The organism is Streptomyces sp. NBC_00377 (assembly GCF_036075115.1).
Lineage (GTDB): Bacteria > Actinomycetota > Actinomycetes > Streptomycetales > Streptomycetaceae > Streptomyces.
In genome coordinates, this window is record NZ_CP107958.1 from 6,412,388 (window position 1) to 6,527,730 (window position 115,343).

Genomic DNA, 115,343 nt, shown 5'->3' on the forward strand with positions numbered 1-115,343 from the left:
CGCTGCGGGCGTCCACGACATGCGCGCTGGACTCGTCGCGCGGAACGGACACGTCCACTCCGCCGTCGTCGGTCTTCGTGGTCACGCGGTAGGTCGCCTCGGGCAGCGAGATCGTCACGGAACCGTCGTCGCTGACCGACTCCACCCGGTCCGGTACGGCGCTCAGGGTGAGGTGCACCGAGCCGTCCTTGGTGCGCGCGTTCACCGTGCGCGAGGAGACCTCGGCGTGGACGGAACCGTCATCGCTGCGCAGCTCCAGGGGCCCGCTGGAGTCGGTGACGTGTACGGAGCCGTCCTGGGTGTGCACGCTCAGCGCGTCCCGGAAGCCCCGCGCCCGGACACTGCCGTCGTCGCTGCCCACCTTCACGGCGACGCCCCGGGGCACTTCGACGCGGTGCTTGCCCGAGCAGTCGGCGACCACGCCGGAGCAGTGCATCCGCAGCGTCAGCCGGTCGTCCTTCATGGACCAGGTCACCCGCGGCTTCCTGCCGACGGTGACCGACCCCTGGAACCAGCGGGTGACGTCGACCGTTCCCGCCTTCGCCGTGTCCGACGCGACGATCTCGAGCGCGGAGTCGTCGGAGTCGATCGTGAGCGTGCGGCCCTGAAGGGCGAAGGACCTGTGATCGGGGTGCTCGTCGTCGGCGGCGGACGCGCCGCAACCGGTCGCACCGGCGGCGAGAGCCACCACGACCCCGGTGACGAGGACCGCGCGGGCGGAAAGAGTCGTACGGGCCATGGTGATCTCCCCCTGGGCTGCCTGGCGTTGCCCTGACGACACTAGGGAGCGGGGGGCCACCGGACGATCCGGCCCGCTCCCGGATCGGGGGTGGGGCTAACCCCCGATACGGGTTTGCGGGGCACGGCTCCGGGCAATGTAGGCTGTCGACTCGTCCCGGGTGCGTAGCTCAGGGGTAGAGCGCCTGCCTTACAAGCAGGATGTCGGCGGTTCGAAACCGTCCGCGCCCACCAGGAGAGCGAGAGGGCCCCCGGAGAGATCCGGGGGCCCTCTCGCGTTGTCTCCGGCGTCTCCGGCGCGGATCTCCCCGGGCGCCGGGACGGGTGCTGGTCGCCGGGACGGGTTTCTAGTCGTCCTCGCCCGGCGGGGCCTCGTGCGCGTGCTTCAGGCTCATGCGTGCCTCCACGCGGTCCGGGGCCGCGACCTCCGACCAGAAGCGGTGGCAGGTCACGAAGACCGCGAGCTCGTGCTCCCGCCGGCGGAGCTTCTCCACCTCGGCCTGCTCGTCGGAGGTCCAGCCGGGGGACGCGGGGCGCTCGGCCTTGCGCCAGCCCGTGTTGTCGCTGAAGCCGTCCATGGGCTCGACCGACCAGGGCAGCCGCTTCAGCAGGGCCGACAGCTCGGCCCTGACCTGATGCAGCTCCTCCTGACCGGCGCGCAGGTCGCTGGGAAAGTCGTAGGTCGTAGCCACCCGGCAATGGTACGCCTGTTCGAATTTGAGTAGCGAGCTCCTCGGGGGTGTTCGTGTGAACAATCGTTCGAATGTATCCGAGGGGCCGGCCGCTGCCGCGCCCCGAACCCGGCGCCCTGCTCCCCGCGCCCGGTACCCGCCTCGGGCGTCGGCGATGAGTTCGGGCGGCTGGTCCGGTCTGCCCCTGCATGACTCGCATCATCGCTGACATCTCCGTATCCCTCGACGGCTTCGTCACCGGACCCGACCCCGGCCCGGACAACGGACTGGGCACCGGCGGTGAGGCCCTGCACACCTGGGCGTTCTCCGACGATCCCGACGACCGCCGGTATCTGAGCGAGGGGACCGCCCGTTCGGGCGCCGTCATCCTCGGCCGCCGTCTCTTCGACGTGGTCGACGGACCCGGCGGCTGGGACGACAGCGTCGGCTACGGCGCCGGCGAGGTCGGCAGGCCCGCGTTCGTCGTCGTGACGAGCTCACCGCCCGAGGCGGTACGGCTCGCCGACCTCGACTGGACGTTCGTCACCACCGGTCTGGCCGATGCCGTCACCGCCGCGCGTGAGCGCGCCGAGGCGGCGTCGTCGCACAGCGGCAAGGATCTCGACGTGGTCCTCATGGGCGGCGGCGCCACCATCGGCTCCGCGCTCGCCGCCGGGCTGGTCGACGCGCTGACCCTGCACCTGGCGCCCGTCGTGCTCGGCGCCGGGACGCCGCTGTTCACCGGCGGCCCGCCGCGCGCGCTGGTCCGGCGGAGCGTGACCTCGACGTCGACGGTGACGCACCTGACCTACGACGTCCTCTGACGACGTCCCGGCGCAACCGCGGGAGGGGTCTCACTCGCCGCGCGGCGGAACCGTGCACGCGGCGGTGGCGCCGGGCAGGCGGTGGCGGTTGCGCGACACCCAGCGGTAGACCACGCGGGCGAGGGAGCGCAGGCCGGGCAGCCTGAGGACGGCGCCCAGGACGCGGTACCCGGCGGACGGCGAGGTGCCCAGCCAGCGGCTCACGGCGTCGGCCCCGCCCGCGAGGACCGTGCCGCCGTGGAGCAGCAGAACCTCCCGGTCCAGCCGTCCGAGGTGCGGCGCGGTCGACTCCGCGGGCAGGAACTGCCACGGAACCGCTTGCAGCGCCGGTGCGGCGAGGTTGCGGATGCGGTCGACGGACGCCTGGCAGAAGCCGCAGTCCCCGTCGTAGGCGAGTACCGGGGGCGCGGGGCGCGGACTGTGCGAAGCGGGGCTGATCACGGGTTTCCCTCCACCCCCCACCCTCGGTGGGGGAGCTGACCGGTTCCTCTCCGCAGCCTCGCACGGGCCGGGACCGCTGGTATCGGACCACTGGTGTCGGACCCCGGACCTAAGGTGGCGTGCATGGAGGAACAGGACGTGGAACAGGTGCGGTTGGTGCCCTGGGCCGAGGGCGACTTCTGGCTGCTGCGGCGGTCCAACAGCCCCGCCATGACCGAGCAGTTGGGCGGGCCGGAGAGTGAGGAGGAGCTCCTTGAGCGGCATCGGCGCTACGTCGAGCTGTCCTCCGGACGCATGTACCGGGTCACGCTCGCGGACACCGGGGAGACCGTCGGGTCGATCGGGTACTGGGAACGTGACTGGCACGGTGAGCGGGTGTGGGAGACGGGCTGGGCGGTCCTGCCCGAGTTCCAGGGCAGAGGGCTCGCGGTGGCGGCGGCCCGGGCCCTCGTCGGCGTCGCACGGCAGCGGGAAGGGCGGGGCGGACGTCCGGCACTGCACGCGTTCCCGAAGGCGGAGCACGCCGCGTCCAACGGGGTGTGCCGCAGGGCCGGGTTCACCCTGGTCGGACAGGTCGACTTCGAGTACCCGAAGGGCAACCCCATCAGATCCAACGACTGGTACGTCGACCTGCGCGCCGGGCTGCCCGCCACTGCCGGATAAGGTCCGCCGGCTCCTTCTCGGGGCGCTTGGCGGCAGGGTGCTGCCCGGGTCCGGCGGGACGTGGACGGCCGGGCCCGCAGATGCGGTCGTCGCCCGCCGGGCGGTTCTGGCACGCGGCCGGGCGGCGGGGCAGACTGGGAGGCATGTGCCGGAGTATCAAGACGCTGCGTCCCCCCGCCCTGCCCGAGGAGGCGACGGAGGACGAGGTGCGTGCCGCAGCCCTTCAGTACGTCCGTAAGGTGTCCGGTTTCCGGGCGCCGGCCGAGCACAACCGGGAGGTGTTCGAGCGAGCGGTCGAGGTCATCGCCGCGGCCACGGCGGAGCTGCTGGACGGGCTGGAGGTACGCGGGGCCGGCCGCGCCGCGGCAGCGGAAGCGCGCGCGTAGGGGCGGCGGCCCGGCCGACCGGTGCGGGAACGGCACCGCGGTACCCCGGACGGCACGGGCCGGCGTGAAACGAGGCGTCGGCCCTGGTGTCGACCGGCGTGGCCCGCGGCCTGGGCCCGGTGAGGCCGGGTACGGACTGGGGTGCCGGGCCTTGGGCGGCCGGGTACGGGCCGGGGTGCCGGGCCTTGGGCGGCCGGGTTCGGACCGGGGTGCCGGGCCCTTGCGTGGCCCGGGTGCCGGACTCCGGGGGGCCGGGGTGCCGGGCCCGTGGATCGGCGTCGATCGGTGCGGCGGCCCTGGTGTCGACCGGCGTGGGCGTCTGGGCCCGGTGAGGCGGGCGCGGACCGGGGTGCCGGGCTTGCGCGGCCGGGATCGGACCGGGATGCCGGGCCCGTGGATCGGCGTCGATCGGTGCGTCGGCCCCGGTTGGGATGCCCGTCGGGCAGGGGGCCGGGCGGGGCCGGGCCCGTCGTGACCTAGTTGTTGTGGGTCAGGGCGTTGGTGACGGCGCAATAGCGGTGGGCAAGGTTGGTGGCGAGGTCGCGGAGGTGAGCCCTGGCTTCGGTGGGGCCATGCAAGGTGATGGCGCTCCCGAACGGCAGTAGTGCTTGACCTGTCGCAGCGAAGGTTGAGTGATTCTCATCGAAGGTTGAGCGATCTTGCCGGACGCATATCGCATTATTCGGGGTCAGTGCCGCTTCGACTCGAGGCCGGATTCGTGGTGGGCCTCGCCCGGGCCACCCCAGTGCAGGCCATCACTGCTGTAGTCGTGGCGTTGAGGAAGAGCATGAACGTCCACGACGCGTCGGCGGCGTCGATGCGGCCGATCCGCCTGTTGCCGAGATGTGAGGCGGGCGCTGGAGCCGGGCTTGGTCGCCCAGCTCACCGGGAGATGGAAGACCGGCAGAGCCCCCGAACGGCAAGACCATTTGGTGCGACCATGCCCTTCCGAACGGTCGCGATCAGAGTGTTGCCGCCGCAAACACACAGAGCTGTGGGCACCCAGCGGTCCGGGTGGCCACAGCTTGTGTACAGGCGGTCAGGCGAGGGTGACCTCGACCGGCAGTTTCTTGATGCCGTTGACGAAGTTGGAGCGGACCCGGGGGACGTCGCCGGCGAGGCGGATGCCGGCGAGGCGCGGGATCAGTTCCTCGAACATGATGCGGATCTCGGTGCGGGCGAGCAGGTTGCCCAGGCACAGGTGGGGGCCGCCCTTGCCGAAGGTGAGGTGGTCGTTGTCCTGGCGGGTGACGTCGAAGTCGTACGGGTTGCCGAAGACCTCTTCGTCGCGGTTGCCGGAGGCGTACCACATGACGACCTTGTCGCCCTCCTTCACCCGCTTGCCGCCGAGTTCGACGTCGCGTGTCGCGGTACGGCGGAAGTGGTAGACGGGCGTGGCCCAGCGCAGGAACTCCTCGACGGCGACCGGGATGAGAGAGGGGTCTTCCTGGAGCCTGGTCAGCTGCTCGGGGTGCTGGATGAGGGCCAGCATGGAGTGCGAGATGGTGTGCCGGGTGGTCTCGTTGCCGGCCACGACCAGCAGCAGGAAGTAGTTGTCGAAGTCCTGCGCGGAGAGCGGGACGCCGTCGCGCGGGGTTTGGTTGATGAGTCTGGAGATCAGGTCGGTGCCGGTGCCGCCCCGCCGCTGGCGGACCAGCTCCCGTCCGTACTCGAAGACCTCCAGCGAGGCCGGGCTGCGGAAGGGCAGATCCTTGTACTGCTCGCTCTCCTCGCTGTGGAGGAGGACATCGGCGTAGTCGGGGTCCGTGTTGCCCATAATCCGGTTGCCCCAGTCGATGAGCTGCTGGTTGTCCTCCGGGGGGACGTCGAGGAGCCGGGCGAGGACGTTGATGGGGAAGTCGGCGGCGACGTCGGCGACGAAGTCGAACGTGCCCTTGGCGAGGGCCGTGTCCAGCGTCCTGGCGGTCAGGCCGCGCAGGAAGTCGGCGTACTCGTTGATGACGCCCTGGCCGAACTGACGCTGTAGCAGGCTGCGCATCGCGCGGTGGCGTACGCCGTCCAGTTCCAGGATGGAGGCGCGCTTCTTGATCTGATCGTCGTCGAGTTCTTCGAGGTTGGCGAACTTGGTGGAGGTGAAGGTCTGCGGGTCGCGTCCCACGCGGGCGATGTCCTCGTGCCGGGTGACGGCCCAGAAGCCGTGGTTGGGCTCGGGCTCCGGTTGCCAGTGGACCGGGTCCTGGTGGCGCAGGGTGTGGAACATGCGCCAGGGGGTGACGCCGTCGAGGAACTTGTCGTTGTCGGCGAGGTCGACCTCGTCCAGCGGCATCGGGTCGTCGGGGGCGTGGTGGGTGTCGGTGGTGTTCAGGGTGCTCGTCATGGTGTGCTCCTGCGGGGTGCTCAGAGGTGGTAGGAGTACTCGGCGAACTCCCAGTCGCTGACGTGTCGTTGGAAGCGTTCGGCCTCGTCGCGCTTGTAGGCGAGGAAGGACGCGGTGAAGTCCTTGCCCAGCAGTTCGGTGAGCGCTTCGTCGGCTTCGAGGGCGTCGAGCGCGGCGGTCAGGTTCATCGGCAGGACCTGGGACTTCTCCAGGTGGTAGCCGTAGCCCTCCAGCGGCGCGGGCGGCTCCTTGCCCTCTTGGACGCCGAGCAGGGCGGCGGCAGTGAGCGCGGCGATCGCGAGATACGGGTTGGCGCCGGCGTCCCCGAGCCGTAGCTCCAGGCGGGCGCCGGAGCCGCGCTCGGGCGGGATGCGGACCATGGCGCTTCGGTTGTCCAGGCCCCAGTTGATCAACCAGGGTGCGAGGGTGTCGGGCCCGAAGCGCTTGTACGAGTTGACGGTCGGGTTGAGCAGCGCGGCGAGCGCCGGGGCGTGGGTGAGGAGGCCGGCGATGGCGTGCCGGGCGTTGCCGGAGAGACCGAAGGCGCCGGCCGGGTCATCGAAGACGTTGCGGCCGTCGGCGTCGACGCAGGAGAAGTGCAGGTGGAAGCCGGAGCCGCCCGAATCGTTGAAGGGTTTGGCCATGAAGGTGGCCAACTTGCCTTCCTTACGAGCCAGTTCCTTGACAGCGGCCTTGAAGCGGAACGCCCGGTCGGCGGCGTCCAGGGCGTCGGAGTGGGTCAGGTTGATCTCGTACTGGCCGCCGTCGAACTCGTGGTTGCCGGTGATGACGCCGATGCCGAGGTCGCGCAGCTGTCGCAGGGTACGCAGCAGGTGGTTGTCGGGGTCGGCGCGCAGGCCGGCGGTGTAGACGGATCCGGTGACGGTGGGGCTGCGCCGCCAGCCGTTCGGGGCGGTGGCGTCCTCTTCGAGGAGGAAGTACTCCAGCTCCGGGCCGACGACCGGGCTCAGACCCGCGTCCGTGCATCGGGCCAGCACCGAGCGCAGCAGATCGCGCGGCGACTCCGCGGCCGGGCCGCCCGTCGCCGGGTCGGTCGTGTCACCGAGACACCACGCAACGCCGGGCTCCCAGGGCACGCGTGCGAGGGTGCTCAGGTCCGGTCGCACGGAGATGTCGGGCAGGCCGGCATCGATGCCGCCCTGGATCGCGACGACGTCGCCGCGCGGGGTGGTGTGGTAGACGGCGCGGCAGAAGGCCAGGCCGTGCTCGCAGGCCGACGGCAGGTGGTCGAGCAGCACGTCGCGGGCGCGGTCGGTGCCGATGAGGTCGGGGTAGGTCACCCGGACCACGTCGATGCCCTCGGCGGCGAGCCGGTCCTGGTGCCGGCGGACGGATGGGGTGTCGTGAGCGCTCACCGATGTCTCCTCGGCGGATTCGGGGCACCTCTCGGGCGTCGAGCCCGGGGGGAGGGTGGCGGAGCGAAGACTGGTTGGGGCGCCGGGCGATGCCGCGGTCGTGAAGCCCCGGTCAATCATTTGAAGCCAAACGGTATGGAGGTGGCCGCCTTCCCGCAAGGGGGTGTGCCAAAGAATTTATCCATCCGGATAGGTATTGACCAGAGCGTGGCGGCTTCCTATGTTGTTTGAAGCCAAACGAGTCAGGGGTTCGGCTTCCCGCACCCCTGTGGCTGGGGGCCCGGCCACCGGCCGGGCCCTTCCATCCCGCCCCTGCCCCTCGCTCCCGCCCGCTCCGGCGCACCCACCTTCCAGGAGGACCGGCCATGAAGGTCGTCGTCGACATGAACAAGTGCAAGGACCACGGACAGTGCGTCTTCGCGGCCCCCGACGTTTTCCAGCTGGACGACAACGGACGGCTTGCCTACGTCAGCGACCCGGACGACACCCTGCGCGACGAGGTCGAGGAGGCCGCGGACGTCTGTCCGCTGCAGGCCATCCGGATCGAGGACTGAGCGGCATGACGACGCAGCGCATCATCGTCGCCGGGGCCTCCATGGGCGGCCTGCGCGCGGCCGAACAACTCCGCAGCGCCGGGTGGACCGGCGCGATCACCGTGATCGGGGACGAGCCCCACATGCCGTACAACCGGCCGCCTCTCTCCAAGGAAGCGCTGGCCGGAAAGGCGTCGTTCGAGTCCCTGGCCTTCACTCCCAAGGCAAGCGCGGCCGACGTGGAGTGGCGGCTCGGTACGAGCGTCACGAGCGCCCGACTCGCCGAGCGGGTCGTCGTGCTCGACAGCGGCGAGGAGCTGCCCTTCGACGGACTGGTCGTCGCCACGGGTATGCGTCCCCGGCGCCTGCGCTGCGAGGGCCCCGCGGTCGGCCGTCACACCGTACGGACTTTCCGTGACGCTCAGGCCCTGCGGGCGGATCTGGTCCGGCCGGGCGCCCGGGTCGTCGTCATCGGTGCCGGGTTCATCGGCTGCGAGGTGGCCGCCACCGCGGTCGGTCTCGGCGTCTCGGACGTCACCGTGGTCGACCCACTGCCGCTGCCCATGGTCGGACCACTCGGCGAGCTGCCGGCCCGTGCGCTGCTGGGGCGGCACGAGGAACGTGGTGTGCGCTTCGCTCTCGGTGCGGGTGTCTCGGGGTTCGAGGGCGAGGAGCACGTCATCGGGGTCGTACTGAGTGACGGGACGGTGCTCCCGGCCGATGTGGTCGTGGAGTCGGTCGGCTCCGTCGCCAACACCGAGTGGCTCGACGGCAACGGTCTCGACCTGACCGACGGCGTGCTCACTGACGGGCAGCTGCGGGTCGGCGGACTGCCGTACGTCGTCGCGGTCGGCGACGTCGCCCGCTTCCCCAATGCCCGCTACGACGGCGTACCGCGCCGGGTCGAGCACTGGTCGATCCCCGGCGACACCGCGAAGCATGCGGCCAAGGCACTGATGGCTCATCTCACGGGTGCGGAAGTCGGCTTGCCGCCGTTCGCGCCGCTGCCCACCTTCTGGAGCGACCAGCACGACTTCCGGCTGCTGTCCTTCGGTTCCCCCGTACTCGGCCTCGCCGACATCCGCGTCCTGGCCGGCGATCCGGGCGGCGACATGATCGTCGGATACCACGCCGACGGCGGGCGGCTCGTCGGCGTCGTCGCCCTCGGTGGCTCAGCCGCTGCCACCGGCGCCGCCCGCTACCGCGCCCAGCTGCTCAAGCAGCCCGCCCTCACCGCGTAAGGAACCAACGTCATGGCCAGCGTCCGTGGTTACTTCCATCCCAAGACGGCGACCGGATCATCGTCCCTGATCCCCTCACCCCCCTGGCACTACTCCGGCGACCTGCTCACGATCGAGTACCGCACCGATCCCGCACGTGTACGGGAGTTGCTGCCCGCACCGCTGGAACTCGCCGAGGAGGACCCGGGCGCGGTCGCGCTGATCTGGGCCGACTGGCAGTCCTGCTCCGGTACGAAGGAGGAGCTGCTGGACCCGGTGCGCGCCCAGTACAAGGAGGCCTTCGCCGTCGTCCGCTGCTCGTACCAGGGGCGGACGTACTCGCGCTGCGTGTACATCTGGGTCGACAAGGACTTTGCGATCGCCCGCGGACTGCACCAGGGCTACCCGAAGAAGCTCGGTTCGATTCACCAGACGCGCCCGCACCTATACGGTCCGGCCCCGCGCATCGAGGCCGGAGCCCGCTTCGGCGCCACCCTCGCCGCAGCCGACCGGCGCCTGGCACAGACGGTGGTGACCCTGCGCGAGCCGTCCGAGACCAACGGCTTCGTCAACGGCCACCCGATGGCCCACCACCGCTGGCTTCCCTCCATCGAGAACGGCAAGGGCCTCGCGCTCGACGAGTTGATCGAGACCGGCGCCGCGTCCTTCGAGGCCGGACAGCCGTGGGTCGGCGATGCGGAACTGGAGCTGTTCGAGGCGCCGACGGAAGATCTGGCCCGGCTGGAGATCCGAGAGCCGATCGCCGCGTACTACCGGCAGGTGGGCGTCGTCTGGGACGGCGGTCGACTGCTGGAATCCGGCACCTCCGAGGCCGAGTAACCCCCCTTACACATCAGAAGACCTGGAGACCGGACATGACCGAGCACATCACCACGGTGGCCGGGGTCGCCGTCGACACCCGGCACTGGATCGGCGGCGAACGCGTGGCGTCCGTCGAGACGTTCACCGACGTGTCGCCGATCGACGGAAGCACCCTTGGAGAGATCTCCCGGGGCACGGCGGCGGAGGCCGCGGCGGCCGTCGCCGCCGCTCGCGCCGCCTTTCCCGCCTGGGCCGCCACGTCGCGCGCAGAGCGTGCCCGCATCCTGCACGCCATCGCCGACGGAGTCGAGAAGCGCATCGAGGACCTCGCCAATGTCGAGACGCTCGACAACGGCGCCCTCCTGCGTTCCCACCGCCGCGGTGTGATGCCGCGCGTGGCGCACAACTTCCGCTTCTTCGCCGACTGGCTGCTGAAGCTGGAGCACGAGGACTTCACCACGTACACGAGCGGCTCCGCCGCGGGCCGCGGCCACACCAACCACGTGAGCTGGGACCCGGCGGGCCCGTGCGTGCTGATCACGCCGTGGAACGCCCCGCTGATGCTGGCCACCTGGAAGGTCGCCCCGGCGCTGGCCGCCGGGAACACGGTGATCCTCAAGCCCGCCGAGTGGTCCCCGCTCACTGCTTCGCTGCTCGCCGACATCGCGGCCGAGGCAGGGCTGCCGGCCGGTGTCCTCAACGTCGTGCAGGGATACGGCACCGAGGTCGGCAACGCTCTTGTCTCGCACCCGGACGTCCGCCGGATCAGCTTCACCGGTTCCGTGCCCACCGCCCAGCACATCGCCCGGGCGGCCGCCGCCAACCTCACCCCTCTCAGCCTCGAACTCGGCGGAAAGTCACCGCTGTTGGTCTTCGCCGACGCGGACCTCGACCTCGCCGTGGACCTGGCGGTGGAGCAGTACGACAACGCCGGACAGGTATGCCTGGCCGCGACCCGCATCCTTGTCGAGGAGACGGTCTCGGACGAGTTCACCCGCCGGTTCGTGGAAAAGGCGAGCCGGCTCAGGCAGGGTGACTCGCGTGACGAGGGCACCGACCTCGGCCCCAACATCCACCCGCGCCAGCTGGAGAAGATCGACGGTTTCGTGCGTCGCGCGCTCGACGACGGGGCTCGCGCGGTCATCGGCGGCAAGCGCAAGGACGCTCTGTACTACGAGCCGACCCTCCTCACCGACGTCGCCCAGGACTCGGAGATCGTGCAGGAGGAGGTCTTCGGTCCGGTCCTGACGCTCCAGACCTTCGGCGACGAGGAAGAGGCCGTGCGCTTCGCCAACGACACCCGCTTCGGTCTGGCCGCCACCCTCGTCACCGGCGACCACGAGCGCGCCGAGCGGGTCACCGCGCGGCTCGTCGCGGGCACGGTCTGGGTCAACTGCTTCTTCGTACGCGACCTCCAGGCTCCCTTCGGCGGCTCCCGCCACTCGGGCGTCGGCCGGGAGGGCGGCACATGGAGCTTCGACTTCTACTGCGACGTCAAGAACACCGTCACCGCGCCGAACGGATGGCAAGACCATGGGTGAAATCGTCGGGGCGGGTCTGCTCGCCCACGTCCCCACCATCGTGCTGCCGGAGGGGGACCGGCTCGAGCTGAACCAGGGCAAGGAGATCACCCTCGTCACCGGCTTGCGACAGCTCCGCGAGGACGTCTTCGACAGTGACGACTACGACACCGTCGTGGTCCTGGACTCGCACTGGGCCACCACCGTCGAGTTCGTCGTCACCGCCCAGCAGCGCAGGGCCGGACTGTTCACCTCCGAGGAACTGCCGCGCGGCATGTGCCGGATGCCGTACGACTTCCCGGGTGACCCCGAACTGGCCCACAACATCGCCCGGTTCGCCGACAAGCACGGCACCTGGGTCACCGCGATCGACGACGAGTACCTGCCGATCTACTACGCCACCATCAACCTGTGGAAGTTCCTCGGCGAGGGGCTGCCGGACAAGCGATGGGTGACCATCGGCGTCTGCCAGACCGGTGACATGGAGGACCACCTGCGGCTCGGCCGCGCCCTGGCGGACGGTATCGCCGCCACTCCTGGCCGCCGCGTGCTGCTGATCGCCTCCGGAGCGCTGTCGCACACCTTCTGGCCGCTGCGCGAGCTTCGCGACCACGAGTCGAGCGACCCCGGCCACATCTTCACGTCCGAGGCCCGCGATGCCGACTACGAGCGCATCGCCTGGTTCAAGGAGGGCCGCCACGGCAAGGTCCTCGACACCATGGACGAGTTCTGGAAGTACAAGCCCGAGGCCCGCTTCTACCACTACCTGATGATGGCCGGCGCCCTCGGCGAGCAGGCATGCGTCGCCGAGGCACGTCAGTACGGCGAGTACGAGAACTCCATCGGCACAGGCCAGGTCCACCTCTGGTTCGACCGCCCGGCCGAGGGCTGGACCGGCACCGGCGCGCCCGCGTCCGCCTCCCCGCCCACCCCGCACAGCCGCTCCTAGAAAGGCCCCGCCATGCCCGAATACCGCCGTGTCCTCCTCGACGGAGCCGCCGTCGAGACCGTCCGTGACGGTGACGAACTCGTCGCCGGGGACGGCCGCCGGGTCAAGATCGAGGACGCCCAGCACCTGCCGCCGGTCGTGCCGTCCAAGGTCGTCGCCGTTCACCTCAACCACCGCAGCCGGGTCGACGAGTTCCAGATCCAGCTGACCCCGACGCCGACGTACTTCCACAAGCCGACCTCCGCCCTCAACTCCCACAAGGGCGCCATCGTCCGCCCCGAGGGCTGTAAGTGGCTCAACTACGAGGGAGAGGTGGCGATCGTCATCGGCCGGACCGCGCGCAACATCTCCCCTGCCGAGGCGGGCGAGTACATCGCGGGCTACACCGTCGCCAACGACTACGGCCTGCACGACTTCCGCGACACCGACGCCGGTTCGATGCTCCGGGTGAAGGGCTCCGACACCCTGTGTCCGCTCGGCCCAGGCCTGGTCAGCGACTGGGACTTCCACGGCAAGTACCTGCGCACGTACGTCAACGGCGAGCTCGTACAGGACGGTTCGACGGATGAGATGGAGTGGGACATGCACTACCTCGTCGCCGACATCGCGCGCACCATCACTCTCCACCCCGGCGACGTGCTGCTCTCCGGTACCCCGGCCAACTCCCGCCCTGTCCAGCCCGGTGACGTCGTCGAGGTCGAGGTCGAGGGCCTGGGGCGGCTCACCAACCACATCGTCACCGGCCCCACCTCGATCCGTACGGACGTCGGAGCCCAGCCCACCGAATCGGAAGAGGTCCTGTCCACCGCGCTCGGCGGCGACTGGGAGTTCCGCGGTATCCGGCCCCCCGAGCGCTGATGCCCACCGTAGGCGGAACCGCACCCGGCCTGCCGCGACGGTGCCCGGCGTGGTGCTTCACCTGTCCGTCCCGTGCGGCCGGGCAGGGGAGAGGCCGCCGTGCGTGTACGGGCCGGTAGGGTCGCACCCATGACCGAAGCCACCGGGACCCCTGAGGGCCGCAGGCCGCGCAAGCGGGTGAACTACGGGGAGGGCCGGGAGGCCCTGCTCAACGCGGCCGTGCGGGTGGTGGCCCGGGGTGGTCTGCGCAAGCTCACCTATCGCGCGGTGGCGGAGGAGGCAGGGGTCACCCACGGTCTTGTCGTCCACCACTTCGGCACCCGTGACGCGCTGATCGAGGAGGCGCTCGCCCACACCGTACGCTCCAGCCTGAGCGTCAGCGCGGTCGAGCCGGGGACCGGCAAGGTGTCCGACTTCTCGGCCGGAGTGTCCGAGATGGTCACGGCCGATCCGGACACCCAGGTCTTCCAGTACGAGCTGCTGCTCGAATCCCGGCGAAGGCCGGAGCTGCTGCCGCTGATCCGTGGGCTGTACGACGAGTACTTCGATGCCACCGAGCGCGAGCTGTCCCGGATGCTCCCCGAGGGTGCGAACCGGGCGATGACGCGGCTGGTCTTCGCCGCCCTCGACGGTCTCGTCCTGCACCAGCTCGTTCTGGGCGGCGGACCCGAGGTCACCGACGCGGCCATCGAGGAGCTCCGCTCCCTGCTGCGGTTGCTCGACGCCGACGCAGACGGCGAGAGTGCGGGCGACAGCGGCGCCTGACTCGCCGACCTGCCTGTTGTGAGGCCCCGGACGCTTGGCGCCCGGGGCCTCGTTCGGCTCGGATGCCACCTCGGCCACGGCCTCGTACAGACGATGCGGTGGCCCAAAAAACACCACACAAACCCTTGCCATCTGGATAGTTCCAGCCCACTATGAGGCAACTCGTTTGGCTAGAAACGAAACCTCTCCCCCTTCCAGGCAGGTGATCCGCGTGGACAGTCAGACGGTCGAACCAACACAGACCGTGCAGAGCCCCTCCGCCGCAGGCCGACTCAAACCCAACTCCCTCGGTGTTCTGGGAATCCTCTTCTTCGTTCTCTCCGCGCAGGCGCCGCTGACCGGCATAGCCGGTGCCGTGCCCATCGCCGTCGCCATTGGCAACGGCGCGGGTGCGCCCGCCGCGTATGCCGCGGTCGGCGCCGTCATCCTGCTGTTCTCCGTCGGCTTCGTCGCCATGGGGCGACATGTCGTGGACGCCGGCGCCTTCTACATCTACATCGGCAAGGGGCTCGGCCGCCCCATCGGCTCCGGGAGCGCAGGAGTCGCGCTCTTCGCCTACTGTGCGGTCCAGGCCGCCATGTACGGCTTGTACGGCTTCATCGTCAGTGGCCTGGTCGAGCAGTACACGGGGCTGAGCGCACCGTGGTGGGTCTGGGTCCTGGTCACCATGGTGATCGTCCAGATCCTCGGTGCCGCCGGGATCGAGATGGGCGCCAAGATCCTCGCCGTCTTCGTCCTGGCCGAGTTCAGCATCCTGTTCGTCTTCGCCCTGGTGACCTTCTTCAAGGGCGGCGGCCCCGAGGGGCTGGGCTTCGCCCACAGCTTCTCGCCCCATGCGGCCCTGCACGGGGCACCGGGCGTGGCGCTGATGTTCGCTGTGGCGTCGATGTTCGGCTTCGAGGCCACAGCGATCTACGGCGAGGAGGCACGGGAGCCCCGCAGGACCGTCCCCCGGGCCACGTACCTGTCCGTCATGGTCGTCACCGTCTTCTTCGCCTTCACCTCGTGGATGCTGGTCTCCGCCCATGGCGCCTCGAACGCCACCGCGGCCGCCGGGAAGGCGCTGGAGAGCGGCGACGCCACGTCCTGGGTCTTCGCGCCGATCACCGCGCAGTTCGGCGGCTGGGCAGGCGACGCGCTGCCCATCCTGCTGGCCACCTCCCTCTTCGCCGGCGTCCTCGCCTTCCACAACTCCGCCAACCGCTACCTGTTCTCGCTCGGCCGCGACGGCCTGCTGCCGCGCGGGCTGACCGCGATCAACCGACGCCACTCGCCCTGGGCGGCCGGCGGCGTGCAGACCGTGATCTCGCTCGCGTTGGTCATGTCCTTCGCGCTGCTGGGCAAGGACCCGGTGCTGAGCCTCTTCTCCTGGTTCAGTGGGGTCGCGGTGCTGGCGGTCATGCTCCTGTACTTCCTGACCTCCGTCTCGGTGGTCGTGTTCTTCCGCCGGGAACGGCTGGACACTCGCGCCTGGAACACGCTGATCGCCCCCGTCCTGGGTGCGCTCGGCATCGCCGGTGCCATCTGGCTGATCCTGGCCAACTTCACCACCCTCATCGGCGGGGACCAGGGCACGGCGATGTGGCTGGAGCTCACCGTCCCGGCGGTCCTGGTCCTGGGCGTCATCGCCGCGCGACTGACTCGTGGCAGGGCGATGGCCGACGTCTGAGCCTGCCCCGCGGTGTGGCCGGCCCGGTCCTTGTCCTCCCCCTCGGGCCCGGGCCGGCCACACCGACCTCTCCGGGCCGGGGGAGGGCTTGCCCTCAGCCCGGGGTGCGTGAAGAAGCCGTCAGCCGGCCGCTATGCCACGTGGCCGACGTGCCAGCCGTACGCTCCGCGCCGCCGAGGTCGAGGCAGTCGCGCGTCATAGCCCTGGTGATCTCCGGATCCGCATCCCCAGAAAGCGCCCCCCTGGAACGCCGGCCGATCTCCGGGCGCGATGGCGCATGGACCGATCCACCGAGCGCGGTGGTCGGCCCCCGGCCGCCGAAGCAGGCGCCGAGCACCGGTACGCCGAGGTGGTGATCCATGCGCAGGGGCGCGAGTTCGCCCGTGCATGTCCATGACCCATTGACCGTACGACCGAACGACAAGCCGGTCGAGACCCCGGTCTCCCCTGCGGGGACCGCCCGTGGCTTATTGTTTGGATTCAAACGTAACGCCATGACCTGGAGGCTACGCATGCTGGACATCACCCACGACGACTGGCTGCGCCGGGCCAAGGCACTGGACGTGTCAGGTGCGCACCACATCGACGGCGCCGACGAACCCGGCGGCGGGCAGTCCTACCCGGCCGTCTCGCCCCGCGACGGGCAAGTCCTGGCGCACGTGGCCGACGCCCAGCCCGCCGAGGTGGACGCCGCTGTGGCCGCCGCGCGCCGGGCCTTCGACTCGGGGCCGTGGCCACGCCTGGCACCTGCCGACCGGGGCCGGGTCCTGTTGCGGATCGCTGATCTGCTGGAGGAGCAGCGTCACCGGCTGGCGCTGACGGTCAGCCTGGAGATGGGCAAGCCGATCACGGACGCGTACGACATCGAGCTGCGCGCCGCGATCAACACCTTTCGGTGGTACGGGCAGCTGGTGGACAAGCTCACCGACGAGTCGCCGCACACCGCGCCCGACGCGCTCGCCCTGGTCACCCGCGAACCGGCGGGTGTCGTCGGCGCGGTCGTCCCCTGGAACTTCCCTCTCACACTGGCGAGCTGGAAGGTCGCTCCGGCGCTCGCGGCCGGCTGCACCGTGGTGCTCAAGCCGTCGGAGAACTCGCCGCTGTCCGCGTTGCTGCTCGGTCGGCTGGCGACCGAGGCCGGGCTGCCGCCGGGCGTACTCGACGTCGTCACCGGCGACGGGCCCACCGCCGGACGGGCGATCGGCCTCCACCCGGACGTCGACGTGCTGGCCTTCACCGGATCCACCGCCGTCGGGCGGCACTTCCTGCGGTACGCGGCCGACTCCAACCTCAAGCGCGTCTGGCTGGAGCTGGGCGGCAAGTCACCCAACATCATCCTCCCGGACGCACCCGACCTGGAGAAGGCCGCCGAAACCGCCGCCTGGGGCATCTTCTTCAACCAGGGCGAGATGTGCACGGCCCCTTCGCGGCTGCTCGTCCACTCCTCTGTTGCCGAGCGCGTGACGGACACCATCGTGGCGCGGGCCCGGGAACTACGGATCGGTGACCCGCTCGACCCGGTGACCGAGATGGGGGCGCTGGTCGGTGAGCGCCACCTGCAGCGCGTACTGGAGCACATCGGCACCGGCCTCAACGAGGGCGCTCGGCTGCGGGCCGGGGGCAGCCGCACACTCACCGACACCGGCGGCAGTTACCTGCAGCCCACCGTCTTCGACCACGTGGATCCGGGCATGCGGCTGGCCCGTGAGGAGATCTTCGGCCCCGTCCTGTCCGTGCTCACCTTCGACGACCTCGACGAGGCCGTCGCGCTCGCCAACGACACCGAGTACGGCCTGGCCGCCGGTCTGTGGACCTCCGACCTGTCCACCGCCCACCAGGTCTCGCGCGCGCTGAAGGCCGGCACGGTCTGGGTCAACTGCTACGAGGAGGGCGACCTCACCGTGCCCTTCGGCGGCGTGAAGCAGTCCGGCAACGGACGCGACAAGTCCGCCCACGCCATCGAGAAGTACACCGAACTCAAGACCACCTGGATCCAGCTGTGACGACGCCCGCGCGACCGCTGATCGCGATCCCCGCCCGCTTCGCCGCCTCCACCTCCGCCCTGCGCTACGCCGCCGAGGTCAACGCCCGCGCGCTGGTGGAGGCGGTCTGGCGGGCCGGCGGTGAACCGGCCACCATCCACCCCGCCGAGCCCACCGCCGCCGGCGTGGCCGCCCGCCTCGCCCGCTTCGACGGCGTCCTCCTCCCCGGCGGCGGCGATCTCGCCCCGTACCGCTACGGCGCGAACGACACCCACGACAGCGTGTACGACGTCGACGACCTCCAGGACGCCTTCGATCTGGAAGTCGCCCGCCAGTCCATCGACCTGGGCCTGCCCCTGCTCGCGATCTGCCGCGGCCTCCAGGTCGTCAACACCGCCCTCGGCGGCACCCTCCACCAGGACATGGGCGGTCCGGACCGCGAGCACCGACATGTCGTGCACCCGATGGCGATCCGGCGCGGTTCGCTGCTGGAACAGGCCACCGGCGCCGAGAAGGTGGAGGCATCCTGCTACCACCACCAGCGGGTCGACCGTACGGGCGCCGGCCTCACGATTACCGCCCGGGCCGCCGACGACACGGTGGAAGGGCTCGAACTGCCCGGAGTTCTCGGCTGGTTCGCCGCGGTCCAGTGGCACCCCGAGGACACCGCCCATGAAGACCCCGCCCAGCAGGGACTGTTCGACGCCCTTGTAGGCGCCGCACGCGACCGCCATTGACAGCACGAGAACTCACCGCCGTCTTCCTCGTCGGACGCCGCACAAGTCCTGCCCCCGCGGCTACCTCGCTCCCGGCATAACTCTGCGGCGCATCACCGCCGCCCGAGGGCTGGGACCGCAGGACATCGCCATCGCCCGATGCGGTCAGCTGCCGCGGTCCACCGGCGGGGAGGGGGATCGCTGCCACCGCGTCACCGGTAACGCGGGGGCTCCGAGCGCCGCCGGCCGTCATCGCGGCGGAGGCGTTCTCCCGCCTGCGTGCTCAAATCATGAGGTGCCGGTCTGCAACCCTGCGATGAGTCCGTCGAGTATCCGCAACTGGCGGGAGGGTGTGGTCAGGCGAGCCGCGAAGATCGCGTTGATCTGGAGTCCCATCAGCGTGGCCATCGCAAGGTCCAAGAACGCATCGAGATCGCAGGATGGGTTGATCTCTCCCGCTTCAGCCGCAGTGTGCAGATACGAGAGCATCTGATCGCGCCAGCGCGATATCGCCTGGTCGTAGACGCCGATCAGTTCCTGATCGGCTACCGCGTAATTCCAGAAGCCGATGACCACGCGGGCCTCATTGAGACGCTCGTCGTCCAGGGGCATGATCTCGACGCAGAACTTGCGGAACGCGTTCAGGCCGTTGGCGCCGGCGATGGTGCGGGCGGCCCGCTGCTCGGTGGCTGCATTGGCGCGCTCCAGCGCGGCCCGCAGAATTGCTGCTTTGGTGGGAAAGTATCGTGCGAGCGCACCGTTGGTGAATCCAGCTTCGGCGGCGAGATCCCGCATGTTCAGCGCCGCGAATCCTCGCCGCGCGACAAGGCGCCATACGGCTTCGATGATCTCTTCACGCCGCGCGTCGTGGTCCACGATCTTGGGCATGGTGACACCTTACCAACGGGTAGACGCCCGAATGCTGAGGGCTGTGGTCGCACTCGCGGACCTCACGGCGGATGAGTCCGAGGGGTCGCGTGACCCGCAGACCCAACCCTGTGACCTGGTGAACCTCTTACGCAACGTGCTCGCGGCAGGGCTGCACGGAGCGAGGGCGAGGAGCTGTCATTCCCCGTGGGCGTGAGAGGGGTCCCCATGGCGCCCCCTTCCCAGCGGCCCCATAAGGGATTACATTGGAGCTATTAATCTACAACTGTAGACGACAGGCTCTGGTGCGGCACCAGTCGGTACGCGGCATCGAGGCCCTCTGAATCCGGTAGCGGCCAGCCCGCCCCGGGCACCTGGTCATCCCCAGCGCTCAGGTGGGCGCTCAGCCCTCGTCATGACCAACACCACCTCTTAGGACAGAGCATGCCTGATCTTGAGCCAGATGAATTCCGCCGCCAGGGCCACCAGTTGGTCGACTGGGTCGCCCAATACCGCACCTCGCTCCCTTCCCTGCACGTGCGGCCGAAGGTCTCACCGGGCTCCGTGAAGGCGCAGCTTCCTCGTGAACTGCCTGAGCAGCCGTCCCAGGCGCTGGGCGATGATCTCATCGCCTTGCTCAACGACGTGGTCGTCCCCTCGTCGCTCCACTGGCAGCACCCGGGCTTCTTCGGCTACTTCCCAGCGAACGCGTCCCTGCTGTCGCTCCTCGGTGACATCGCATCGGGCGGGATCGGAGCGCAGGGAATGCTCTGGTCGACATCGCCGGCCGGGACGGAGATCGAGCAGGTCCTGCTCGACGGCCTGGCGGATGCCCTGGGCCTTGGTCGCGAGTTCACTTTCGCCGGAGGTGGAGGCGGTTCGCTACAGGATTCGGCTTCGTCGGCATCGTTGGCCGCCCTGCTGGCTGCGCTGCAGCGCAGCAACCCGGACTGGCGCGAACAGGGCGTGGACGGCACCGAGACGGTGTACGTCACTGCCGAGACCCACTCGTCGCTGGCCAAGGCCGTGCGTGTGGCCGGGCTCGGCGCGCGAGCATTGCGGATCGTCCCCTTTACCCAGGGCACGCTGTCCATGTCGGCGGATGCCCTGGCAGACATGCTGGCCAAGGACGCGGCCGCCGGAAAGAGGCCGGTCATGGTCTGTCCGACCGTGGGAACAACCGGCACGGGTGCCATCGACCCAGTGCGAGACGTCGCGCTGGCAGCGCGTGCGTACGAGGCGTGGGTGCACGTCGACGCCGCGTGGGCAGGAGTCGCGGCGTTGTGTCCCGAGTTCCGCTGGCTCCTGGACGGCGTGAACCTTGTCGACTCGTTCTGCACCGACGCACACAAGTGGTTCTACACCGCCTTCGACGCCTCGTTCATGTGGGTGAGGGATGCCCGAGCGCTGCCCACAGCGCTGTCCATCACACCGGAGTACCTGCGTAACGCTGCGACCGAATCGGGCGAAGTCATCGACTACCGCGACTGGCAGGTCCCGTTGGGCCGTCGTATGCGTGCGTTGAAGATCTGGTCGGTGGTGCACGGCGCCGGACTGGAAGGCCTGCGCGAAAGCATCCGCGGCCACGTCGCTATGGCCAACTCCTTGGCCGACCGGATCGAGAGCGAGTCGGGCTTCGCCCTGGCCACCCCGCCATCACTGGCACTCGTATGTCTGTACCTCGTCGACCGGGAAGGGCGCCCCGACGACGCCGCTACCAAGGCAGCAATGGAGGCGGTCAACGCCGAAGGGCATTCGTTCCTCACGCACACATCGGTCAACGGTCACTTCGCGATTCGCGTCGCCATCGGCGCGACGACGACGCTGCCCGACCACATCGACACCCTGTGGGACTCGCTTCGCAAAGCCGCTCGCCAGAGCGGTGGATGACTACTGACCTTGGCGGATTGGCTTCGTGTGCCGGGGCTGAGGGTCAGGCCGGGTTTCGGTGAGGCAGCCGTCGATGAGTGCCGGATGGCGCTGGATGTGGGCGAGGCCTTGACGGAGGGTGCGGGTGAGGTGGTCAGGGTCGGTGAATGCGGTGTTGGCCATCGGGTCTCTTCGTAACAGGGACCAAACCCCTTCCAGCGGGTTCGAGTCGGGGCTCTAGGAGGGGAGCTGGACGATCGTGAGCCAATCGTGGCCCGCAGCGTAATCACGCAGGCCGGCGGTGCGATGGGTGTGGAGACGCATACCGCATGACACCGGTATACCGCAGTGATCACTCAAGGTCACTACCCGAAGGCAACCCGCAAGCTCAGTCACGGCAGCTGTAGTTCGTGACTCGTCGGGTCCTGATCATGTTGTGGCTGCCGCGATCTCGTTCCGGCGACGGTAGGCGGTCGCCTGGTGCTGGTGATGGCGGCGCCACCTCGACCAGCGAGGCGGCCAGCAGCAGACGAGTCGGGCTGTACGCCGGATTTGCCACCCGGTCGCCTCGCGGCGGCCGGGGAGACTGCCATCCATCGACGAGCTGACCCGACTACTGCTCCACCCCGGCCACGAGGGCCCGCTGGCTATGGGCCAGCGCCTCGGCCGCGGTTAGCGGCACGAGGATCCTGGAGTCGACCTCGAAGACGTTCTGGAGCAGCGTGGAGAACGACAGGGCGGGCAGCGAGTCGATTCCCAGACCCGTGAAACGCGCACTGGGGCGCAGGTCCGCGGGGGAGCAGTCCAGCAGCGTGCTGGCGGCCCACCCAGCAGGTAGGCGCGCGCACCGTTGCCGTAGACCTAGGTCGCCGGCCGGCGGCGCATCAGGTACGCCGCGGCGGCCCCCGCGCCGAACAGCGCGAGCACCGAGACGCCGGTCGCCAGCCACGTCGTGCCCAGCCAGTGGGCGCCGAAGTAGCCGAGCGCGGCGCTGTAGCCCGCCCAGGACAGGCCCGCCAGCGCGGACCAGGGGAGGAACTCGCGCGGGCGGCGATGGGCGGCGCCCGCGATCAGGGAGACCACGGAACGGCCCGCGGGGGCGAAACGGGCCAGCACGACGAGGGCGCCGCCGCCCCGGGCCAGCGCGTCGCCGAGACGTTCCTGCGCGGTGGTCAGCCGACGGGAGCGGGAGATCGCCCGGTCCAGGCGCTCACCGCCGCGCCAGGCCAGCCGGTAGGCCACCAGGTCGCCCAGCACCGAGGCGGTCGCCGCGGAGAGGATCAGCACCATGACGTCCGGCACGTCGTGCGGGACCTGACCCGTCGCCGCGCCGGAGCCGGCCGCCGCGGCCGTCGCCGCGGTGATGACGAGCACCCCGCTGGGCAGCACGGGAAGGAAAACGTCGAGGAGGACCGACAGGCCCACCACCGCGTAGATCCATGGGCTGCCGAACAAAGCCCCCACGCTTTCGACCACCACTGACTCCCCGTGTCTCCCCCGTGACGGCCCGACCGTGCCGCTGTGTCGCGGGGGAGCGGCAGGTGCGGCCAATGACAGCCATACAGCGTACGCCCGGGGTGTGGCAGCAGATTCACGGGGGGCGCATGTGTTCGGCACGACACGTTCACCCGTGGCGGGCGGCCACGCACGGATCCGCGGTCACCCGGTGCCGAGGAGGCCCGGGTGACCGCGGATCGTGGTGCCGTTCGGAACGGGTCAGGCGGAAACCGTTGCCTTGCGCGCGGCGGGTTCCCGCTCGGTCGTCGTACGGCCGGCGAACAGGCGGTCCAGGCCGAGAGCGCCGGAACCGGTGAACACCAGCAGCAGGAAGGCCCAGCAGAACATCGCGGAGGCCTCGCCGCCGTTCTGGATCGGCCACAGGGCGCCCTGCTGGTGCACGTCGAAGTAGGCGTACGCCATGGAGCCCGAGGCCAGGAGCGCGGCGGCCCGGGTGCCGAGCCCCAGCAGCACCAGGCTGCCGCAGACGAGCTGGATCACGGCCGCGTACCAGCCGGGCCAGGCGCCGGTGTCGAGCGTGCCGCCGTCGGTGCCCGCGGCGCCGCCGAGGACGCCGAAGAGCGAGGCCGCGCCGTGGCAGGCGAACAGCAGCCCTACGACGATGCGGAAGAGGCCGACCGCGTACGGCTGTGCGGTGTTGAGGCGAGCGGACATGGTGGGGGTGCTCCTTCGGTGTCGGTCGGGCCGGTCCCGGATGGGGCAAGGACCGGTCGGTGGGGGCGGCGGTACCGAATGAGCGACACACGTTAGGCGGACCCGATCAGTGCTTGCAAGTTCAACTTTTAGCCATGGGGAGGGCGCTCTCCGGGGACCCGTCCGGGGTCCGGCACGGGGTTCGACCTCCCCCGTCGCCGCACGGAGGGAGGCTCCGGTCGCCGCGTCCGCATCCGAAAGAGTGACCGAATCCACTCCCGCAGCGGGCGCCCGCCGCGCCGGCCCTCGGGCGCGCCACCGCGGCCGTTCCGGAGCCAACCAGCTTGCCTGTGACCTTTCTTGACGGTCCGTCAAGTAGTCGGTGGGTGCGCGGACTCACGTCCGGTCCGCCGGTCACCCGGACGTCCTGCGGGTGAGGACGGTCTCTCGCTCAGGGCGTCAGATCGGACTCCCGCACCGTCGCGAGTGCCCCGTCCTCCCGCGCCTGCTCCAGTCGTAGCCGGGCCGAACGCCCGCGCAGCGTGAGGAACATGAGCTGGTTGCCGAACCACGGGCCGCCCTTCTTCCGCCAGCCGACCGGCGGCCGGGGGCAGCGGCCGTGCCGGCGCAGACCGCGGCCGAGTGCCCGGGCGACGGCGCTCCAGCCGAAGCGGAAGCCGACCCGGATCGACACGGGCACGGAGTTGTGGACGGGGGAGCAGGTGAGCTGGAGCACCCGGGCGTCGGGGCCGGGCCCCTCGTGCCAGTGCGGCTCGGCCAGATACGCGTGGTGCACGTCCCCGGAGAGCACGAGCACGCTCGCCGGCGCCCGCGCCCCCGTCCCCGCCTCGGCGATCAGCTCGGCCAGCGCGTCGAAGGACTTCGGGAAGGCCGCCCAGTGCTCCAGATCGGCCCCCCGCCGCACCTTCTCCCCGATGCGGGCCCAGCGCGCCCCGCGCTCACCCAGGCACAGGGCCGCGTCCCATGCCTCGGCGTCGTGCACCAGATGCGGCAGCAGCCAGGGCAGCGAGGTGCCGATCAGGAGGTGGTCGTAGGAGCCGAGGCCGTCGAGGGCCTGTTCGCGCAGCCAGTCCTGTTCACCCGGGTGGAGCATCGAGCGCTCGTCCTCCCGCAGGACCCGCGCCGCGCGGCTGTCGACCATCAGCAGCCGCACCCGTCCGAAGTCGCGCCGGTAGCTCCACCGCACGGACGCCGGGTCCGCGTCGGCCCGGCAGGCGAAGGCGCGCAGTTCGTCGGTGCCGTCGGGGGTGTCGCGCACGGCCGCGTAGAGCGGGTCGGCGGCCAGCTCGGCGGGGGAGAGGTTCCCGAGGTGCTGGTGCACCCAGTACGACATCAGGCCGCTCAGCAGCCGCTCGCGCCACCAGGGCGTGTCCCGCATGTCGGCCAGCCAGGAGGCGGAGGTGTTCCAGTCGTCGATGACGTCATGGTCGTCGAAGACCATGCAGCTGGGCACGGTGGACAGCAGCCAGCGCACCTCGGGGTCGAGCCAGGACTCGTAGTAGAGCCAGGTGTACTCCTCGAAGTCCGCGACGCCGGCGCCCGGCGGGTCGGCGAGGCCGCGGCGGGTGGCGATCCGCTCCTTGGTCGCGTCGGAGACCTCGTCGGCGTAGACCTGGTCGCCCAGCAGCAGCAGTACGTCGGGCCGTTCGGCCGCCGGATCGGCGGCGAGGCGCGTGGCCAGGCTGTCCAGGGCGTCGGGGCCGACGGGGTCGTGCCCGCCGGCCGGCGGCGCCGCCCAGCGGCAGGAGCCGAACGCCACCCGGACCCCGTCCCCGGTGTCGTCCCCGGGGACGGCCTCCGCCGGGGTGCGGATCTCGGAGGGCGGGAAGCGGGAGTCGGGCGGCGGCCACACGGGTGTGCCGTCGAGGAACACCTCGTAGGCCGTGGCCGTGCCCGCCGTCAGCCCCGTCACCTGGACGAGGGCGTAGTGGTGGCCCGCCACCTGGAAAGTGCGGGCGCTGCCCTCGGCGCCGTCCGCGCAGCGCACCTCGGCCGTGCACGGGCGGCTCGCCTCGACCCAGACGGTCGCCGTCGAGCCGTCGGCGTACCTCAGCAGTGGTCCCAGCCGCAGTTCGGTCACACGATCACCCTCCTCCGTCGCCCCGTACGGTACGGAACGACGGAGGAGCGTGGGGAGATCCGTGCCGTCACGAGTCGGTCAGCAGCCCGCGAGGTAGCTGGTGAGCGCGCTCTTCTCGGCGGAGTCCACCGAGAGGCCGTAGTAGTACTTCACCTGCACCCAGGCGCGGACGTAGGTGCAGCGGTACGAGGTGACCGAGGGCATCCACTCGGCCGGGTCCTGGTCGCTCTTGGACTGGTTCACGTTGTCCGTGACGGCGATCAGCTGCGGGCGGGTGACGTCGTTGGCGAAGCCCTGGCGCTGGGCGGTGGTCCAGGCGCTCGCCCCGGAGTCCCAGGCCTCGGCGAGCGGGACCAGGTGGTCGATGTCGAGGTCGGAGGCGGCGGTCCAGGTGGCGCCGTCGTAGGGGGAGTACCAGCTGCCGCTGGTGGCGGTGCAGGCGGAGTTGGTGACGACGTTCGTACCGTCCCGCTTGAGGATGTACTCACGCGTGTTGCACGTGCCGCTGATGGTGATCCAGGTGGGGAAGAGGTCGCGGTCGTAGCCGGTGCGGTTCTCGGCCTTGACGGTGAGCGAGGCGAGATAGGTGCGGGCGGTGGCCCCGCTGACCGGGGTGGGGAGGGCGGCGGAGGCGGTCGGGGAGTTGAAAAGCCCGACCGAGGCTATGAGGCCGGTGAGGGCGGCGAGTATGCTCAACCGTCCACGCGCGTAGAACTTCGACATGCGAACTCCATGGGGGAAGCGGGGTGTTGGAGCGCGAGCGAGGGAATGCTCGCGGCCTCACGTTGCGGGGAGATGTGCGCCGGGTGAGAAGTTAGTGACGTGTGCATGACACGACAAGGTTTATCGCAGAACGATCTCGTACCATGGGGAACGCAGAAGGGGAGTAGCTCTTCGCCGGATCGTCGACATACCGCTCAGCTCGTCTGAGCCGGCGCCCGGAGGCAGGCCCGTCACAGGGTCGGCCGGCGAGACCTTCGGCAAGCAGTGCACATCCGTGCCTCACGGCAGGGATGACATGTGCGCTGCCCTGCCGAGGTGCCTTACCCCCGAAGTGCTTTCCCGGGCTTCAGGACTCTCGGCGGGGCGGCCCCGACCGATTGAGGAACCTTGATCAGCATCACCGTGACGGCGCTCGTCTTCGGCGTCGTCTTCCTGGCCGAGCTGCCGGACAAGACCGCGCTCGCCGGCCTCGTCCTGGGCACCCGCTACCGCGCCTCGTACGTCTTCGCGGGGGTCGCCGCCGCCTTCGCGCTGCATGTCGCGCTGGCCGTCGCGGCGGGCAGCGTGCTGACCCTGCTCCCGCAGCAGCTCGTGCAAGCGCTGACCGGCGTCCTGTTCCTGGGTGGCGCGGCGGTCCTGCTGCTGAAGAAGGACGACGGGGAGGAGGAGGTCAGGCGACCGGAGAACCAGTCCTTCTGGAAGGTTGCGGGTACGGGCTTCATGCTGATCCTCGTCGCCGAGTTCGGCGATCTCACCCAGATCATGACGGCGAACCTCGCCGCCCGCTACGACGATCCGCTCTCCGTCGGACTGGGGGCGGTGCTGGCCCTGTGGGCGGTGGCCGGACTCGGCATCGTCGGCGGAAAGGCGCTGATGAAGCGGGTGCCGCTGAAGCTGATCACCAGGATCGCGGCGCTGCTGATGCTGGCGCTCGGGGTGTGGAGCCTGTGGGAGGCGATCGCCGGCTGAGCCCGACGCCCACCCGGCGCGCGGCCCGGTGTCCTGTCCGGCGCCGAGCCCCGCGAGTCCGCCCGGGCGGTGAACGGCGGGTGAATGCTCTCCTGTGTCCGGGGCCCGGGGTGGCGGTGGACCCGGATTGTTTTGTACCGTGGGGAAACAAAGTGGCTCCCGCTCGTTTTCCCTGACCGGCGGGCGGGGCCGCCTTGTCCCTTCCTGTCTGGAGTTGCCCATGCCGGTCCTGAACGCCCGCGCCCTCCTGCTCGACATGGACGGCACCCTCGTGAACTCCGATGCCGTCGTCGAACGGATCTGGCGGGGCTGGGCCGACACGCACGGACTCGACGGGGACGAGGTCATGAAGGTCGTCCACGGCCGTCAGGGCCACGCCTCGATGGCCCTGCTGCTGCCGGACCGGCCCGTACACCTGAACCTCGCGGACAACGCGCGGATGCTGGCGGAGGAGACCGCCGACATGGACGGCGTCGTGCCGGTGCCCGGCGCGCCGGAGTTCCTCGCCTCGCTGCGGGGCGTTCCGCATGCGCTGGTCACCTCCGCGGACGTCCCGCTGTCCACCGCCCGGATGGCCGCGGCGGGACTGGCGCTCCCCGACGTGCGCGTCACGGCGGAGTCGGTCGGCGCGAGCAAGCCGGACCCCGAGGGCTTCCTGAAGGGCGCGGCCGAGCTGGGGATCGCCCCGGCCGACTGCGTGGTGTTCGAGGACTCCGGCGCGGGCATCGCGGCCGGCCGCGCCGCCGGCATGCGGGTCGTGGGAGTCGGCCCGCGGGCGGCCGGGCACGGCCCGGACGCGGTGGTCCGGGATCTGCGTCAGGTGCGCGTGGAGACGACGGAATCCGGAGTGCGGATCCACGTGGCCTGAATCGGGACGGCTCCGCGGTTCATGGCCCCGGTCCCGAGCCCGGTCCTGGTACGGGGCCGGTCCTGGTGGAGGAGCGGGTCCGGGTTGGTGCGGGGCCGGTCCGGAGGTGACGGCGGAGCGACGGGCTCCCGGCGCGGTGCGCCCTCACCGGCCCGCCCGGGTTCCTCCGGCCGGGCCGGGTGCCTGGCGGCGCGGGGGTCACGGTTGCTGCGTTTCCGACTCCAGGCGGGCCCGGGTCAGCTGCCCGTACACGCCCATGCCGTCCTCCGTCGTGCCGCGGGACCACTGGTAGTTGCGCAGCGCGTCCTCCACCTCGCCGGTGAAGGAGCCGTCGGCCTGACCGTTGTAGAGGAACAACTGGTGCAGGCGCTGCTGGAGTTCGGTCACCTCGGCGCCCTTGTCGCCACGCCGCAGGACGACCACCTCGGTGGAGTCGTCCTGGTTGGCCGCGCCGTTCCCGGGCGCCAGGGAGCCGGTCACCCGGGCGGTCGGCGTGGCCGTGGGACCGGCCTCGGCCGACGGGGACGCCGAGGGCGAGGCGCTGGTCCTTGACGCGGAGGGCGACGGGCTCTCGCTCTCGGAGGGCGACGGCGAGTCCTCGGAGGCCGACGGGGACGCGGAGCGGCTCGCCGTGACGGAGGCCGAGGGCGCGCTGGTCGAGGCGTCGGGCACGGCCGCCCGCACGTCCTCGGGAGCGGCCCCGTCACGCGTCGGCTTCTCGTAGGTGAACAGCCCGGAGGCGAATCCCGCCGCCGCCACCACGGCCACGGCGGCGGCGGTCGCCGCGACCAGCAGGGTGCGACGGCGGCGCGGGCGGTGCGGTTCCTCGTCGTCCGGGTGGACCGCGCCGGCGTCCGCCGCCTCGAACAGGCTCAGGTCGGTGGTGCTGGGCTCGCAGGCGGACCGTGTCAGGGGAGTGGGCAGCGCCGCCGTCATGTCCGGCGCCGGCCCGGCGGGTTCCACGGCACGCAGCGGCATCGTCGCGTCGGCCGGAGCGGACGGCCCGTGAGGCATGGGCCGAGCGGCCGGCCCGGTCGGAACGACAGGCAGCGGCATGGTCACGTCGGCCGCGCCGGCGGAACCCCCCGCCGCACCCTCGGACCGGTCAGCGAACTCACCGGCGGGCCCGCTGCCGAAGGCGCCCCCGGGCGTACCGGCGGGCCCGCCCGTGAAGTCGCCCCCGGCAGCACCACCGGGCTCGCTTCCCGGCTCGTTCCCGAACTCGACGTAGGGGCGTATCCGCAACGGATCGAAGTCCTCCGCGGCTGCCGCCTCCGTCGTGCGCGTGTCGCGCAGGTTCTCGGAGGCGCGCCGGGCGCAGGCGCAGGACGGGGTGTTGTCGAGCGCGCGGAGCGCCCCGCACTCCGGGCACGGCAGTCCCTGCTGCCCCGAGTGCCCCTGGTGCCCCGTCGGATCGATCACGTGTTCGCCCCTCCCCATTCAAACTCCAGAGATTATGCAGATCCTTCACACGCCCCGCCGCCCGGGACCCCGGAATGTCGGATTCCGTCAAGAACGCAACAGGACTCAAGAGGCCATAACGGGTCACACCAATCACGATGGGAAGGGTCACCAGAGCCTCAGGAGGCATCCATGGTCTTGGACGCGCACAGCAGGACGGCGGATCCACGTGAGGAACACGTGTCCGGAAACGTCCTCGTCTCGATCGGCGCCCTGCTGCTCGGCATGCTGCTCGCCGCCCTGGACCAGACGATCGTGTCGACCGCCCTGCCCACGATCGTCAGCGAACTCGGTGGTATGGAGCACCTGTCGTGGGTGGTCACCGCCTACCTGCTGGCGTCCACGGCCGCGACCCCGCTGTGGGGCAAACTCGGTGACCAGTACGGGCGGAAGAAGCTGTTCCAGACCGCGATCGTCATCTTCCTGATCGGTTCGGCGCTGTGCGGAATGGCGCAAAACATGCCGCAGCTGATCGCCTTCCGAGCGGTCCAGGGCCTGGGCGGCGGCGGGTTGCTGGTGTTGTCGATGGCGATCGTCGGCGATATCGTCCCGCCGCGCGACCGCGGCCGCTACCAGGGCCTGTTCGGTGCGGTGTTCGGGGCGACCAGTGTCCTCGGGCCGCTGCTGGGCGGTCTGTTCACCGAGCACCTGAGCTGGCGCTGGGTCTTCTACGTCAACCTGCCCGTCGGCGTCGTCGCCCTCGCCGTCATCGCGACGGTCCTGCACATCCCCCACAGGTCCACCCGGCACGTCATCGACTACCTCGGCACCTTCCTCATCGCCGCCGTCGCCACCTGCCTGGTCCTGGTGGCGTCCCTCGGCGGCACCACCTGGGACTGGGGCTCGCCGCAGATCATCGGCCTGGCGCTGCTGGGCGTGCTCCTGGCCGTGGCGTTCGTGGCCGTGGAGCGGCGGGCGGCCGAACCGGTGCTCCCGCTCAAGCTGTTCCGCATCCGCACCTTCACCCTCTCCGCCGTGATCAGCTTCATCGTGGGCTTCGCGATGTTCGGCGCGATGACGTACCTGCCGACCTTCCTCCAGGTGGTGCAGGGCGTCTCGCCGACCCTGTCCGGCGTGCACATGCTGCCGATGGTGGCGGGCCTGCTCCTGTCGTCCACCGTCTCCGGACAGATCGTCAGCCGCACCGGCCGCTGGAAGGTCTTCCCGATCGCGGGCACCGCCGTCACCACCGTGGGCCTGCTCCTCCTGCACCGGCTCGACGAGCACAGCTCGACAGGCGTGATGAGCGCCTGCTTCTTCGTCTTCGGGCTCGGCCTCGGCCTGGTCATGCAGGTACTGGTGCTGATCGTGCAGAACGCCGTCGCGTACGAGGATCTGGGCGTCGCCACCTCCGGCGCGACCTTCTTCCGCTCGATCGGGGCCTCCTTCGGCGTCGCGATCTTCGGAACGGTCTTCTCGGGCCGCCTCGGCGACAAGCTCACGGACGCCTTCCGGGGCGTGCAGCTCCCGTCCGGGGTCTCGGTGCAGGGCCTCGAGTCCGACCCGCGCGGCATCGCCGAACTGCCGTCCGACCTGCGGCCGCAGGCCCTGCACGCGTACGCGTCCGCCATCACCGACGTCTTCCTGTACGCCGCGCCCGTCGCCCTCGTCGGCTTCGTCCTGGCGTGGTTCCTCAAGGAGGACCCGCTGCGCGGCTCGGTCACCGCGCCCGACGTGACGGAGACCCTCGCGAGCAATCCGGTGCAACGGTCCTCGTACGACGAGGTGTGCCGGGCGCTGTCCGTCCTGGGCACCCGCGAGGGCCGCCGCGAGGTCTACCGGAAGATCGCCGCCCGGGCCGGCCAGGACCTGCATCCGGCGTCGAGCTGGCTGCTGCTGCGGATCAAACGCTGCGGCAGTGTCGAGCCGGCGACGCTGGCCGAGCGCACCACCGTCCCGCTACCGGTGATCCTCGAGGCCGTCCGCCAGATCGAGGGCCGCGGGCTCGCCGTGCGCGAGGGCCTCGACATGATGCTGACCGACGAGGGCCGCGAGGTCGCCGAACAGCTCGCCGAGGTCCGCGAGGCGTCGCTGGCCGAACTGCTCGGCGACTGGTGGGGCCCGGACCGGCCCACCGACCTGGTCCAGCTCGTCAAGGAGCTGAACAGCGAGCTGTGCGGCTCGGACCGGGAACAGCCGCACGACGAGCCGACGGTGACGAAGCTCAGCTGAGCTCCCTGCGGAACCAGTGCTCGGCGTACGGGTCCGTGTTGTGCGGCCCCGTCTCCGTGTAACCCAGCCGGGCGTACAGGGCGCGCGCCTCGACCAGGTCGCCGCGGGTGTCGAGGATCATCCGGACGGCGCCCAGCGAGCGGGCGGCCTCCTCGGCGGCCCGGACGAGGAGCGCCGCGCCTCCCCTGCCGCGCAGCCCCTCCCGGACGAACACCCGGGTGAGCTCGGCCGTCGTCGCGTCCAGCAGCCGTACGCCCGCCGTGCCGGCCGGCTCGCCGCCGTACCGTCCGACGAGCAACTGCCCTCCGGGTGGGGCGAGTTCGGTGCCCCCGTCGGCGGCGATCCCCCGCTCCAGCTCGCCCGGGTCGCTCCTGCGTCCCTCATGCAGCAGGTAGTAGCGGTCGCTGACCTCGGTGTAGTACGCCCGCCAGAGCGCGAGGGCGTCCGGGGCGTCGAAGGGTTCGGCGGTGATGGTCCAGATCGGCGACGTCGTCATGCGCGACATTGTCCGAAGGCGGCGCGGCCGACACGCAACCGATTAAGTGCGGAGGATACCGCAGCCGTTTGGAGCGGACCTTCCGGGCAACCCGATGCAAGAACCGGCCCGTGGGGCCGACACACCGGAAGGCAAGGCATGTCCACAGGAGTGATCATCGCTCTGATCGTGGTCGTGGCGGCCGTCATCGCCGTCGCGGTCGTCCTGGCCGTGCGGGCCCGCGGCTCGCACGGCGGACACGGTCTGAAGCGCCGCTTCGGACCCGAGTACGACCGGGCCGTCGCCCGCCACGACGGGGACGTCAAGGCCGCCGAGCGGGAGCTCGACACCCTCGTGGAGCGGCACGGCGGGCTCCGCGAGCGGCCGCTGGAGCCCGCCGAGCGCGAGCGGTTCGAGGCCCGCTGGACCGCGGCTCAGGAGCGGTTCGTCGACTCGCCCCAGGAGGCGGTCATGGAGGCGGACCAGCTGCTCGCGGAAGTGGCGGGCGCCCGGGGCTTCCCGGACGGCGGCCAGTACGAGGAGCAGCTCGGCGCACTCTCCGTCCACCACCCGCACCACGTCCACGGCTACCGGCGCGTCCACCGGGTCGCCCGGGTCGGCGCGAACGGCGCCGCGACGCGCGACGCGCACACGCCCGGCACAGGTGAGGGCCGTGCTCCCGGCACGGAGGACATGCGGTCCGCCATGGTCGAGGCCCGTGCCCTCTTCGACGACCTCCTCGGCCACACCGACCACGACACCGGCCGCCGGCGCGCGCAGGAGCACCGGCAGCCCGTGAGCCAGGACGGCTCCCGCTCCGGTCACCACCTGCCCCGGGGCTTCCACCGGCACCAGGCGAAGGAGGGCTGACCGCGATGCGTGACGTGACACCGGACGTGACACCGAGCACGGGCACCGACCCGGAGAACCGCCGACCGGCGGACGACCGCACCCGCCCGGCGAAGCACGACGACACCGTTCCCGCCGGAGAGGCCGTACGGCCCGGAGAGACCGGCCGCCGTGCCGAGACCGCGCCGACCGGCGATGCCGTACCGGCCGGTGAGACCGTGCGGCCCGGATCCGCCGGGCTCGGCGGCGGACACGGCTCGACCGGGGAGGCGGTACGGTCCGGCGACCGCGTGCCGACGGACGGGACCGCCCTGCCGGGCGGTCGGACGCCGTCGAAGGAGCCGGGCGGTACGACAGCCGCAGGGGAGGGGACGCGGTTCGGAGCGGGCGCCGACGACGGCGCCGGCCGGGCGACGCACGGTTCGCCGGCGGGTGTCGAGCAGGGCGAACGGGGCGCCGACGCACTCCGCGCCTCCGGCGACGGAACGCCGGCCCGGCACCAGGACGCCGGCGCGGTGCACACCGACACCGTCGCGGGCCGGGTGCCGACGGCGGCCGCCGCCGAGCAGGGCGGTCACGGCGCGTCCCTCCTGCCGGTCGACGAGTGCGACCGCATCGCCTCACGTCTGCGGCACGCGGTCGTCGGGTTCGTCGACGGTCCGCGGGACGCCGTCGCGGAGGCCGACCAGGTGCTGGAGGAACTCGCCGCCCGCTTCACGGACGCCGTCGACCGGCGGCGCCGTACCCTGCGCGGCTCCTGGCAGTCGACGGAGGGCGCCAAGGACGGCAAGGACCGGGCGGTGGCGGCCGCGACGACAGCCGACACCGAGCAACTCCGCCTGGCCCTGCGCGACTACCGCGAGCTGACGGAGCGGCTCCTGCACCTCTGACACCCCGGTCCCTCGGGCCCCTCAGGCCCCATCGGTCCCATCGGCCTCACCGGTCTTTCCAGCCGTCGCCCGGCGCTCCCGCCACTCCCGTACGACCGCTTCGACGTCGTACGGCTGCATGCCCAGCGGGGGGCCGGGCGGCGGCTTGAACATCATGTCGCGCAGTTTGACGTTGACGTCCGTGACGATCTTCCGGACGAGACGTTCCGAGGGCGCCGCGTACGCCGCCGCGAGCGCGTCCTCCGCCTCCTTGCGCAGAGCGAGCGCGGGTGGCAGGACGGAGAGCCCCTCACGGGCCATCTTCCGCTTGATCCACCACAGTTCGTCATACGCGGTGTCCGCGATCTCCGGCAACGGCTGCCCCGTACCCGGGAGTTGATCGAACTCGCCGCGCCGCTCCGCGTCACGGATCTGCTTGTCGACCCAGGACTCGAACGGGACACCCGGTGGCTTTCGCTCGGTCATGCGTCCATTGTGCCGGACGCGGTGGGGCCGGGCGATTTATCATGCGGCCGCTGTACAAGCACACTTAGGACCCAGGAAGCCGACAGGCATGTCAAAGACACCTCAAGGGGAGCGCACGTGCTCGAACTCACCATGGCCACCGTCTCCGGGACGGAAGAGGGCGCCACGGCCGGCATGCTGATGGCCGACTCGCCCAGCGACCCGGGGGCCGTGCTTCGGGTGGGCCGTGACAAGTCCCTGTGTCGCCTCGCGACCCCCGAGGACTGGCTGTTCGTCTCCCGGGTGCACCTGGAGTTCCTGTGCGGCCCCGAGGGCGTCTGGCAGGTCTCCTGGCTGCGCGGCTCGCAGGACGAGCCGTCCTCCGAGGTGCGGGTGGTCTCCGGTGCCTACGCGCAGCCGCTCGCGTACGGCGGGACGCTGCCGCTGGCGCGCGGCGGCTCCGGCGAGATCATCGTCCTCGACCGCACCGGGCCGCGCAGCGTCAACGTGGGGTTCTACCACGAGGCGTGACAGCCGTGGCCGCCGGGGAGTGCCGCGTTTTCCCGCGGCCCGGAGGCCGGAGGCCGGAGGCCGGCCGGCCGGGCGCCCGGGTGACGCGGTCCACTGGAAGACAGAGCGGACGGCCGGCACGGCCACGGCCGGGTGACGTGGACCGTGCGCCGACGGCCGTGCCGGCGCGCGCCGGCGGCCGTGCCGGCCTGTGCGCCGACTGCTAGGCCAGTACGCGTGCCAGTGCGAAGCCGTCGTAGCCCTTCGCTCCGACGGTCTGGACGGCGGTGCCGCTCAGCCTCGGGTGCGAGCCGATCAGCTCGATCGCGGCCCGGGTGCCGAGGACGTCCCCCGAGTCGTTGGCCGCGTCCGCGACCTGGCCGCCCCGCACGACGTTGTCGACGACGATCAGACTGCCCGCGCTCGTGAGTTTCAGCGCCCACTCCAGATAGTGCGCGTTGTTGACCTTGTCGGCGTCGATGAAGACGAGGTCGAACGGAGGCGGGTTCTCGTCTGCCAGCAGCGGCAGTGACTCCAGGGCCGCCCCGACCCGCACCTCGACCACCTTGTCGAGGCCCGCGCGGGCGATGTTGCGGGTGGCGACCTCCGCGTGCCGGGGGTCGTACTCCAGCGAGACCAGCCGGCCGTCGGCCGGGAGCGCGCGGGCCAGCCAGATCGTGCTGTAGCCGCCGAGCGTGCCGATCTCCAGGATCGCCCGCGCCCCCTGGATCTCGGCAAGGAGTTGCAGCAGCTTGCCCTGGTTCGGCGTGACGCTGATCGGTGGCAGCCCGGCGGCCTCGCTGTCGCGCAGCGCGGCGGCCGTCACCTCGTCGTCCGGGGCGAGGCGGTCGGTGAAGTAGGCGTCGACGGCGTCCCAGGCCTGCGACTCGCTCATGCGCTCTGCCCTCTCGTGTGCCTGACAATTCCGGCGGCTTGTCCGCTCAGGAATGCTAAGTCGAGCGGCACGCGTCGCCGACCGGGGCTTTCAGCCGTTCGGCGCAGCAGGTCCGGCGGGAGGCGGAAAAGACGCGGAAGGCGCCACCCGGGGCTCGGGGGGAGCGGAGGGCGGCGAGGGAGGGCGCACCGAGGGCCCGGGCGGTGTACGGGGCGGCCTGGACTGGTCCTGAAGGGCGGCGGACCGGGGCGGGGCGGACGAGAGGGAAGACCCGGAGGAGACGGGCGGCCGCACCGGCCGGGGCGGCGTACCTCCCGCCGACGGCGGCCGCGTCGGCACGGGGGGCGCCGTCGGCAGGACGGGTGCCGCCCCCGGCGCGGCGGGCACCGCTCGCGGTATGGCGGGCGGCGTTCCGGGCCCCTTGGGCGTAGCTCCTGGCGTGGCGGGTGCCGCTCCGGTTGTGGTGGGCGCACTCCTTGGCATGGCGGGCGGCGTTCCGGGCCTCTTGGGCGCAGCTCCTGGCGTGGCGGGTGCCGCTCCTGTGGCGGTGGGCGCACTTCGCGGCATGGCGGGCGGCGTTCCGGGCCTCTTGGGCGTAGCTCCTGGCGTGGCGGGTGCCGCTCCTGTGGCGGTGGGCGCACTTCGCGGCACGGCGGGCAGCGTTCCGGGCCTCTTGGGCGCAGCTCCTGGCGTGGCGCGTCCCGTCTCCGGCAGGGTGGGCGCAGTTTTTCCCGCGGCGAGCACCGTCTGTGGCATGGCGGGTGCCGCTCCCGCCGTGGTGGGCGCAGACGGCGCGTTGTGTGTGCCCGGCGCAGTCGCCGCCCCCGTTCCGGGGGGTGCCGGCGGCTGGAGGCCCGACGCGTGCCGGGGTTTCGGCGCACTCGCGCGGTGGGCGCGGCCCCAGCGGACTCCCAGGACGACCGCGACCGCGTTCAGGACGGCCACTGCGCCGACGACCGTCAGCAGCCACACCGGGATCCCGGCCAGCGCGAGCAGCCGGTCCTCGTAGATCACCTGCCGGTACGCGGTGTCCGCCGCCGCCCGGCGCAGTTCGTGGTCGCCGGAGATCTCCGACGGCCGTGGGAACTCCTGCGCGACGGCCGTCAGGTAGGGCGTGCCCTTCGCCAGCGCGGCCAGCGGCCCCGTCGCCCTGCCGACCGGCCCCGCGAACGTCACCCGGGGCCGCTCGCCGCCGATCGGCGAGGCCGGTTCCATACGGTGGGCGGCCAGGACGTACAGACCGAGCGACTGCGGTGTGGCCGCCAGCCGGGACAGCCGCATCGGGTAGACGAGGGAGTCGGCGGCGAAGGTGAGGCGCAGCGGCTCGAGTTCGCCCCGCAGGGCCGCGCCGGTGCTCTCGGGGACCAGCCGGACCGCCACGTACTCCCAGCGCTTGTCGACATACGGCTGGAGCGCGGCCGCGAGGCGGGCGGGCAGGGCGAAGCCGTTGCGGCGCAGCCAGTCGTCCAGGTCGGACGGGTCGGTGGCGGTGAGCCGGGCCACGTCGAACGGACCGAGCCGCTCGCGTCCGGTCACGCCGACGCCTGCGACCGCCCCGGGCGGTGGCGCCCCCGCCGTGTCGCCTCCCGTGGTCAGCGGCCAGTCGCCGTCCTGCGGCCAGAAGTGGTGGCGGGTGCGGTGCACGGGGGCGGTGGCCGCGGCCAGCTGGTCGAAAAGCTCCGGGTCGCCGAGCTCCACCGTCGCCCGGTGCGGCACGGGCATGATCCAGGCGGCCCGCTCGGCGTCCCCGCCGACCGTCAGACGCATCACGATCTGTTCCCGCGCGCCGTCCCAGCGCACGGCGGAGACCTCCCGGCCGACCACGACCTCCCGCTGGTCGCCCGGCACCAGCGCGCCGCAGCCGCAGGCATAGGCCGGCGCGACGAGCGAACCGAGCTGGATCGCGAGCAGAGTCAGCAGCACGGCGGTGATCCGCATGCGTGACCGTGCCCACCGCGCCTGCCGTCCCCGCAGTAAACCGACCATGCCCTGTATCCCCTCCAGCACTCCGTACCCGCCAGCGCGCATTGTGGTGGCTACGACGGTACGGCTGAAGCCCCCGTTCCGTTCGAGGCCTGATCCAGATCCCGCCCCCGCCCCGCCCACGCCCCGCTCGTGGCCCACCCACACCCCGCTCGTGGCCCACCCGCGTTCCGTCCACGTTCCGTCCGAAGCCCGCCCCTGGGCGTGACTCGTTCCCAGCCCCCGCCCACGGTCCCTTTCCCGACCCTTTCCGGTCCCGTTTCCGTCCCTTTTCGCGTCCCGTGTCCCGCGGTGTGAAAACGGCAGGGCCGGGGGACGACTATCGTCTTCCGGACAAAAGGAGAGCGGACGTCAGGTGAAGCGGGGGTTGCCTGCGTCTGTGCCAGAGGGCGGTACGAGCTTCATACGGTGCGGGAGGAGGACCTCGCGCACCGGACGCGTGAGACCAACGGAGTCGGAGGCCGACGAGGCGTGGCGAATGCGGAGCACAGCGGGCCCCCGGCGAATGCCTTCGGGCCGACGCCGGCCGACACGGCGCGGGCGCGCCTGCGCGTGGCCCGCCTCGGCCTCTGGCTGGTGGCGGCGGTCCTCGCCGTACGCCAGGCGGCCGTCGTCCTGGGCACCCCGCGCGGAGAACGGCTGACGGACCTGGAGACCTGGGTCGGACCGAACGGCGTACTGCACGTCAACGGCTCGCTCTACGACTCGACGCGCTTCGCGGGCACGCCCTTCACCGGGCTCGTCCTCAAGCCCCTCACCCGCGCGGCCGAACAGGCCCTCGGCTGGGGCTGGACCTTCGGCACCCTGCTGCTGGTCGCCGCCCTGGGCCTGGTCATGGCCCGCGCCCTGCCCCAGCCGATCGGCAGACGCACGGCCCTGCTCGCCGCCCCCGTCGCGATCAGCCTGCTGATGCTGTCCCTCCCGGTGCGCAACACCTTCTGGCTCGGCCAGACCAGCATCGTCCCGGTGCTGATGGTCCTGCTCGGCTGCTTCGTCGTACGGGACTGGCGGGCCGCCGGTGCCCTGATCGGCCTGGCGGCCGCCCTCCAGCCCACGGTCCTGCTCTTCGCCGCGCTGCTGTGGTTCACCGGGCGGCGCCGCGCCGCGGCCGCCACCGGAGCCGCCTTCACCGCGGGCACCGCGCTGGCCTGGGCGGCGATGCCGCACGACTCGTACACCTACTGGGTGCACCACATGGCGGGTGTCGGACTCGGCGGTGAGGCCGACGCGCTCGCCAACCAGTCACTGCACGGCGCCCTGCTCCGCCTCGGTCTCTCCGGGCCGCTCGAGATCGGCCTGTTCCTGTCGCTGGGCGCGGCTGTGGCCGTCCTGGGCGTCCGCCGCGCGGTTCGCTACGCCCGCGACGGCCAGTTGCTGCTGGCGGTCGCCGTCACCGGCTGTGCGGCCGTCGTCGTCTCGCCCACGACCTGGCAGCACCAGTTGCTGTGGGTCCTGCCGACGGTGGTGGGACGGGTCGGCAGGCGGGCGTCCAACCGCTATGTGTGGCCGGTGGCGGTGATCCTCGTGATGACCCTCCCGGCGCAGATGATGCTGCCGCACATGGCGGTCCTGTACCCCCTGCGCGACAACGCGGTGCTGCTGTCGGCCGTCGCCGCGGCCACGGCCCTCCCCTTCCTGCCGCGCACCTCCCCGTACTACCGCGCGCCCGTCCCGGCGGAGTACGCGCAGCCGGTGCCCACCCGCTGGAAGCACGTACCGCTGCTCCCGTTCCTCAAGCGGGTCCTGACCCGCCCGAACCTCCTCCTCGAGCTGCTGCTGATGCGTGTGACGTACGCGGCGTACCAGCAGGTCAGGCTGGCGGCGACCGGCGGCACGAACTCCGGCGGGCGGGCGCGGGCCGAGGAGCACGGCCAGCAGATCCTCGACATCGAGCGGTTCCTGCACATCGACATCGAGCACTGGGCGAACCACGCGGTCGTCAAGGTCGAGTGGCTGCGGAACTTCTTCGACTTCTATTACGAATCCTTCCACTTCGTGGTCCCGCTGTCGGTGCTGGGCATCCTCTACTGGCGCCGCCCGGTCGACTACCGCTGGGCCCGCTCCTCGCTGGGCTTCGCGACGCTGCTGGCCCTGGTCGGCTTCTGGCTCTATCCGCTGGCCCCGCCCCGTCTGATGCCGGATCTGGGCGTCATGGACACGGTCCACGGTGTGCAGGACTTCTCCAAGCCGGACTACGGCACGCTCACCTCGCTCACCAACCAGTACGCGGCGATGCCGTCCCTGCACTTCGGATGGGCGCTGTGGTGCGGTCTGGTCATCGCGATCGTCGCCCCGAGATGGTGGATGAAGGCACTCGGCCTGCTGCACCCGCTCCTCACGGTGTCGTCGATCGTGGCGACCGGCAACCACTGGGTGCTGGACGCGGCAGGCGGCGCGGCGGTGGTGGGCGGCGGCTTCGGCCTGTCGTACCTGTTCATGGGACCGCGAGCGCGGTTCGCCACGGCGACGGCCGTGAAGGCGGCCGATCCGGCGTCACCGAAGCCGGGGACGCCGGCCCGGAAGGAGCCGACCCGGAGCTGTCGATGACCGCTCGCCGCGGGTCGTCACCGCTCGCCGCCTGCGCCCCTCCCGGCCGGTCGTCCCTCTCCGGCCAGCCGCTCCTGGAGCCGCGCGTGCCGGAACTGGTAGACGGGGCCCGTCGCCCGCAGCAGGTTCCGGCGGCGGGCGTCCTCCAGGAAGTGCACCAGCCTCACGGGGGTGCCCTCCTCGTAGTGCAGTTGTACGGCGGTGAGGGCGGTGGCGGCGGCGAGGTTGCCGGCCAGGCCCGAGGCGACGCCGGTCCACAGGACAGCCGTCAGCCCGAACAGCACGCCCTGCAAAGGGGACTGCGCCCAGGCCACGAGGGGGCCGACGTACAGCGCGAGGGCGAAGCCGGTGAGCAGGCCGAGAAACAGCCGCAGCCCGAGGTGATGCCGCCACACGTCACGCGGGCCCACCGACCGGGTGTCCACCACCGAGGGCCGGGCGTAGCCCTCCCGCACCTTGGCGTAGCGCCCCGAGCCCACCGACAGGAAGGGAGCTCGGGAGACGATGTCGTAGCCCCGTCCCGTGACCAGCACCTCGGTGAAACCGAACGGCAGCGTGATCAGGTACCAGAGCCAGTACGGCGGGACACGGTCCCTCAGCAGCGGCACCACCCAGCACAGTGCGGTGCCCACGACCAGCCACTGCGCGATGCCTGACAGGACGGTCTCCCGGGTGAAGATGTCGCGCCAGCCCGCACTCGACAGCGGCTGCGGGACGCTCAGCTCCGCGACACGACGGGCGACCGCGTAGCCGCCGCCGATCGCCGCGAGCGGACCGAGCACGGCGATGAGGGGCGTCGGGTCGAGACGCCAGGCCATGATCATGCCGGGCGCCCCGCACACCAGAGCGGAGACGATCCAGACGGCGATCATCCGGGGACGGTGCCCCGTCCAGCCGGGAATGTGCCACCAGCGCAGATCGCGGGTGTCCTCCCGGGCCAGCCGGGCCGCGACGTACCGGAGCGTGCGTTCGGCCGTGGCCGCCGAGTAGCGCGGGCGTGGGTGTCCGGGGCGCCGGGTGTAGGCGGCGGCGACGGCGTGATCGAGGAGATGGTTCTCGACGGCGGCGGGGGTGGGGAAGCGGGCCGCGTCGAGCAGTTCGTCGACGGGGCCGTCGTCGCCGTAGACGTCGCGGAGCAGGGCGACGGCGAGCGGGCCGGTGAGGGCGGTGGCGAGCGGCCCGGTCTCCGTGAGGAGCCGCCCGGTCAGCTCCCGCCAGGCGGGGGACGGAGCGGAGGGCAGCCGGTTCAGCAGATATCCGGCGGCGTCGGCGGGCCGGACCGGCAGGATCTCCACGGCGAGAGCGCCGCCCAGCCGGGCCTTCCTGGCGGTCAGCACGGCTTCCCTGGCCCGCGACACCACCACCAGCCGGAAGGGCGCCGGCTCCAGCGCGCTGACCATGGCCCCGCGCAGTGCGCCGGTGACCTCGTCGAGGCCGTCGAGGAAGAGGGAGATCCGTCCCTGCTCGAGCAGGTGCCGGGCACGGGCGCGTCCGCCCCTTCCATGGAAGAGGGTGTACGCGCGGGTGAGCCGGTCGGCGGCCCAGTCGGTGACGGTCTCCTCGGCGGGGTTCCACCCGTCGAGGGAGAGCAGCACGGGGACGGGTACACGGGCCCGCTCGGCGGGCTCGGTCCACGCGGCCCGGTGGGCGAGCGCGTCGAGCAGCAGCAGTACGGCGGCGGCGGTCTTGCCGGCGGCCGGCGGCCCGACGACCAGCAGCCGTCCGGAGGCCAACCCGCCGTAGACGGCGTGCAGTTCCGCCAGCCCGCCGCCGTCGCGAAGCTGCGCCCGGGTGACCGGTGCGAGCCCCGGCAGCGCAACGAACCGTGCCCGGGCAGCCCCCTCGGCCGTCGCCCCGCCGATGCGCCCCGCCACCTTGCGCTCGCTCACCCGCCACCGCACGGGCAGCGGCGCGGGTTCGAGCAGCCGCCGCAGCCCGGCCTCCTCCTGCCACTGCACCCCCACGGCCCGCGCGAGTTCGTCGGCGGTGGCGCCGAGGGGGTCTTCGGCCTGCGATCCGGCGTGGGCGGTCTGCGTGATGTGGGCGATGTGGTGATGAACGTTCTGGGTGTTGTGATCCCCGGCCTGGAAGGCGGTGGGCCCGTGGAAGGAGTTCCCTGAGACGGAGTTCCCGGAGACGGAGTCTCCGTCGCCACGGTCGGACTCTGCGCTGCCGGGATCGGTCATCTACCGGACCCGGACCCGGACCCGAAGTGGTTTTCCTGCCGGTTGTGATCTCCGGTCTGGACGGCGGTGGGCCCGTGAAAGGTGTTGCCGCTGACGGCGCCACCGCGAGGCTGCCCGTCACCGCTGCCGAACTCCCTCGTCAGCTCGACGAGTTGCTCGACGAGCCGCTCCCGCTCCGGGCCCCCGAGGGACTCGATGACGGACGCGAACTCCCCCTGCCACAACACGGCGTGTACGGCCCGTACCCGTTCCCGCTCACCCTCGTCGGCGGCGTCCAGCACGGCGGCGGTCCGGTCGAGCCGCGCGAGCGCCTCCCGCTCGGCGTCGGCGTCCCCCCGCCCGACGAGCCGGGCACACCGCACCCGGAACCAGGCCCAGCTGTCCGCCCCGGCCGCCTGCACGACGGCCATCCCCCCACCGGCCGCAGCCGCGGTCAACGCCTCACCGAACATGTCCGGTCCCCTCCCCGTGGATGCCCCGGCCCGCTGGTGTGCGCATGGGACAAAACGCATGGTACAGACGGTAGTTGGGGCTGACCCGGTGTTCTGGTCACCGAAAAGGGAGAATCACGGGATGGTCGGGAAGAAGGTGTTCGGGAAGACGGCGGTCGAGAGCATGAGGGCCGCGAACGCGAGGGCGTGGTTCATGAGGAGGACGCCGTTCCTCTGGCTGGCGGTCTCGGCGCTGTCGTGCGTGGGGCTGTGCCTCACGTGGTTCTGGGGAGCGTGGTCCGGCGGCCTGGACGTGGCGGAGACCTGCACGCTCCTGAGAGGCCAGAAGTACGACGACACCTACCGCGCGGAGCATTGGCGCGAGCCGTCGCAGTTCTTTCCACTCCACAACAAGTGCAACGCCTCGTACGACCTCGTGCCGTTCTGGGTCAACCCCGTGCTGGTCCTGCTGGCGTTCCTCGTCGTGGGCTGCCTGATCGCCGCCGCCCTGAGGACGATCGCCTACTTCCGCCCGGCTACCACCGCCCCACCGGCTGCCTGACCCGGCCGCGCCGAGCCGTCCGCGTAGGGCCCGGCCGCCAGACCCCGCAGCCGACGCTCGGGCCGGATGCTTCTCGTGCAGCAGGTACCAGGCGAACGACCAGTGTCCCAGCCTGATCATCCATGCCCCTCCCAGACCGGTCCGCCTGCCGTCCGAGTCGGCACGGGCGGCGGGGCGGATGAGAACCGCGAAGAGGGGAGCGGAGAACAGCTATTAGCGTCGTGGTGGACGGCACCGCACGGCAGCTCTCGACTTGATCCCCGAGCGATCGTTTCCGGCCGAAAGCACTACCGGGAGGCGGCGCGGCGCGCGGGACATCCGTCGGGTGAGAACGACGCCGATACGACGGCCAACGGTCGCCGACTCGACCGTTCGGCCTTTCGCGTAGGGAAGCCGCACGGTCGACGAACGCCACGATCCAGCCGATCACGCTGCCCGAGGGCGACTGCGCAAGGTGATAAATCCTTGACGCAAGGTGAGAGGGAGGTTTGAATTCGCTTACTTTTTTGAACGATCTTGTAACTCTGGGGGCGGGGTTCTGTGCGTTTCGCACGGGGTGGGTCAGGCGCGGGCAGACGTCGTAGACGCGGTAGACGCGGGGCAACGGGAGCGACGACGGCCGCTCTGGCCGTCCTGCTGGGTATGTTGGCGCTGCCCGCCCAGGAGGCTGTGGCCTCCTCGCCGGAGGCGGATCCAACAGCTCTGACCGAAGGGCAGCAGGCCTTGGCCGAGGCCGAGGATTCCGGCCGGCGCGTCGAGGTGGTGGGGGAGCGGACGGACCGGACCACGGTCTACGCCAACCCCGACGGTTTCACCTTCACGCTGGAGCAGTCTGTCGTCCCCGTACGGGTGGCCAAACCGGACGGTGGCTGGCAGGCGCCGGACGCCACTCTCGAGAAGCGTTCCGATGGCTCGGTCGGACCCAAGGCCGCCGCTGTTTCCATCGCCTTCTCGGCGGGAGGCGACAAGGCGCCGCTGGCCCGCATCGAGGAGCAGGGCAACTCGCTGGAACTCCGGTGGCCGGGCAAGCTGGCCGCACCGAAACTGGACGGTCCCAGCGCCGTGTACGCCGACGTCCTTCCGGGTGTCGACCTTCAGGTGACCGCGACCCCCGAGAGTTTCCAGCCCGTGTTCGTGGTGAAGACACCGGACGCCGCAGCGAACGAGGAACTGAAGAAGCTCACCTTCGGGCTCAAGGCCCAGGGACTGGACGTCCGCGAGGGGGCGGCAGGCAACCTCGCAGCCGTCGACGGCAGCGGTCGTACGGTCTTCAAGGCGCCGCCGGCGCGGATGTGGGACTCGGCGGGCGGGAAGCCGCAGACCTCCGAGGCCACGCCGGGAGCTGCCGGGGCGCAGACACAGCTGATGCGGGCGCAGGCGCTTACCGAGGAGCCGGTCGCACCGGTCGTGACCTCGGACCCCGCCGAAGTGGCGCCGTCCGGCTCCGGTCTGGAACCCGGCCAGGGCGACAAGGTCACCAAGATGGACGTCGCCGTCACCAAGGACACCCTGTCGGTCGTGCCGGACACGGCGATGCTCACCAAGTCCCAGGCCTCCGCCTTCCCGCTGTTCATCGACCCGACCGTGACCTGGGGCGAGTCCGAGCGGACCTTGCTGCGCAGCGACGGCTACGAGTCGTACGGCTGGGGCAACGGCGACGACGACCAGGGCAAGGGCGCGGGCAAGTGCGGTACCTGGAGCGGCTATTACTGCGGCCCGGGTTACGTGCAGAAGCTGTACTTCGAGTTCTCCCCGGCGAGCCTGAAGGGCAAGAAGGTCCTCGACGCCACCTTCCGGGTGACCGAGCCGTGGGCGTTCCAGTGCGACCCGCGCTGGGTGGACCTCGTCCGTACGAACAACATCTCCTCCGCCACCACCTGGTCCTCACGGCCGGCTGAGCTGGACCTGATGGTCGACCGGAACGTCTCGGCCGGCCGTGGTTCGCTGTGCGACCCGGACGCCCCGGACGCCCCGATCGAGTTCAACGACAGCGCGGACGAAACGAACGAGAACCTCACCTCCACGGTGTCGAACTTCGCGGCGGGTCAGTTCTCCCGGCTGACGCTGGAGATCAAGGCGCACGACGAGTCCGACCCGTCGGCGTGGAAGCGGTTCAAGAACGACGCCGTGCTCGCGGTGAAGTTCGTGGCGGTGCCCGCCCTTCCGACGGAGGTCGGTCTGGTCACCGGTACCGGCTACGTCTGCTCCACCAACGCGGCCGACCCTGCCATCGTGTCCGACCCGACCCCGCTCGTCCAGGGAAAGCCGCTTACCGCGCCCGGCGGTTCGGTGGGAGCGAGTCTGCGCATCCGGTGGCGGGTCGAGAAGTCCAGCGGCACGGCATGGGTCCTGGCCACTCCTGACGTCGACGGCCCGACCTCGGGTTACGTCGCGAACCAGGTCAAGCAGTCCCGCAGCCTGGCGACCCTCCAGGAGGGCGTGCTGTACCGGCTGAAGGCGTTGACCATGTCCTACTACGACGACGGCAGCAACCGGCAGAACACCGGTTATACGACGCCGTGTTACTTCAAGGTGGATCCGACGGCTCCCAAGGCGCCGCAGATCGCCGTGGGCACGCCGTACACGGTGTGCACCGCCAATGACTGCACGGCCCATGGCGGGCCCGCGGTCAAGGGCACGTTCACGTTCAAGCCGGCCACGGATGACACGAACATCGTGGGCTACCAGTACCGGCTGTCTGCCAGAGCCGAGTGGACGACCGGGCCGACCGTCCCGACCGGGTCCGTCGTCGTCACGCCCACCAAGGAAGGGCTGAACCGGCTGTACGTGAGAGCCAAGGACAACGTCGGTCGCTACGGTGCGGAGTCCCTCGTCGACTTCGTGGTCGCCGACGCCGAGAAGCCGGTCGGACAGTGGAACTTCACCGAGACGGACGGCGTGGCGGTGGATGCCGCGACGTGGGACGGCGCGGACAACGCGACGCTGGCCGGTGGAGCGGTACGTGACCACCGTGGCCGTCGTGGACTGATCACGCACGACGCAGCCGGCGCGGCGTTGGAGACACCGGTGACAGACAAGGGCCTGGTTCTCGACGGCAGCACGGGGTACGCGGCGACATCCGCGACAGTGCTGGACACCTCCGCCTCCTACACCGTCTCGGCCTGGGTGCGCGTCGACCCCGCTGCTTCACGCACACTCACGGTGCTCAGCCAGGCGCCGGACAGCGCCGCCCCCTTCACGAAGAAGTACATCCCCTTCGGGCTGTCGTACGCCGCAGACGGCGCCAATACGTGGAGCCTCAGCGTGATGGGCACCGACGGCACTGTGCGCAAGTCGAGTGCCCCGAAGCCCTCGCCGCGCGGCGTGTGGACGCACGTGGTCGGAGTGCACGACGCGCAGGCTCAGAAGATCAGTCTCTACCTCAATGGGGTGCTGCAGAGCACCGCCGACTCCGGTACGGCGTACAAGGGGTCGGGACCGCTGCAGATCGGCCGGGGCATCTGGGCCGACACCTACACCGACTACTTCAACGGCAGCGTCGACGAGCCCAGGACGTGGCAGCGGGCCCTCTCGGCAGAGGAGGTTGCGGAGGAAGCCAGAACGCTGACCTCGAAGGCGTACGCCGGAGTGGAACTGGTCGCCGACTGGTCGGCGGATCGAGGTTCCGGCACCACGATTGCCGATACCACCTCCGGTTACGGCAGGTCACTGACTCTGGGTGCTGGTGCGTCGCTGGACGGTGAGTCGATTCTGCTGGACGGCGTGGACGACGCGGCCACCGCCTCCGGGCCGGTCGTGGACGACACGGGCTCGTTCACCGTCACCGCGCTGGCAACGCTGGACAGCGCCAAGCTGCTGAGCAAGGACGTGGGCTATACCGGCCAGGCGGTCGGCCAGAAGGCTGCTGACGGATCCGCTTGGGGCTTCTGGTTCGAGCTCACCGACAAGGTGACCGTGTTGGACCCGGAGACCGCGGAGGAGAAGACGGTCCCCGTGGGTTTCTGGCACTTCGGCCGGCTCGACGCGCAGGGCGCCTTCAGCGCCGTGACCTCCGAGAAAGAGGCGCTGCTGGACTCCATGGTCCGCATGACCGGTGTCTTCAATGCACAGGACGGCACGATCAGCCTCTACCTGGGAGCCGTCCAGAACGGCGACGACAAGGCGTTCACCGCCAAGGCCGGCTCGGGTGAGTTCGCGGTGGGCAAGGGCTTCACCGGCAGTGCATGGCAGCACTACCTGCCCGGACGGATTGCGGAGGTCCGTCTGTGGGCGGGTGCGATGACCGGCTCCGATCAGGTCGAAGAGACCGTGGGCGACTGACGGCAGAGGTGAGGGCTGCCCCGAGGGGCGCCCTCACCCACAGGTGCACGCAGGCCCGTCGGCGCGGCGACCTGCTGATTCTTCTCCGAACCGGACCGGGTGGGACGAAACACATGAAGCTTGGCAGGGGCACCTCAATGCGAGAGGGTGACATGACACGGCATCGAGCCGTTCGGCTCTTGGTGCAATCGCTGGCACTGGCGCTCATCGTGCCCCTGGGTGCGGCCCAAGTGGCGCAGGCCACCGAGTCGTCGGGTCTGGGGCGCCCCGACGTGCCCAAGTCGCGGGTGAGCAAGGTGGAGGCGTTCCGGGGCCCGGGCGCGAAGGAGGCCCGGGCGCAGGTCGCGCGGGACAGGAAGACCAACAAGGGACAGTCCGACGCGGCCCGCGCCCAGCAGTCGGCGGCCTGGCCGGCAAAGGGTGCGGCGACGCTCGGCCTGGCGGGTGGCAGAACAACCGGCGTCGAGCCCGGCGGCCTGCCGGTCACCATCACTCCGCCCAAGGGTGGCGCAGCCGCGGTGAGCGGGGAAGGGCGCGTCACAGTCCTGGACCAGAAGGCAGCCCGCGCGGCAGGCGTCACCGGCGTGCTCCTCACCATGGCCGCGGACAGCGCCGGCAGCGCCGAAGTCAGCGTCGGCTACGGCGGCTTCGCCTCCGCCGTCGGCGGCGGCTGGTCGCAGCGCCTGCGCCTGGTGCAGCTTCCCGGGTGCGCGCTGACGACGCCGGAGAAGAAGGAGTGCCGCACTCAGCGTTTTCTGATCTCGGACAACGACTTCGCCCACCAGTCGGTGTCGGCGAAGGTGAGCATCGCGGGAGACGCGGACGGCCCGTCGACCCAACTCCTGAAGACCGCTACCAGCGCCGCCCCCGCCACCACCGTGCTGGCCGTCACCGCCGCGGCAGCAGGCTCGGGGGAGTCCCCCAAGGGCACCGGAAACTACTCGGCCACCCCGTTGTCGGCGTCCTCGTCATGGGAGGCGGGCGGCAGTTCGGGCTCGTTCACCTGGTCCTACGACTTCTCGCTGCCCCCGGCGGCGGCCGGCCCGCAGCCGCCGCTGTCACTCTCGTACGATTCGGGCAGCGTGGACGGCCGTACCGCCACCTCCAACAACCAGGGCACCTCGGTCGGTGAGGGATTCGGGCTCACCGAGTCCTACATCGAGCGGTCCTACGGTTCGTGTGACGACGACGGACACGACGACGTCTTCGACCTCTGCTGGAAGTACGACAACGCCCGCGTGGTGCTCAACGGCAGAGCCTCGCGGCTGGTCAAGGTCGACGACGCCCAGTGGCGGCTCGAGAACGACGACGCGTCGAAGGTGACGCGCTCGACGGGCGCGGACAACGGCGACGACAACGGCGAGTACTGGACCGTGGTCAGCGGTGACGGCACGAAGTACGTGTTCGGCCTGGACAAGCTGGACGGCGCGGACACCCAGCGCACCAACTCCGTGGCGACCGTGCCGGTCTTCGGCGACGACTCCGGGGAGCCCGGCTACTCCGGGGGCGACGCGTTCGGCGACCGCGCGCTCACCCAGGCCTGGCGGTGGAACCTCGACTACGTCGAGGACACCCGAGCCAACGCGGCCACCTACTGGTACACGAAGGAATCGAACTACTACAAGAAGAACAAGTCCGAGACCGCGAACGCCTCCTACACACGCGGCGGCTATCTGAGTCGGATCGAGTACGGCCTGCGCAAGGGCGCGCTGTTCACCGACAAGGCGGACGCCAAGGTCACTTTCGGTTACGCCGAGCGCTGCACCGCGTCGGACTGCTCGAGCCTGACCAAGGACACCTCGGACAATTGGCCGGACGTCCCGTTCGACGCGATCTGCTCCAAGGACGACGACGAGTGCAACGCGGCCGGCCCGGCCTTCTTCTCCCGTAAGCGTCTGACCGGGATCGACACCTTCTCCTACAACGCCACCAGCACCGCGTACGACCCGGTCGACTCCTGGGACCTGACCGAGGAGTACCTGGACGGTGGGGACATCGGTGACAGCTCCGACCAGGTCCTGACGCTGAAGTCCCTCAAGAGGACGGCGAGGGCCGGCGACACCGCCGTCGCCCTCGATCCCGTCGCGTTCACCTACCAGATGCGTCCCAACCGCGTCGACGCGACGGACGACATCCTGCCCCTGACCCGCCCGCGCATCTCCACCGTCACCTCCGAGACCGGTGCGATCACCAGAGTCACCCTGTCCGGCGAGGAATGCGTGCGCAGCCAGGTGCTGAGTGCGGCGCCCGACTCCAACACCCGTTCGTGCTACCCCCAGTTCTGGCACGTCAACGGCGCTGAGAACGCCTCGATCGACTGGTTCCACAAGTACCGCGTGCTTGCCGTGACTGCCTCGGACCCCACCGCCGCCAATGAGGCGGTCGAGCACGCCTACTCGTACAGCGGTGCGGCTTGGGCCTACGGCGACGACCCGTTCGTGAAGAAGGAAGAGCGCACCTGGTCCGAGTGGCGTGGATACGCGCAGGTCACGGCGTGGACGGGCGCGACGGACGTGACGCGCTCCCGCACGGTCTCCCTCTATCTCCAGGGCATGCACGGCGACCGAAAGGGCGACGGCACCACCAAATCCGTCTCCGTGGCTCCCCTGGCGACACCGGCCCTCGGCGCGGCGTCGATCACCGACAAGAGCGAATACGCGGGGCGGTTGCGCGAACAGGTCGTCTACGACCGTTCCACAGCCGTCTCGGCCACGGTCGAGGACCCGTGGTCGCAGGAGACCGCCCGGCAGACCCCACCCGGAGCCGGGGACCACGTCGCCCGCTACGTACGCACGGAAAAGGCGCACGGGTACACCTACCTGACGGCGTCGCAGACCTGGCGCGAACGTCTCACGAGCACGTCGTTCGACAGCTATGGCATGCCGATCACCGTCGACGACTCCGGCCAGGTGGGCAAGGCGTCGGACGAGACCTGCACGCGCACCTGGTACGCCCGCAACGCAGACCTCGGCATCATCAGCCCGGTCTCCCGCACCCGTACCGTCGCCCGTACCTGCGCGACGGCGGACGCCTCGATGACCCTGCCCGCGTCCGTGGATCCGGCCAAGCCGGCGCGAGGCGATGTGATCGCGGACGTCAGCACGGTCTACGACACCGCGAACGCCACAGCGTGGTCGGCGACGCAGAAGCCCACCAAGGGCCTGGCGACGTGGACCGGCCGCGCCACCGGCTACGCGCCCACCGCCGACACCAACGGCGACCGGCTGCCGAGCGGCTGGCAGAAGATCTCCACCACGACGTACGACACACTCGGGCGCCCCCTGAGCGTCAGTGACGCGACCACGAACGCCCCCACCTCCCTCGCGTACACCCCCGTCGACGCAGGGCCGCTGACCAAGACCATCACCACCGACCCCAAGACGTACAAGACGGTCAGCTTCCTGGACCCTCGCCGCGGCCAGCCGTTGCGCATCTACGACGTCAACAGCAAGAAGACCGAGCTGAGCTACGACGCCCTTGGCCGCATCACCCAGGTGTGGCTTCCCAACAGGATCAGCGGCAGCCAGGCCCCCAACCAGAAGTTCGCCTACCACCTGGACAACGCCAAGGCCTCGTGGGTCTCGTCCTCGTCGTTGAAAAAGGACGGCGAGACCTACAACACCAGCTACACGCTGTACGACGCGCTGCTCAGGCCCCTCCAGACCCAGTCACCGTCGCCGCTGGGCGGCCGGCTGCTGACGGACACGCGGTACGACACGCGCGGTCTCGCGTACGAGACGTACGCCGGCATCTTCGACAACACCAGCACGCCCAATGGCACGTACACCCGCGCCGAGTACGGCGAGGCGCCCCAGCAGACGGGGACGGTGTTCGACGGAGCCGGCCGCGCCACCGTCTCCAGCCTGTACGTCTTCGGAGTCAAGAAGTGGTCCACGACGACCGGCTACACCGGCGACTCCGTGGCGACGACGGCACTCGAAGGCGGCTCGGCCCAGCGGACGATCACGGACGTACGAGGCTGGACGACAGAGACACGGCAGTACGCGAGCACGAGCCCGGCCGACACGGCCTTCGGCACCACGCCCGGAGCCCCCTACACCTCCACGAAGCTGACCTACGGCCTGGACGGCCAACAGGAGACGCTCACGGGCCCCGACGGCGCCAAGTGGTCGTACGGCTATGACCTGTTCGGCCGCCAAGCCGTCGCAGTCGACCCTGACAAGGGGACCACCACCACCGAGTACGACGTCCTCGACCGCCCGGTCAAGTCCACGGACTCACGCGGCAAGTCGGTGCTGACCGGTTACGACGAGCTGGGCCGCGTCACCGGTACCTGGGAAAGCTCCAAGGCGGACGCCAACCTGCTCACCGGCTTCACCTACGACGCGCCCCTCAAGGGCCTGCCGACTTCCTCCACCCGATACGTGGGCGGCAAGTCGGGCGCGGCGTACACGCAGACCGTCACCGCGTACGACGACCTGGGCCGTGCCACCGCCACCCAGCTGGACCTGCCGCAGAGCGACCCGTTCGTGAAGGCGGGTTCCCCCGCCACGCTGGCGTACGAGACGTACTACAACATCGACGGCACCCTCAAGCAGACGAAGGACCCCGCACTCGGAGGACTGCCGGCCGAGCGCGTCGACTACGACTACGACGCGGTGGGTGACCTGACCTCGATAGCCGGGGCCACCGGCTACCTGCTGGACGTGGACTACTCGGCTCTCGCACAACCTCAGCTCCTGACGCTGGGCACGGGCGGCACCGGAAACAAGAGCGTCTACGTCGCCAACGACTTCGAGGAGGGCACCGGTCGCCAGACCCGCAGCCATGTGACGGACCAGACTCACGGCTACATGCTGCAGGACCTCAACTACACCTATGACCAGACCGGCAATGTCACCGCGATCAGCGATCCGACCCTTCTGGGCGGAAGCAGCTCGGCCGACACGCAGTGCTTCGCCTACGACGCCCATCAGCGCCTGACCGAGGCGTGGACGCCCGCTTCGCAGAAGTGCTCCGACACCCGGAGCGCGTCGAGTCTGTCCGGCCCGGCCCCGTACTGGTCGAGCTACGAGTACAACACCGCCGGCCAGCGGACCGGTGAGACGGTCCACAAGAGCAGCGGCGACACGAAGACGACCTACTGCTACACCAGCACCGCACAGCCGCACACCTTGACCGGCACCACGACCAAGGCCGACTGCAAGGCCCCGGAGCGCGTCTACGACTACGACAAGGCCGGCAACAGCTGGCACCGCCCGGGAGCTCGCGCAACCCAGACCCTCGACTGGTCGGCCGAGGGCAAGCTGAGCAAGCTCACGGAGAACGGGACGTCGACCGACTACCTGTACTCCGCCGACGGCAACCTGCTGGTCCGTAACACGGGGAGCGGCGAGCGCGTTCTCTACGCCGGCTCCACCGAACTGCACCTTCGCGCCAACGGCAGCATGTGGGCGCAGCGTTACTACGCAGCCGGTGACGTCACAGCAGCCGTCCGAACCAACCAGTCGGGCACCAACAAGCTCAGTTACCTGACGGGCGACCACCACAACACCTCATCCCTGTCCCTCAACCCGGATGCCGCCCAGACCTTCACCAAGCGCTACATGACGCCGTTCGGGAACGACCGCGGCGCACCGCTCTACGGTCCCTGGCCTGATGACAAGGGTTTCCTCGGAAAGACAAGGGACACGACCACTGGCTTGACCCACGTCGGGGCCCGCGAATACGACCCGGGCATCGGCCAGTTCATCAGCGTCGACCCCATCTTGGCAGCTGACCAGCCACAGTCCCTCAACGGCTACAGCTATGCCAACAACAACCCGGTCACGGGCAGTGATCCGACCGGGCTCTGGTGCGACAGCTGCAACAACGGTGCCGGCTGGACCCGTCCCGACGGAGGCACGACAGGCGATCCGGACGGGGGGAAAAACTCAGACGGCACTGTACGCGGAACACCGAACGGCGGCAGTGGCGGCAGCGGCACAGCTTCCACAAGCGGTACCACGAGTACCACGCCAACAGCCGCGGAACAGTATCGCTGTAACTTCCTCGGATGCGAGGCGCGCGAAAACCCGGCTAGGTACTGTCAGCACAACCCCGTGTTCTGCAAGATAACTTCCTATGGTCCCGCCTTTGAGCAGATAGCTAAGAAGTCATGGGAAGCAGAGAAGGATGTTCTTGGGATTGGGGCCTTTGAGGACTGCAAAAATGGCGACGCCATGGCATGCGTGGAGCTCGCGAAGGACGCCATATTCGCCGCCAAGCTGAAGTTGTTCGAGCAGGCGATCGCGAACGGGGTAATGCGTCTCGCCGATTGCAAGTGTTTCCTGGCGGGCACAAAGGTCCTCATGGCCGACGGGGCGACCAAGGAAATCGAAGATGTGCGGGTCGGTGACATGGTTCTCGCCACTGACCCCAGGACGGGCAAATCGAGCACCCGTAAAGTCACTCGCCTTATAGCTACAGAAGATGACAAGTACTTCAATAAGCTATCTATAGCGACTGAAAAGGGTACTAAAACCCTTATTGCAACTCATGGGCATCCGTTCTGGTCGCCTTCGGAGGGCGACTGGGTCGAGGCTGGAGACCTCGCCGCTGGCATGACCCTGCTCAGTGACGACGGCAGTCGTGTGGAGGTCACAGCCAACCACCCCTTTGTTGAGCGCGCTCGCACTTACAACCTCACGGTCGACGACCTTCACACGTACTATGTGCTGGCGGGCGAGACTCCGGTCCTGGTTCACAACAGTGGATGTGACGTCGCGTTGGGGCCGGGCGGGGGTTCTGCTGACGCCCTGGAGGGCTTCACTTCGACCAAGCCGGAGACTGAGTTTGTCTTTGATTCGGGCTCGGGAAGATTTCTGGCGGGAGACCGTGAGCGTATTCCTGGAGGCCTCAGCCCGCACGAACAGCTGGCTGAAAAGGCGGGCATGGATAAAGGGACGGTCCTGGGTGGCACGCTCTTCCGGGACAATGGGCGCCTTGTTTTCACGGAAAACAGTGGCCACTATGGCCACAGATGGACAGACTCCACGCGTCAGCAGTTCCAGAAGTTCATGACTGAGCAAGGGATTGACTTCGATTACAGGCCATGGGGTTGAGATGACCAGCTGGAATCCGGTGGTATATCGAGGGGACGGGGCATGGATCGGAATCATGCCAGACGGCCTGATCGGGGTCGGAGTGGAGTCAGAAGGGAGGGCTTCTCTGGCTAGCTCCGGGTTCGTTCCCATGTGGCCTTACCTCGAACGTGATCTTTCCGGAGCTTTGGTTGAATTTTCCAATTCCTGGCTGGATCTCGGCCGGGGAGGGATTTCGACTCCTGAGAGACTCATTGAGCTGACAGTCGAGTCGGCGTGGAAGTCTGGTCGTTCGTATTGGATGCAGCTAGCCGCTCCATGGGTAATTGAAATGGCTCATCGAAAGGAGTTTGATCGAGGAGTCGTTCTGGAACTTCTCCTTGATATGTCGGTATCTGAGATATTGCCACCGGATGTGCGAGAAGAAGCGAGGCGTGCGAGCGGGTAGGCGGGGCGTGGGGACAGCTCATCAAAATTCACCGCGAGGCTTATGAAGGGTGGATTTGGTGACCGTCAGGCCTTCGCCACCGGAGTTGGAGACCGTTGGATCCTGGGGATTTCGCGGGCGCGGAAGTTCTGGCTGTCTGCCAGGAGATGGCGCCGGCGAGCGGTGAGGTCACCTTCGCCGGTGGTGTGGATCTACGCCTCGATGGGCCGTTCATCCTCACTGAAGGTTCGCTCGCAGCAGCGGATGAACAGATCTTCGTCCAGCAACTGGACGTGCTGATCGGCGCCACCGTTCTCTCTGCCGTCGGAGTCGGCAGCGGTGTTCGGGACGGGGCAGACCGCGTCGCCTCCCCCGTCCCTGCCCGGTCGCTCCGATTCCCTCCGCCCGGCTACACCCGCTGAATGATCGTTCCCGTAGCCAGTGCGCCGCCCGCGCACATGGTGATCAGGGCGAACTCCTTGTCCGTTCGTTCCAGTTCGTGCAGGGCCGTCGTGATGAGGCGGGCGCCCGTCGCGCCGACCGGGTGGCCCAGGGCGATCGCGCCGCCGTTGACGTTGACCTTGGACAGGTCCGTCCCGAAGACCTTGGTCCAGCTCAACACCACGGATGCGAAGGCCTCGTTGATCTCGACGAGGTCGATGTCCTTCAGTGACATGCCCGCCTTGCCGAGGACGGCACGGGTCGCGTCGATGGGGCCGTCCAGGTGGAAGTGCGGGTCCGCGCCCACCAGCGCCTGGGCGACGATCCTCGCCCTCGGCTTCAGCTTCAGGGCGCGGGCCATCCGTTTCGAGGCCCACATGATCGCCGCCGCGCCGTCGCTGATCTGGGACGAGTTGCCGGCCGTGTGGATCGCCGTGGGCATGACCGGCTTCAGGCGGGAGAGGGCCTCGGGGGAGGTGTCCCGCAGGCCCTCGTCGCGGTCGACCAGGCGCCACATGCCCTGGCCCGACGCCTGCTCGTCCTCCGTAGTGGGGACCTGGACGGCGAACGTCTCGCGCTTGAAGCGTTCCTCCGACCAGGCCGTCGCCGCACGGTCCTGGGAGAGCAGGCCCAGGGCGTCCACGTCGGCGCGGCCGAGGCCCCGGTGGCGCGCGATGCGTTCCGCCGCCTCGAACTGGTTCGGCAGGTCGACGTTCCACTCCTCGGGGAACGGCTTCCCGGGGCCGTGCTTGGAGCCCGAGCCGAGGGGGACGCGGGACATCGCCTCGACGCCGCAGGAGATGCCGACGTCGATCACGCCCGCCGCGATCATGTTGGCTGTCATGTGCGAGGCCTGCTGGGAGGAGCCGCACTGGCAGTCGACCGTCGTCGCGGCTGTCTCGTAGGGGAGGCCCATGGTCAGCCAGGCGGTGCGTGCAGGGTTCATGGACTGTTCGCCGGCGTGGGTCACCGTGCCGCCGACTATCTGTTCCACGGCGTCGGCGGGGATGCCGGTGCGGCCGAGGAGTTCGCGGTAGGTCTCGCCCAGGAGGTAGGCGGGGTGCAGGTTGGCGAGCGCGCCGCCGCGCTTGCCGATGGGGGTGCGGACTGCTTCCACGATCACGGGTTCGGCGGCCATGGGTGCGGATCCCTTCGGAACTAGTACGTGTTCTAGTTCTGCTGGGTGCAGTCTGCTTACGTGATGTGCGTCACCGCAAGGGTCTTGCAGCCTCGAGGGTCCTGAACTACCTTCACGGCAGTCTATTTCTGATGAACCGTCAGATCGCGTAAGCCAGATGGCTGGAGCCGCCGATGCCCTGTCCAGCGCTTCCCGACGGGTTCGACTTCACCGATCCCGACCTGCTGCAACACCGTGTACCTCTGCCCGAGTTCGCCGAGCTGCGGGTCGCCGAACCGGTCCGCTGGATCCCTCAGACGGGCAATGTCGCCGGCTTCCAGGACGACGGGTACTGGGCCGTGACCCGCCACGCGGATGTGAAATACGTTTCCACCCACCCCGAGATCTTCTCCTCCTACCTCAACACCGCGATCATCCGCTTCAACGAGCACATCGAACGGGATTCGATAGACGCTCAGCGGTTCATCCTGCTGAACATGGATCCGCCGGAGCACACGCGCGTGCGGCAGATCGTGCAGCGCGGGTTCACACCCCGGGCCATCCGGGCGCTGGAGGAGCGGCTGCGGAACCGGGCCACGGCGATCGTCGATCGCGCCCGCGCGCAGGACGGCTCCTTCGACTTCGTCACCTCCATCGCCTCGGAGCTGCCCCTCCAGGCCATCGCCGAGCTGATCGGCGTGCCCCAGGAGGACCGTTCCAAGATCTTCGACTGGTCCAACAAGATGATCGCGTACGACGATCCCGAGTACGCGGTCACCGCCGAGGTCGGGCACCAGTCCGCTGCCGAGATCCTGGCGTACGCCATGAACATGGCCGCCGAGCGGAAGCAGTGCCCCGCTCAGGACATCGTCTCGACGCTGGTGGCCGCCGAGAACGAGGGCAACCTCAACTCCGACGAGTTCGGGTTCTTCGTGCTGATGCTCGCCGTGGCCGGGAACGAGACGACCCGCAACGCCACCACTCACGGGATGCACGCCCTCCTCACCCACCCCGGGCAGTGGGAGCTGTACAAGCGGGAGAGGCCCGACACCGCCGCCGAGGAGATCGTGCGCTGGGCCACGCCCGTCGTCGCCTTCCAGCGGACCGCCACCCAGGACACCGAACTAGGCGGGAAGCTGATCAGGAAGGGGGACCGGGTCGGCATCTTCTACGCCTCGGCGAACCGTGATCCCGAGGTGTTCGAACGGCCCGACGAGTTCGACGTCACCCGGGATCCGAACCCGCACCTCGGGTTCGGCGGCGGCGGACCGCACTTCTGCCTCGGCAAGTCGCTCGCCGTGCTCGAGATCAACCTCATCTTCAACGCCATCGCCGACGCCCTGCCCGATCTCCGGCTCGTGGAGGAGCCGCGCCGGCTGCGGTCCGCCTGGATCAACGGGGTGAAGGAGCTGCGGGTCGAGGCGGGGTGAGCGGTGATCCGTCCTCGCGGCGATCAGTCCTCGCCGGACACCGCGCTCATGGCGGTCAGCGCGAGGAGGGCGGGGACCAGGCGCAGGCCGCGTGGGCCGCGCGTCCGGGTGTCCCGCGGCGGCTCGGTCGGGTGCTCGGTGCCGGTCATCCGCCCAGTGCAGCACGGCCGGGTGAGGAAACGCCGAAAGCGGCGGCCCCGGGGATCGGGGGCCGCCGCTGTCAGCGCGCGTATCGCGCGTTCATGGGGGGTTCGGCTCAGTACCAGCCGTTGGCCTGCCAGAAGTGCCAGGCCGCGACCGGGCTGCCGTAGCGGGAGTTCATGTAGTCCAGGCCCCACTTGATCTGGGTCTTGGCGTTGCTCTTCCAGTCGGAACCGGCCGAGGACATCTTGGAGCCGGGAAGGGCCTGGACGAGGCCGTAGGCGCCGGAGGAGGCGTTGGTGGCGCTGACGTTCCAGCCGCTCTCGTGCTTCACGATGTTGGCGAAGGCCTTGTACTGAGCCGCGTTCGGGATCATCTTGTGCGCGATCGCCTGGGCCTGGGCGGCCGAGGGGGCGGACTTCGTCGCGGCGTGGGCCGGGGCTGCGGACAGCGCCATGCCTGCGGTGGCGGCGGCCACGGCGATGCCGGTGAGGGCCTTCTTCGGGGAAGCGATGCGACGGATGACGGAGACGGACACGAGGAACCTTTTCCTTCGGGGACGATTGTGGTCGCTTGCATGCCGGAGTCACGCGGTGCGTGCCGCACCGTGTGGTTGCGGTGGGTGGCTGCATGCCGTGGCGCCGAGGCCCGTGGGCTCGTCGGCACCGTGCGACGTCATCCAGAGAAACAGGATCGGGATCCGTCCGCAAAGACCCCTTTTGCTAGTTGTGGCCGTATTGGGAGAGTGAGTGCGCCGTGTGACCTGGCTCTCAATGCGCAGGTCAGAGCCCGAATTGGCATGCGCATGGCTTCCGATTTGTCCGACTATGCAGGGTAGTAGGTGATGTGGGTCATGTGGGGTGGTTCACCGGTCAACGGCCCTGCGGAGCCTTCTCCGGTGCCTCGAATGTGACGGCGGTCTCGAAGGCGGCGCGGCGGGTGGCTCTGCGCAGCGCCTTGAGCACGGGCGGGCCGAGAGTGAGGGTCAGCAGGACCGTGACGAGCGCCCTGCCCAGGTCCCAGCCCAGCGAGGTGGCCACGCAGTACGCGGCGAAGCGGGCCAGGTTCGCGGCCACCGTGCCGTCCGGGTCGAAGGTGACGCCGGAGGCCAGCGTGCCCATGAAGGGCCACCCGGCCATGTTCATCGCCGTGCCGTAGGCGAAGGCGGCGAGGAAGCCGTACCCCGCCAGCAGGATCAGTTCGGCACGGCCACGGAGCCGGTCGGCGCCCGGCAGCAGACCGGCGCCCATCGTGAACCAGCCCATCGCCAGCATCTGGAACGGCATCCACGGCCCCACCCCGCCCGTGAGCAGCGCGGACGCGAACATAGTGACGGAGCCGAGGACGAAGCCGAAGCCCGGGCCGAGGACCCGGCCGCTCAGCACCATCAGGAAGAACATCGGCTCGATGCCCGCCGTGCCCGCGCCGATCGGACGCAGGGCCGCGCCCGTCGCCGCCAGCACGCCCAGCATCGCCACCGCCTTCGCGCCGAGCCCCGACTCCGAGATCGTCGCCGTCACGACCGCGACCAGCAGCACCAGCAGACCCGCGAAGAGCCAGGGGGCGTCCTGGGCGTGGGCGTTCAGGGCGGAGGTGGGCGGGGCCAGGAAGGGCCAGCCGAACGCGATCACGCCGACCGCGCTGACCAGTGCCAGCGCGGCGAGGGACCGAGGGCCCAGGTGCACCGGACGCCGACGGGGCCCCGTCATCGCGGCGCCTCCCCCAACGCCGCCCGCACCTGCGCGACCGTGAGCCACTTCCGCGGGGCCAGGATCTTCGTGACCTGCGGGGCGAAGGAGGGGGAGGAGACCACCACCTCCGCCGTCGGGCCGTCGGCGATCACCTCGCCCTCGGCGAGCAGCACCACTCGGTGGGCCAGTTCCGCGGCCAGCTCCACGTCGTGGGTGGCCAGGACGATCGCGTGCCCGGCGGCGGCCAGCCCGCGCAGGACGGTGACCAGGCGGGCCTTCGCCGCGTAGTCCAGGCCCCGGGTCGGCTCGTCCAGCAGGAGGAGCGGGGGGCGGGCGGTGAGGACGACCGCCAGCGCGAGGGTCAGACGCTGGCCCTCGGAGAGGTCGCGGGGGTGGATGCCGTCCGTGATCCCGGGGAGGAGGTCCGTCACCAGGGCGCGGCAGCTGCCTGGGGCGGCCCCCGCGTCCCGGTCGGCGGCCGCGCACTCGGCGGCGACCGTGTCGGCGTACAGCAGGTCGCGCGGCTCCTGGGGGACCAGACCGACCCGGCGGACCAGGTCCCGGGGCGGAGTGCGGTGCGGCACCAGGCCGCCCACGTGGACCGTTCCCGCCGACGGCTCGACCAGACCCACGAAGGTGTTGAGCAGCGTCGACTTCCCGGCGCCGTTGCGTCCCATGAGGGCGATCGTCTCGCCGGGCCCGACGGTGAGGTCGACGCCCCGCAGGGCCTGGACGCGGGCCCGGCGAACGGCGAGGGAACGGGCCTCGGCGGGAGAGGCGGGGAAGCCGGGGGCCGCGCCGGCCGCGGACGCGGACGGACGCCGGTGCCTGCGGAAGCCGGCGAAGCGCTGACCGGGCAGCCGGGGGACCGGCGGATCCGAGGGATTCACGTGATCCGACGGATGCGAGGGGGCCGAGGGATGCGAAGGGGCCGAGGGACGCACGGCATCGGAGGGAGTCGCGGCATCGGAGGGATGCGCGGGGCCGGCCCCTTCGGGCAGCCGTTCCCGCAGGTCACCGGCGCGGCGGCGGGCGTCCCTGACGGTCAGCGGCAGGGGGGTCCAGCCCGCCAGCCGGCCCAGGTCGACCACCGGCGGGAACACCGGGGACACCGCCATGACGTCCGCCGGGGGGCCGAGGAGCGGCGCCGCCCTCGGGGAGGGCAGCAGGGCGACCTGGTCGGCGTACTGGAGGACGCGTTCCAGACGGTGCTCCGCCAGCAGCACCGTCGTACCGAGGTCGTGGACGAGGCGGAGCAGTACGGCGAGGACCTCCTCGGCGGCCGCCGGGTCGAGCGCGGACGTGGGCTCGTCCAGGACGAGGACACGCGGGTGCGGGGTGAGGACCGAGCCGATCGCGACCCGCTGCTGCTGGCCGCCGGAGAGGGTCGCTATGGGGCGGTCGCGCAGGGCGGCCAGGCCCAGCAGGTCGAGGGTCTCCTCGACGCGGCGCCGCATCACCTCCGGCGCCAGGCCCAACGACTCCATCCCGTAGGCGAGTTCCTCCTCGACCGTGTCCGTCACGAAGTGCGAGAGCGGATCCTGCCCCACCGTGCCCACCACGTCGGCCAGTTCGCGCGGCTTGTGGGTGCGGGTGTCCCGGCCGGCCACTGTGACGCGGCCGCGCAGGGTGCCGCCGGTGAAGTGCGGTACGAGGCCGGAGACCGTGCCGAGGAGCGTGGACTTGCCGACACCCGACGGGCCCGCCAGCAGCACGAGTTCGCCCTCGGGGATGGTGAGGTCGACGCCCCGGACGGTGGGTTCGGCGGCGCCGTCGTACGTCACGGAGACGTTCTCGAAGCGGATCACGACGGCTCCTCGGGAGAGGCGGGGCTTTCGGGGGCGAGGAAGGCGGGCAGCAGGCCCAGGAGGACGGCCGCCGCGGGGCCGAGCGGGAGGGCCGGGGCGGTCAACGGGACCACACCGGGATGCAGGGCCGCCGGGTCGGACGTCGCGGCGAGGATGAGGAGAGCCGCGACCGCGACGCCGGAGGCGGCGACCAGGCACGCCCGCGGGGTCCAGCGGTCCGGGCGGTAGCGGGTGCGCGGGGAGCGTCGGCCGCCCAGCCGCAGTCCGGCGAGGGCCGCGGTGACCCCGGCGAGCAGTACCGGCAGGCCGTAGGTGCCGCCCGCCGCGGTGAGCAGACCGTATGTTCCCGCGCAGACGCCCAGCAGACCACCGAGCGTGAGGGCGGCGGTCGTCCGGCGGACCGGCGCGGGGACTTCGGCGGTACGGCCGTAGCCGCGGGCGTCCATCGCGGCGGCGAGCGCGACGGAACGTTCCAGTGCGCCCTCCAGAACCGGCAGTCCCACCTGGAGCAGACCGCGCAGGCCGCTGTCGGGGCGGCCCCTGAGGCGGCGGGCGGCGCGCAGACGGTGGACGTCCGCGATCAGGTTCGGGGCGAAGGTGAGGGCCACGACCACCGCCACCCCGGTCTCGTACAGGGCGCCCGGGAGCGTCTTGAGCAGGCGTGAGGGGCTGGCCAGTGCGTTGGCTGCGCCCACGCAGACCAGCAGCGTGGCCAGTTTGAGGCCGTCGTAGAACGCGAAGAGCAGGCCCTCGGCCGTGACCGCGCCCCCGAGCCGGATGCCCTGCGCCCAGTGCGGGAGCGGGACTTCGGGGAGCGTGACGAGCACGTGCGTGCCCGGGATCGGGGAGCCCAGGACGACGACGAAGAGGAGACGGACGAGGAGGACCGCGAGGGCGAGCTTGAGGAACGCGGAGTAGGAACGGGACCAGGGAGTGTCGGGACGGCACGTGGTGACGACGTAGGCGGAGACGGTGAGGCAGAGGCCGAGGAGGAGCGGGTTGGTGGTGCGGGTGGCGGCGGTTCCGAGGCCGAGGGCCCAGAGCCACCAGGCGGCGGGGTGGAGCGGGGTGGTTCGCGGGCGGGGGCGGCGCTCAGCCATTCCCGCGCGATCCTCGCCGCCGGGCCTGCCGGACCGCTGCCGCGCCCAGCAGCGCCACGGCGGCCGCGCCGGCGTAGAGGCCGACGGACGGGCCGCCGCTCTCCTCCGGTTTCCCGGCGGAAGCCGGCTTCTCCTTGCCCGACGCCTTGCCCGACTCCTGCCCGGAGGTCTCTCCCGATGACTGCTCGGGCGCCTGCCCGGACACCTGCTCGCCGCAGCCCGTCCGCGGGTACCCCGTGATCGCGCACAACAGGGCGTTCGTGTCGTAGCGCAGGGGCTTGGCGACCGCGGCCAGGGCCTCGGCCGTCGTCGCGCCGGGGGAGACCCGGGCGCAGGCGGTGCGCGGCGACGGCGGCGTCTCGCCGCCTGGTGCGTCCGCCGTCGTGCCGAAGTCGATGACCAGCGCCACCCGCTTCGTGCCGTCCCGCGCCGGTGTCTTCGCGCAGATCGCGGTGAAGGAGGCCGCTTCGCGCGGCTGCGAGGCATCCTGGGAGTCCGCGCTCACCGCGAACCGGAAGCCCTGGACGTCGCCGTCGGACGGCCGGGCGGTCGACGGTCCCTGGGTGGCGTACGTCCAGTCGTCGCCGGAGCGGTCCCAGAAGGACCAGTAGCGGTATCCGGCGGCCTGGGCCGACTGGACCGCGCAGGTCAGGGGCAGCAGCAGCGCGGCGAGGACGAGGGCGGCGCACCGGCGCGTCACGGCTGCTGCTTCCTGCCGCGTCCGCTGATCAGGAAGCCGATGCCGATGCCGGCGACGAGGAAGACGCCGACGGTCCACCAGACGCCGAAGCCGGAATCCGAGTCGTCCTTCTTCTCGGTGGCGGAGGTGTCGTCGGAGCCGGCGGCCCGACCGTCGGCCTTCGTCGTGGCCTTCGGGGCCGGACCCGTCGCGTCGAGCTGCGCGACCAGGTCGGCGCCGCCGAAGCGGCGGGGGTCGGCGCCCATGGCGTGGGCCGCGAAGATCAGCTGGGCGTAGGCGGCGGGGCCGCTCTGCTTCGCCCAGGCCGCGGAGTTCTGCTCGAGCCAGGCGAGGGGCTTCCTCGCCTGCTCGGTCCACCCCTGCGCGGCGAGGGCGACCACGGTGTCGGCGGTGTTGCCGTGGTCGGGCTGGTCCGCGGCGCCGGGGAGCGCGGACTTCAGGTAGCCGTCGGTCAGGACGGCTGCGGCGAGGTAGGCGGCGCCGTTGCGGGCGAGCCCGCCCGGGGTGCGCGCGTCGGCTGCGGCGCAGGTGTGCTCCGCCGACGTCGGCGTCTTCCCGGCCGTCGTCACGAACCCCTTGCCGAGGGCGCCGAGCACGCCCGCCGCCGTCGCGTCCGCGTTGGCCGCGAGGCCGCCCTTCTTGTCGGGCTGGTACGCGAACGCGCCGCCGCCGGCCCGGTCGCACGGAACGGAAAGCCTCACGAGGGCGTCGTACGCCGACTTCCCGGCCTTCTTCACCGCGGCGGGCTGCTGTCCGGCCGCCGCCATCGCGCCCGCGACCACCGACGTGGAGTTCGCGTCACTGGCCCCGCCGGGGGTGTAACCCCAGCCGCCGTCGGCGTTCTGCACGGACTTCAGCCAGCCGACCGCCTTGTCGGTCGTGGCCTTGTGGCCGCCGAGCGCGGCCAGTGCCTGGACGGCGGCCGCCGTGCTGTTGGTGTCCACCATCAGCTTGGCGTCGCAGGGCTTGGCGGTGTCCGCGCGGAACGCGGCGAAGGCGCCGTTCGCGCACTGCTGCCCGGTCAGCCAGGCCACGGCCCGCTCGGCGGGGGTGACGCCCGTGGTCCGCTGCGCGAGCAGGGCCAGCGACTGGCGCCAGACGCCGTCGTACGTCGGGTCGGCGGTGCCGTACAGCCCGTCGGGTATCGCCACCGACGGGGTCGGGGTCGGGGTCGGGGTCGGGGACGGGGTCGCGGCGACGGCGGGGACGGCGGCACCCAGCACGACGGTGGCGGCGGCCAGGGTCGCGGCGCTGCGGCGGATGTTCATGATCGGCGGGTGCCTCTCCCGGTCGGGGAGGTCACGCGGCCGGGCAGCACGGGACATCCCGGCGGCTCGGCTCCGTGACCTCGACGGTGCCGTGCGACGGCGGGCTTGCTGACGCACGTGAGCCGGTCACGGTCCGTACCGGGCGATCCGGCTTGCCACTGTGCCCACCAGGACGGCTGGGCGGCTCACGGTTGCGGGTCAGCGCCGGAATTGCACCGGCTTCCCCCTGTACGGGCGTGATGACGACGCGGCCACTCTACCGGCAGGTAGGAATCAGCCCGAGGGGTGGCTGTGCCCGGGAGTAGGTTCACGCCCATGTCAGCGACGGGGAGACTGCTCGGCTCGGGGCGCACGGCCGACGTGTACGAGATCGACGAGGCGTGGGTGCTGCGCCGCGACCGGGAGGGCAGGGACGACTCGGCCGCCCTCGGGGCGGTGATGGCGCACGTGCGTGAACACGGCTACCCGGCGCCCGCCGTGCGGCCCTCCGCCTCGCGCACCGACCTGGTGATGGAACGGCTGCACGGGCCGACGATGCTCCAGGCGTTCGCGGCGGGCACGCTGGCCCCGGAGGAGGCGGGGGCGGTCCTCGCCCGGCTGTTGCGCGAGCTGCACGCCCTCCCGGGACGGGTCTCGGCGGGCGCCCGCATCTTGCACCTCGACCTTCACCCGGACAACGTGGTCCTCACGCCCGAAGGCCCCCGGGTCATCGACTGGGCCAATACGGAGGAGGGTGACCCGGGACTCGACTGGGGCACGTCCGCGGTGATCCTCGCCCAGGTCGCCGTCTCGGCCGAGCCGTTCGCCGGCCCGGCCCGCGCGATGCTGACCGCGCTGCTCGCCGACCCCCGCGGCCTCACCGAGGAGGGCTTGGGGGAGGCACTCCGGCGGCGGGCGGCCAATCCGACGATGAGCCGGGAGGAGACGGAACTCCTGGGCCCGGCAGAGGGGTTGATCCGCTCACTGACGGGCTGAGTGTGCTGCCGGGCCGGGCCGGGCCGTGTCGGCGCGGCTCGTCTCGGCGCGGCTCGTCGGGGATTCACACCGCCACGTACGTCACCGGCTCGGTCCCCGTCACCGCCTCCGCGCGCCCCTGCTTCACCAGGCGTCGTAGGTGCGCCTCGGCCTCCGAGACCGCGATGTTCCGGGAGCCGTGGGCGATCTGCTCCCACGGCCGGTTCCACTCCATGCGTTCCGCGAGCTGCCAGGGGGTGAGGGGGGTGGCGAGGAGCGCGAGGAGGCCGGTGAGGCGTTCCTCGTGGTGGACGAGCAACTCCCGCACCCGGGACGGGGCGTCGGTGAAGGCGTGCTGGTGGGCGGGGAGGATCTCGGCGGGGGCGAGGCGGCCGACGCGTTCGAGGGAGTCGAGGTAGTCGCCGAGCGGGTCGGTGACGGTGGCGTCGTCGGGGTCCTCGTACAGGCCGATGTGCGGGGTGATCTCCGGCAGCAGGTGGTCGCCGGAGAAGAGGCGTCCGCGGCCCGCGAGTCGAGCGGGGTGGTCCTCCTCGAGGTGGAGACAGACGTGGCCGGGGGTGTGGCCCGGGGTCCAGATCGCGCGCAGACGGCGGCCGGCGAGGTCGAGGAACTCGCCGGGGACGATCTCGCGGTCCGGCAGGGCGGGCGCCAGCCCGGGGAAGGGGCGACGGTGGTCGGGGGGCCTGCGGAGCGGAGCGATGTGCCCCTTGGGTGCGCCGGCCGCGGCGAGTTTGGCCGCCATGTACGTGTACCAGCGCTCGGGGCGCGTCTCGCGGGTGCGCCGCACGATCGAGGCGTCCGCCGCGTGCATCGCCACCCACGCCCCGGAGGCGTCCCGCACCTGGCCGGACAGACCGTGGTGGTCGGGGTGGTGGTGCGTGATCACCACTGCGGCCACTTCCCCGACCGAGGTGCCGCATGCGGTCAGTCCGGCGGTCAGGGCGTCCCAGGAGGCCGGGTCGTCCCAGCCGGTGTCGATCAGGACCGGTCCGCGGTCGGTGTCGACGACGTAGACCAGGGTGTGGCCCAGCGGGTTGTCGGGGATGGGCACCCGCAGGGAGCGGACGCCGCCGCCGTGGTCGTACGTGGTGGGTCCGTCCGAACTGCTTTTCATCTGCCCTCCGTCACACGGCCATCGCCCACTATAGCCAGAACTGACGTATCGTCAGGTGGGTCGGTGGAAGCTCGGGGAGATTCGTATTGGCCACCGTGAAGCGGTCGTCGTCTGTCGCCGACGGCCTCCGCCGGCCCTCCTCGGACGGTCCGCTGCGCGCCGGCCACGGCCCGTCGCCGCTCCGGGCCGACGCCCCCCGCCGTCCGTCTGCGCTCGGGATCGCCCGGACAGGGGGAAGCCCATGCGCCCGTCCCGCCGGACTCGGCGGACGACCCGGAGCAGGCGGCTCGCGGACGACCCGCGCGGCATGACGGAATTTCCCGGCAGCGGTGAAAACCCGCTGGTGGGGGCCGGTTCAACGGCGGCCCTGGCTTAGTTCGGCCGAAACTGGTATCAGTTCCTGAAACACCGTCAGAAACGTAGACGACGACGAAGGCAGTGGCCATGGCCGAGCTCGTGGAACACGGACAGCTGTTCATCGGCGGGGAATTGACCGACCCCCTGGGCAAGGACGTCATCGAAGTGGTCTCGCCGCACACCGAGGAGGTCATCGGACGGGTGCCGCACGCGTCCACGGCCGACGTGGACCGGGCGGTCGCGGTGGCGCGGAAGGCCTTCGACGAGGGGCCCTGGCCCCGCCTGTCGCTCGACGAGCGGATCGCCGTAGTGACCCGCATCAAGGACGGCATCGCGATGCGTCACGAGGAGATCGCCCGGGTGATCTCCTCCGAGAACGGCTCCCCGTACTCCTGGAGCGTCCTCGCGCAGGCCCTCGGCGCGATGATGGTGTGGGACGCGGCGATCACCGTCGCGCGCGGCTTCACCTACGAGGAGCGGCGCGACGGAGTGCTCGGGAAGATCCTCGTACGGCGGGAGCCCGTGGGGGTGGTCGCGGCCGTCGTCCCGTGGAACGTCCCGCAGTTCGTCGCCGCCGCCAAGCTCGCGCCCGCGCTGCTCACCGGTTGCACGGTGGTGCTGAAGCCGTCGCCGGAGTCACCGCTCGACGCGTATCTGCTGGCCGAGATCGCACAGGAGGCAGGGCTGCCTGAGGGCGTGCTCTCGATCCTTCCGGCGGACCGTGAGGTGAGCGAGTACCTGGTCGGGCACCCGGGCGTCGACAAGGTGTCGTTCACGGGCTCGGTCGCGGCCGGCCGGCGGGTCATGGAGGTGGCGTCGCGGAACCTGACCCGCGTGACGCTGGAGCTCGGCGGCAAGTCGGCCGCGGTCGTGCTGCCCGACGCGGACATCGCCACGGCCGTCCCCGGGATCGTCTCGGCCGCTTTCATGAACAACGGGCAGGCGTGCGTGGCCCAGACCCGCATCCTCCTGCCGCGCTCGCGCTACGACGAGTTCGCGGACGCGTTCGCCGCCGCCACGGCCGCGCTGATCGTCGGCGACCCGCTGGACCCGGCGACCCAGGTCGGCCCGCTGGTGGCGCGGCGCCAGCAGCGCCGGAACCTCGACTACATCCGGATCGGGCAGGAGGAGGGCGCGAAGATCCTCACGGGCGGGGCGCGTCCGGCCGGTCTGGAGCGCGGCTGGTACGTGGAGCCGACCCTGTTCGGCGATGTCGACAACTCCATGCGGATCGCCCGGGAGGAGATCTTCGGTCCGGTGATCTGCCTCCTGCCCTACGGCGACGAGTCCGAGGCGCTGAAGATCGCGAACGACTCGGAGTACGGGCTCAGCGGCAGCGTGTGGACGGCCGACGTCGGGCACGGGATCGAGGTCGCGCGGCAGGTCCGTACCGGCACGTACTCGGTGAACACCTTCAGCCTGGACATGCTCGGTCCGTTCGGCGGCTACAAGAACTCCGGGCTGGGGCGGGAGTTCGGGCCCGAGGGCTTCGGTGAGTACCTCGAGCACAAGATGATCCACCTGCCGGCGGGGTGGGAGGGGTGAGCCGGGTGGAGATACCTCCCGCGCAGGCGCAGGCGCAGGCGCAGGCGCAGGCGCAGGCCGGCGCGGGGGCGGCGGACCGGTGGCACGTCGAGGTGGACCGGTCCCTGTGCATCGGCTCCGCCCAGTGCCTCCACCACGCGCCCGACGGCTTCCGGCTGGACACCGCGCGCCAGTCCCATCCGCTGGACCCGGACACGGACGCCAACGAACGGGTGCTGACGGCGGCGGAGAGCTGCCCGGTGGAGGCGATCATGATCACGCTGGCGGGCAGCGGTGAAGCGGTGTTCCCACCGGAGGAGTAGAAAGTTCCTCTTGGGGTATTGCGCAATGTTCTGGGCGTTTTATCCTGGTAGTGGCCTACGAGACGAATGAGGGGGTCCGACCGGAGTAGCCGACTTCTGCGAGATGCGAAGGCATCCGCCGGGGCCGACGTCGACGGACGGACCGAGGTGGCACCCGAAGGTCGCGGGACAGGACCCGAGGGTGAACCCCCGTCCGTCTCGTAGGTCCTATTCGTGCGTCCGGGGGGACGCGGGAGCGTGGGGGTCCGTCACGTCGATCAGGCGGCACACCGTCTCGATGTCTATCCGCACCTGGGCGATGGAGGCACGGCCCGACAGCCAGGTGATCAGCGCCGAGTGCCAGGTGTGCTCGATGACGCGGACGGCGGAGAGCTGCTCCGGGGTGGGGTCGGTCAGCCCCATCGAGTCGAGGATGATCGCCGTCGTCTGACGGGACACCTGGTCGACCTCCGGTGAGACGCTGCGGTCGGCGAAGGTCAGGGCGCGGACCATCGCGTCCGCCAGATGCGGCTCGCGCTGGAGTGCGCGGAAGGCGCGCATCAGCGTCTCCGCGACGCGGTCCGCCGCCCGCTCGCCCGTCGGGGGCTTCTTCCTCAGCGTTCCGTGCATGTGGTCCAACTGGTCCTGCATCGTGGCGACCAGCAGGTGCACCTTGGAGGGGAAGTAGCGGTAGAGGGTGCCGAGGGCGACCTGCGAGGACTCCGCGACCTCCCGCATCTGCACCGCGTCGAAACCGCCCCGGCTGGCCAACTGGGCGCTCGCGTGCAGAATGCGGCGGCGGCGCGCCTCCTGCCGCTCGGTGAGCGGGGAGGACGCGGGCCCGCCCGGTCGGGCGGAGCCGAGTGGGGGAGAGGGGCGCTGCGCGCCGGGTTCCGCAGACATGGGTCCCGTTCCGTGACAGTCGGTGAGGCTCAGTGGGCACACAGCTCGGCGGGACGGTCGGCCGTGGCGTGAATCACCTGATCCACTGCTCACAGCTCTGCTACCTGCCGGTAGATTCGGAGCCTCCCGAACGATCAAGTCTGAAACTTGTTCTAGATTAGCGTCCCGTCGTAGTCTCGCGGGACAATGCAGGCAGAAGGGGGCCCGGAGTGACCGCTGAGGCCAGTCAGGCAGGGTCACGGCAAGACCTCGCTGCCGACGGCAGGCGACCGCTCGACATCGCGCTCCTCACGTACAAGGGGAACCCGTTCTGCGGGGGCCAGGGTGTCTACGTACGCCACCTCTCGCGTGAGCTCGTCCGCCTCGGTCACCGCGTCGAGGTGATCGGCTCCCAGCCCTATCCGGTGCTGGACCCGGGCCACGGCGACGACCGCCTCTCCCTCACCGAGCTGCCCAGCCTCGACCTCTACCGTCAGCCGGATCCTTTCCGCACCCCCGGGCGAGGCGAGTACCGCGACTGGATCGACGCCCTCGAGGTGGCCACCATGTGGACCGGCGGCTTCCCCGAGCCGCTGACGTTCTCGCTGCGGGCCCGCCGTCACCTCCGCGCGCGCAGCGGCGAGTTCGACATCGTGCACGACAACCAGACCCTGGGCTACGGGCTGCTGGGGGACATCGGCGCGCCCCTGGTCACCACCATCCACCACCCCATCACCGTGGACCGGCAGTTGGAGCTGGACGCCGCCGAAGGGCGGCGACGGCGGTACTCCGTGCGCCGCTGGTACGCGTTCACCCGGATGCAGAAGCGGGTCGCGCGCCGGCTGCCGTCCGTGCTCACCGTCTCCGGCACCTCCCGCCAGGAGATAGCCGACCACCTCGGTGTCCGCGACGACCGCATCCACGTCGTCCACATCGGCGCCGACACCGACCTGTTCTCGCCGGACCCGGCCGTGGCCGTCGTCCCCGGCCGGATCGTGACGACGTCCAGCGCGGACGTCCCCCTCAAGGGACTGGTCTTCCTCGTCGAGGCCCTGGCGAAGGTGCGCACCGAGCACCCGCACGCCCACCTCGTCGTCGTCGGCAAGCGCCCGCAGGAGGGGCCCGTCGCCCAGGCGATGGAACGGTACGGCCTCGAAGGCGCCGTCGAGTTCGTCAAGGGCATCTCCGACGCCGAACTGGTCGACCTGGTGCGCTCGGCGGAGGTCGCCTGCGTGCCGTCGCTCTACGAGGGCTTCTCGCTGCCGGCCGCCGAGGCCATGGCCACCGGCACCCCCCTGCTCGCCACGACCGGCGGGGCGATCCCCGAGGTCGCCGGGCGCGACGGGGAGACCTGTCTCGCCGTGCCGCCGGGCGACTCCGGCGCGCTGGCGACGGGTCTGGGACGGCTGCTGGAGGACCCCGAACTGCGGGCCCGGCTCGGCGCCGCCGGCCGCCGACGGGTGCTCGAGCGTTTCACCTGGGCGCGGGCCGCCGAGGGGACCGTGGCCCGCTACCGCGAGGCGATAGCCGACGGCGGTCGCCCACGGGTCGCCGGGGCTTCCGCGGCCGTCGCCGCCCCCCGAACCGTCGAGTCCGTCGGCGCGGGCGCCGGCGCCGACGCCGTATCCGAAGCATCCGATCGCGATCGCGAAAGCAGGGCCACGTGCTGACCGTCGACTTCTCCCGGTTCCCGCTCGCCCCGGGCGACCGGGTCCTGGACCTCGGCTGCGGCGCCGGCCGGCACGCCTTCGAGTGCTACCGGCGAGGCGCGCAGGTCGTGGCCCTCGACCAGAACGCTGAGGAGATCCGCGAGGTCGCCAAGTGGTTCGCGGCGATGAAGGAGGCCGGCGAGGCCCCCGAGGGCGCCACCGCGACCGCGATGGAGGGCGACGCCCTGGCCCTGCCCTTCCCCGACGAGTCCTTCGACGTCGTCATCATCTCCGAGGTCATGGAGCACATCCCGGACGACAAGGGCGTCCTCGCCGAGATGGTGCGGGTGCTCAGGCCCGGCGGCCGCATCGCGATCACCGTCCCGCGCTACGGCCCCGAGAAGGTCTGCTGGACCCTCTCGGACGCCTACCACGAGGTGGAGGGCGGCCACATCCGCATCTACAAGGCGGACGAACTGCTCGCCAAGATCCGCGAGGCCGGCCTGAAGCCCTACGGCACCCACCACGCCCACGCGCTGCACTCGCCGTACTGGTGGCTGAAGTGCGCGTTCGGCGTCGACAACGACAAGGCGCTGCCGGTGCGGGCGTACCACAAGCTGCTGGTCTGGGACATCATGAAGAAGCCCCTCGCCACCCGGGTCGCCGAGCAGACACTGAACCCGCTCATCGGCAAGAGCTTCGTGGCGTACGCGACCAAGCCCCACCTCCCGCGTCTCCCCGAGGCGGCCGGCCGGTGACCACTCCCCGGACAGAACACCTCGTCCTGCCCGGGGTCCTCACCGCGGAGCAGGCCGCCGAGACCGTCGCCGGCATCCTCGCCGTACAGCGGGAGGACGGCGCGATCCCCTGGTTCCGGGGCCACCACCTCGACCCGTGGGACCATACCGAGGCCGCGATGGCGCTGGACGCGGCGGGCGAGCACGAAGCCGCGGAGCGGGCGTACAGCTGGCTGGCCAGGCACCAGAACGAGGACGGCTCCTGGTACGCGGCCTACGCGGACGGTGCCTTCGACGACGTCACCGACCGCGGGCGGGAGACGAACTTCGTCGCCTACATCGCCGTCGGCGTCTGGCACCACTACCTCTCCACCGGTGACGACACCTTCCTGGACCGCATGTGGCCGGCCGTCTACGCGGCGGTCGAGTACGTGCTGCGGCTCCAGCAGCCCGGCGGGCAGATCGGCTGGCGGCGCGACGACGACGGCACCCCCACCGCCGACGCGCTGCTCACCGGCTCCTCCTCCGTCCACCAGGCGCTGCGCTGTGCGCTGGCCATCGCCGAGCAGCGCGAAGAGGCCCAGCCCGACTGGGAGTTGGCGGCGGGAGCGCTGCGCCACGCGATACGACGTCATCCCGAACGGTTCCTCGACAAGGACCGTTACTCGATGGACTGGTACTACCCGGTGCTGGGCGGCGCGTTGACCGGTACGGAGGCCAAGTCCCGTATCGAGGCCGACTGGGAGCGGTTCGTGGTCCCGGGACTGGGCGTGCGGTGCGTCGTCCCCAACCCGTGGGTGACGGGCGGGGAGTCGGCCGAACTCGCCCTCGCGCTGTGGGTGATGGGCGAGTCCGACCGGGCGCTGGAGATCCTCCAGTCGATCCAGCATCTGCGTGATCCGGAGTCGGGTCTGTACTGGACCGGTTTCGTGTTCGAGGACGAGGCGATCTGGCCCCGCGAGCTGACCACCTGGACCGCGGGATCGCTGCTGCTCGCCGTGGCGGCCCTCGGCGGCCACGAGGCCACCTGCGCCGTGTTCGGCGGGGAGCACCTGCCGTCCGGGCTCGAAGTCGACTGCTGCGTCTGACCGTTGCCCGGGCGGGTCCCAGGAGCCCGGCTCCGGACCCGCCCGGGCGACGGCCTAGTGGCGGTGGACCCGGTTGGCGATCGCGTGACCGATGAACAGGTAGACGACCGCTGCCAGGCCGTAGCCGGCGACCACCCGCGCCCACGCCTCGTCGAACGTGAACAGGTCACGGGACCAGCCGGCCAGCCAGTTGGCCGCGTCATGGACGAACTGGACGAGGTCGTTGCCCCGGTTGGCGTCCAGCAGGTACATGAGGATCCACAGCCCGAGGATGACGGCCATGACGTCCGCGACGACCGCTATGACCGTTCCGGCGGAGTTGGAACCACTGCGATATCGAGACATGTTCTCCGTCTGGCCCCGGAATCCCGGTTGAAACCAGGAGCGTTCGCACCCCGTACGCCCGTGGCCATGATCTGCGGAATCGGCTGCGGCGACGGCGCCTTCGCGACCGGGACGCGGGTCGGCGCCGTCCCGCCGCGATCGGTTCGGTGACCCCTGGCTACGAGTTGAGTTCCGCGAGCACCCGCAGGGTGTTCCGGTCCGGGGCGACGACCAGCAGATCCGTCACCGGCCCCTTGCGCCAGGACTCCAGCCGCTCGGCGACGCGTTCGCGGGGGCCGACGAGGGAGATCTCGTCGGCGAACGTGTCCGGGACGGCCAGCACCGCCTCCTCGCGCCGCCCGGCCAGGAACAGCTCCTGGATGCGTTCGGCCTCCTCCCCGTAACCCATGCGTGCCATCAGGTCGGCGTGGAAGTTACGGGTGGCGTGGCCCATGCCGCCGATGTAGAAGCCGAGCATGGCCTTCACGGGGAGCAGCCCCTCGGTGACGTCGTCGCAGACGCGTGCCTGGGCGAGGGGCGCGACCCGGAAACCCTCGGGCAGCTCGGCCACCGCGGGCCCGTACGCGTCCGGCCGGTTCGGGGACCAGTACAGCGGCAGCCAGCCATCGGCGACGCGGATCGTCTGGGCGACGTTGCGCGGACCCTCCGCGCCCAGCAGCACCGGCAGGTCCGGGCGCAGGGGGTGGGTGATGGACCTGAGCGGTCTGCCGAGGCCCGTCGCGTCCGGGCCCCGGTAGGGGTGGGAGTGGAAGCGGCCGTCCAGTTCCACCGGCGCCTCCCGGCGCAGCACCTGGCGTACGACGTCCACGTACTCCCGGGTCGCGGTCAGCGGGGACTTCGGGAACGGGCGCCCGTACCAGCCCTCCACCACCTGGGGGCCCGACAGGCCTAGCCCGAGCATCATCCGGCCGCCGGAGAGATGATCCAGGGTGAGGGCGTGCATCGCGGTCGCGGTGGGGGAGCGGGCCGCCATCTGCGCGACCGCGGTGCCCAGTTTGATCGTCGACGTCCGGGCGGCGATCCAGGTCAGCGGAGTGAAGGCGTCCGAGCCCCAGGACTCCGCCGTCCACACGGAGTCGTAGCCGAGCCGTTCCGCCTCGAGCGCCAGCTCCACATGGTCGGGGGAGGGGCCGCGGCCCCAGTAGCCGAGCGCCAGACCGAGCCGCATGGCAGCCTCCTGACGGTGCGTCAGACAACGGGAGGCTGCGACTGTACGACAACGGCCCCCCGCCCGGAAGGGCGAGGGGCCGTGTGACCCTGTGCGCGCGGGGACTCAGCCGCGCTGGATGCCGGAGGCGTCCCGCAGCACGCCGCGGCGGCCGTCCTGCGTCTGGGCGACCAGACCCTGCGAGCCCTGCTCCACCGCGAGGTACCAGGTGCCCGGCGCCAGTTCGGCGATCGGCATCGGAGCGCCGTCCTCGGCGTACAGCGGACGCGGCACCGGCACGGCGAACCAGAACGGCGAGAAGTCCCCGGCGGCCGGCTGCGCCGGAGCCGGCTGGCCGCCGAACGGCTGCTGGCCCGGCTGGCCCTGCGGCTGACCGCCGAAGGCCGGCGGCTGCTGCGCGCCCGGGTAACCGTAACCGGCGGGCGGCTGCGCGCCGTACGGCTGCGGGGCCGCCGGCTTGGGCGCCGGGAGGAGAGCGGCCTGGAGGGCGGGGACCAGCGGGGTGGCGATCGCGGCGCCGGCCAGAACGAGGGCGGCGATGAAGCCGAGGATGAGACCGGCGGCCGCGCTGGTGCCGTCACCGACGTCCACCAGGGTCCAGAAGAGGCACCACGCGACGAGGACGGAGAACGCCGCGCCCACCGTCCCGAGGTCCAGACCGGCGACCTTGCGCGGCTGCGGCAGCACACGGTTGAGGACGATCAGGGCGGCACCGATGACACCGCCCATGTAGAGGCCGAGGCCGTAACCGAGGTTGTCCCATGCGTTGACGGAGATGCTGCTGTACCCGTCGACGGTGTAGAGCTTGAGGAACGACGCGATGAACAGCAATACCGCTGCCCCGATCAGCACGCCGTCGCCTCGAGTGAGGGAGCGGATATTCACTTCAGGTCCTTCGTCAGTCGTCTCGTCATCGGTACACGCACACACGTATCGGTAGAGGCGTCGCTGTCACCGTGTCGCCGTCAGGCATCGGTGGGAAGCGCGGAGGTGACCCCTCATCGTAGGGACGACACTATCGTCACCACGATTGCGCTGTCCGCAGGTAGATGCGCCCTGATCACTACCCGCGCAGGAAACTCACGATTCCCTCAGAGATCCCCTCCGCCGCGCTCTGCCGCCAGACGCCACTGGTCAGCAGCGCCGCGTCCTTGGTATCGCGCATGTTGCCGCACTCGATGAACACCTTGGGAACCGTTGACAGATTGAGACCGCCCAGGTCCTCACGCGTGACGAGACCGGTGCCGTCGCCGACGTAGTTGGACGGCGAAGTGCCCGTGGTGCGGGCGAAGTCGCCCGCGATCAGCTTCCCGAGGTCCTTCGACGGGGCGACGACGGCGCGGGTGTCGGCGGCGCCCTCGTGCACCGTGCCCGGCAGGATCACATGGAAGCCGCGCTGACCCGCCCCGGCGCCGTCGGCGTGGATCGAGACGACCGCGTCGGCGTGCGCCGCGTTCCCGATCCGGGCGCGCTCGTCGACGCACGGTCCGAACGGCCGGTCCCCGTCCTGCGTCAGTCGCACCGTGGCGCCCTGCCGTTGTAGCAGCGTGCGCAGCCGGTGGGCCACGTCCAGCGTGAACTTCGCCTCGCTGTAACCGGAGTTCGTGGACGTCCCGGTCGTGTCGCATTCCTTCCAGTTGGTACCGATGTCCACCTTGCGGTTGATGTCGGCGGTGTGCTGGAAGTTGGTGAGGTTGTGGCCGGGGTCGATGACCACGACCTTGCCCCGGAGGGAGGTGGCGTCGGCGGGGGCGCTGCCCGTGCCGGCACCCGTCTTGCCGTCACCGCCCGTGCTGTCCGCGCTGCCCGTAGGGGAGCCCAGGGTGCTCGGCGCCGCCCCCGCTGCCGACCCCGGTCCGTCCGTCCCGCCGCCGGTCCCGCTCAGGGCGCCGTACGCCAGCCAGCCCAGCAACGCCCCCGGCACGAGCGCGGCGAGCGCCAGGGTCAGCGGGCGGCGCAGCGGGGAACGGCGCGGCGACCGGGGACCGAAGGGGTCGGAGGGATCGAAGGGGCCGGGGTTCGAGCCTGCGTACGACACGCCTGCCACCCTAACGGGCACCCTGGCGAGGCCTCAGCGGGACGGCGTCCGGACGGATGACGCCTGGGGAGGGGTGGGGCAGCGGCGGAGCCGCCGTACGTGCGGCGGGGTGCGGCACACCGCCGCACCCGAGCCCGGCATCAGGTTTCGGACCTGGCGCGGGGTGTGGGGAGGGCGGTCTTGGAAGGGCTGTCCCGGGCGGAGGGGCGGTCCGCGGGCGGGGCTGCTTCGTCAAGAGAGGATAAAGAAATCGTTAGTACGCCGAAGCATCGGAATAGTTGCTCATGCATACGAGTTCATGACCCATGTACCCCGCACGGCGTCACCACGCGCCCCCACGGGTGCCGCCGCAGAACTACCGAACGACCGCCCCGGAGGCCCCGCCCGATGACGCACACGACGACCGACCGCCCCACCCGCGCAGCGAGCGGAGCCGTCGTTCCGGTCCTCGCCTTCGCGGGCATCGTGGTCGCGGTGATGCAGACCCTGCTCGTCCCGGTCATCAAGGACCTGCCCCAGCTCCTGGGTACCGCGCCCAGCAACGCCACCTGGGTCCTGACCTCGACGCTGCTGTCGGGCGCGGTGGCCACCCCGATCATGGGCCGCCTCGGCGACCTGTACGGCAAGCGGCGCCTGCTGACAGCCAGCCTCGCGGTGATGGTCGTCGGCGCGCTGGTCAGCGCGCTCACCAGCGACCTGATCACGATGATCGTCGGCCGCTCCCTCCAGGGCTTCGCCATGGGCGCGATCCCGCTGGGCATCGGCCTGATGCGGGACATGCTGCCGCGCGAGAAGCTCGGCTCGGCGATGGCCCTGATGAGCTCCTCGATCGGCGTCGGCGGCGGCCTCGCCCTGCCGCTCGCGGCCCTGATCGCCCAGCACGCCGACTGGCACGCCCTCTTCTACGGCGCCGCCGGCCTCGGCGCCGTCGCCATCGTCCTCACCCTCCTCGTCGTCCCCGAGTCCCCGGCGCGCGCCGAGGGCACCTTCGACGTCCTGGGCGCGATCGGCCTCTCCACCGGCCTCGTCCTCTTCCTGCTGCCGATCACCAAGGGCAGCGACTGGGGCTGGACCTCCGGCACCACCCTCGGCCTCTTCGCCGCCGCGGCCGTCGTCCTCCTTCTGTGGGGCGTGATGGAGCTGCGGATCAAGGCCCCGCTCGTCGACCTGCGCACCACGGCCCGCCCCGCCGTCCTCTTCACCAACCTCGCCTCGATCATGGTCGGCGTCTCGTTCTACGTCGTCTCCCTGGTCCTGCCGCAGCTGCTCCAGCTGCCGAAGGCCACCGGCTACGGACTCGGCCAGTCGATGGTCGTCGCCGGTCTGCTCGTCGCACCGCTCGGCCTGACGATGATGTTCACCGCGCCCGTCTACGCCAAGCTGTCCGCGAAGTACGGCCCCAAGGTCACCCTGATCCTCGGCATGGTGATCATCGCGATCGGCTACGGCGCCGGCCTCGGCCTGATGAGCGCGGCCTGGCAGAGCCTCGTCATCGCCGTCGTCCTGGGCGCGGGCATCGGCCTCGCCTACTCCTCGCTGCCCGCGCTGATCGTCGGCGCGGTCCCGGCCTCGGAGACCGGCGCGGCCAACGGCCTCAACACCCTCATGCGGTCCATCGGCACATCGGTCTCGAGCGCCGTCATCGGCATGGTGCTCGCCAACACCGCGAACAACGTCGGCGGTGTCGCCGTACCGACCATGCACGGCTTCCGCGTCTCCTTCCTGATCGCCACGGCCGCCGTCGCGATCGGCCTGCTCCTCGCCCTCTTCCTGCCCGGGCAGCAGCGTCCGTCGGCCGTTTCGCAGCTGCGCGCCAGCAGCGAGGAGGACGCCAACCTCAGGCGGGCCGAGGACGCCCTGCGCGGCTTCCGCGGCCGGGTCCTGGACGCCGACGGCGTCCCGGTCGCCCGCGCCAAGGTCACACTCATCGACCGCCGCGGCCGCCAGGCCGGCGCCACCCTCTCGGAGGAGGACGGCACCTACGCCCTCGCCGTCCCGGCCCGGGGCGCCTACGTCCTCGCCGCCAAGGCCACCGGCCACGGCCCGCTGGCCAGCTCCGCGACCCACACGGGCGACGAACGTCCGGTGGACCTGGACCTGTCCCTGCCGGGCGAGACGGTCGACGCCTGACACCGCCGACGGCGCCCGGTCATCCCAGGCGCCCGGTCATCCGGTAGCTGTAGGCGCTCGGGCACCCCGGTGACCGCAGGCGGCCGGGCACCCGATAGCTGTAGGCGCTCGGACACCCGGTGACCGCAGGCGCCCGGACGCCCGGCCGCTCGTGGAACGTCTGCCCGCCGGCCCCTTTCCGCACCCCCTGTCGCTCCGGCGGCGGGGGGTGCGGCAGCATGGGCGGCCCACGCGCCGCGTGCCGACCCGCACCGAGCGCCGACCCGCACGTCGTTCACCCGCACGTATCACTGGAGGACCCCCATGCCCGCGGCACCCAAGCCCGAGATCCTGGCCGCGTTCGAGGCGGCGAAGGGGTTCATGCCGGTCGACGAGGGGCTCGCGCTGTACGCGGCGGCCGCCGAGGCGGGCGCGCTCGGACTCCCGCTGCTCGAGGTCGGGACGTACTGCGGGCGCTCCACGATCCTGCTCGCGGACGCCGCCCGTCAGGCGGGGGTCAGCGCGCTCACGCTCGACCACCACCGCGGCAGCGAGGAACAGCAGCCCGGCTGGGAGTACCACGACCCGGAGACCGTCGACCCCGAGGTCGGCCTGATGGACACCCTGCCCACCTTCCGCCGGACCCTGCACCGGGCCGGCCTGGAGGAGCACGTGGTCGCGCTGGTCGGGAGCTCGCCACGGATCGCCGCGTTCTGGAACTCGCCCCTCGGCCTCGTCTTCGTCGACGGCGGCCACACCGACGAGCACGCCACCTCGGACTACGAGGGCTGGGCGCCGCACGTCGCCGAGGGCGGGCTCCTCGTCATCCACGACGTGTTCCCCGACCCCGCCGACGAGTTCACCGGCCAGGCCCCCTACCGCGTCTACCTGCGCGCCCTGGCCTCAGGGGCCTTCACGGAGGTCTCGGACACCGGCTCGCTGCGGGTGCTGCGGCGGACGGGCGTGGGAATCTAGGACACGGGCAGGCCAGACCGCCGGGCGGCCGCCCCACTCAGGCACGGGGCGCGCGCTCAGGACCGGGGCGCTCGCTCAGGACCGGGGCAGGGCTCACGACGTTGTCGCGTTCCGGCGGCGACGGCGGTGCACCACTGCCAGGACGACGACGGCCAGGGCGCCCGCGGTCCATGTCCAGGGGTTGCCGAGGAAGCGGCGGTAGGGCGGAGCGGGCGAGGCGTCGAGCGGGATGACGGCGAGGTCGTTGGCCGGGGTGCGGTCGAACGGGTTGTGCGTGCGGATGGTGCCCTTCGCGCCCGGGACCTGACGGTCGATACGGATGTGGAAGTCGATCGCGGTCGTGCCCCCCTCGTGCCGCACTTCGTAGAACCCGTCGTGGCCGATCTCGCAGACGAACGCGCCCCCCGGCTTCTCCGGTCGCGCGCAGGCCCACTTCCCGACGTCCCCCTCGAAGGTGTACGGGATCGAGGTGACCGTGGTGCCCTCCGGCGGGACCACCTCGAAGCGGCCCGTCTCCTCGTCACCCCGTGTCCGGCCGGGGCCGAGGTCCTCCAGTCCCAGTCGTACCTTCACCGTGTCGCCGACCCGGCCCCGCACGGTCGCGGTGACCGGACGGTAGTCGGCCTGCACGGTGGTGGTGATCCCGAGCCTGCCGTGACTGTCGTCGAAGTCCTGGCCCGCCGTACGGACCAGGGTGAGCGGGGAACCGGTCCCGCGCACGGTGTGATCGGCGGGGCGGGACGAGGGTGACGACCAGGTGTAGGTCACCTCGCCGGCCAGTCTCCCGGGCGGCGTGACGGTGTAGACCAGCGGCGCGCCGGTGCGGTAGGCGGCGCCCGCCGCGGCCTTCGTGGGGAAGGTGCACCAGGCGGAGGTGGCCGCGCGGCCCGCGTAGAAACAGTTGCTGTGCAGGGCGGTCAGCGTCACTCCGTCCGACGTGTTGACCTGGAGGGCGACGCCCTGCTTCGTGGGGAAACGGGTGTTGTTGGCCAACCGTGCCGTCAGGTTCGCGGGCTTTCCCGGTGCCAGACCGCTCACGCCCTTCTCCTGTCCGGGCGCGGAGAGCGTCGGACCGCCGACGGTCATCCGGGTGGTGCCGGTGATGGTGGGCGCGTTGTCGGCGGTCGCGGTGTACGTCACCGTCCCGCTGTCCCCCGGCTCGACGCCGTCCACCCCGAGGAGGGAGAGGGGTGTGTAGCTCTCGCCGTCGCCGTTCTGCAGGGTGCCGTATGCGCATGTGTAGACGGCACCCTCGGCCGGGCACGTGTCGCTGTGCGCGAGCCGGGCGACGCCCTTCAGCCCCGACGCGTCCACGACGACCCGGACGTTGCGGGCCGGTTCGCCACCCTTGCTCGCCTCGACGTGGACGGGGACGGCGAAGCTGTCGTTCGGGGCGGCCCCGGACCCCTGGTCGGCGTTGTACATGACGAAGCTCTCGGGGGCCTCGAACCGCATCACGACCCGCTCGGAGCCGTCGGCCGCGGCGGGCGCCACCGCTGTGGCGAACAGTGCCGCGACACTCGCCGCCAGCGCGGCCGGACGCCTGAGGATCCGTATCGCTAAGGACATGCGGGCACTATGCCAGCGCTGGTCCGGTCCGGACCTCTACAGCCAGCCCTGCTGCCGCGCCTCCCGCATCGCCTCCATGCGGTTGCGGGTGCCCGTCTTGCCGATCGCGGAGGACAGGTAGTTGCGGACCGTGGACTCCGAGAGGTGCAGCCTGGCGGAGATGTCGGCGACCGTGGCCCCGTCGACGGAGGCCTTCAGGACGTCGCACTCGCGGACGGTGAGCGGGTTCGGACCGGCGCTCAGCGCGGCCGCCGCGAGCGCCGGGTCCACGACCGTGTCACCGGACAGCACCCGGCGGATCGCCGCCGCCAGTTCCTCCACCGGCCCGTCCTTCACCAGGAACCCCGAGGCCCCGGCCTCCATGGCCCGGCGCAGATAGCCGGGACGGCCGAACGTGGTCAGGATCAGTACCCGGCAGCCGGGCGCCTGCTCGCGCAGCTCGGCGGCGGCGTCCAGGCCGCTGATGCCGGGGAGCTCGATGTCGAGGAGCGCGACGTCCGGGCGGTGCAGGAGCGCCGCGTCGACGATCGCGTCCCCGGTGCCCACCTGCGCGACGACCTCGATGTCGGCCTCCAGCCCCAGCAGCAGGGCCAGCGCCCCGCGCATCATGCCCTGGTCCTCCGCGAGCAGCACCCGGATGGACTTGGCGGGACGGTGGTCACGGGGCATCTCGTTCACGGGCCAACCCGGCATCTCGGTCACGGCCCAAGGTTAGGGCCGACGACCGCCGACGGCACCGTGTCCGCGGGCTGCGCAGCCTTGGGGGACCCCATCCCTTCCGGTATCGCCTGCGATATCCCGTGCGGTCCGGAGCGCACGTCGGTGGGAGCGGCGGTGCCGGTGCCGGTGGGGGTGGGGGTTCCGGTCCCGGCCGGTGTCTCCGTACCGGTCCCGGCCGGAATCCCGGAGGCGGCGGAGGCGGCGGCGGAGGCGGCGGCGGTCACGGCGCCCGGGTCGGGGATCTCGCGTTCCCTCGGCAGTTCCGCCGTGACCGTGAAGCCGCCGTGCGGGCCCGGGCTCGCGGTCAGGGCGCCGCCCGCCGCCGCGAGGCGCTCGCGCAGGCCGGTCAGTCCGGTGCCGCCCCCCGGCGCGCAGCCGCCGTCGGCGCCCGCGCCGCTCCCGGCACCACCGCTGCCACGGGCTCCGTCGCCCGTGCCGTTGCTGCCGCCATCGTCCGTCACCGTCAGGCGGACCCGTTCCGGTGTGCCGGACACCGTTATCCCGCAGTGGCTCGCGTCGCTGTGCCGGACGACGTTGGTGACCGCCTCGCGCACCACCCAGCCCAGCAGGGCCGAGGTCTTCGGGTCCGGCGGCGGCCCCGACCGGCTCACCGACGGTTCGACGCCCGCCGCCGTCAGGGCCGAGCAGGCCCGGTCCAGCTCGCCCGCCAGGCTGCCCTCGCGGTAGCCGGTGACCGCCTCGCGGATCTCGGTCAGCGCCTGGCGGCCCACCGCCTCGATGTCGGTGACCTGGGAGAGGGCCGCAGCCATGTCCCGCGGGGCCAGCCGCCGGGCGGCTTCCGACTTCACCACGATCACCGACAGGGTGTGGCCCAGCAGGTCGTGCAGATCGCGGGAGAAGCGCAGCCGCTCCTCCTCCACCGCCCGGCGGGCGAGTTCCTCGCGGGCGGCGCGCAGCTCCCGTACGGCCTCGGAGAGGGAGAGGATCGCGGCCGTCACCATCGTCGAGATCCAGGTGGCGTAGGCGATGGAGAGGCCGTCCCAGCCGTCGCGGACACACGCGACCGCGCCTGCCAGGACGGCGACGGCCGTGCCGAGGGAACGCAGGTGCCGTCCGCGCACGACGGCGCCGGTCGCGAGGCCGAACAGCGGGAGGAAGAGCAGCCAGCTGCCGCCGTAGCCCAGGGCGAGTCCACAGGTGACGAGGCCCATGAGCGCCAACGCCACCCGGGTGGAGGTCGCCTCGCGGGTCTCCTTCACGAAGGCGCGGAAGACGACGTAGATGTAGAGCGAGTTGAACGTGAGCAGGCCGAGGCTGCCGATCCACGGGTTCGCCTCGCCCTGGAAGATGTTGGAGAACGCGCCCATCCCCATCAGCAGCCACGGCAGCAGGGCGAAGCCGCTGGCCGGCGGGCCCGGGTCCTCGGGCGCCTGCCCGGCCCTGCGGGCGCTGCGGTACTCGGCCTTGTGGCGGTCCTTGTCGGCCTTCCAGCGCCGCTGGTTCCCCAGCGCCTCCCGGAACGCCGAGCGCCATGTGCTCCGACGGCAGTCCGCCGAGCGCCGCCTTCCCCGGAGTGACCTGCTCCTGTTCTCGTTCACCTGGTCGTTCGCCTGTTGGTTCGCCTGTTCGTTCATGCGTCCGTCCCCCGTTCCCGCGACCGTGCGTTCTGCCTCCACACGCGCCGCGCTCGGCGTGCGAGGGCGCCGCGCTCGGCGGTGCGCCTGCCACGGCATGTGTGCCTGTCTTCGACGCTACGGTTCCGGGCCCGCTCGCGGCAGTGCGAGATGTACGCAGTCGGGCAGGACAAATGTCATCGGCGGCCGTATCTGACATGCCGTCAGGTGTCTTCACAACTTCCGGGGCCTGGGCTATACAGGGGGTCGCCGCACTGGAACGCGTTCTAGATCCGTTCTGGCTCGGGCGGGTTCCGCGGCCCCGTGACGGCCTCGGTGCGGCCGATCGGTGCGGACGGCCGTGCCGAGGTCTCTGGACGATGCGATCGATCCGATCGATCCGAGCGATCAGGAGCTCCATGCCCATCGACGCAGCCAAGGCGCTCGCCGCCGAACCCCGGACCGGCGAGATCACCTGGGACCGCCGGGACGTCCAGCTGTACCACCTCGGCATCGGCGCGGGAGTCCCGGCCACCGACGCCGATGAACTGCGCTACACGCTGGAGTCCCGGCTGCACGTCCTGCCGAGCTTCGCGACCGTCGCCGGCTCCGGCTCGCCCGGGGTGATCAGCGGGCTCTCCATGCCCGGCGTCGAGGTCGACCTCGCCCGCGTCCTGCACGGCGGCCAGCGCCTGGAGATCCACCGCCCCCTCCCCGTGACCGGCCGGGCGACCGCCACCGGACGCATCGCCGCCGTGTACGACAAGGGCAAGGCCGCCGTCCTCGTCATGCGCACCGAGGTCGCGGACGACGACGGGCCGCTGTGGACCAACGACGCCCAGATCTTCGTCCGGGGTGAAGGCGGCTGGGGCGGCGACCGGGGCCCCTCCGCCCGGCTCGACCCGCCCACCGGCGTGCCGGACAAGGTGGTCGAGCGGGCCGTCCGCGAGGACCAGGCCCTCCTCTACCGCCTCTCCGGTGACTACAACCCGCTGCACGCCGACCCGGAGTTCGCGAAGCTCGCCGGGTTCGACCGGCCCATCCTGCACGGCCTGTGCACCTACGGCATCACGCTCAAGGCGGTCGTCGACACGCTGCTCGACGGTGACGTCAGCCGCGTGCGTGGCTACGCCACGCGGTTCGCCGGAGTGGTGTTCCCGGGCGAGACCCTGCGCATCCGCATGTGGCGCGGCGAGGGCGCGGTGCGGGTGGCCGTGAGCGCCGTGCAGAGGGACGACGCGCCCGTCCTCGCCGACACGCTCGTCGAACACTCCTGAACCGACCGTTTCGCACCACCTCCAGAAACACCCAGCATCCGAGGGGACCCGAGGGGAGCCGCACCATGCGCGCAGCCGTACTGCACGAGATCGGCCAGGACAAGCTGGAGGTGCTCGACGACGTCGACGCGGTGGGTTTCGGCCCCGGACGGGTCAGGATCCGGGTGCGGGCCACGGGCCTGTGCCATTCGGACCTGTCCGCGATGGGCGGTGTGCTGCCGCAGCCCGCGCCGTTCGTGCCGGGTCACGAGGGCGCGGGCGAGATCCTGGAGGTGGGGGAGGGCGTCACCGGGGTGAAGCCCGGCGACCGCGTCGTCGTCTGCTGGCTGCCGGCCTGCGGGGCGTGTCCCGCCTGCAAGCGCGGCCAGACCGAACTGTGCCTGGCCGGATTCATGAACGCGGGCACGCCCAACTTCCGCCGCCCCGGCGGGGACCTCTTCGGCTTCGCCGGCACCGGGACCTTCGCCGAGGAGGTCGTGGTCGACGCGGGCTGCGCGGTCCCGATCCCCGACGACGTCCCCTTCGACATCGCCGCGCTCATCGGGTGCGGGGTGACCACGGGCCTGGGCGCCGCGCTCAACACGGCCGACGTGGAAGCCGGTTCGTCGGTCGCCGTCATCGGCTGCGGAGGCGTCGGCATCTCCGCGATCCAGGGCGCACGCCTCAAGGGCGCCGCCGAGATCGTCGCCGTGGACCCGGTCGCCTCCCGCCGGGAGGCCGCCCTCAAGTTCGGCGCCACCAAAGCCGTCTCGCCCGAGGAACTGCCCGGGGCGAAGCAACTGGTCACCGGGGGAGAGGGGTTCGACTACGTCTTCGAGGTCGTCGGCCGCTCCGCCACCGCCCGCACCGCGTACGAGAACACCCGGCGCGGCGGCACCCTGGTCGTCGTCGGCGCGGGCGCGCTGGACGACTACCTGCAACTCAACATGTTCGAGCTGTTCTTCGACGAGAAGCGGATCCTGCCCTCGATGTACGGCGGCGGGGACGTCCTGCGCTCCTACGAGCGGACGATCGCCCTGTGGCGGGCCGGCCGGATCGACCTGTCGGGCCTGATCACCCACCGCGTGCCCCTCGCCGAGATCAACGAGGCGCTGGACCAGATGCGTACCGGGGCCGCGCTCCGTACGTGCATAGAGATCTGAGGGGCGGCCGTCCGGATGACACTGCCACTTGAGGGACTGGCCGCGATCGTCACCGGCGCGGGCCGGGGACTCGGCCGGGTCGAGGCGCTGGAACTGGCGAGGCTGGGCGCGGCCGTCGTCGTCAACGACTACGGTCAGTCCGGCCGCGACGGTTCGGGTGAGGCGTCGGCCGGCCCCGCCGAGGACGTGGCTCGGGAGATCCGCTCGGCCGGCGGCACCGCACTCGCGCACACCGGGGACGTCGCCGACTTCGAACAGGCGCGGGCGCTGGTCGAGTTGGCGATCGGCGAGTTCGGCAAGCTGGACATCCTGGTCAACAACGCGGGCATCCTGCGCGACCGCATGGTCTTCTCGATGGCCGAGGACGAGTGGGACGCGGTCATACGCGTGCACCTCAAGGGGCACTTCAACACGACCCGATTCGCCGCCGCCCACTGGCGCGCGCGGTCCAAGGCGGCGGGCGGTCCGGTGTACGGGCGGATCGTGAACACCTCCTCGGAGGCGTTCCTGGCGGGCTCGGCCGGACAGCCCAACTACGCCGCGGCCAAAGGGGGAATCGTCGGTCTGACGACGTCCACGGCGCTCGCCCTCGCCAAGTACGGAGTGACGGCCAACGCCATCTGCCCGCGCGCCCGCACCCGGATGACGGAGGACGTCTTCGCCGGGTTCGCGCAGCCGGGCGGGGGCGGCCTCGATCCTCTCGCGCCCGAGCATGTCGCGCCGCTGGTCGGCTACCTGGCCTCGCCGGCCGCCGCCCGGATCAACGGGCAGCTGCTCGTCGCCCACGGCGGCATGGTCGCCGTCGTCGAACGACCCCGCGTGCGGGCGAAGTTCGACAGCAAGGAGGACGTGTTCAGCTACGAGGAGCTGGACGACGTCCTCGGCGCGCACTTCGCGGACCGGCCCCGGGACGAGACGTTCGCGGCGACGGAGGTACTGGGGCTGCGACGAGGCCAGGAGCAGGGACAGGGCTGATGTGCGAAGGGGCTCCGTCGTCCATGGACGACGGAGCCCCTTCGGTGTACGGCGTACCGTCAGGCAGTCGCCTCGGCCATGTCCTCGGCCCGGTCGCCCGTCCTGCTTTCGGTCCTGCTGTCGGTCCTGTTCTCGGCCGGCTTGCGGTGCCGGCCGTGTGGGGCCGAGTCACCGCCCTGGGACGAGACCGGGCCCCGGTGGCGGCCCGGTCCGGCCGTCTCCTGGGAATCGGTGGACAGCGGCTGCCACGTGATTGCGTCGCTCATCGGAAGATTTCACCCCGTCAACATGATCTTTCTTTACAGCCGGGTGATTTTATCCAGCACACCGAGGTGGTGATCCAGGCGGCCACGCCAACCGCAGCTACTTCGTTACAAGTCGGCCGAGCGGGGCCTGCTGGAGGGGGACCGGGCGGGGGGCGGTGGGTACCGGCTTCGGCAGTCCGTCGGGCGGAGAGGCTCCCCCGGACCGCGAGACCGACCGGGACGGTGACGGCGAGGGTGACTGCGAGGACGAAGGCCAGGCCGAGGGTGACGGCGAGGACGGGGCGGTGAGCGGCGCCGTCAGTGATGCCACCCCGCAGGGCTCCGCGTCCGTGGCATACGGCAGCCGCAGAACGCCCTCCGGAGTCCACAGGCCGCTGCCCGCCAACCACCCCTCTGGCGCGTGGAGTTGATACAACCGGCGGTCCGCAGGGCGCCAGACGCCGACCCAGCAGCCGTAGGCGCCGTCGACACGGAGCGCCACCGCGCAGCCTTCCGGGAGGAGCGCCTGTCCCGGCTGGCTCGCGAAGGGGGTGAGGACGAGATCGGGCGGGTGCAGGCACTCCGGGAAGCGGACCGGCAGTGTGCTGCCGAGGACACCCCAGCCCAGCCGCGCCTCGCCCGGTGAGGGCGCGTCCGAGCTGATGAGCAGCAGGCCGCTGTCCGGGTCGGCCAGCAGCAGGCGGTCGTCGCTGTCCGCCGCGATCTGCAACAGGGGGGACACCTCGCCGCCGCGCTCCAGGTCCACCACGATCGTCTTGGTGCGGCCGCCGAGCTCCTGATCCAGCGCGAGCATGCGGCCCGTACGGTCCAGCCAGACGCCGCCCGAGCAGCGGCCGGGGATCTCGGCGAGGTGCTCGGGGCCGAAGGTGCCGCCCGCGACCAGCCACACGGCCGTCGCACGGCGCCCGACGGCGAGGGCGTAGGCGCGTTCTCCGCAGGGCGCCGGCGGGAGCAGCCGCAGCAGGGTGCCCTCGTCCGGGCACGCGACGGCGCCCAGCGGCAGCTCGCCCGTGCCCGGTCCGGTCGGGTACAGCAGCGAGAAGGCGTGGCGTCCGTCGGTCGGCCGCCGGATCAGGACCCGCCCGTCGGCCATCGGCTGCACCTCCGTGCCCGGCTCCTCCGGTTGGTTGCCGGGCAGCGGTACGGCGTACGGCTCGGGACCGTCCAGGGTCCAGCGCTCGGGAAACCAGCAGTCACCGTCCCGGGCGAGGCGCGCGGCATAAGCGCCCCCGGCCGCGATCACACAGCCGGCCCGGGCGGCGCGGTCCGCCTGGGCGCCGCGGTCCGCCCGGGCTCCTCGGTCTGCCGCGATCGAGCGGGCTGCCCGGGCCCCGGGAACCGTCGCGGTCACGTGGTCCGCCCGGGCCCCGGGAACCGTCGCGAGCGGGTGGTCCGCCCGGACCCCGTGGTCCGTCGCGAGCGGGTGGTCGGCCGGGCTCGTGCGGTCCGTCGCGAGCAGATGATGCGGCGGGACCTCGTGGTCCGCTGTGATCGAGCGAGCCGTCCGGCTCCCGCCGGCCGTCGGGATCGGGTGATCGGCCGAAGCCCCGGAGTCCGTCGTCATCGGGTGCCTCGGGTGCCTCGGGTGTCTCGGGTCCGCCTCGCGGCCTTCCGCGATCAGGCGGTTCGACGGGCTCTCGCGGTCCGCGACCGGGGGATCCGCCGGGCTGCCGCTTCCCGTCGTACCCGCGAAGACCGGGGTGGTGTCGCGATCCGCTGGAACCAGGTACTCCACCGGAACCGGAATGAGGGAACCTGCCGGAGTCAGGGGACCCTCTGGCAGCTGGGAATCCCCTGGCCGCTGGGCATCCTCTGGAACCAAGTGATCCGCCAGGAGTGGGTGGTCCGCCGGGAGTGGGTGGTCCGCGTCCTCCTCCCTGGGCTCCGCCGCCTGCGGAGAGGGGTCGGCGGCGCCGTCCTCGGGGCCCTCGGGCACCTCCCCGTCCGCCGCGACGGGCTCGATCGCACAGGCCGGCATCGTCATCGTTGCGTCACCTCCGGCGACGAAACTAGTTTTCGTACGCACGGGGGTGGGACCGCCGAGCGGCCTTCTTCCCTCATAAGAGTGGTGCAGAAGCGATTCTCCTGAGGGCTGCACGAGGCGTGTGCATCGGCCGCCGGCCGACTTCGTGACGACCTCCGGGCGGCGGCACCGCCGGTTCCCGTGGCATCGGCGGCACCGGTACGGGCCCGTGGACCGGCCAGGTAGCCTTTCCCCGTGCCCCGTCTGTCTGAAGTCATCGCCGCGCTGGAGACCCTGTGGCCCGCCGAGCGGGCCGAGTCCTGGGACGCGGTCGGCACGGTCGTGGGCGACCCCGAGCAGGAGGTCACCCGGGTACTGTTCGCCGTCGATCCCGTCCAGGAGATCGTCGAGGAAGCCGTGCGGCTCGGCGCCGATCTGCTCGTCACCCATCATCCGCTGTATCTGCGCGGGACGACGACCGTCGCGGCCTCCACCTTCAAGGGCCGGGTCGTGCACACCCTGATCAAGAACGACATCGCGCTGCATGTCGCCCACACCAACGCCGACACCGCCGACCCGGGTGTGAGCGACGCCCTCGCGGGTGCGCTCGACCTGCGGGTCGTACGGCCTCTCGTGCCGGACCCGAGCGACCCCGAGGGGCGGCGCGGCCTCGGCCGTGTCTGCGAGCTCGACCACCCGCTCACCGTCCGCGAGTTCGCCGCCCGCGCCGCCGAACGGCTGCCCGCCACCGCGCAGGGCATCCGGGCGGCGGGTGACCCGGACGCGCTGGTGCGGACCGTCGCCGTCAGCGGCGGCTCCGGTGACAGCCTCTTCGACCACGTCCGGGCGGCCGGCGTCGACGCCTTCCTCACCGCGGACCTGCGCCACCACCCGGCGTCGGAGTTCATCGCGGACCGCGCCCACGGCGCTCACCCACCTCTCGCGCTGCTCGACGCGGCGCACTGGGCCACCGAGTGGCCCTGGTGCGAGCTGGCGGCTGCCCAGCTCGACGAGATCTCCGACCGGCGGGAGTGGGGCCTCAGGGTCCACGTCTCCGGTACGGTCACCGACCCCTGGACGGCCCACGCGGCGTCCAACACCACCTCTAGCTCAATGGGAGCCCCCAACTGAACGCCGCGCCCGCCGACCAGATCCGTCTCCTCGACGTCCAGTCCCTCGACGCCCGCCTCCAGCAGCTCGCGCACAAGCGGCGGTCCCTGCCCGAGCACGCCGAGATCGAGTCGCTGAACAAGGACCTCGCGCAGCTGCGCGACCTCCTCGTCGCGGCGCAGACCGAGGAGAGCGACACCGCCCGCGAGCAGACCAAGGCCGAGCAGGACGTCGACCAGGTCCGTCAGCGTGCCGCCCGCGACCAGCAGCGGCTCGACTCCGGGGCCATCACCTCTCCCAAGGACCTGGAGAACCTCCAGCGGGAGATCGTCTCCCTCGCCAAGCGCCAGGGCGACCTCGAGGACATCGTCCTGGAGGTCATGGAGCGCCGTGAGAGCGCGCAGGAGCGGGCCGCCGAGCTGACCGAGCGGGTCGGGTCCGTCCAGGGCAAGATCGACGACGCCGTCGCGCGCCGGGACGCCGCCCTGGAGGGTTTCGACGGCGAGGCCGCGACCGTCGCCAAGGAGCGCGAGGTCATCGCGGCCTCCGTGCCCGCCGATCTGCTCAAGCTCTACGAGAAGCTGCGCGAGCAGCAGGGCGGCGTCGGCGCGGCCAAGCTCTACCAGCGCACCTGCCAGGGCTGCCGCCAGGAGCTCGCCATCACCGAAATCGCCGAGATCCGCAAGGCGCCGTCCGACACGGTCGTACGCTGTGAGAACTGCCGTCGCATCCTCGTGCGCACGTCCGAGTCCGGTCTGTAGCCGGTACTGATGCCGGTGGCCGGTCCCCGGCAGCCGGTGACTCGTGCCGGTGGCCAGTGGCCAGTGGCCGGTAGCCGGTGGCCGGTGCCGCGTTCCGGTGGCCGGTGACGCGTTCCGGCGGCCGGTCCCCGGTGGTCGACAGCCGGTCCCTGGTGGTCGTTGGTCCGTAGTCCGTCAGCCGGTCGGTAGTCGGTCGGTAGTCCGTAAGGGGCGTATGTCGTGCGGGAGTTCATCGTCGAGGCCGACGGCGGGTCGCGGGGCAACCCGGGGCCCGCGGGCTACGGCAGCGTGGTGATCGACGCGGCCACGGGGGAGACCCTCGTCGAACGCGCCGAGTACATCGGCATCGCCACCAACAACGTCGCCGAGTACCGGGGACTGGTGGCCGGTCTGCGCGCCGCCCGGGAACTCGACCCGTCGGCCACGGTGCGCGTGCGCATGGACTCCAAGCTGGTCGTGGAGCAGATGTCGGGCCGCTGGAAGATCAAGCACCCCGACATGAAGCCGCTGGCCGCCGAGGCGGCCCGGATCCTCCCGCCCGGACAGGTCACCTACGAGTGGATGCCGCGCGAGCGGAACAAGCACGCCGACCGTCTGGCCAACGAGGCGATGGACGCGGGCAAGCGGGGCGAACAGTGGGACGCCGGGGCGTCACGGGCCGAGCTCGGCGCCCGCGCCTCGTCGGCCCCGACCGCTCCCGAACCCTGCGGACTGCCCGGCGACGCCGCCGCGGGCGCGGCGAAGGCCCGCGAGGCCCTCACCCGGTCCCGCCCGTCCGCCGTCGCGATCACCGACCCGACCGCGGCCACCGACCGGGAGGAGTCGACGAAGACCGGCGCCGATCTCCGCGCCGCCCGCACGGTCGCCGGCCCGGCTCCGGCGCCCGCCGGCGTCGGCTCCAACGGTGTCACGCCCGCGGCCACCCCCTCCGTCGGCTCCAACGGTGTCACGCCCGCGGCCACCCCCTCCGTCGGCTGGGGGACGGCTCCGGATCTCGGGGCGCCCGCCACCTTCGTCCTGCTGCGGCACGGCGAGACGCCCCTCACGCCGCAGAAGAGGTTCTCCGGCAGCGGCGGTACGGATCCGTCGCTCTCGGACGTCGGCCGGGAGCAGGCCGAACGGGTCGCCGCCGCCCTCGCCCGGCGCGGGACCGTCCAGCACATCCTGGCCTCCCCGCTCGCCCGCACCCGTCAGACAGCCGGCGCGGTCGCCGCCCGGCTCGGTCTGGACGTCACCGTCGAGGACGGGCTGATCGAGACCGACTTCGGGGCGTGGGAGGGGCTGACCTTCGGCGAGGTCCGTGAGCGCTACCCCGACGACCTCAACGCCTGGCTGGCCGACCCGGAGGCCGAACCGACCGGCGGCGGCGAGAGCTTCGCGGCGACCGCCACACGTATCGCGGCGACCCGGGACCGGCTGGTCGCCGCGTACGCGGGCCGCACGGTACTGCTGGTCACCCACGTGACGCCGATCAAGACGTTCGTACGGCTCGCCCTGGGCGCCCCGCCCGAGTCGCTGTTCCGCATGGAACTGTCGGCGGCCTCGGTGTCGGTGGTGGCCTACTACGCGGACGGCAACGCCAGCGTCCGCCTGCTCAACGACACGTCCCACCTGCGGCCCTGAGGTACGAGGCGGTCCGCGCGAGCCCTTCGATCCGCAGCCAGTCCCGCGCCGCGACCGCGTCCGCCGGGATCATCCAACTCCCGCCCACGCAAACGACGTTGGGCAGGGACAGATAGTCCGGCGCGTTGTCCGGACCGATCCCGCCGGTAGGGCAGAACCGGGCCTGGGGGAGCGGTCCGGCCAGTGACCTGAGGTAGGCCGTGCCGCCCGCGGCCTGTGCCGGGAAGAACTTCATCTCCCGCACCCCTCGCTCCAGCAGCGCCACGACCTCCGACGTGGTCGACACCCCGGGCAGGAAGGGCAGGCCGGACGCCCGCATCGCCGCCAGCAGGACGTCCGTCCAGCCGGGGCTCACCAGGAACCGCGCCCCGGCCGCCCCGCACGCCGTCACCTGCTCCGGCGTGATCACCGTCCCGGCCCCGACGACCGCCTCCGGCACCGACCGGGAGATCTCCCGGATCGCGTCGAGCGCTGCCGGCGTCCGCAGGGTCACCTCGATCGCGGGCAGCCCGCCCGCCACCAGCGCCCGCGCCAGCGGTACGGCGTCGGCGGCGTCCTCGAGGACCACCACCGGCACGACCGGTGCCAGATCGAGTACCGAGGCAGCCGAAGAGGAGGGCAGGGGTGAGGTCATGCGGCTCATCCTGCCCCCGGTGTGCACCATGCGCAAAGGGTGTTGCACATGCTGCAATGGCTGTTCGGGCTCAGTGCACCTCGTCCACGAGCACGTCCAGACTCCAGGCCGTGGTCGCGGCCTTCGCCTTCGCCGGAGCCTTCTCCTCGACCGCATAGCCGAGGTCCCGCAGCGCCTCCACCAGCTCGGCGGGCCCGGCGGGGGCGATCCCCGCCGTCAGCAGGCTCCGTACGATCCGTCCCTTCGTCGCCTTGTTGAAATGGCTGACGACCTTCCGCGTCGGCGCGTGCAGCACCCGCACACTCGCCGTCCGCCCCGCGACCTCGCCCGCCGGCTTCCAGGCCGCCGCGTACGCGGCCGACCGCAGGTCCAGCACCAGCCCGTGCCCGGCCGTCTCGGGCAGCACGGACGCCATCGGCGTACGCCAGTGCGCGCCCAGCGCTCCGAGCCCGGGCAGCTTGACGCCCATCGAGCAGCGGTACGACGGGATCCGGTCCGTCACCCGGACGGCGCCCCACAGCCCGGAGAAGACCAGAAGCGACCTGGCCGCGCGCCTCTTCGCGGCCGCGTCGAGGGAGGCAAGGCCGAGAGCGTCGTACAGGACACCCGTGTAGACCTCCCCGGCGGGACGGGCCGGCGCCGTCCGCAGCTCCGTGTTCTTCGCGATCTCGCCGCGCAGCCCCTCGCTCAGTCCGAGCACCTCGCGCGCCTTGTCCTCGTCGGCCGCGCACAGCTCGACCAGCTCGTCGAGGACCGCCTCGCGGGCGGCCGCGAGCCCCGGCAGCGAGAGGCCCTCCGACTTGAGCGGGGCGCCACGTCCGAAGGACGCCTTGCCTTCGGAGGGAGGCAGCAGGACAAGCACGGGACATCTCCTTCGGTAGAGCACTGCTGCGAAAGCGTACGGCGTGCCACGAGAGGGCCCCGCCGAGGTCCGTGCGCGTTCATGCCGACAGGCGGCCGCCCGGCGGCATGAACGGAGGCAGGAAGGCGTTGCACTCCTGGAAGCAGACATGGGGGGTGGCGCGTGAGCCGTGAACAGGCGTTGTGGACCAGAGCCAGGCTGGGGCGCTGCGGCCCGCCGCTGGACCTTCTCACCGCGCGCTTCGACCGGCACGTCTACGCCCCGCACGCCCATGAGGAGTTCACCGTCGGTGTCTGTGTGGGCGGCTCGGAGATCATCGCCTACCGCGGCGGCCACATCCGTACCGGTCCCGGGTCCATCGTCGTCCTGGCCCCCGACGAGACGCACACCGGCGGGCCGGGCAACGACACCGACGGCTACGCCTACCGCGCCCTGTACGCCGGTCCCGCCCTCCTCACCGAGGGCATCCTCGGCGGAGTGCCGCACTTCCGCGAGCCCCTCCTCGACGACCCCGAACTGGCCACCGCCCTGCGCCGGGCCCACACCGAACTTGCCGCCTGCCCCGATCCCCTGGAGGCCGAGTCCCGCTTCCCGTGGCTGCTGACGGCCCTCGCCCGACGTCACTCCACGGCACGTCCGGTGTGCGACACGGTCGCCGGCGCCGAGCAGCTCACGCACGCCGTCCGCACCCGCCTCGCCGACGAACTCCTCGACCCGCCCTCGCTGGCCGACCTCGCGGCGGACCTGGGCCTGTCCCGCTACCAGCTCCTGCGCGCCTTCCGTACGACGACCGGCATGCCGCCCTACGCCTGGCTGGCCCAGTACCGGGTCGCCCGGGCCCGTGGCCTGCTGGAGGCGGGGGTGCGGCCCGCGGAGGTCGCCGGCCTGGTCGGCTTCGCGGACCAGGCCCACCTCACCCGCTGGTTCCGCCGCGTCCTGGGCGTGACCCCGGCGGCCTACCGCAACAGCGTTCAAGACACCTGACCGGGGCCGGGCCGACACTCCCCCTATGACTGCACGCGGCTGGTTCCTGTTCTCCCTCATGGGAGTGGTCTGGGGCATCCCCTACCTGCTGATCAAGATCGCGGTGGAGGACCTCTCCCCGTCCATGGTCGTCTTCACCCGATGTGCGCTGGGCGCCGCCCTCCTGCTGCCCTTCGCGCTACGGCAACGCGGCCTGACCCGGACGGTACGGGCCCACTGGAAGCCCATGCTGGCCTTCGCGGTCATCGAGATCATCGGCCCCTGGTTCACGCTCACGGATGCCGAGCGGCACCTCTCCAGCTCCACCGCCGGCCTGCTGGTCGCGGGCGTCCCGATCGTCGGCGTGCTGGCGGCCCGCTTCCTCGGGGACACCGAGGTACTGGGCGTGCGGCGGGTGGCCGGCCTGGCCGTGGGCCTCGCCGGGGTGGCGGTCCTGACCGTCCCGCACCTCACGGGAGGCGACGCGAAGTCCCTGGGCGAGGTGCTGCTGACGGTCGTCGGCTACGCGACGGCCCCGCTGATAGCGGCCCGCCGCCTCAAGGACGTCCCGACCCTCCATCTCATCGTCCCCTGCCTCACCCTGGCGGCGCTGGTCTACGCACCGGCGGCCGCCGCGACCTGGCCGTCGCAGATGCCCGAGGTCCCCGTCCTGGCGGCGCTGGCGGCCCTGGGGGTCGTCTGCACGGCCCTCGCCTTCGTGGCGTTCCTGGAGCTGATCAAGGAGATCGGCCCGACCCGCTCGACGGTCATCACCTACGTCAACCCGGCGGTCGCGGTCGCGGCGGGCGCGCTGTTCCTGGACGAGCCCCTCACCGCCGGCGTCCTGGCCGCCTTCACCCTCATCCTCGCGGGCTCGGTGCTGGCGACGGCGGCCGGACCGGCGGCCGGACCGGGACGCCGCCCGCGCCCGGTACCATGGTCGACACGGCAGACGAGCCGGGCGGACGGCCGCGTGGAGTCCCTTACGGGGCTTCCCGAGGAACGTCCGGGCTCCACAGGGCAAGGTGGTGGCTAACGGCCACCCGGGGTGACCCGCGGGACAGTGCCACAGAAAACAGACCGCCCGGAGCTTCGGCACCGGGTAAGGGTGAAACGGTGGTGTAAGAGACCACCAGTGCCCAGGGTGACCTGGGCAGCTAGGTAAACCCCACCTGGAGCAAGGTCAAAAGGAAACACCCCGGTGTTTCTGCGAGGACGTTCGAGGGCTGCCCGCCCGAGTCCACGGGTAGACCGCACGAGGCCGATGGCAACATCGGTCCTAGATGGATGGCCGTCTCCCCGGCCGCCGCGAGGCGACCGGGCGACAGAACCCGGCGTACAGCCCGACTCGTCTGCCGCCAAGGGCACCCGGCCAGCTAAATCGCAGTTCAGGGGCCCTTTTTCGTAGGTCGAAGGGCTTGCCCGAACCCGGTCCACACCGGTTCAAACCGGATCGCGCGGCTACGAGCGCAGCCACGAATAGTGAGGCTGGAGGCGGTCTGGCTCTACCGCCTGAGATCCGCCGGCCAAGCGGGGGTGTCGGCGGCCGCGGTGCTGCGCCGAGACCAAGGGGGCTGGGAACATCGGCAGCGAGGCTGAGGTCGATTGTCGGCCTCAGCCCCTGGGGTTCACCCTCCGCCTTCAGGGCTCTCAGGAGAGAAGACGTTGCAGGAACGGGCTCGGACTGCCGTGCCAGAAGATGTCGAGGCTGTCCCGTGCCCGGGTCGCCGCTACGAAAAGCAGGGACCGCGCCCGCTGTTCTTCCCTGCGGTAGCGGGCAGGATCCGCTTGGCGTAGCTGGTTGACCTGCTCACGGGGGACCAAACCGTCGCTGACCCCGGCGATGATCATGCGCTGGTACTCCAGCCCTTTGAACCGGAACATGGTCCCGATGTGGATCCCGGGTTCGCCCCGGGCGCCGTCGGCGCCGATCTCCAAGGCTCGGATGCCGTGTTCCCCCAACGTGCTTCCCAGTTCGCTCGCCATGCGGTTGGTAGGGACGCAGATGGCGATCTGCTCGTGCGCGATCCGTTCGTCCGGATGGGCGTCCCAGGCCAGGATGTGCGCGGCGATCGCCTCACGTTCCGACTGCCAGTCCGAGGACGGGTGCATGCCGGGCGTACCGCCGCTGAGCACGGAACGGTACCCGGCGAGAGTTTCCGAACTGCCGTCGAGGTCGTCGTAGATCTCCTCGCCGAGCACCTCCAGTGCGGAACGCAGGATCTGTCGCGTCGTCCGGTAGCTGAGGCTGAGCTTCGCGGACCGCCCGCGGATGTTGATGCCGAGACTGCCGAGTGTCACCTGGTTCTTGTAGATGCGCTGGTGGGTGTCGCCGACCAGGAACAGGTCGTCCGTGTCACGGGCCGTCATCGCGCGCAGCATCTTCCAGTGTGCGGGGCGCAGGTCCTGCGCCTCGTCGACCACGATGTGCCGGTAACGGTAGCGCAGCCAGCCACCGGAGCCGTCCTGGAGGTGGATGTTGTCCAGGCCGCCCGCTTCCTCCCGCCGGCGCTCGATTGCGCGGATGCGCTGTTCCCGCCCTATCTCGAGGCGAGCGGCGCGCTCGGCCACCTGGTCCCACGTCTGGCGTCCGAGCCGGTCCAGACGCTGGGTGAAGCGCTCGGCGAGTTGCCAGACGGCGGCTCGTTCCGCCCGGCCCACGTTCTTTCCCCGTCCGGCGCGGCGGGCGCGGAAATAGTCAGTGCGAGTGCCGACGGCCTGTCCGAGGATGACCTGCGTCCACTCGTCGTGGAGGAATTCCGCGTCCCAGCCACTCTCGCCGAGCTCGTCGAGCATCGCCCGCCATTCCCTCACGGCCTGGCTGTCGTCGATGGTCTGTTTACGGCTGCCCGGCTCGGCTTCTCGCACAACCCGTAGAGCGAGTTGGTCGACGTGGCTGACCTCCACCCGCGACAGCAGTTGCTCGCCGCCCAGTTCCAGGAGCCGGGAACGCAGATCCGAGGCGAGGTTCTTGTTGTAGGTGGTCAGCAGCACGGGCTTGGTGTGGCCGGGCGGCAGCTGGGACACGAGGTGGCGGACGCGGTGCAGGGCGACGATCGTCTTGCCGGTGCCGGGGCCACCGCCGACCCTGGCGGGGCCGGAGTAGCGGCGCTCGACCAGCTTGGACTGGGCGGGGTGGAGGAAGACCTTCCAGCGACCGAAGTCCCCTGCTTCCAGTGCCTCGCGCAGGGCGTCGTCGGACGTGGTGACGACCGTGGCGGGCCGCTCGGCGGCTGTCCGGAAGTCCTCGGTGTCGACGGGGTCAGGGGCGGCGACAGGTGCGGTGACCTCGTCCCGTACCTCGTCGAAGGGCCTTCCGTCGTACAGCGCCAGCAGGACCTCACCGGTGAGCTGCGGCGCGTACTCGATCAGTCCGAGGAGCTGCTCCTCGGTGGTGAGGGTGCGGATGACCGGCACCAGGGGCTCCGCCACTCCCAGCTCGCTCAACTGCGCGTCGCTCCAGGCGGCAAACAGCGGTTGAGCTGAACGGGGCGGGGCTTCAGCGGGCGGGGCTTCAGCGGGCGCGGCCGGGACGGCGGGCGACGCTTCCTGCGGCGGAATGCGTCGCAGGATGCTGTCTTCCACCACCTGGAGGTCGACGTACTCGATGCCGCCGGTGACGTGGTTGATCCCGTAGGCGAGCCGGTCGTAGACCTCCTTACGGTGCTTGACCGAGACGATGAGCCAGTCGTCCTCGGCCAGCCGGAGCAGCAGAGCCCGGTACTCGTCGTTGATGCGCGCGGACCAGATCCGGCTGTCGCCCTTGAGCTGCTTGAGTTTCAGCCCGGGGGTGCGCGGGTTGTCCTTGAATTTGTGCTGGAAATCGAACAGGGCGCCCTTGACCGTGCGCGGCAGCCGGAGGATCTCCTTGTCCGCCTTGTCGAGCAGGCGCAGCGTCACGCCCCCGGTCTTCGTCATGCCGACTCCCCGTTGTCGTTCTTCTTCTCGTCATGCCCGGCCGTACCCGTGCCCGGTCGGCTGTGATCCGCGGGACTGTTCGATGTCCCCTCGCCGTTGATGCCGAGGCGTGCCGCGATCTCCTCCGCGCTCCACCCGGCCGCCGGTCGTACGTCCCACAGTGCGGCGGCGAAGGCACGGTCGCGGTCCTGGGCCTCGATGTCCGGTTCCTCGGCCGTGCCCTGTGGTGCCAGAACCACACCCAGCCTGGCGTTCGGCCAGGCAAGTTCGGCCTGCCAGCCGTGTTCGTCGAGTTCGTAGCCGTCCTCGGGCGCGGGGACACCCAGTTCGGCGAGCGCGTGGGCCAGCTCGGCCAGTCCCGCCTCGTCGGGGTCCACGTACTCCAGAACCGCGTCCCATGCGCCGTCGCGCTTGGGGCGGAACACGGAGGGGGTGTCCTCGGTCGTCCTCGCGGGCACCGCGGGCAGGCCGGTCGTGACGGCCACCGGTGGCAGGCTGTCGGTCTCCCGCTGTGTGCCATCGGCGGAAATGATGCGGGTCGAGGACAGCCACCCCGCTCCGCCGGTCACGGTGAGCACGTCGGCGGTGAAGCCGTCCAGCAGCGAGGTGGTGAGTTGTGCGCTGTCGCCTCCACCATGCTCCAGGAACTGCAACACGTTGCTCCAGTACAGCCATGCTCGCCATCGCCGCTTATGGGTCGTCTCGTCCGCGACGGCGTGGGCGCTGTCGTCCAGCAGCGTCAGCCCGGTCCAGACAGGCGGCCGGTGTCGTACGTCGGCGACCAGGACGAGCCGGCATCCGGACCGGTCCGTCGCGGTCAGGACGCGCAGGGGCCCCTTCGGCGTGTCGGAGTGTTCGCCGCGGAGAGCCGCTTCGACGGTCCGCCCGACCGCGTCTGCTCGCACCGGTGTGTCCCGCAGGCCGGCAGTCCCGAGGAGCCCGGCGACGGCGGCTTCGGCCCGGTGGTGCCACTGCCCGGCGTCGGGGGCGCGGAGATAGGCGAGCAGCAGTTCGGCCGGGTTGACCCACACTGTCTCGGACAGTTCGCCCCGCAGGCCGCCGCGCGTGCGCTCGTAGTAAGCGCGTGCCCTCTTCTGGGCCTCATCGTCGTAGGGCTGCCACACCGGGTCTGCGGGAGCGATTCCGGCGTATCCGGTGTCGCGGACCCGGTTCCGCCACTCCTTTATGTCGTGGTAGGTCAGTTGGAACACCCGGAGCCCGTCCGCCCGCAACCGGGCGCGTTTTGCCGCGTCGTCCGCGAGACGGTTGTGCTCGGTGCCCGCGTGGTAGCGATATCCGTCCAGGTAGACGGCGAGCCGTGGGCCGGGTGCGTCGAGTCGCTCGAAGAGGACGTCGGGCCGGGTTCCGTCGAGTACGCGCTGCTGCGAGACCCGCCAGCTCGTGGTCGTGCCGTCACCCGTGGTCAGCCGGAGATCCAGCGCCCGTGTGCCGGCCGGAGTGGTGTACGTGTCCGCCGTCGCCCGGGACTCGGGCTGCTTGGCCCACTCCTCCAGTGTGTCGACGAACATGACCTCCAGGTCGCTCTCCGCCTGTCGCTCCAACGGGATCTGACGGGTCGTCGAAATCCGCGAGGTCCGCCAGCGTTCACCGTCGGCGCCGAGGAGCTCGTCCAGCATGGACTGCACTTCCCGGCGGGAGACACGGTCGTAGTCCGATGGGGGCACCCTGCGCAGCAGGCACTGATGGCAGCCGTCCAGCTCTTTCTGCTGGCAGGCGCAGTTGTCGATCACCTCGCGCGCCTTGAGGAGTACCTCGCGGAAGCCGTCCGCGGACGCCAGTCGGTGAAGATAGCCCGTACCGCCGGGCAACCGGTCGTAGACGACGAGGAACCGCCGCGGGAAGTCCGCGCCGAGCTGGTCCGGGCTGTCCGGCATCGAGGCGGCGGCGATGTCGATGTGGTCGGGGTCGCCGCCGTAGCGTGCCGCGATACCGGCGAACAGCGCCGCGGTGAAGGAGGCGAGCCGTTCCCGGGCCCGGGTCACGGAGGCGGGCAGCAGGATCCGTACGGCTTCCGTGGTGAGCTCGTGGGCCAGCAGCAGCGGTACGTCCTGTCCGGCCGTCCTTTGGCCCGCTCCACGCGCGGAGCCGTGTGTCCGCCGACGGGGGCACCACAACAGATGGTGGGCGCTGCCCTTCGTGGCTGCTGCCCCCGAGTCGGTGAGCGCGTGCTGCGGCTGGTCGACGACCGGTCGGCCCTCCGCCGTCGCGCCACCGCAGGTCGTGCACACGTAGAACGGATTGATCCGTACTTCCTCGCCGGCCAGCGGCACCGTGGAACTGCCGTCCTGCCGGTCGAGTCCCAGGTTCAGCGTTCGGATGACGGCCTTACGGGAGAAGTCCACGCCGAAGGTTGCGGTGTCGTGCCGCCAGGAGTCGATGGCCAGATGTTCGGGATCGATGTCCACGGTGGTGAGCACCGCGTACTGCCTACGGGCCCGTTCGTCGCGGTCGTCACGTACCCGGGCGTCGTCCCGCTTGTCCCGGGCGACGACCCGGCGGGGCTGAAGCACGTACTGCACGCAGCCCGCGTCGGCGATCTCCCGCCCGTCGCAGCGCGGGCAGGGGGAGGTGTCGGCCTGCGCGTTCTGGGTGCGCACGTATCCACAGGAGGGACAGAGCCGCCACACCGACCAGGCCCGGCGCTCCGGACTGCCGATGTCCAGGGCACGCACCACGTGCTTGTAACCGTTGACGTAGAAGCTGTTGCCGGGGGCCAGTTCGGTGAGGGCTGTTTTGCGGGAGCGCTCGTAGTCGCGGGTCTCGCTGCGATGGACGCGCTCGGTACCGGCGGGTGGCCCGGCTTCTCTCGGGTTTCCTGTCTCGGACGGGTCGTCGCTGTCCGAAAGTGCCTCGGACCAGTACAGGGTGGCTTCCAGCTGGGTCGTGGTGTCGGCCAGGCTGTAGTTCGGCAGGAGTCCCAGTTCGACGAGTGTGCCGTGCGCGCTGGTCCGGCTCAGTTCCCGCAGCAGGTCTCCGGTGCTGCGGCGTTCGGCGAGCAGTTCCCGCCGTTCCCGGTCCTGGATCTCGTCGGTACGGGCCAGCGAGTCGACGGCCTCGTCGATCGCGGCGATCCTGCGCCGCAGTTCCTCCCGCCGCCCCGTCCAGTCCTCCTCCGCCTCTTGGAGAGCTCGTACGACGCCGTGGGCCGCGTACTTCCGGAGTTCGTCGGCGGCGTGCGTGGACACTCCGGTGTCGTCGTCGCCGTCAGGTGCGGAGGGGCCGTTCGGGGTCGGCGTGGGCGCGTCACCTCCGGGAAACAGGGTCAGGAACCGCTCGACGAGCGTCGCCCCGTGCGTCTGTGCGGCGTCCGCGAGGTCCTGGCACCAACCCGTCGTACCGAAGAGGGCGGAGGCCAGCCGGGGCACGGGCTGGAGGCGTTCGCCGTCAGCGGTGGCGAGCTCTCCGCGCGCGGCGAGGTCCAGCAGCCACGCGGTGTACTGCCGGCGCAGGATCTCCACCGCCGACAGATAGCAGCCCGGCGGCACGATGTCGCCGGCGATCATCTCCCGAGGCTGGTCCAGGTAGTACAGGTCGCGGGCCCTGCGCCCACCGAAGGCGACGACCAGCGCGTTGCCCGTCTTGCGCCCCGCCCGGCCCGACTGCTGCACGTAGTTCGCGGGCCCCTTCGGCAGCGAGCCGATCAGTACGGCAGAGAGATCACCGATGTCGATGCCGAGTTCCAGCGTGGGGGTGCAGGACAGCACGTTCGGGTCGGTGTAGTGCGTACCGGCCCGGAAGGTCCGTTCGACCTGCTCCCGCTGTGCACGGGTCAGCATGCCGGTGTGCTCGGCCGTCACGACACGGAAGGTGCCACCGGTCAGGTACAGCCGCCGGTAGTAGTCGTTCGTGTAGTCGCGCTCCTGAAGAGCGGCGAAGCCCGCGCCGGTGACGCTCCCGCTGCCGCCGTGCCGGTCGGTCGGCGTCGAGCGCAGCATGCCCGGCTGCGGCGGTGTCAGGTATCCCTTGCACCGGTAGCGCGGGCACGGGTGGCCGTACCAGCGGGTGCGCCGCTCCGGAGGAACGACCTGCTGCCAGCCGCAGTCCTCACACGCCACGAACGCCTTGTTGACGATCGAGTCGTCCAGCAGCCGCACCTGGATGTGGCCGGGCTGGAGACCGTACACGCGCGTGGTGCGGTCCTTCGCCGTCCGCACGCTGAGCACGTGCTCGTCGGCGAGGGCGGGCAACAGCCGACGAAGGTACTCGGTGGCCCCGGCGGCGTCCAGCCCGAGGCAGCGGCGGGTCCAGTCCTGGAACCAGGCCTGCCGGCCGGTGATCACGTCGAACTCGGTCCGGTCCTTCTGCCCGTCGAGCAGGAATCGCGGTGGGGCGACACCTTCGGGAAAGGCGGGCATGCCGTCGGGCCGCCGCCCGCTGATGAGGAACCGGTCGGCGCCGGCCTCCCGCATCCACTGCTCCAGCCAACGGTGCCGGACCGCGCCGCGCAGCCGCAGCCGCTCCAGAAGGCCCCGCACGTAGGCGAGATACCGCTCGGGAGTCGGGAGCCCGCCCGTCATCACCATCTGGCCCGGCAGCGCGAGATGCAGATCGCGGGCGAGGTCGGTGACCCGCTCGGGGTTCTCGACGACGACCTCGGCGGCGGCCGTCCGCGTGAGCTCCAGGGTGCGGCCGAGGCGTGATCGCAGCCCGAACTCCATGACCGTGGCGAAGGCCAGCCGTTCACCGATCAGCCGCCAGGTACGTGCATCGCCTGTGCCACGGCCCGACAACACCCGGTCGACGCCCGGTTCGTCGTGCAGATCCGGTGGAACAACGGCGGCGAGTGCCTCTGGATCGTCCACCGAGTCCAGAACGTTGCCGATCAGGTCGTTGAGCGCGGTCGTCGCTCCCGCCTCGTCGAGATTGTGCGCAAGCAGCGACCTCAGCGAGAACTTGTACGAGGCGTTGGCGACGTACCCGGCGCGGTGCGCGGCGTCCTGCGTGGAGTCGTTGAACAGCAGCGTCTTGCGTTCCTCCGGGACCAGCGCGATGTCCCCGCCGGTGAAGAGCTGGGTGACCGTGGCCGAGGCCAGCGCGGCCTGCGCCGTACCGAGGAACCGGATGCTGTTGTCGGTGTTGCACGCCGGACAGCGGTCGTCCTTGGCCGCCTTGTCGGCGGTCTTCTTGTCCAGCAGCGCGAGGGCGAACCAGGCGTCGACCGGGTCCCCGTCGTCTCCCGCCGTCGGTAGCCGGTAGGTACCCTGCGCCCCGTCGAGCACCACCACGGAGAGCGGATCGACACCGCTGCCCGCGGGCAGGCGCCCGGCCAGTGCGTCGAGGGCCTGGCGCCGCTCCGGCTCGGTCGCCGAGATGAAGTAGCGGATGCGGCGCTTGTCCCGGCCGACGCCGGCCCGCCAGATCCGGTCCTGTGCCATGACGAGCTGCTGCGGATCGGACTCCGGGGACAGCGCGGCCCAGCCGGATCGCCCGCACGCGCGGCAGTACACGGCGGGCAGGTGCACCTGCGCGGGGCGCACCGCCGTGTCCGTGCCCGCCAGCGGCTGCGGCCGGTTCGCTCCGCCCGAGGCCCCGTAGCCCGCGGAAGAACCGTCCTCCTCGTCCGAGGGGGGAGCGGCGGCCAGGGCCGCGCGCCGGGCCTGTGCGCGGTCGTCCTCGTACCAGCGGAACTCCGGTGTCCGGCCGACCCCACGCAGCACACGTGTCACCGGCCGCACCCAGAGATGGGCCTCGACGTGCAGCAGGGGACGCGGACGTCGTTCGTCGGAGTCCGGGTCCCGGGCGGCGGAGAGCAGGGCCACGAAACGGGCCAGGGCTTGCAGCACCAGCTGCGGGTTCTCCCGGGCGGTGCGTCCCCAGGCGTATCCGAAGCGCGCGAGCCGGTCCCGCAGCCCCCACTCGTCCAGCGGCTCGCCGTCGAGCAGCGCGAGGATGCCCTGCGTGAAGTCGTGCCGTTTCAGCAGACGGCCGATACGGAACGCGTCGAGGCCTCGTTGCCCCAGCATGTGCGCGGCGAGCCCGTCCAGGTCCAGCTGGTCCGGCTTCGCCTCCACGCCCACGCCACCCGACGCCGCGATGACCTCCTGCGGAGTGGGTGGCTCGGGAAGCGCGTAGTCGACCTCGCCGGTGAACTCCTCGGCGGTCATCCGCTCCTCGCCGATGACCGCGTCCGCCGTGAAGGGCATGCCGAACACCTGTGCCGCCACGTCCAGGATGCCCCCGGCCGACGTGCCCGCCCGGCCCGCCCCGAGCGTCGCGGAGGTCGCCACGGGGCAGATCCGCCCGAGCGGCCGGTCCGGTTGCGTGGCGCCGACCGCTGTCGCCAGCCGCCGCAGCAGCATGGCGACGTCGGTGCCTTGGGCGCCGTCGTAGGTGTGGAACTCGTCCAGCACCACGTACGCGACGTCCGCGCCGTCCCACAGGACCCGGTCCTCACCGCGCTGCAACAGCAGGTCCAGCATCTTGTAGTTGGTGATCAGTACGTCGGGCGGGGAGACGCGCATCTCCTCGCGGCGTGTCATGACCCGCCGGAAGTCGGTGTCCGGCCGGTCGCCGATGTACAGCCCCGCGGTCACCTGGGCGAGGTCGGGCGCGGTCAGGTAGTCGCTGATGCGGCCGGCCTGGTCGGTGGCGAGCGCGTTCATCGGGTACAGCAGTACGGCCTTCACGCCGCGCCGCCCGAGCGCCTTCTGCCGTCGGCAGTGGTCGAGCACCGGCACCAGGAACGACTCGGTCTTGCCGGAGCCGGTGCCGGTCGTCACGAGCGTCGGCTCGGCCGCCCTGCCGCCCAGCGTGCTGAGCCGCTGCCACGCCTTGGCCTGGTGCCGCCACGGCGTGAACCCGGGCCGCCACTCCAGGTGCCGCTCCCACCCGTCGTCCGCCTTGTGGAACGGCGTCCTGATGCGCAGGTACGGCCCCCGGAAGATCCCCGACTCGGGGTCTCCCAGAAACCGCTCGAGGGCCCGCCGGGTGTCGTCGTCGGCGAGCGCGTAGGTCGTCGTGAGGTACTGCGTCAGACTGCCCCGAAGCTGCGCGGCGGCCAGAGTGGGTTTCACGACGCTCCCCTTACGTCTGCGGATCCCGGGGCGCTCGCGTGGCAGCGGTCACCCCGTGTGCTGCGGATCAACCGTATAGGGCAGGTCGGACAGTGTGTGACGGGACGGGGTACACCGGAGTCCCGTTCCCGTCGGAGGGGCCTGTGACAGCCGCGCTCCTCGCCGAACCGTGGCTGATTGGCGCCCTTTCGGGCTTTCCTCACTGGTTTCACCCTGAAGGAAAACGAAGGAAGCGCGCAGAGCGCACAGAACGCACGCACGAGAGCAAAGGAAGAGCCGAGCACGGGCAGCGCCGAGGGGGAACGCCATGTCCGTACCGCTGTACGTTCCCGTCCTGCCGACCCGGCCGCACGCGGCGGCCGCCTACCGAGGGCTGGCGCCGGACGTACAGCGTCGGGTCGCTCCGCTGTGGACGCTGCCACCTCGCGCCGGCATGCTGCCGAAACCGCTGGCCGAACGCATCGCCAAGGAGGCCGGTGACGTCTCCACGGCACAGCGCCTCGGCTGCGGATGGCTGGACGCGCCCTTCGCGGACGAGGACGAAGCGGCGGTGCTGGCCGCCGTCCTGACTCCCGAGTGGTGGGATCACCGCAACCTGCGGCCGGTCACCGGGCCGGGCCGTCCCGGCGCCCAGCAGTCACTCGCGCTCACCGCGGCCCGGCATCGAGAGGACGGACTCGGCATCCGCGTACGGCTCCCCGGCGACTGGAACGACCGCACGGCATCGGACGTCGCCGCACTGCTCGGCCGGATGCCCACAGGCCACCCGGCCGACCTGTTCCTCGACCTGGCCACCGTCCTTGCGGACCGCCCCGACGCCGCCAAGGAGGCCGTGCGAGCCCTGGACACCCTGATCCCGCTCACCTCCTGGCGCACAGTGACCGTCATGGCCGGCGGCTTCCCCGAACCGCCCGACGACTTCCGGGAGGGCGTCCCGTACGAGGCCCCACGCACGGACTGGGAGGCCTGGCACGAGATCGGCCACAGCGAACGCCCGTACCTGCCCCGACTGCGCTACGGCGACTACGGCATCCATCCCGCCACGTACGTCACCCAGACCCCGCCCGCACGCGGCGGAGGTCCACCGTGGGGCATCCTCCGCTACACCACCGCCCGCGCCTTCCACCTGTCCAAGGTGCCGCACGGCAGGCAGTACGACGACGCCAACCGGGAAGCCGCCAGGTGCTTCACCGGTCTCGTGGAATTTCGCGGCTCGAAGGCGAGCGCGGGGGAGAGTTGGCTGCGAGACCGGTCCCGGGGTGCTGTAAGCACGGGTGCTCACACGACTTGGAACAAGATGGGGAACATTCAGCACATGACGTTCGTGGCCCGGAGTCTCGATGGCTGAGTGGTTTGCGCCGATCCGGATGACCGACCGCTATCGGGATCAGGACTCGGGAAACGTCTGCTGGCCGGGAATGGGCGGAGTGGACCGGCGCTGCCTGCGCAAGCGGTTGGCGAGCGTTTTGTCATAGCCCTGGGAGTGGTTGCGCTTGTGTCGCTCCTTCACCGTTTTGCGCAGCGGGTCGGTGGCCCGCTCGACGGCGAGGACGACGGACATCCTGTCCTCCTCGGCCCGTTGCGCTCCGAGTTCCGCGAGTTGTTGGATCGTCGTTCCGACGGTGCCCACCAGTCCGTTCTTGATGAGTGCGGTGAACTCGGTGTTGGTCAGATAGCGGTCGACCTGTGGATATCCGAGCCGTCGTCCACCGTTGGGGCCCAGCGTGGCGTCATCGTTCAGAAGCAGCCGCACGTAGGGCACGGACAGGTACATGCCCGGTGCAGGGCCCGGATCGATGGTTTCCGTCAGCGGCCAGTAGGCGAGCTTCACGAAGCATGGGTCGGGACCGAGGCGCCACTCGTGGGGCATGCCTGCCGGGCGGCTGAGGGCTGCAACCCTTTCCAGCCGGTCCAGTTGACTCAACAGCCGCTTGTCGACACGGATCCATCGGTTTCTTGCCTCGTGTGGCAGGCGCTTGTACTGCACCAACACGAAGCTTTGCGTGGCCTCGTGGTAGTAGATCATGTCGGTGCCGAGGCGGGTTTCGACGTCGGTTGCGTTGACATTCGCGATCTCGATACGGCGGCCGAGGTGCTCGAAGACGCGGATGTCGCATCGGAAGGAGGAGCCCAGAGAGTTCTCCTCGTACGGGTACCCCATGGACTGGAAGACATCGTCTCCGTCGAAGAAGTGGTGCATGTCGTAGTCGATCAGCGATGGCTCGTAAGGTTCTGCGATCAAACCGGCCAGGACTGGTTCGTCACGACCAGCCGGGCGGCGCCAGGCGGCGAGCCGCGCTGGCGGAATTCCGCCGGTCACCAGAGCCAGCCGGGCAGCTTCGAGCTGCTCTTGCCATGATGCGTCCTCGGGCCGACCCTGCGGATCGAGGCGTTCCGGCGTGGCCGCTTCGCCGAGGAATTCGAGCAGCAGGCGCAGCTTCTCGTGTTGCTGGGCGAGAACAGTCAGAAGAGCTTCGGAGATCGTGTCTTGCAGGACTGTGACTTCTCTTCTCGAAGCCGCAGAGAGCGCATCCCGTACAGGGAGCGGCAGCTGCTGCCCGACGGAGTGCATCGACACGGGAACCGGACATTCCCGCAATAGGTCCACGGTCACTCGGGAGTCGATTGCCGCCACCTTCTCTCCGCGTGGCTGTCGTACAACTCCCAGCCAGACCAGTGGGGACGTCTGGTCGGATGCGGACGGCCGTCTGACCAGCAGGGTGATCTGAGGTCGAGGATCACGTGGCAGTGAGGCGGCGGCGACAGTTTTGGTGAAGACCTGCTTCAGCCGTAACTCCATGTCGATTCGGTCGAGTTGGTCTTCACTGAGCGCTACGACGTAAACCATGCACGGAGAGTACGCGAGGCATCACGGGTACTCGCATGTGGGTGAACGGCCGCCGAGAGGGCACCGCACCTCGGCCCAGACTGTCTTGCCGGGAGCGCCGTGGCGCGATGCGGTCCCCCACTCGTCGGCCAGCGCTGCGACCAGCATCAGGCCCCGGCCGGACTCTGCCTCGACAGGCGGTTCATTGGGGGATAGCGGCGGTACGCGTTCCGTGCGAGTGTCGGACACCTCAACCCGAAGAGCCGCCTCTCCGGCGATGAGCCGCACCTCGAAGTCCCGTCCGGGCACGTGACCGTGGCGCACGGCGTTGGCGGTCAGCTCCGCCGTGATGAGGGTCAGCGTGTCGTTGGCGGTGGATGCGTGGGGGTGCCCCCACGCATCGAGCCGGTCCGCGACCAGGCGGCGGGCGAGGCGGGCACCGCGCGGTGTTGAGCTGAAGCGCATCGTGAACTCGTCCTTCGTGGTGCCCATTTCTGCCGCACCACGCTTCGCGGTCACTGCCATGGACGTGGGGGCGTGCTCACTGTTCATGGCGCCCACGCTGCCGGGTGCCCCCTGCTGTGCCCAGACCCGACGCGCACACAGCGACGCGCCGTAGGCGACGGTGTGTTTCGTGTACGCGGCGGTCTGCGGCGGTGAGTTCCTGGATCTACTCCCCGTACTCCCTCAGCAGCTTGTTGAGGTTGCGGATCTTGTCCACGTCGCGCTTCGGTAGAGGGTCGCTGCTGTTGAAGTGCATGACGTTGTTGCGGATCTTGCGGATCTCATCGAGCCGCTCGATGAACACCTTGCGGTCGAGCGGCCATCCGAGTTGCTCCCACAGCTCGGGGTTCTCCAGTACGCGTTTGTAGTCGCCGACGGTCATGTCGCCGAAGGACTTGATGCGTTCGCCCTTCGAGTCGCAGAGTTTGGTGACCTCGGGCAGGGTGAAGGCGCCCGCGATGACCTGCCTCAGCCTGCGGTCCATCTCCCCGATCAGGAGGAAGTGTCCCGCCAGATCGCCGTACGCCTGGGCCACGTCGGCGGCGGTGACAATGCCGGCGATGGCGTTCCGCTGGTCCCTGACGAGGATGAAGTCGTGCTCGGCCAGTGTGGGCAGGACGTCGATCAGGTCATGGTCGTAGCGGACGTCCCGCGCGTCCACGATGGCTTGCGAGAGGTGGGCGTCGGGGTCGGCGTGCCGGGCACGAGCTATCGATTTCCAAGAGACGGATCTCGCCAGGCTGTGCGGACCGGCGAGGACGGGCAGTTGGGAGAAATCGTGGAGCACCATCAGCGTGATGACCTCCTCGAAGGTGGCGGTCGGCTTGACGCTGACGACACCGCCGAGGGCGGACGGGAGGGTGCCGACGGTCAGCCCGGTCTCGCGTGCCTCCTGCTCTTCGGACGTGCCGACCGGCACTGTGACGGTCGCTGGGGACCCGGCGAGAGGAATGTCCTCGGTGTCCTCTTCCGCGGCTCTGACGAGGTGGACCGTGGCGGTCAGGGGGACCTTGTCGAACTCGGGCGAAGTGATGAGGCTGTGGTTGGCGAGTTCGGCTTCGATCTGCTCGTTGACAAGTCCTCGGCCGGTCGCGCCCCACCAGCCCAGCAGCTCCTGTACGGAGATGGTGAGCGGACTTCCTGCCTCGGCCGACTCACGTGCCTTCTTCAGTCGGGCGTGGCGCTCGCTGGGGGACAGCGACGTCTGTCGCTCCTCCTCCGGTTCCGCGGGCTCGGCTTCCTCGGCGGCGCGATCCAGCAGTTCCTGGCGCAACTGCGTAAGGAATCTGCCGTCGTCCACCTGCCACGCCTCCCATCCGTCGAACGTCCCGTACCCGACAGCGACCGTGGCTGCTTTGGACGGCGAACGGAACTCTTCCCCGTCCGCGAGCCGGATCCATCCCCGGGAGGTGACCGTGGCGTCGTGTTTCTCGCCCATCCGGGGTCGAACGAACGACAGGCGCTGGCCTTCCGCCAGAAGCCCGGCGCTGAGCAGATCGGTGAGGGTCACTCGCCGTCCGTCCAGGAGGTAGCGGGCGCGGGACTGCGTCTCTGCGGGACCGGCGGTGGAATCAGTCATGTCACCTGCGCCTTTGTTGATGGAGGGGGCCAAGAGTGTCTGCTTCAGAGGTGGCGCCCGATGTGAGCGATGCGGATGGCCTTTTCGTCGTGAACCAGCCGGAAGTAGATGCGGCCGGCGCCACGGTTCAGATTTCCGTGCAGCTGGAAGCATTCGTCCTTGCCGTTGTCCTCCCACATTCGGTCTTTGCGGGAGTTCTCGTGTTCCCCTCTGATGTTCGGAGCTTCCCAGTGAGGTCCTGTGGAGGAATCCGGGTCCCATTGGGCGGCGGTGGCCTCAAGTTGTCGCAGTAGCTGGCGGGCACCCTTGAACCACCGCGGATCGAGGTTCTCCAGATCATCCTTCACCCGGTCGAGGAACTGGAGATGGGGGAAGAAGTCTGCTCGCCCGGCCCAGAGTTGGGCTCCACTGGAGACGCGGTCCAGTCCTTCACGGAGAATCCAGTCCTCGTGCTCGCAGAGGTGCGCCTTCCGGGAGGTGTGCCGGACCTTGTCCGTGTACTCATCGACGACGACGTCTCCGGGCCCAGGGCCCTCCGACAACTCCTCGATGTCCAGGTCCAGCCAGGCGGTGTCCCAGTCCGAAGCCAGCGGCAGACTGAGCGCGAGCCCGTCCACCATCAAGGCCGCACGAAGTCCGTGGACGTCGACTCCCTTGAAGCGGTGCCATACGTCGTCCCGCTCGTCCGCAGCCGCTGCGTGCAGGGCGGCTGTGAAGGATGTACAGCGGTCGCGCATCCGCTGGAAGTAGAGAGCCTCTTCCTTGTTGCGGGCGTCATTGCGCCATTCCGCGTAGTAGTAGCCCCGTGCGAGTTCCGTCTCGTCGAACGGATTCTGGGTAGCGAGGCTGATGCCGCGCAGACGCTGTAACTGCCTGAGCACGCCCACGAAGGCGCGCATGCCCTCCGAGACCTCGTCCGCCTCACACTCGGACGCACAGGACCGTTCGTTGAGAAATACATGCAGTGGCACGCCCCACCCCATTCCTGTTCCGTGCCTGCGGCCCCGACCCCCCGGGGCGCGTTCGTCGACTCCATGCGCCTGCTCAGTCGAGCAGCTGGTCGAGGGAGTTCTCCCACTCGTCGAAGAAGCCCTGCGGCCACTCGGAGAGCCGCCCGTCCGGCCCGATCACCGGGCTGACGACTTCCGACGTCTGGTCCTTGCGGCGGAAGTAGTGCACGGCCGTCGCGTCGGTGCTCAGCAACCCCTGCTTGACGCGAAGGCGCAGCCCGTTGAGGACGTGGTCGCTGTGTGTCTCCATCACGATCTGCGCCCCGCTCGCCGCCGCCGCACTCGCCAGGTACGCCATCCAGGTCTGACCCTGCGGATGCAGATGCGCCTCCGGGTTCTCCAGCAGGATCAGCGAGCCGGGCTTGGCCGACAGACAGGCGACAACGATCGGCAGGGCGTAGGTGAGTCCGAACCCGACGTTGGTGGGCCGGTAGCTGTTGGAGGCGAACGCACCGGAGCCGAAGCTGTAGCTGAGCCGGACCGCGTCCGTGCCGGCGATGTCCTGCGCCTTCAAGGTCACCCCCGGGCACAACTTCTGCATCCACGCCTGGGTCTGCCCGAGGAGACTGGAGGACGAGACGTCCGAGAGGATGAGCGGACCCGCCGTGACGGGTTCGTCCTGGTGGGTGCGTAGGTAGTTGACGGTGTGTTCGCCGTTGGCGCCGAGAAAACCGCGGGTGGTGACGGCGTGGTGCGAACGGGGGTAACTGACCTGGGGGGAGACCCGGTCGGCCTTGAGGTATTGGAAGCCCGGCCCGAACAGGGTCGGCAGCAAGGCCGCCGGTTCGACGGAGGCCCGGATGTTCTTCTCGTCGTCGTGCTGGAGCAGCTTGAGGTGGTCGGCCTCCTGCTCGTAGAGCGCGGTCCACTGCGCCGTCGCTCCGTCTCCCCGAAGCGTGAGCGCGATGTGCGGCCCGGTGTCGTCGTACGACTCGTGCCGTACATCCTGCCCGGTGCCGAGTTGCACCAGTTCGTCGTTGAGGAGCAACCCGGCATCCCGGTCACCGACCGGGGCGAGGTCGCCCGACTCGTACGACTGACGCAGCAGACCGAGGGACTGGAGTACGGAACTCTTGCCGGACGAGTTGAGTCCGGTCAGCAGGGTGAAGGGGGCCAGGCGTAGCTCCTGGCGGGCGAATGCCTTGAAATTGGTGAGCGTGAGCGACTCAAGCATCCGTGTTCTCCAACACCTCGCGGATCAGGTCCTTCATGGACTGGAAGCGGTAGTTGACCTTGTCGGCGTCGCCAGTACCGGAGGAGATGGAGTCGTAGAAGTGGGGATCATCCATCAACTTCTGGAATCTCTGTTCAAGGATCAGGGCGCGGTCGCGTAGGGCAACGAGTTCTTCTGCGGTGCACCGGGCCACCGTGACCGCCTGTACCTCGAAAAGAGCCTTGTTGATCGGGTAACGGCGGGTGACCCCGCTGAACTGCTTACGGAAGGCCCGATCTCCGAGGATCAGTCGGCAGGCCCGCATCGCGCGGTAGAAGCCCTTTTCCAGATCCGCCAACTCTTGCTCCGGCAAAGAGTTGATGTCGTGCATGGTCCTGCGGAGGAAGCCGTCGAAATCCTGTGTGACATATCGCTCGGGGGGAGTCATCGCGAACGCTAGAAAACGCAGGCAGAGTTCACGCTCCGCCATACGGGAGGGATTGACGCTGTGCCCTGTCGCCTGAAGGAAGAAGCCGCTCTCCGCCAGCTTGGCCAGCAAAGCGCGCGCCGGCCCGGGAATCAGAGCGTGCCGCAGCTCCTGCCGCGTGAGCGGCTGACCACCCGTGTTGATCCGCGCGAAGATGTTGAACCTGGCCTCCTCCGGCGTGCCCCGCCGGATGAGCAGGACGGAGAGCTCCGTCTCCATAATGCGTGTCTGCATCCGGCCCGGCAGATCCTCGAAGCGGCTGCCTTCGTACTGAGTCAGGTACTCCAGGTCTCCCAGCCGCAGTGGCTCCAGGCCTGCGGCATCGGGTTTGACGAAGCGGACGATCGTGGTGAGGCGCTGCACCCCGTCGACCACGGACCAGGACTCGTCGTCCTCCTCCGCCGCGTATAGCGTGGGCAACGCGATGCGCAGCAGCAGCGACTCGATCAACCGGCTCTGGGCTCTCTCGTTCCAGATGCCCGACTTCCGTTGGAAGTCGGGCTGCAGGTCGATCAGGCCGCGCTTCAGCCGCTGGATGACGAGGTCGACGGTGGGGTTGCGAGGATGGACCTCGATGAGTTCCGGGTCGAACGGCATCCGGCCGGCTTCGCCGATGTCCTCGACCTCGATGCCGGTACTGCGTCCGGTATCGGTGAACTCGACCGCCACCTCTTCCGGCGGGGGCGCCGTGTGATCGTGGGAGGTGGTGTCCGACGACTGTTCCGGCTCCGGCGCGGGAGCGCTGCCGACCAAGATCTGCTCCTCCGCATACGTGCATGCCGTCCATGAATCGAACGTGTCCGTACAGTAGCTGATCGACTACTGCCAGCGCCTTGTGTTCTGTCCGGACGGTGCCAGTAGGGCAGGGGGACCGAGCGGCCCACACGATTCCCTCCGTGGGTCGGGGACGCCCGGTACTCCACCGTCCGAACGTGTCACCTTCGCTGGGCGGGCGCCGCGGGGTTGGGTACGCGTCGGTTGAACACCCACACCCCTTGCGAGTGGGTGGCCCCCATGACCCGCCCCGCGTTCCGCAGCCACGGATTGGCCCGCTGGAACGGTGCGAAGTTGTCGTTGGAGACGATCACCCCGCCGACCGCGTCGGCGATGCTGATCACCAGCGCGTCGCCCCGGCCCTCGGTTCCGGCCGGGGGCTGCACGACGGTGTTGTCGGCGATGGCCTTCTCCACGAGGGGGCGCTCCTCGGCGGAGACGTCGTGACGGAGCGTGGCGTCGACCACGACGTGGATGTCGCTGT

89 protein-coding genes, 1 tRNA gene, 1 other RNA gene, 2 pseudogenes and 1 riboswitch (2 of these 94 running past the window's edge) are annotated in these 115,343 nt (G+C 70.9%); of the genes and pseudogenes, 45 read left to right on the top strand and 48 right to left on the bottom strand.

Translation table 11 applies throughout. The annotated features are described in order from the left end of the window. Positions 1–739 carry the 5' portion of a DUF4097 family beta strand repeat-containing protein gene (locus tag OHS71_RS28545; protein WP_328482182.1) on the bottom strand. 35 nt of this gene lie to the left of the window's left edge, so the window shows 739 of its 774 coding nt (coding positions 1–739); its start codon is at positions 737–739; its stop codon lies off the left edge, out of view. A 158-nt stretch (positions 740–897) separates the two neighbouring features. Here OHS71_RS28545 and OHS71_RS28550 point away from each other — a divergent pair. Continuing rightward, positions 898–972: transfer RNA gene (locus tag OHS71_RS28550), tRNA-Val, on the top strand. A gap of 113 nt (positions 973–1,085) precedes the next feature. On the opposite strand, the gene OHS71_RS28555 is transcribed toward OHS71_RS28550, so the two are convergent. Next, positions 1,086–1,430 (bottom strand): hypothetical protein, encoded by a 345-nt coding sequence (locus OHS71_RS28555; protein ID WP_328482183.1) that lies wholly within the window; start codon positions 1,428–1,430, stop codon positions 1,086–1,088. Positions 1,431–1,618: 188 nt separating this feature from the next. Between OHS71_RS28555 and OHS71_RS28560 the strand changes: the two genes are divergently transcribed. Next, positions 1,619–2,233: a dihydrofolate reductase family protein gene (locus OHS71_RS28560; protein WP_328482184.1), complete on the top strand. Its 615-nt coding sequence runs from the start codon at positions 1,619–1,621 to the stop codon at positions 2,231–2,233. A gap of 30 nt (positions 2,234–2,263) precedes the next feature. On the opposite strand, the gene OHS71_RS28565 is transcribed toward OHS71_RS28560, so the two are convergent. Next, entirely contained in the window at positions 2,264–2,674 is a 411-nt protein-coding gene (locus OHS71_RS28565) for a thiol-disulfide oxidoreductase DCC family protein (protein WP_328482185.1), read from the bottom strand. 123 nt (positions 2,675–2,797) lie between these two features. Here OHS71_RS28565 and OHS71_RS28570 point away from each other — a divergent pair, with 123 nt between their 5' ends. Further along, on the top strand, positions 2,798–3,337 hold the full coding sequence (locus OHS71_RS28570; protein WP_328482186.1) for a GNAT family N-acetyltransferase: 540 nt from the start codon (positions 2,798–2,800) through the stop codon (positions 3,335–3,337). A gap of 143 nt (positions 3,338–3,480) precedes the next feature. Next, the gene (locus tag OHS71_RS28575; RefSeq protein WP_328482187.1) at positions 3,481–3,723 is read left to right on the top strand and encodes a DUF2277 domain-containing protein; all 243 of its coding nucleotides are present in this window, start codon (positions 3,481–3,483) and stop codon (positions 3,721–3,723) included. Between the two features lie 1,039 nt (positions 3,724–4,762). Here the strand turns inward: OHS71_RS28575 and OHS71_RS28580 are convergent. Further along, entirely contained in the window at positions 4,763–6,061 is a 1,299-nt protein-coding gene (locus OHS71_RS28580) for a cytochrome P450 (protein ID WP_046707486.1), read from the bottom strand. Between the two features lie 20 nt (positions 6,062–6,081). Further along, the gene (locus OHS71_RS28585; protein ID WP_328482188.1) at positions 6,082–7,437 is read right to left on the bottom strand and encodes a glutamine synthetase family protein; all 1,356 of its coding nucleotides are present in this window, start codon (positions 7,435–7,437) and stop codon (positions 6,082–6,084) included. A gap of 365 nt (positions 7,438–7,802) precedes the next feature. Here OHS71_RS28585 and OHS71_RS28590 point away from each other — a divergent pair, with 365 nt between their 5' ends. The 10 genes from OHS71_RS28590 (at position 7,803) to OHS71_RS28635 (ending at position 18,492) form a co-directional block, all read left to right on the top strand. Continuing rightward, a complete protein-coding gene (locus OHS71_RS28590) occupies positions 7,803–7,991 on the top strand; it encodes a ferredoxin (RefSeq protein WP_037898529.1) in 189 nt (62 codons plus the stop codon). 5 nt (positions 7,992–7,996) lie between these two features. Next, on the top strand, positions 7,997–9,211 hold the full coding sequence (locus OHS71_RS28595; RefSeq protein WP_328482189.1) for an NAD(P)/FAD-dependent oxidoreductase: 1,215 nt from the start codon (positions 7,997–7,999) through the stop codon (positions 9,209–9,211). 12 nt (positions 9,212–9,223) lie between these two features. Continuing rightward, positions 9,224–10,030 carry an acetoacetate decarboxylase family protein gene (locus OHS71_RS28600; RefSeq protein WP_328482190.1) on the top strand — a complete coding sequence of 269 codons (807 nt, stop codon included), beginning with the start codon at positions 9,224–9,226 and terminating at the stop codon, positions 10,028–10,030. Between the two features lie 35 nt (positions 10,031–10,065). Next, entirely contained in the window at positions 10,066–11,553 is a 1,488-nt protein-coding gene (locus tag OHS71_RS28605) for an aldehyde dehydrogenase (protein ID WP_328482191.1), read from the top strand. After that, positions 11,546–12,481 (top strand): 3,4-dihydroxyphenylacetate 2,3-dioxygenase, encoded by a 936-nt coding sequence (locus tag OHS71_RS28610; protein WP_328482192.1) that lies wholly within the window; start codon positions 11,546–11,548, stop codon positions 12,479–12,481. The genes OHS71_RS28605 and OHS71_RS28610 overlap by 8 nt, the downstream gene beginning before the upstream one ends. A gap of 12 nt (positions 12,482–12,493) precedes the next feature. Next, positions 12,494–13,339 (top strand): fumarylacetoacetate hydrolase family protein, encoded by an 846-nt coding sequence (locus OHS71_RS28615; RefSeq protein WP_328482193.1) that lies wholly within the window; start codon positions 12,494–12,496, stop codon positions 13,337–13,339. Between the two features lie 129 nt (positions 13,340–13,468). Beyond that, complete coding sequence (locus tag OHS71_RS28620; RefSeq protein WP_328482194.1) at positions 13,469–14,104, top strand: TetR/AcrR family transcriptional regulator; 636 nt, start codon at positions 13,469–13,471, stop codon at positions 14,102–14,104. Positions 14,105–14,315: 211 nt separating this feature from the next. Continuing rightward, positions 14,316–15,773, top strand: coding sequence for an APC family permease (locus OHS71_RS28625; protein WP_328482195.1), 1,458 nt, complete (start codon positions 14,316–14,318; stop codon positions 15,771–15,773). Between the two features lie 512 nt (positions 15,774–16,285). Then, on the top strand, positions 16,286–17,776 hold the full coding sequence (locus OHS71_RS28630) for an aldehyde dehydrogenase (protein WP_328482196.1): 1,491 nt from the start codon (positions 16,286–16,288) through the stop codon (positions 17,774–17,776). After that, positions 17,773–18,492, top strand: a complete 720-nt coding sequence (locus OHS71_RS28635; protein ID WP_328482197.1) for a gamma-glutamyl-gamma-aminobutyrate hydrolase family protein — start codon at positions 17,773–17,775, stop codon at positions 18,490–18,492. The genes OHS71_RS28630 and OHS71_RS28635 overlap by 4 nt, the downstream gene beginning before the upstream one ends. Before the next feature lie 267 nt (positions 18,493–18,759). Here the strand turns inward: OHS71_RS28635 and OHS71_RS28640 are convergent, their stop codons facing one another. After that, complete coding sequence (locus OHS71_RS28640; protein ID WP_189151489.1) at positions 18,760–19,359, bottom strand: TetR/AcrR family transcriptional regulator; 600 nt, start codon at positions 19,357–19,359, stop codon at positions 18,760–18,762. A gap of 423 nt (positions 19,360–19,782) precedes the next feature. On the opposite strand from OHS71_RS28640, the gene OHS71_RS28645 reads away from it, so the two are divergent. Then, a complete protein-coding gene (locus OHS71_RS28645) occupies positions 19,783–21,228 on the top strand; it encodes a pyridoxal phosphate-dependent decarboxylase family protein (RefSeq protein WP_328482198.1) in 1,446 nt (481 codons plus the stop codon). On the opposite strand, the pseudogene OHS71_RS41400 reads toward OHS71_RS28645, so the two are convergent. The 5 genes and pseudogenes from OHS71_RS41400 to OHS71_RS28665 all read right to left on the bottom strand — a co-directional run. Then, positions 21,229–21,525: pseudogene (locus tag OHS71_RS41400) on the bottom strand (transposase); the annotation flags it as partial. A 543-nt stretch (positions 21,526–22,068) separates the two neighbouring features. After that, positions 22,069–22,683, bottom strand: coding sequence for a DedA family protein (locus OHS71_RS28650; protein WP_328482199.1), 615 nt, complete (start codon positions 22,681–22,683; stop codon positions 22,069–22,071). 240 nt (positions 22,684–22,923) lie between these two features. Beyond that, a complete protein-coding gene (locus tag OHS71_RS28655; protein ID WP_328482200.1) occupies positions 22,924–23,379 on the bottom strand; it encodes a DoxX family protein in 456 nt (151 codons plus the stop codon). A 430-nt stretch (positions 23,380–23,809) separates the two neighbouring features. Further along, a complete protein-coding gene (locus OHS71_RS28660; protein ID WP_328482201.1) occupies positions 23,810–25,459 on the bottom strand; it encodes an alkaline phosphatase D family protein in 1,650 nt (549 codons plus the stop codon). Positions 25,460–25,537: 78 nt separating this feature from the next. Beyond that, a complete protein-coding gene (locus tag OHS71_RS28665; RefSeq protein ID WP_328482202.1) occupies positions 25,538–26,182 on the bottom strand; it encodes an HNH endonuclease family protein in 645 nt (214 codons plus the stop codon). A gap of 387 nt (positions 26,183–26,569) precedes the next feature. Here OHS71_RS28665 and OHS71_RS28670 point away from each other — a divergent pair, with 387 nt between their 5' ends. Further along, on the top strand, positions 26,570–27,151 hold the full coding sequence (locus OHS71_RS28670; RefSeq protein WP_328482203.1) for a TMEM165/GDT1 family protein: 582 nt from the start codon (positions 26,570–26,572) through the stop codon (positions 27,149–27,151). A gap of 220 nt (positions 27,152–27,371) precedes the next feature. Further along, positions 27,372–28,019: an HAD-IA family hydrolase gene (locus OHS71_RS28675; RefSeq protein WP_328482204.1), complete on the top strand. Its 648-nt coding sequence runs from the start codon at positions 27,372–27,374 to the stop codon at positions 28,017–28,019. 198 nt (positions 28,020–28,217) lie between these two features. Here the strand turns inward: OHS71_RS28675 and OHS71_RS28680 are convergent, their stop codons facing one another. Beyond that, positions 28,218–29,441, bottom strand: coding sequence for a peptidoglycan-binding domain-containing protein (locus OHS71_RS28680; protein WP_328482205.1), 1,224 nt, complete (start codon positions 29,439–29,441; stop codon positions 28,218–28,220). Positions 29,442–29,612: 171 nt separating this feature from the next. Between OHS71_RS28680 and OHS71_RS28685 the strand changes: the two genes are divergently transcribed. After that, a complete protein-coding gene (locus OHS71_RS28685; RefSeq protein WP_328482206.1) occupies positions 29,613–31,652 on the top strand; it encodes an MDR family MFS transporter in 2,040 nt (679 codons plus the stop codon). Here OHS71_RS28685 and OHS71_RS28690 read toward each other — a convergent pair. Continuing rightward, complete coding sequence (locus tag OHS71_RS28690; protein ID WP_328482207.1) at positions 31,645–32,148, bottom strand: GNAT family N-acetyltransferase; 504 nt, start codon at positions 32,146–32,148, stop codon at positions 31,645–31,647. The two genes, OHS71_RS28685 and OHS71_RS28690, sit on opposite strands and share 8 nt — an antisense overlap. A gap of 138 nt (positions 32,149–32,286) precedes the next feature. On the opposite strand from OHS71_RS28690, the gene OHS71_RS28695 reads away from it, so the two are divergent. Together OHS71_RS28695 and OHS71_RS28700 are read left to right on the top strand one after the other, a co-directional pair. After that, positions 32,287–32,997 carry a hypothetical protein gene (locus tag OHS71_RS28695; RefSeq protein WP_328482208.1) on the top strand — a complete coding sequence of 237 codons (711 nt, stop codon included), beginning with the start codon at positions 32,287–32,289 and terminating at the stop codon, positions 32,995–32,997. A 5-nt stretch (positions 32,998–33,002) separates the two neighbouring features. Next, a complete protein-coding gene (locus tag OHS71_RS28700) occupies positions 33,003–33,866 on the top strand; it encodes a hypothetical protein (RefSeq protein WP_328482209.1) in 864 nt (287 codons plus the stop codon). Positions 33,867–33,887: 21 nt separating this feature from the next. On the opposite strand, the gene OHS71_RS28705 is transcribed toward OHS71_RS28700, so the two are convergent. After that, the gene (locus tag OHS71_RS28705; RefSeq protein ID WP_328482210.1) at positions 33,888–34,331 is read right to left on the bottom strand and encodes a J-domain-containing protein; all 444 of its coding nucleotides are present in this window, start codon (positions 34,329–34,331) and stop codon (positions 33,888–33,890) included. Between the two features lie 117 nt (positions 34,332–34,448). Here OHS71_RS28705 and OHS71_RS28710 point away from each other — a divergent pair, with 117 nt between their 5' ends. After that, positions 34,449–34,841, top strand: a complete 393-nt coding sequence (locus tag OHS71_RS28710; RefSeq protein WP_328482211.1) for a hypothetical protein — start codon at positions 34,449–34,451, stop codon at positions 34,839–34,841. 202 nt (positions 34,842–35,043) lie between these two features. On the opposite strand, the gene OHS71_RS28715 is transcribed toward OHS71_RS28710, so the two are convergent. Together OHS71_RS28715 and OHS71_RS28720 are read right to left on the bottom strand one after the other, a co-directional pair. Beyond that, positions 35,044–35,715, bottom strand: coding sequence for an O-methyltransferase (locus tag OHS71_RS28715; RefSeq protein ID WP_328482212.1), 672 nt, complete (start codon positions 35,713–35,715; stop codon positions 35,044–35,046). 90 nt (positions 35,716–35,805) lie between these two features. Next, on the bottom strand, positions 35,806–37,653 hold the full coding sequence (locus OHS71_RS28720; protein WP_328482213.1) for a DUF2330 domain-containing protein: 1,848 nt from the start codon (positions 37,651–37,653) through the stop codon (positions 35,806–35,808). A 516-nt stretch (positions 37,654–38,169) separates the two neighbouring features. On the opposite strand from OHS71_RS28720, the gene OHS71_RS28725 reads away from it, so the two are divergent. After that, positions 38,170–40,245: a bifunctional glycosyltransferase 87/phosphatase PAP2 family protein gene (locus OHS71_RS28725; protein ID WP_328482214.1), complete on the top strand. Its 2,076-nt coding sequence runs from the start codon at positions 38,170–38,172 to the stop codon at positions 40,243–40,245. Between the two features lie 17 nt (positions 40,246–40,262). Here the strand turns inward: OHS71_RS28725 and OHS71_RS28730 are convergent, their stop codons facing one another. Continuing rightward, on the bottom strand, positions 40,263–42,431 hold the full coding sequence (locus OHS71_RS28730; RefSeq protein WP_328482215.1) for a hypothetical protein: 2,169 nt from the start codon (positions 42,429–42,431) through the stop codon (positions 40,263–40,265). Continuing rightward, a complete protein-coding gene (locus OHS71_RS28735) occupies positions 42,428–42,841 on the bottom strand; it encodes a hypothetical protein (protein WP_328482216.1) in 414 nt (137 codons plus the stop codon). Before OHS71_RS28735 ends, OHS71_RS28730 begins: the two co-directional genes overlap by 4 nt. Before the next feature lie 163 nt (positions 42,842–43,004). Between OHS71_RS28735 and OHS71_RS28740 the strand changes: the two genes are divergently transcribed. The 4 genes from OHS71_RS28740 (at position 43,005) to OHS71_RS28755 (ending at position 55,597) form a co-directional block, all read left to right on the top strand. Continuing rightward, complete coding sequence (locus OHS71_RS28740) at positions 43,005–43,424, top strand: hypothetical protein (RefSeq protein ID WP_328482217.1); 420 nt, start codon at positions 43,005–43,007, stop codon at positions 43,422–43,424. Between the two features lie 642 nt (positions 43,425–44,066). Beyond that, the gene (locus OHS71_RS28745) at positions 44,067–47,705 is read left to right on the top strand and encodes a LamG domain-containing protein (protein ID WP_328482218.1); all 3,639 of its coding nucleotides are present in this window, start codon (positions 44,067–44,069) and stop codon (positions 47,703–47,705) included. 137 nt (positions 47,706–47,842) lie between these two features. Further along, the gene (locus tag OHS71_RS28750; RefSeq protein ID WP_443047079.1) at positions 47,843–54,769 is read left to right on the top strand and encodes a polymorphic toxin-type HINT domain-containing protein; all 6,927 of its coding nucleotides are present in this window, start codon (positions 47,843–47,845) and stop codon (positions 54,767–54,769) included. A gap of 522 nt (positions 54,770–55,291) precedes the next feature. After that, positions 55,292–55,597: a hypothetical protein gene (locus OHS71_RS28755; RefSeq protein ID WP_328482220.1), complete on the top strand. Its 306-nt coding sequence runs from the start codon at positions 55,292–55,294 to the stop codon at positions 55,595–55,597. Here OHS71_RS28755 and OHS71_RS28760 read toward each other — a convergent pair. Next, positions 55,585–56,754, bottom strand: coding sequence for a steroid 3-ketoacyl-CoA thiolase (locus OHS71_RS28760; protein WP_328482221.1), 1,170 nt, complete (start codon positions 56,752–56,754; stop codon positions 55,585–55,587). The genes OHS71_RS28755 and OHS71_RS28760 overlap by 13 nt on opposite strands. 173 nt (positions 56,755–56,927) lie before the next feature. Between OHS71_RS28760 and OHS71_RS28765 the strand changes: the two genes are divergently transcribed. Beyond that, positions 56,928–58,163, top strand: coding sequence for a cytochrome P450 (locus OHS71_RS28765; protein ID WP_328482222.1), 1,236 nt, complete (start codon positions 56,928–56,930; stop codon positions 58,161–58,163). A gap of 23 nt (positions 58,164–58,186) precedes the next feature. Here the strand turns inward: OHS71_RS28765 and OHS71_RS28770 are convergent, their stop codons facing one another. The 7 genes from OHS71_RS28770 to OHS71_RS28800 all read right to left on the bottom strand — a co-directional run bounded on the left by OHS71_RS28770 (position 58,187) and on the right by OHS71_RS28800 (position 64,871). Further along, complete coding sequence (locus OHS71_RS28770) at positions 58,187–58,312, bottom strand: hypothetical protein (protein WP_328482223.1); 126 nt, start codon at positions 58,310–58,312, stop codon at positions 58,187–58,189. Positions 58,313–58,419: 107 nt separating this feature from the next. Next, positions 58,420–58,842: a transglycosylase SLT domain-containing protein gene (locus OHS71_RS28775; RefSeq protein WP_328482224.1), complete on the bottom strand. Its 423-nt coding sequence runs from the start codon at positions 58,840–58,842 to the stop codon at positions 58,420–58,422. A 334-nt stretch (positions 58,843–59,176) separates the two neighbouring features. After that, a complete protein-coding gene (locus OHS71_RS28780) occupies positions 59,177–60,013 on the bottom strand; it encodes an ECF transporter S component (protein ID WP_328482225.1) in 837 nt (278 codons plus the stop codon). Then, entirely contained in the window at positions 60,010–61,803 is a 1,794-nt protein-coding gene (locus tag OHS71_RS28785; RefSeq protein WP_328482226.1) for an ABC transporter ATP-binding protein, read from the bottom strand. The genes OHS71_RS28780 and OHS71_RS28785 overlap by 4 nt, the downstream gene beginning before the upstream one ends. Then, entirely contained in the window at positions 61,800–62,903 is a 1,104-nt protein-coding gene (locus OHS71_RS28790) for an energy-coupling factor transporter transmembrane component T (protein WP_328482227.1), read from the bottom strand. The genes OHS71_RS28785 and OHS71_RS28790 overlap by 4 nt, the downstream gene beginning before the upstream one ends. Beyond that, complete coding sequence (locus OHS71_RS28795) at positions 62,896–63,603, bottom strand: SCO2322 family protein (RefSeq protein WP_328482228.1); 708 nt, start codon at positions 63,601–63,603, stop codon at positions 62,896–62,898. Before OHS71_RS28795 ends, OHS71_RS28790 begins: the two co-directional genes overlap by 8 nt. Beyond that, the gene (locus OHS71_RS28800) at positions 63,600–64,871 is read right to left on the bottom strand and encodes a prenyltransferase/squalene oxidase repeat-containing protein (RefSeq protein ID WP_328482229.1); all 1,272 of its coding nucleotides are present in this window, start codon (positions 64,869–64,871) and stop codon (positions 63,600–63,602) included. The genes OHS71_RS28795 and OHS71_RS28800 overlap by 4 nt, the downstream gene beginning before the upstream one ends. 157 nt (positions 64,872–65,028) lie before the next feature. Further along, a riboswitch (cobalamin riboswitch) is annotated at positions 65,029–65,142 on the bottom strand. A 44-nt stretch (positions 65,143–65,186) separates the two neighbouring features. On the opposite strand from OHS71_RS28800, the gene OHS71_RS28805 reads away from it, so the two are divergent. Further along, a complete protein-coding gene (locus tag OHS71_RS28805) occupies positions 65,187–65,846 on the top strand; it encodes a phosphotransferase (RefSeq protein WP_328482230.1) in 660 nt (219 codons plus the stop codon). Positions 65,847–65,910: 64 nt separating this feature from the next. Here the strand turns inward: OHS71_RS28805 and OHS71_RS28810 are convergent, their stop codons facing one another. Continuing rightward, positions 65,911–66,960, bottom strand: coding sequence for an MBL fold metallo-hydrolase (locus OHS71_RS28810; protein ID WP_328482231.1), 1,050 nt, complete (start codon positions 66,958–66,960; stop codon positions 65,911–65,913). Between the two features lie 444 nt (positions 66,961–67,404). Between OHS71_RS28810 and OHS71_RS28815 the strand changes: the two genes are divergently transcribed. Both OHS71_RS28815 and OHS71_RS28820 read left to right on the top strand, forming a co-directional pair. Continuing rightward, positions 67,405–68,862, top strand: a complete 1,458-nt coding sequence (locus tag OHS71_RS28815; RefSeq protein WP_328482232.1) for an aldehyde dehydrogenase — start codon at positions 67,405–67,407, stop codon at positions 68,860–68,862. 92 nt (positions 68,863–68,954) lie between these two features. Then, a complete protein-coding gene (locus OHS71_RS28820) occupies positions 68,955–69,164 on the top strand; it encodes a ferredoxin (protein WP_328484675.1) in 210 nt (69 codons plus the stop codon). Between the two features lie 207 nt (positions 69,165–69,371). Here OHS71_RS28820 and OHS71_RS28825 read toward each other — a convergent pair whose 3' ends face one another. After that, positions 69,372–70,046: a TetR family transcriptional regulator gene (locus OHS71_RS28825; RefSeq protein WP_328482233.1), complete on the bottom strand. Its 675-nt coding sequence runs from the start codon at positions 70,044–70,046 to the stop codon at positions 69,372–69,374. A 209-nt stretch (positions 70,047–70,255) separates the two neighbouring features. Between OHS71_RS28825 and OHS71_RS28830 the strand changes: the two genes are divergently transcribed. Genes OHS71_RS28830 through OHS71_RS28840 form a run of 3 tightly spaced genes read left to right on the top strand, consistent with a single transcriptional unit; the run spans position 70,256 to position 73,499 of the window. After that, entirely contained in the window at positions 70,256–71,695 is a 1,440-nt protein-coding gene (locus OHS71_RS28830) for a glycosyltransferase family 4 protein (protein ID WP_328482234.1), read from the top strand. Continuing rightward, positions 71,689–72,432: a class I SAM-dependent methyltransferase gene (locus OHS71_RS28835; protein WP_328482235.1), complete on the top strand. Its 744-nt coding sequence runs from the start codon at positions 71,689–71,691 to the stop codon at positions 72,430–72,432. Before OHS71_RS28830 ends, OHS71_RS28835 begins: the two co-directional genes overlap by 7 nt. Beyond that, positions 72,429–73,499 carry a prenyltransferase/squalene oxidase repeat-containing protein gene (locus tag OHS71_RS28840; RefSeq protein ID WP_328482236.1) on the top strand — a complete coding sequence of 357 codons (1,071 nt, stop codon included), beginning with the start codon at positions 72,429–72,431 and terminating at the stop codon, positions 73,497–73,499. Before OHS71_RS28835 ends, OHS71_RS28840 begins: the two co-directional genes overlap by 4 nt. A gap of 54 nt (positions 73,500–73,553) precedes the next feature. Here OHS71_RS28840 and OHS71_RS28845 read toward each other — a convergent pair whose 3' ends face one another. From OHS71_RS28845 to OHS71_RS28860, 4 genes are all read right to left on the bottom strand, one after another. Further along, on the bottom strand, positions 73,554–73,844 hold the full coding sequence (locus OHS71_RS28845) for a hypothetical protein (protein WP_054238057.1): 291 nt from the start codon (positions 73,842–73,844) through the stop codon (positions 73,554–73,556). Between the two features lie 157 nt (positions 73,845–74,001). Then, positions 74,002–75,012: an LLM class F420-dependent oxidoreductase gene (locus OHS71_RS28850; RefSeq protein WP_328482237.1), complete on the bottom strand. Its 1,011-nt coding sequence runs from the start codon at positions 75,010–75,012 to the stop codon at positions 74,002–74,004. A gap of 105 nt (positions 75,013–75,117) precedes the next feature. Next, the gene (locus OHS71_RS28855; RefSeq protein WP_328482238.1) at positions 75,118–75,897 is read right to left on the bottom strand and encodes a hypothetical protein; all 780 of its coding nucleotides are present in this window, start codon (positions 75,895–75,897) and stop codon (positions 75,118–75,120) included. A gap of 178 nt (positions 75,898–76,075) precedes the next feature. Further along, a complete protein-coding gene (locus OHS71_RS28860; protein WP_443047081.1) occupies positions 76,076–77,050 on the bottom strand; it encodes an N-acetylmuramoyl-L-alanine amidase in 975 nt (324 codons plus the stop codon). A 387-nt stretch (positions 77,051–77,437) separates the two neighbouring features. Here OHS71_RS28860 and OHS71_RS28865 point away from each other — a divergent pair, with 387 nt between their 5' ends. Further along, the gene (locus OHS71_RS28865; RefSeq protein ID WP_328482239.1) at positions 77,438–79,180 is read left to right on the top strand and encodes an MFS transporter; all 1,743 of its coding nucleotides are present in this window, start codon (positions 77,438–77,440) and stop codon (positions 79,178–79,180) included. Between the two features lie 303 nt (positions 79,181–79,483). After that, entirely contained in the window at positions 79,484–80,134 is a 651-nt protein-coding gene (locus OHS71_RS28870; protein WP_328482240.1) for a class I SAM-dependent methyltransferase, read from the top strand. Positions 80,135–80,227: 93 nt separating this feature from the next. On the opposite strand, the gene OHS71_RS28875 is transcribed toward OHS71_RS28870, so the two are convergent. Genes OHS71_RS28875 through OHS71_RS28885 form a run of 3 tightly spaced genes read right to left on the bottom strand, consistent with a single transcriptional unit; the run spans position 80,228 to position 84,018 of the window. Then, positions 80,228–81,703: a hypothetical protein gene (locus OHS71_RS28875; protein WP_328482241.1), complete on the bottom strand. Its 1,476-nt coding sequence runs from the start codon at positions 81,701–81,703 to the stop codon at positions 80,228–80,230. A 36-nt stretch (positions 81,704–81,739) separates the two neighbouring features. Further along, positions 81,740–82,372: a response regulator transcription factor gene (locus OHS71_RS28880; protein WP_328484677.1), complete on the bottom strand. Its 633-nt coding sequence runs from the start codon at positions 82,370–82,372 to the stop codon at positions 81,740–81,742. Between the two features lie 29 nt (positions 82,373–82,401). Then, positions 82,402–84,018, bottom strand: coding sequence for a sensor histidine kinase (locus tag OHS71_RS28885; RefSeq protein WP_328482242.1), 1,617 nt, complete (start codon positions 84,016–84,018; stop codon positions 82,402–82,404). 398 nt (positions 84,019–84,416) lie between these two features. Between OHS71_RS28885 and OHS71_RS28890 the strand changes: the two genes are divergently transcribed. From OHS71_RS28890 to OHS71_RS28900, 3 genes are all read left to right on the top strand, one after another. Next, entirely contained in the window at positions 84,417–85,274 is an 858-nt protein-coding gene (locus tag OHS71_RS28890) for a MaoC/PaaZ C-terminal domain-containing protein (RefSeq protein ID WP_328482243.1), read from the top strand. 65 nt (positions 85,275–85,339) lie between these two features. After that, complete coding sequence (locus OHS71_RS28895) at positions 85,340–86,416, top strand: Zn-dependent alcohol dehydrogenase (protein WP_328482244.1); 1,077 nt, start codon at positions 85,340–85,342, stop codon at positions 86,414–86,416. Positions 86,417–86,431: 15 nt separating this feature from the next. Next, positions 86,432–87,391: a 3-oxoacyl-ACP reductase gene (locus tag OHS71_RS28900; RefSeq protein ID WP_328482245.1), complete on the top strand. Its 960-nt coding sequence runs from the start codon at positions 86,432–86,434 to the stop codon at positions 87,389–87,391. A 59-nt stretch (positions 87,392–87,450) separates the two neighbouring features. Here the strand turns inward: OHS71_RS28900 and OHS71_RS28905 are convergent, their stop codons facing one another. Both OHS71_RS28905 and OHS71_RS28910 read right to left on the bottom strand, forming a co-directional pair. Beyond that, positions 87,451–87,657 (bottom strand): hypothetical protein, encoded by a 207-nt coding sequence (locus OHS71_RS28905; protein ID WP_328482246.1) that lies wholly within the window; start codon positions 87,655–87,657, stop codon positions 87,451–87,453. A gap of 97 nt (positions 87,658–87,754) precedes the next feature. After that, positions 87,755–89,221 (bottom strand): hypothetical protein, encoded by a 1,467-nt coding sequence (locus tag OHS71_RS28910; protein ID WP_328482247.1) that lies wholly within the window; start codon positions 89,219–89,221, stop codon positions 87,755–87,757. A 654-nt stretch (positions 89,222–89,875) separates the two neighbouring features. On the opposite strand from OHS71_RS28910, the gene OHS71_RS28915 reads away from it, so the two are divergent. From OHS71_RS28915 to OHS71_RS28925, 3 genes are all read left to right on the top strand, one after another. Then, entirely contained in the window at positions 89,876–90,751 is an 876-nt protein-coding gene (locus OHS71_RS28915) for a Nif3-like dinuclear metal center hexameric protein (protein WP_328482248.1), read from the top strand. Then, positions 90,748–91,491, top strand: a complete 744-nt coding sequence (locus tag OHS71_RS28920) for a zinc ribbon domain-containing protein (RefSeq protein ID WP_328484678.1) — start codon at positions 90,748–90,750, stop codon at positions 91,489–91,491. Before OHS71_RS28915 ends, OHS71_RS28920 begins: the two co-directional genes overlap by 4 nt. 219 nt (positions 91,492–91,710) lie before the next feature. After that, on the top strand, positions 91,711–93,114 hold the full coding sequence (locus OHS71_RS28925) for a bifunctional RNase H/acid phosphatase (protein ID WP_328482249.1): 1,404 nt from the start codon (positions 91,711–91,713) through the stop codon (positions 93,112–93,114). Here the strand turns inward: OHS71_RS28925 and eda are convergent. After that, positions 93,086–93,748, bottom strand: coding sequence for a bifunctional 4-hydroxy-2-oxoglutarate aldolase/2-dehydro-3-deoxy-phosphogluconate aldolase (gene eda, locus OHS71_RS28930; RefSeq protein WP_328482250.1), 663 nt, complete (start codon positions 93,746–93,748; stop codon positions 93,086–93,088). The two genes, OHS71_RS28925 and eda, sit on opposite strands and share 29 nt — an antisense overlap. Before the next feature lie 70 nt (positions 93,749–93,818). Beyond that, the gene (yaaA, locus tag OHS71_RS28935) at positions 93,819–94,610 is read right to left on the bottom strand and encodes a peroxide stress protein YaaA (protein WP_328482251.1); all 792 of its coding nucleotides are present in this window, start codon (positions 94,608–94,610) and stop codon (positions 93,819–93,821) included. A 162-nt stretch (positions 94,611–94,772) separates the two neighbouring features. Between yaaA and OHS71_RS28940 the strand changes: the two genes are divergently transcribed. The 3 genes and pseudogenes from OHS71_RS28940 to rnpB all read left to right on the top strand — a co-directional run bounded on the left by OHS71_RS28940 (position 94,773) and on the right by rnpB (position 96,928). Next, positions 94,773–95,594, top strand: coding sequence for a helix-turn-helix domain-containing protein (locus tag OHS71_RS28940; RefSeq protein WP_328482252.1), 822 nt, complete (start codon positions 94,773–94,775; stop codon positions 95,592–95,594). Between the two features lie 58 nt (positions 95,595–95,652). Then, positions 95,653–96,399, top strand: a pseudogene (locus OHS71_RS41405) (DMT family transporter); the annotation flags it as partial. A 127-nt stretch (positions 96,400–96,526) separates the two neighbouring features. Continuing rightward, positions 96,527–96,928, top strand: an RNA gene (gene rnpB / locus OHS71_RS28955) — RNase P RNA component class A. Between the two features lie 295 nt (positions 96,929–97,223). On the opposite strand, the gene OHS71_RS28960 is transcribed toward rnpB, so the two are convergent. After that, positions 97,224–99,491, bottom strand: a complete 2,268-nt coding sequence (locus OHS71_RS28960) for a UvrD-helicase domain-containing protein (RefSeq protein ID WP_328482255.1) — start codon at positions 99,489–99,491, stop codon at positions 97,224–97,226. Further along, the gene (locus OHS71_RS28965; RefSeq protein WP_328482256.1) at positions 99,488–106,525 is read right to left on the bottom strand and encodes a DEAD/DEAH box helicase; all 7,038 of its coding nucleotides are present in this window, start codon (positions 106,523–106,525) and stop codon (positions 99,488–99,490) included. The genes OHS71_RS28960 and OHS71_RS28965 overlap by 4 nt, the downstream gene beginning before the upstream one ends. A gap of 307 nt (positions 106,526–106,832) precedes the next feature. Here OHS71_RS28965 and OHS71_RS28970 point away from each other — a divergent pair, with 307 nt between their 5' ends. Continuing rightward, a complete protein-coding gene (locus OHS71_RS28970; RefSeq protein ID WP_328482257.1) occupies positions 106,833–107,873 on the top strand; it encodes a beta family protein in 1,041 nt (346 codons plus the stop codon). 39 nt (positions 107,874–107,912) lie between these two features. Here the strand turns inward: OHS71_RS28970 and OHS71_RS28975 are convergent, their stop codons facing one another. The 7 genes from OHS71_RS28975 to OHS71_RS29005 form a co-directional block, all read right to left on the bottom strand. Further along, entirely contained in the window at positions 107,913–109,373 is a 1,461-nt protein-coding gene (locus OHS71_RS28975) for a hypothetical protein (protein ID WP_328482258.1), read from the bottom strand. A 21-nt stretch (positions 109,374–109,394) separates the two neighbouring features. After that, positions 109,395–109,904 (bottom strand): ATP-binding protein, encoded by a 510-nt coding sequence (locus OHS71_RS28980; RefSeq protein WP_328484679.1) that lies wholly within the window; start codon positions 109,902–109,904, stop codon positions 109,395–109,397. A 118-nt stretch (positions 109,905–110,022) separates the two neighbouring features. Then, complete coding sequence (locus OHS71_RS28985) at positions 110,023–111,435, bottom strand: hypothetical protein (protein ID WP_328482259.1); 1,413 nt, start codon at positions 111,433–111,435, stop codon at positions 110,023–110,025. 44 nt (positions 111,436–111,479) lie between these two features. Then, positions 111,480–112,406 (bottom strand): hypothetical protein, encoded by a 927-nt coding sequence (locus tag OHS71_RS28990; protein WP_328482260.1) that lies wholly within the window; start codon positions 112,404–112,406, stop codon positions 111,480–111,482. A 73-nt stretch (positions 112,407–112,479) separates the two neighbouring features. Continuing rightward, the gene (locus OHS71_RS28995; RefSeq protein ID WP_328482261.1) at positions 112,480–113,619 is read right to left on the bottom strand and encodes an AAA family ATPase; all 1,140 of its coding nucleotides are present in this window, start codon (positions 113,617–113,619) and stop codon (positions 112,480–112,482) included. Next, the gene (locus OHS71_RS29000) at positions 113,612–114,838 is read right to left on the bottom strand and encodes a DUF262 domain-containing protein (protein ID WP_328482262.1); all 1,227 of its coding nucleotides are present in this window, start codon (positions 114,836–114,838) and stop codon (positions 113,612–113,614) included. Before OHS71_RS29000 ends, OHS71_RS28995 begins: the two co-directional genes overlap by 8 nt. A 182-nt stretch (positions 114,839–115,020) precedes the next feature. Beyond that, positions 115,021–115,343: the 3' portion of an Hsp70 family protein gene (locus OHS71_RS29005; protein WP_328482263.1), read on the bottom strand. It continues 1,750 nt past the right edge of the window; 323 of the gene's 2,073 nt are visible here — the last part of the coding sequence; the start codon falls outside the window, past its right edge; it ends in the stop codon at positions 115,021–115,023.

Excerpts from the sequence above, each read along its gene's own strand:
- OHS71_RS28560 (WP_328482184.1), top strand. The coding sequence starts at position 1,619 with ATGACTCGCATCATCGCTGACATCTCCGTATCCCTCGACGGCTTCGTC.
- OHS71_RS28570 (WP_328482186.1), top strand. The coding sequence starts at position 2,798 with ATGGAGGAACAGGACGTGGAACAGGTGCGGTTGGTGCCCTGGGCCGAG.
- OHS71_RS28575 (WP_328482187.1), top strand. The coding sequence starts at position 3,481 with ATGTGCCGGAGTATCAAGACGCTGCGTCCCCCCGCCCTGCCCGAGGAG.
- OHS71_RS28580 (WP_046707486.1), bottom strand. The coding sequence starts at position 6,061 with ATGACGAGCACCCTGAACACCACCGACACCCACCACGCCCCCGACGAC.
- OHS71_RS28590 (WP_037898529.1), top strand. The coding sequence starts at position 7,803 with ATGAAGGTCGTCGTCGACATGAACAAGTGCAAGGACCACGGACAGTGC.
- OHS71_RS28595 (WP_328482189.1), top strand. The coding sequence starts at position 7,997 with ATGACGACGCAGCGCATCATCGTCGCCGGGGCCTCCATGGGCGGCCTG.
- OHS71_RS28600 (WP_328482190.1), top strand. The coding sequence starts at position 9,224 with ATGGCCAGCGTCCGTGGTTACTTCCATCCCAAGACGGCGACCGGATCA.
- OHS71_RS28605 (WP_328482191.1), top strand. The coding sequence starts at position 10,066 with ATGACCGAGCACATCACCACGGTGGCCGGGGTCGCCGTCGACACCCGG.
- OHS71_RS28610 (WP_328482192.1), top strand. The coding sequence starts at position 11,546 with ATGGGTGAAATCGTCGGGGCGGGTCTGCTCGCCCACGTCCCCACCATC.
- OHS71_RS28615 (WP_328482193.1), top strand. The coding sequence starts at position 12,494 with ATGCCCGAATACCGCCGTGTCCTCCTCGACGGAGCCGCCGTCGAGACC.
- OHS71_RS28620 (WP_328482194.1), top strand. The coding sequence starts at position 13,469 with ATGACCGAAGCCACCGGGACCCCTGAGGGCCGCAGGCCGCGCAAGCGG.
- OHS71_RS28630 (WP_328482196.1), top strand. The coding sequence starts at position 16,286 with ATGCTGGACATCACCCACGACGACTGGCTGCGCCGGGCCAAGGCACTG.
- OHS71_RS28640 (WP_189151489.1), bottom strand. The coding sequence starts at position 19,359 with ATGCCCAAGATCGTGGACCACGACGCGCGGCGTGAAGAGATCATCGAA.
- OHS71_RS28645 (WP_328482198.1), top strand. The coding sequence starts at position 19,783 with ATGCCTGATCTTGAGCCAGATGAATTCCGCCGCCAGGGCCACCAGTTG.
- OHS71_RS28655 (WP_328482200.1), bottom strand. The coding sequence starts at position 23,379 with ATGTCCGCTCGCCTCAACACCGCACAGCCGTACGCGGTCGGCCTCTTC.
- OHS71_RS28665 (WP_328482202.1), bottom strand. The coding sequence starts at position 26,182 with ATGTCGAAGTTCTACGCGCGTGGACGGTTGAGCATACTCGCCGCCCTC.
- OHS71_RS28675 (WP_328482204.1), top strand. The coding sequence starts at position 27,372 with ATGCCGGTCCTGAACGCCCGCGCCCTCCTGCTCGACATGGACGGCACC.
- OHS71_RS28685 (WP_328482206.1), top strand. The coding sequence starts at position 29,613 with ATGGTCTTGGACGCGCACAGCAGGACGGCGGATCCACGTGAGGAACAC.
- OHS71_RS28690 (WP_328482207.1), bottom strand. The coding sequence starts at position 32,148 with ATGACGACGTCGCCGATCTGGACCATCACCGCCGAACCCTTCGACGCC.
- OHS71_RS28695 (WP_328482208.1), top strand. The coding sequence starts at position 32,287 with ATGTCCACAGGAGTGATCATCGCTCTGATCGTGGTCGTGGCGGCCGTC.
- OHS71_RS28700 (WP_328482209.1), top strand. The coding sequence starts at position 33,003 with ATGCGTGACGTGACACCGGACGTGACACCGAGCACGGGCACCGACCCG.
- OHS71_RS28705 (WP_328482210.1), bottom strand. The coding sequence starts at position 34,331 with ATGACCGAGCGAAAGCCACCGGGTGTCCCGTTCGAGTCCTGGGTCGAC.
- OHS71_RS28715 (WP_328482212.1), bottom strand. The coding sequence starts at position 35,715 with ATGAGCGAGTCGCAGGCCTGGGACGCCGTCGACGCCTACTTCACCGAC.
- OHS71_RS28720 (WP_328482213.1), bottom strand. The coding sequence starts at position 37,653 with ATGCGGATCACCGCCGTGCTGCTGACTCTGCTCGCGATCCAGCTCGGT.
- OHS71_RS28730 (WP_328482215.1), bottom strand. The coding sequence starts at position 42,431 with ATGACCGATCCCGGCAGCGCAGAGTCCGACCGTGGCGACGGAGACTCC.
- OHS71_RS28735 (WP_328482216.1), bottom strand. The coding sequence starts at position 42,841 with ATGGCCGTCGTGCAGGCGGCCGGGGCGGACAGCTGGGCCTGGTTCCGG.
- OHS71_RS28740 (WP_328482217.1), top strand. The coding sequence starts at position 43,005 with ATGGTCGGGAAGAAGGTGTTCGGGAAGACGGCGGTCGAGAGCATGAGG.
- OHS71_RS28745 (WP_328482218.1), top strand. The coding sequence starts at position 44,067 with ATGTTGGCGCTGCCCGCCCAGGAGGCTGTGGCCTCCTCGCCGGAGGCG.
- OHS71_RS28750 (WP_443047079.1), top strand. The coding sequence starts at position 47,843 with ATGCGAGAGGGTGACATGACACGGCATCGAGCCGTTCGGCTCTTGGTG.
- OHS71_RS28760 (WP_328482221.1), bottom strand. The coding sequence starts at position 56,754 with ATGGCCGCCGAACCCGTGATCGTGGAAGCAGTCCGCACCCCCATCGGC.
- OHS71_RS28765 (WP_328482222.1), top strand. The coding sequence starts at position 56,928 with ATGCCCTGTCCAGCGCTTCCCGACGGGTTCGACTTCACCGATCCCGAC.
- OHS71_RS28770 (WP_328482223.1), bottom strand. The coding sequence starts at position 58,312 with ATGACCGGCACCGAGCACCCGACCGAGCCGCCGCGGGACACCCGGACG.
- OHS71_RS28780 (WP_328482225.1), bottom strand. The coding sequence starts at position 60,013 with ATGACGGGGCCCCGTCGGCGTCCGGTGCACCTGGGCCCTCGGTCCCTC.
- OHS71_RS28790 (WP_328482227.1), bottom strand. The coding sequence starts at position 62,903 with ATGGCTGAGCGCCGCCCCCGCCCGCGAACCACCCCGCTCCACCCCGCC.
- OHS71_RS28800 (WP_328482229.1), bottom strand. The coding sequence starts at position 64,871 with ATGAACATCCGCCGCAGCGCCGCGACCCTGGCCGCCGCCACCGTCGTG.
- OHS71_RS28805 (WP_328482230.1), top strand. The coding sequence starts at position 65,187 with ATGTCAGCGACGGGGAGACTGCTCGGCTCGGGGCGCACGGCCGACGTG.
- OHS71_RS28810 (WP_328482231.1), bottom strand. The coding sequence starts at position 66,960 with ATGAAAAGCAGTTCGGACGGACCCACCACGTACGACCACGGCGGCGGC.
- OHS71_RS28815 (WP_328482232.1), top strand. The coding sequence starts at position 67,405 with ATGGCCGAGCTCGTGGAACACGGACAGCTGTTCATCGGCGGGGAATTG.
- OHS71_RS28825 (WP_328482233.1), bottom strand. The coding sequence starts at position 70,046 with ATGTCTGCGGAACCCGGCGCGCAGCGCCCCTCTCCCCCACTCGGCTCC.
- OHS71_RS28845 (WP_054238057.1), bottom strand. The coding sequence starts at position 73,844 with ATGTCTCGATATCGCAGTGGTTCCAACTCCGCCGGAACGGTCATAGCG.
- OHS71_RS28850 (WP_328482237.1), bottom strand. The coding sequence starts at position 75,012 with ATGCGGCTCGGTCTGGCGCTCGGCTACTGGGGCCGCGGCCCCTCCCCC.
- OHS71_RS28865 (WP_328482239.1), top strand. The coding sequence starts at position 77,438 with ATGACGCACACGACGACCGACCGCCCCACCCGCGCAGCGAGCGGAGCC.
- OHS71_RS28870 (WP_328482240.1), top strand. The coding sequence starts at position 79,484 with ATGCCCGCGGCACCCAAGCCCGAGATCCTGGCCGCGTTCGAGGCGGCG.
- OHS71_RS28875 (WP_328482241.1), bottom strand. The coding sequence starts at position 81,703 with ATGTCCTTAGCGATACGGATCCTCAGGCGTCCGGCCGCGCTGGCGGCG.
- OHS71_RS28880 (WP_328484677.1), bottom strand. The coding sequence starts at position 82,372 with ATGCCCCGTGACCACCGTCCCGCCAAGTCCATCCGGGTGCTGCTCGCG.
- OHS71_RS28885 (WP_328482242.1), bottom strand. The coding sequence starts at position 84,018 with ATGAACGAACAGGCGAACCAACAGGCGAACGACCAGGTGAACGAGAAC.
- OHS71_RS28890 (WP_328482243.1), top strand. The coding sequence starts at position 84,417 with ATGCCCATCGACGCAGCCAAGGCGCTCGCCGCCGAACCCCGGACCGGC.
- OHS71_RS28895 (WP_328482244.1), top strand. The coding sequence starts at position 85,340 with ATGCGCGCAGCCGTACTGCACGAGATCGGCCAGGACAAGCTGGAGGTG.
- OHS71_RS28900 (WP_328482245.1), top strand. The coding sequence starts at position 86,432 with ATGACACTGCCACTTGAGGGACTGGCCGCGATCGTCACCGGCGCGGGC.
- OHS71_RS28905 (WP_328482246.1), bottom strand. The coding sequence starts at position 87,657 with ATGAGCGACGCAATCACGTGGCAGCCGCTGTCCACCGATTCCCAGGAG.
- OHS71_RS28910 (WP_328482247.1), bottom strand. The coding sequence starts at position 89,221 with ATGACGACGGACTCCGGGGCTTCGGCCGATCACCCGATCCCGACGGCC.
- eda (WP_328482250.1), bottom strand. The coding sequence starts at position 93,748 with ATGACCTCACCCCTGCCCTCCTCTTCGGCTGCCTCGGTACTCGATCTG.
- OHS71_RS28960 (WP_328482255.1), bottom strand. The coding sequence starts at position 99,491 with ATGACGAAGACCGGGGGCGTGACGCTGCGCCTGCTCGACAAGGCGGAC.
- OHS71_RS28970 (WP_328482257.1), top strand. The coding sequence starts at position 106,833 with ATGTCCGTACCGCTGTACGTTCCCGTCCTGCCGACCCGGCCGCACGCG.
- OHS71_RS28975 (WP_328482258.1), bottom strand. The coding sequence starts at position 109,373 with ATGGTTTACGTCGTAGCGCTCAGTGAAGACCAACTCGACCGAATCGAC.
- OHS71_RS28980 (WP_328484679.1), bottom strand. The coding sequence starts at position 109,904 with ATGAACAGTGAGCACGCCCCCACGTCCATGGCAGTGACCGCGAAGCGT.
- OHS71_RS28985 (WP_328482259.1), bottom strand. The coding sequence starts at position 111,435 with ATGACTGATTCCACCGCCGGTCCCGCAGAGACGCAGTCCCGCGCCCGC.
- OHS71_RS28995 (WP_328482261.1), bottom strand. The coding sequence starts at position 113,619 with ATGCTTGAGTCGCTCACGCTCACCAATTTCAAGGCATTCGCCCGCCAG.